The organism is Spirosoma utsteinense (genome assembly GCF_014282275.1).
GTDB classification, from domain to species: Bacteria; Bacteroidota; Bacteroidia; order Cytophagales; family Spirosomataceae; genus Spirosoma; species Spirosoma utsteinense.
The window spans coordinates 115,343-230,685 of the sequence record NZ_VFIA01000005.1; the positions used below are offsets into that span (position 1 = coordinate 115,343).

A 115,343-nucleotide genomic window follows, 5' to 3' on the forward strand; every position below is an offset into this window, starting at 1 on the left:
CATTCCGAAACCGGGCCAGTTGTCGGTCGCTCAGGGCAAATACGTTCTGTCCGGCAATATGCAGTTCGCCGGAGTCGGGCCGGTCGAGCGTGCCCAGAATCTGAAGTAAGGTTGTTTTTCCCGCACCCGACGCCCCAACGATGGACACGACCTCACCCGACTCAATGGTTAGATCTATGCCTTTTAGAACAGAGAAATTGCCGTAGTTCCGGCGCAGATTAGTGGTTTGAAGCAGGAGCATTTGAAAAAATGATGAATGATAAATGATGAATGGCAGATGGCAGATGGCGATATCCCTGGATATCATTCCTCATTCATCGTTCATCATTCATCATTTAGTGGTAATTTGCCGCGCAAAAGTACGATTTACAACACTCCTTGTTGCAGTTGCCATGAATATACACGAGTATCAGGGTAAAGAAATTCTGAAGAAATACGGCGTCCGGATTCAGGAAGGGATCGTGGCCGAGTCTCCCGAGAAGGCCGTTGAAGCGGCTAAGCAGATCATGGCCCAAACCGGCTCCAAATACGTAGTCGTGAAATCACAGATTCACGCTGGCGGACGGGGAAAAGGTAAGATCGTTGGATCGGAACAGCGGGGCGTAGCCCTGGCAAAATCGGTAGATGAGGTCCGCGATATCACCAAAAACCTGATCGGTAACGTATTGGTCACGCACCAGACGGGTCCTGAAGGTAAGAAAGTGAGCAAAGTGCTGGTAGCGCAGGACGTCTTTTATCCGGGAGCATCGGAGCCAAAAGAGATGTATGTCGGTATTCTGCTTGACCGCAACATAGGCTGCAACGTGATCATGGCCAGTACCGAAGGTGGTATGGACATTGAAGAAGTGGCAGCCAATACCCCTGAAAAGATCGTCAAGGAATGGATCGATCCGGCGGTTGGTTTGCAACCCTTCCAGGCCCGCAAAGTGGCGTTCGGACTGGGAATGCAAGGCGAAGCTTTTAAAGAAATGGTGAAATTTGTGACCTCTCTTTATAAAGCATACGTCGACATCGACGCATCGATGTTCGAAATCAACCCCGTCCTGAAAACATCGGACAACAAAATCCTGGCTGTCGATGCTAAAGTAAATCTGGACGATAACGCGTTGTATCGCCACCCGGATCTGGCCAACCTGCGTGACCTGGCGGAGGAAGATCCACTCGAGGTAGAAGCGTCATCCAATGACCTCAACTATGTCAAGCTCGACGGCAACGTAGGTTGTATGGTAAACGGAGCCGGTCTGGCCATGGCTACCATGGATATCATCAAACTGTCGGGTGGCGAACCAGCTAACTTCCTCGATGTTGGGGGTGGAGCCAATGCCAAAACGGTTGAAGCGGGTTTCCGTATCATCCTGAAAGACCCGAACGTTAAAGCGATTCTGATCAACATTTTCGGTGGTATCGTTCGTTGCGACCGTGTCGCCACTGGCGTTGTCGAAGCCTACAAAGCCATCGGCGACATTCCAATTCCGATCATTGTGCGGCTTCAGGGCACCAATGCTGAAGAAGGTGCCCGTATCATCGATGAATCGGGGCTGAAAGTTTTCTCGGCTGTATTATTAAAAGAAGCAGCTGAGAAAGTAAAACAGGTACTGCAAGGCACTGCCGGTACGGCGGCCTAACCATATAAGCCTGAGCAATGAAACAGGTGCCAGTTACGCCTGCTTCATTGCTCAAATTGAAACACAAAAAAGCCGAAGCATGCTTCGGCTTTTTTGTGTTTCAGCAAACGTTAACCGCGTTTGTAATACTTCATGGCTTCGGGCAAGAGCGACTGGAGATCCTTGATACGCCGTTCATCGGATGGGTGAGTTGACAGAAACTCGGGAGGCTTGCTGCCGCCACCACCAGCCTTTGCCATGCGACCCCAGAAACTGATTGCTTCCTGTGGATTGTAGCCAGCCATAGCCATGAAGATCAGGCCAAGCCGGTCCGCTTCCGATTCCTGCTTACGGCTGTGGGGCAGTGCCCGGCCAACCTGATAAGCTACGGGCAAAGCCGCCCCTACCGATTGCAGCAGGAGTGAGTTCACCTGACTACGGCTGTTCTGAGCGGCCGTACCCGTAATGATCTGACCACCCTGCAACAGGCCATTGGCCAGCAGCCCTTCGCTCATTCGTTCGTTACCGTGTTCGGCAATGGCGTGCGAAATTTCGTGGCCCATAACCGCAGCGGCACCGGCTTCGTTCTGCGTGTAGGGCAGGATACCCGTGTAAAAAGCCACTTTGCCACCGGGCATACACCAGGCATTGACCTGTGGACTTTGAATCAGGTTAAACTCCCACTGGAAGCCTTCCAGGCGGCTACCCAGGTTGTTGGCGTTCAGGTATTGCTCCATGGCCTGACGCAGGCGGTTTCCAACGCGCTGCACCATCTGCGCATCACCGCTGGTTCGAACAACGCTACTGGTGTCCAGAACGCCTTTGTAGTTAGAGAAGCTGAGCGGTAGCAACTCTGAATTGGAAACTAGCTTAAGCTGACTACGACCCGTTAGGGGTACTTTCTGACAGCCAATAGTAAGGCCGGTCAGTACCATAGCAATCATTACTCTTTTCATCGGTACATGTGTTTATGATGAATGGTTATTCCAACGTATAATGACGTGGAACCATCCTCGTTTGTTCAAATTTTTACGAATAGGCGCGGTCACGCTTCGTTTAGTCCTTAGATTTGTGCCATTCCGAATAGTTTAAACGCCGTTGTGCGGGACCATTGGTACACAGCTCACGCGCACAACCTACTACAGTCAGCCAGTTTCCCTCCGTCCGGGTTTCCCTGAACCGCGGTCAACTGTCTGCATTACTATTATGAAAATCATTTGTGTTGGTCGCAATTACGTAGAACATATCAAGGAACTCAATAACGAGCAACCTGAGGACCCCGTTATCTTCCTGAAACCGGAAACAGCCATTCCGCTGAAAAATGACCCTTTCTTCTACCCGGACTTTTCTAAAGACGTCCACTACGAAGTCGAAATACTTGTTAAGATCAACCGCGTTGGCAAGAACATCGAGGAGAAATTTGCCCATAAATATTATGACGAGCTTGGCATCGGCATTGATTTCACGGCCCGAGACTTACAGAGCAAACTAAAGGCAAAAGGGTTACCCTGGGAACTGGCCAAAGGATTTAACGGCTCCGCACCCATATCGGGCTTCGTTCCTAAAAGTGATTTTGCCGACCTGCACAATATCAACTTCAGCCTGAATGTCAATGGCGAAACCCGGCAGCAGGGAAATACAAGCCTGATGCTGTTCAAAATCGATTACCTGATCTCATTCGTTTCGCGGTACTTTCTCCTGCAGCAGGGAGATATTCTGTTTACAGGGACGCCAAAAGGTGTTGGGCCCGTACAACCTGGGGACCGGCTGACAGCCTATATCGAGGACCGCCCAATGCTGGAACTCGACGTTAAGTAAAAAATAGACCGTGTAACCGTTATCAGTCATCAGTGAGTAAGAAACAATTGGTTTTTGGATGGTCAGTCTGGCTGATTGGTTTAGGGGTGGCCTGGGGACAGCAGTCGACTAAGTTGCCTGCTGAAACGAGCCAGGCCGGTCAAATGTCACAAACGGGGTATATACGACCCGGTACCATTCAGGCGGGCTATTTTTTGTTTCCCATCATGCCGGGCAGCGCCAATTCATTATCGGGTGGATTGGGTGATTTACGGCCTAACCACTTTCATGCAGGGCTGGACATACGCACCGGGGGGCGCGAAGGAGTGGACGTTCATGCGGCTGCCGACGGCTACATCGCCCGAATTGCCGTGTTCACCGGTGGATATGGAAACGTCGTTTTTATTAAGCATCCCAACGGCTTAACAACCGTGTATGGGCATCTTAAGACGCTGAAAGACACGCTTGGCACCTACCTTCGCGAACAGCAATACGCCCGTAAAACCTTTGAGATCGATTTACGGCCTGAGCCGGGTCAGTTTCCGGTCAAGCAGGGCGATGTCATTGCCGCATCGGGTAACACAGGTGGGTCGGGTGGGCCACACCTGCACTTCGAAGTACGCGATGCCAAAGACAACCTCATTAACCCCCTGCTCTACGGCTTTTCGGAAATCCGTGACGAAGTCCCTCCCTACTTCGAGCGTATTGCATTGAAAACGATGACGCCCACGTCGCGTATCAACGGAGAATACCAACGCGTCAGTTATGTTCCGGTAAGACGGAGCGATGGGACCTATACGATTACGAAACCCATTACAGCATCCGGGCTGGTGGGTATGGAAGTACTGGCCTACGACAAAACCACCGGTTCACCCTACCGTAACGGGATCAGTTGCCTGGAAATCCGGCTCGATGGCCGGGAGGTGTTTGCCTACAACATGAACAGCTTTCCCAATGAGCAGACGCGGTTCATGAACGTACACGAGAATTACGAAGTGGAGCAGATGACCGGTCAACGCTACCACCGGGCTTACATCGCCGATGGCAACATACTGAATATCTACAAGTTACAAAGCAATGCAACCTATAAAGGGCGATTGCCGCTCCTCGACGGCCAGCCACACGAAGTGACACTGACGCTTTACGATGCGGCCGATCATGCCACCCGGCTAACCTTTACGCTCCTGCCCGAAACGACCGCATCTACCCGAATGGATGCCGTAACGGAGATGCCAGCCGACTATAATCCCGATGCCGATACGGAGCAGGTTGCTTCCACCCTCTCTACCGCAGCAGCGCCGGTCGTTGGCGTGCCAACTGCTACGATTACAACAGACGAGAATGTGTTGAAACTAGCGGTCAAAAATGTTTCGACGACGAACCCACCAGTTGCCAAACTTTTTACCGGGCGTACATTCACAGAACAACCAGCTAGTTACGTCCTTGCTAACCAAGCCGTTTATCTAATCGATTTGCGCCAGTCCCTGCCTGATTCAGTGCAGTTTGGCCGGGGTATCGTGCGCACTAATTTCAGGAAACGCATTATACCCGGCCGGGCAGACGTTTTTACTGAGGGCACCACCCGGCTGGAATTTAGTCCACGAACCTTGTTCGATACGCTGCATCTGTCCATGCGGCCAGTGGTGGGGGGCGGTCTGGAAATTAATCAGCCGACTATTCCGCTTAACGACTACCTGACCATTCAATACGTGCCGAACTACCCGATTGCCATCGACACGATGCGAACCAAAGCTTACTGGACCAGCGGAGGACGGGAGAGTTTTCTGGGGGGTACCTGGACTAAAGGGCGTATTCAGTTTAAAACACGCTCATTGGGCCGGTTCCAGCTGCTGACGGATGCAACCCCGCCAACGATCAACATCATGACGGCGACGCCAAATGGGATAACGGCTAAAATCCGGGATGATCTGTCGGGCATTGCCGAATTTCGGGCGCTGGTCGATGGCGAATGGGTATTGATGCAATACGACTACAAACGGGCACTGTTGTGGTCAGATAAGCTCGACGCGACCGAACCCTTTGAGGAAGGAGCTACCGTTCTCGTGCAGGTGAAAGACCGGTCGGGCAACATTGGCTCCGACAGTACAACCATTGAGGCTCCGCGTCCAGTGATTCGTCGACGGGCCGCACCGGCGCGTAAGCGGAAACGATGAACCCTAAATTGATCCGGTAGTTTATACCTGTAAGTGTCCTTAATATCCATCACTATGAGCGTAGCCATTGGCGACCCCGCCCCCGATTTCAGTAGCACCGACCAGCAGGGAAAACCGGTGAAGTTGTCGGATTACCGGGGCAAAAAAGTAGTCCTCTACTTCTACCCCAAAGATGACACCCCGGGTTGTACGGCTCAGGCCTGTAGTTTGCGCGACAACCATGCCAACTTGCGGGACGCGGGTTACGAGGTATTGGGGGTAAGTACAGACGACCAGAAATCACACCAGAAGTTCGCTACGAAATATGACCTGCCTTTTACGCTCGTCGCCGACACAGACAAGTCAATTGTTGAGGCCTACGGGATGTGGCAGGAAAAGTCGATGTATGGCCGAAGCTATATGGGTACTGTTCGCACCACGTTCATCATCGACGCAAACGGCATCATCACCGACATTATTGGCAAGGTGGATACCAAAAAACACGCAGAACAGATTTTGAAATAGGGTAACACGACCATCAGGTCCGCTTTTTTATCTAATACCAATCAATAGCTGCAGACTGGAAAGCTGCATAACAGTATGGAAATCCAAGAATTAGAAGGTATTGCTACCGCCGTACGGCGCGACATTCTCCGCATGGTTGCGGCAGTTAACTCGGGCCACCCCGGCGGATCACTCGGCTGCACAGACTTATTGGTCGCGCTTTATTTCGATATCATGCGCCGGAAGAAAGACGAAGCCGGTAACGCTATTTTCGACATGAACGGCCACGATGAAGATCTGTTCTTCCTCTCGAACGGGCATATTTCTCCCGTCTTCTATTCGGTGCTGGCGCGCTCCGGTTATTTTCCCGTTGCTGAGCTGGCTACGTTCCGTAAGCTCGACAGCCGGTTACAGGGTCACCCCGCCACGGCAGAGCACATCCCCGGCGTTCGCATCGCTTCGGGATCGCTAGGCCAGGGTCTGTCGGTAGCGGCTGGTGCTGCTTATGCCAAAAAACTCAACGGCGACGACAAGCACGTCTATGTTCTGATGGGTGATGGCGAACAGCAGGAAGGCCAGGTTTGGGAAGCCGCCCAGTTTGCACCTAACAAGAAGCTGGGTAACCTGACGGCCATCATCGACTTCAACCACGCTCAGATCGACGGCACTACCGACGACGTGAACAGCAACCGCGATCTAGGGGCCAAGTACCGTGCGTTCGGCTGGTTTGTCGACGAGATGCAAGGCAACGACATTGCCGAAGTAATCCGCACGCTCCGCAAAGCACAGGAAAACCCGGATGTACCCACGATGATTCTGATGCACACCGAGATGGGCTTCGGCGTCGAATACATGGTTGGCAATTACAAGTGGCACGGTACAGCCCCTAACGCCGACCAGCTCCAGCAGGCCCTGAACGGTCTGCCACTGACCATTGGCGTTACCGATTATTGATCGTAACCTGTAGAGACGCAATCCCTTGCGTCTCTACACCACGAACCCATGAAAATCAAACGCCTGGTCATCGAAAATTTCAAGTCCATTGAGCGGATCGAGCTTGTTGAGCCCCGTCCGTTCACGGTCTTTGTTGGCCCTAACGGGTCAGGCAAATCGAATATTTTCGAGGCTTTGGAGTTTGTGAATGTTAATGCCAGAGCCAAAACTTTAGCCGAGAGCTTATTTGGAGGTAGGGGTTCTTTTATTAATAGAAACTCATCTAGTGATAGAGTGAATGTTACTACTGAGTTTGATACTTCTCTCGTGTTCCTTTCGTGGGATGATAAAATGGGCGGCTATAATGTAAAAGTGCGATATGATGATTCAAAACTTACTGACTATTTCACAAACAGTCAGCCATCTCACCATCAGTTCATTATCAACTTTCTACATCTCTTCATAGGGAACGAAAAACGTCAAAAGCTAAACTTCAAAGATAACAATCAACTAACGTTCTCAGGCAACAATCTTGAGAACGTCCTGAAGCGCATCTTGACGAATCAGCAATTAAGAAGTGAAATCTTCGAGTGGCTGGAGCTATTTGTACCTGAGTTCAAAGCCGTTGAAGTTGATGATCGCGATGAGTTACATTGGTTCGAGCAGTCTTCGCCTAACTACTTCACCAAAGACATGATCTCTGATGGTACGTATAACATTCTGGCGCTGCTGACGGCTGTTTACCAGAGCGATGACAAGCCACAGTTTTTGTGCATAGAAGAGCCGGAGAACGGACTTCACCCACAGGTAGCGGGTGAACTGGTTGATTTTTTTCGAATCATGTGCGAGGAACGCGGCCACTACATCTGGCTGAATACGCATTCGCAGTCGATGGCCATGCGCGTCAAACCAGAAGAATTTGTCATCGTCGAAAAAAAGCAAGGCGCCACCACGACGCGACAGTTCAGCGAGGGCGATTTTTCGGGTATGCGAACCGATGAAGCCTGGCTTACCAACGCACTAAACGGAGGACTGGCATGGTAGACGTTGGTTTTATTTGCGAAGGAGATACGGAAGTCAAAATCGTTAAATCTGGTGCGTTTCAAAAGCTGCTGGCTGAGTCAGCTTTACAATGCGTTTCACCCATCGAAGATGCGGACGGCAACGGTAACCTGTTGCCCCATAACATTCGGGAAAAACGTGTGACGCTTACGAAAGCTGGCGCTCGAACGATTTTTGTCTTAACGGATCTCGACAACGACGCATCGGTCAGTGACGCCCGACAACGAATTGGCGAGCACTCGGACCAGTGTATCGTTGTAGCGGTTCGTGAAGCCGAGGCCTGGTTTCTGGCGGATTCAGCTACGCTGAGTGCGCTGCTGGGTAAGCCCATTTATGTTGATTATCCAGAACAGGAATTAAAACCGTTCGAGACGATCAGGCGTTTATTTTTGGCACAAACAGGGCGCGGTGTTGGCACAAAACCCATTCTGGCCCGGCGAATGCTTAAGTACGGTTTCACCATCGAAAACGCGGCCCGGCACCCAAACTGCCCCAGTGCCAATTATTTTTTAACCAAATTGCAAACCCTCGCTTCGGCGAACTAACAGACGCAAAAGATTGCGTTTCTACATAGTTTATGAAAAAATACGAATACACCGAAAAGAAAGATACCCGCTCGGGTTTCGGCGCGGGCATTGCAGAGCTGGGACGCTCTAACCCCAATGTGATCGCCCTCACCGCCGACCTGGCCGGATCGCTGAAACTCGAAACGTTCATCAAAGAAAATCCCGAGCGCTTCATTCAGTGCGGCATTGCCGAAGCCAACATGATTGGTGTATCGGCGGGGCTGACCATTGGCGGAAAAATCCCCTTCGCTACTACGTTTGCTAACTTCGCTACGGGTCGGGTTTATGACCAGATTCGGCAGTCGGTAGCTTATTCGAACAAAAATGTTAAAATATGCGCTTCCCATGCGGGTGTAACGCTGGGCGAAGATGGCGCTACGCACCAGATCCTGGAGGATTTGGGCATGATGAAAATGCTGCCTAACATGACCGTTATCAATCCCTGCGATTATAACCAGACCAAGGCCGCTACCATCGCCATTGCCGCTTACGAAGGGCCCGTTTATCTTCGGTTTGGCCGGCCTGTGATTCCGGTCTTTACCCCTGCCGACCAGACGTTCGAGATTGGCAAAGCCTGGCACGTTAACGAAGGGTCGGATGTATCGATCTTCTGCACAGGTCACCTGGTTTGGGAATCGATCAAAGCGGGCGAGATCCTGGCTGCGGAAGGCATCGAAGCGGATATCATCAATATTCACACGATCAAACCCCTCGATGAGGAAGCTATTCTGGCGTCGATCAGAAAAACGGGCTGCGCCGTATCGGCCGAAGAGCATATGTTCAACGGCGGCTTAGGCGACAGCGTGGCGCAGGTTTTGGCCCGCAATTTCCCCGCCCCGCTGGAATACGTTGGCGTTCATGATACCTTTGGTGAAAGCGGTACGCCCGACGAGCTGATGAAGAAATATGGACTCACTGCCGATAAGATCGTTGAGCAGGTGAAAAAAGTAATGGCCAGAAAACAGTAGAGAAAGCAACCCCCTGCGTCTCGGGCTCTGGTGCATTCATACTACATCCGGTCAGAAGACGCTTCAATTGCTAATGCCTGTGAGACGCGAAGGGTCGCGTCTCTACCTGTAAACGAATGACTGACGCAGAACTCCTCGCTAAATACCGCGATCCGTCGAGCCGGAATTATGCCTTTAATCTGCTGGTACGTCAGTACCAGCAGAAAATTTATTGGCATATCCGTAAGATGGTTATCGATCACGACGACGCCGATGATTTGGTGCAGGAAACGTTTATAAAAGTGTGGAACAGCCTGGAACAGTTTCGGGGTGATAGTCAGTTATATACCTGGATATACCGGATTGCTACAAACGAATGCCTGAACTTCCTGAGCAAGAAGCGTCGACGGTTTTTCCTGCCCATTGGCGATGTGGAAGGTGAGTTGATGGAAAAGCTGGAAAGTAATTCCGATTTCGTCACCTCGGGGGGCGAGTTGAGCGGGGAGCAGATACAGATGAAGCTACAAAAAGCCCTGCTGAAGCTACCCGATAAACAACGGCTGGTCTTTAACATGAAATACTTCGACGACATGAAGTACGAAGAGATTTCGGAGATCACGGGTACATCGGTAGGTGCGTTGAAAGCGTCATATCACCTCGCCGTTAAAAAAATCGAGGATTATCTGACAAAAACAGACACAACTGATTAAACCCCAGTCCTCCTGGGCTGTCCAATTCCAAACGACGTAAACAACAAATCGTGTGACTTGTACACACATACCTAATGGATACGAATAATCCCTTCCGGCTTGACGAATTACCACCTGAACACCCACTTCGGCAACAGCCGTTTACGGTGCCCGATGGCTACTTCGATCAGTTACCATCCCGCGTACAGGCCCGTGTTGCGCGTCGGTCTAAACCAGCGTTCTCAATCAGCTGGTCGTGGCAACGAACGGTGACCTCGCTGGCAGGGGCTAGTCTTATCGCTGTATTGGTCTGGCAAACGCTGCCCCAACGTCAGGAGTCGCTGGGTCGCGAGGCATTGACGGGAGTGAGTGATGACGTCATCGCAGCGTATCTGGACGATCAGGGTATCGATGCAAACGAACTGGCCGACAGTCAGCAGTTGCATTCGTCGCTGGGCAACGATACGACTGCAATTCAATACCTGAATGTTAAACCGGCCGACATTCAGACATTGATTGACGAACAGACGGCACTGGAACTTCAAAATACAGGCTCCTGAATTTTTAGCATGGTTAATTTTACTGCAATGAAACACGTATGGATTGGCTGGCTGATTGTGTTGACCCTGACGGCTCACGCAGCCAGGGCACAGAATGATGTGAACGGTCGCCAGAAGATTGAATCGGCTAAAATTGGTATGATTACCAACCGGCTCAACCTCACGACCGATCAGGCTCCGCAGTTTTGGGCCATTTACAATGAATACAACGGAAAGAAGCAGGAGTTGAACCGACGGGTTAGGCAGCTTAATAACGAGTCTCCCCGAAGCAACGTGAACGATGATCAGTTGCTGAACGGCCTGCGTGAAGTAAATGCGACCAAACAGAAATTAGCCGACCTCGACAATGAGTACATGAGTCGGTTTCTGAAGGTTATTACACCAGCTCAGCTGGCAGAGTTATACAAGACCGAACAGGTGTTCAACAAAATGCTGCTCCAGCGATTGAACAACCAGAATAAGTAATTTACCACTAAGCCGGGCGGGGTTGGCTGCCATCGTAATGTTACGATGGCAGCCAACCCCGCCCGGCTTAGTGATGTTTAGTACCGTACTACCTTGAAACGGGAGATACCCCCGTCGAAGCGAATAGTCATTTTCTTAGCCGCACTGTCGTAGTTAGGGCTAACAAACTCCCCCCCGCCAACGTCGGTAAAATCGTCCAGTTGCTCCAGGTTCAGGGCACCATCTTTCTTGATTCGGCAACCTACCTCCTTAGGCACCCGTACGGTAACCGAAGCAGCCCCAACGTCGAGCTTTACATCCGACATGTCGGCCCTGGCACCTAATTTCAAATCAAGATCGGCAGCGCCGGCAGCCAGTTTCAAACTCCGGACAGCATAGGCACTTACGTCCAGATCACCCTGCCCTGCTCCAAGTGCCACATCCATAGTCCAGGTAGGCTTGGCGTTCAAATGAACATCGACGCGATTCTCGAATTTACCATCCGTCAGATCAACGTTCTGATTCTCTTCGGTTGGTTTGAGTTCAATCGTCGGGATGTGTGTTGTTGCATCCCGGTCGACCGACATAGAGTAGCTGCCTACATTTTGTTTGGTATCGGCCTTGATAAGTTCTGACGTTGGATCGCTGATGGTGAACCGACCCGCTCCGCCCGACAATTTCAGGACGGCTTCCCGGGTATCGTCGGTCATCGACTCCGAAAACGTATTGGACTGCAACGTTTCAGTAACCCGGCGCCGGCGTTCCGATCGGTACGCTTCATCCTTGTTATCGTCGTCGCTGTTTTCGTCGTCGCTGTCATTATCGCTATCGTTGTTGTTGTCGTCATTATCATCATCGTCGTCGTGGCTCCAGCGCATACCAAAGTTATCGCGGTCATGGGTGAAGAAACCAAACAGGGTAGTCGGGACGGCTACAGCCAGCATGATGGTTGTAACGAAGGCAGCCGCACTCCCCCGCCGTTCCAGGATGATATTGATACCGGCCAGGATAAGCAGCACTGGCCATAGATCCACCAGCGAGTGCCAGTCAACGTCCAGCCAGCCAGCCCGCCGGGCCAGAAACAACACCCCGAACGTCAGCAGGAATATGCCCCAGAATAAACCATTATTTCGGCGTTGCATGATTAAAGCGGGTTATTGGGATTGTTGAGATCCGATGGGTTGTTCATGTTATTATTCTGATCGTAGGGAGGCTTAATCCGATCCCGGAAGATCAGCCACAACCCGATGGCAATCAGGATAAACGGCCAGAGATCACCGAAGTCAATATCGAAATAACGATCGATGAGGAACATGACGCCAAGCAGAATCAGGATGGCTCCGCCGATGAGTCCCCGGTCGGGTGATGCAGGTTGATTGGGGTTGTATGGATTCATAGAAAAAATTGGGTTTGAATACACGGTTAGTTGGTTGACAGAAGCCCCGAAGGGTTGCTTTGGCATGGCAATCCACAAGATAGCGTAAATCAGCAGCGCCGGAAAACCGGGTAGTGGAATGCCGATCAGAAAAAGTAGACGCACCACCGTGCGGTTCAATCCGAAGTACTGGGCTAAGCCCGCACATACGCCCCCAACCATTGCTTCGTCGGAGATACGTTCCAGTCGTTTATTCATGGCCTTGTTTGCCGGATCGCCGGCCCGTTAAAACCGTAACAAACGTAGCAGGTTGTCCAATTCGGTGGAAATAGAACTGGACAGATGGACGCGGCTATTGATGGAAGTGTGTTTTCAATGATAGTAGGTTATACACAGTAGCGAAATAGGGGCTAACTAGTGGCCTACCTTAGCCACCTACTCCTTACTCTTCCACCTCGATGGCTTCCAGCACATCCATCAGCTCCCCAAATTCCTTGTTACCCGGTTGTTCTTCATTACCACCACTGAGCGCAATCCCCTGCACGGGTAGGTCGGTTAGCAGTTCATGAACGTTGTTGGCGGAAATTCCGGTACCGAGCAAAACCGGGTAACGGCCGGCCAGCCGCTGGAGAACCGCTTTAAGATCAGTGTCGAGATGAAGCGGGCCATTACTTTCGAGCAAGATGTACTCGGCTCCGGCTGAACCCGTTTTAAACAGGGTTTCTAGTTGGTCGAGGGTCAGTTGTGATAGATCGACGCGTAGAATGAGTCGAAGTCCATCAGGACGGTTACCAAACGTACTCAGGTACGGTAGCATCGCTCCTTCATCGACCTGTAACAGATCGGGCTGGTAGGCATCAAGCAATTGTTCGATGATGCCGACATCGGTCGACGTCGTTTCGCCAACGATCAGCACACCGGCTACCCACGAACGCATTTCCGCAAAGGTGGCGGGCGCTACATAATTTGCGGAATCGGCATCCATTGAAAAGCCAAGCATATCGACGCCCATTCCGGCACAGTAGCGGGCATCACTCAGATTCGTAACGTTAGATATTTTGACAAGGGTTTTCAGGGCCATGGTTGCAGGTACCGGTCTGTTAGTAACAATGATCAGGATACAAAATAGAGAGGTGAAGGTACGGGTAAGCCACCAATTGTAGGACGTTTCCAGGTTAAACCCCTGTTCATAGCCGGACACATATTGTACGATTTCGGACATGGCGTAGCCGCTCGAACCTACCTGATGAGCCAGAAAACGTGATTACATCAATTGGCACCTCATTTGATCGACAATATGAGATTAAATATCATTTTCTATGAAGAGGGCCTTTTTGGGGGAGTTTGAAGAAGTGGTCCTGCTGACGGTAGCCATCCTTGACGAAGGGGCTTACGGGGTTACAATCACGCAGGAGATCGAGCAGAAGACCGGTCGGTCGGTTGGTTTCAGTACCGTGCATACCACCCTGCAACGGCTGGCCGAAAAAGGCTTTCTATCATCCCGAATGGGTGGGGCTACCGCCGAGCGGGGTGGCCGGCGCAAACGATTTTTTACCGTCACGGCTACTGGTCGGAAAGCGTTGCTGGACGTGAAGCAGGTACGGGAGGAATTATGGGGATCGCTTCCGCCACAGACGCTGCAACTCATGGGTAGCTGATTATGCGAACGAACAGGCATCATTCTCCGCCCCGATGGGCAACTACCCTGCTCGGTTGGTGGACCGATCCCAACACACGAGAAGAAGTCGAGGGTGACTTACTCGAACTCTACAACCACTGGGTGCAAACAGTGGGCAAACGGAAAGCCGATTGGCGCTACAGCCTGAGCGCGCTCAAATTGCTGCGGCCGCTGGCCAGAAAGCAATCAAACCAACCCGAAACGACACCCTTTTCACTAAGCGCTGATATGGTCCGCAATTATTTAAAAATCGCCTTCCGAAACCTGGTCAAGAACAAGGTGTATTCCTTTATCAACATTTTCGGACTGGCAGCGGGTATGGCCGTGGCAATGCTCATTGGCCTCTGGATTTTCGATGAGCTCGCCTTCGACAAACACACGAAAAACTACGACCGTATTGCACAGCTTTGGCAATTTGTCAAGTTCGACGTTGAAAAATCATCCTACGATGCGGTACCTATTCCACTGGCCGAAGAACTTCGGAGCAACTATCCCGATTTTGAAGCGGTCAGTCTATCGGCGCAACGAAGCGGTATTCTGGCCGCTGGCGAGAAGAAGTTTGTAAAGACCGGCAATTACGTGGAGCCGGATTTTACAAAAATGCTGTCGCTTAATATGCTGGCAGGCTCGGCAGCTGGTCTCAATGACGTTAACGCAATATTGCTTTCCGAATCGGTCGCCAACGCCTTGTTCGATTCAAATCCTATCAATAAACTACTCAAACTGGATAATAAGCAGACGATGAAAGTCGTCGGCATCTACAGCGACTTTCCGGACAATAGCACCTTCAAGAATGTACTGTTCATAGCGCCCTGGAAATTGCTTCTAGCGACGAATGATGACACCAGGAGCCAGCAAGACCAATGGGATAGCAATTCGTACCAGATTCTTGCCCAGCTCAAACCGGGTGCAGATTTCGGGCAGGTATCGGCCAAGATCAAGGACATCCGGATGAAACGGGATGACCCGCCAGCCTACAAGCCTGAATTCTTCCTGCATCCGATGAGCAAATGGCATTTATACCGAGAATTTAAAGACGGTGTCAATACGGGTGGGTTCATTACGTTTGTCCGGCTTTTTGGTATTATTGGTAGTATTGTACTCCTCCTGGCCTGTATCAACTTCATGAATCTGAGCACCGCCCGAAGTGAGAAGCGGGCCAAAGAAGTAGGCATCAGGAAAGCAGTAGGTTCCGTTCGAAGTCAGTTGATTGCTCAGTTCTTTATTGAATCGATCTCAACAACCCTGCTGGCCTTCCTGCTGGCTATTCTGTTCGTTCAGCTTGCGCTACCCATTTTCAATCAGATCGCCGATAAGAAGATAGCCATCTTGTGGCTAAATCCGTGGTTCTGGTTCTCCGGCCTTGGCTTTAGCCTGTTCACCGGGCTCATTGCCGGTAGTTACCCTGCTTTGTATTTATCCTCATTTCAGCCGGTTAAAGTCTTGAAGGGAATATTCCGGACCAACCGGTATGCGGCCATTCCCCGACGGGTTTTGGTAGGGTTTCAGTTTACCGTTTCCGTTGTTCTGATTATCGGCACTATCATTGTTTTTCGACAAATCGAACACGCTAAAGACCGCCCGATTGGGTACAGCCGACAGGGTTTGATTGAAATAAAAATGAATACCCCCGAATTAGCAAGCCGTTACGAAGCCATACGAAACGACATGCTTACAACAGGGGCGGTTACTGACATGTCTGAATCATCGGGCTCTGTCACTGTTCAGTACGGTGGAACGACGGATTTCTCCTGGCGAACCAAAACGCCCGACATGCATCCGCTGGTCATGTCGAATTTCGTAACGCATGACTATGGCAAAACGGTAGGCTGGCGTTTGCTGACGGGCCGGGATTTCTCCAGGGCTTTCTCGACCGACACGGCCGCTATGATCTTAAACGAAGCAGCCGTAAAACTAATGGGGTTTTCAACCCCGTTGGGTGAACTGATCCATCAGGGAGGGCGACACTACAAAGTTATTGGCGTGATCAAAGACATGCTCAAAGAAGACCCCTTCAAACCCGCTAACCCGTCCTTTTTTGTATTGAGCTATGCTAACATCAACACGATCAATGTAAAGCTGGCTCCACAGCTCCCCACCAGCGAGGCCCTGGCGAAGGTAGAACAGGTACTTAAAGCCTATGATCCACTAACTCCCTTTGAGTACAAATTTGTGGATGACGAGTTTAGCCAAAAATTTGGCTTTGAGGAGCGCATTGGCAAACTGGCAGGTGGCTTTGCCAGTTTGGCCATCCTGATCAGTTGCCTGGGTCTGTTCGGGTTGGCCTCCTTCATAGCCGAACAACGTACCAAAGAAATCGGAATCCGAAAAGTCCTTGGTGCATCGGTATTCAACGTCTGGCGGCTACTCTCAACGGAGTTCGTACTACTGGTTCTTGCTGCTTTCTGTCTGGCAACGCCTATCGCTTATTACCTGCTTTCAGACTGGCTGCAGAACTACCAGTACCGAACGGATTTATCGTGGTGGGTTTTTGCAGGCGCAGGGGCGGGCGCACTGGCCGTTACTCTACTCACAATCAGCTTTCAGAGTGTCAAAGCGGCCCTGATGAATCCAGTAAAAAGCTTACGGAGCGAATAATCATGAAACCCCCTCGTCAACCGCCCTCCCCGCCCCGATGGGCTCAGCGACTCCTGAGCTGGTGGGGCCATCCGGATACCCGGGAAGAAACGCAGGGCGACTTGCTTGAACTGTACGATTACTGGGTGCAAACGGCCGGCAAACGACGTGCCGACTGGCGCTATAGCCTGAGTACGCTGAAACTGCTGCGGCCGCTGGCCCAAACGAATACAACACAGTACCCATCCCCTTTTTTTCTCAACGCTACCATGATTCGCAACTATTTCATAATCGCCTGGCGCAACCTGATTCGCAACAAAGCGTTTTCGGGCATCAATATTCTTGGGCTGGCCCTCGGCATGAGCTGTAGTTTACTGATCCTGCTCTGGGTACAGGACGAACGGGGTGTAGACGCTTTTCACGCGAACGGTAGCCAGTTGTATCAGGTATATGAACGGCAGTATTACGATGGCAAGATTGAGGCAAACTACTTCACGCAGGGGCTACTGGCCGACGAACTGAAGCGGGTTATCCCCGAGGTGCAGCTGGCCAGCGGTCTGGAGGACATTGCCCCTATCACCTTTGAAGCAGGCAAGACGATCAACAAACAGAACGGCACGTTTGCCGGGGCCGACTTCTTCCAGATGTTTAGCTACCCCCTGCTACAGGGAACACCAGCAACAGCCCTGAGTCGTCCGGGCGGCATCGCTGTCTCACGCCGGATGGCCGAGCAGTTTTTCGGTAACGCGGAGCAGGCTATCGGGAAATCCATTCGCTACCAGGATAAGGAAGACCTGCAGGTAACCGCCGTTTTCGAGAATATACCGGCTAACTCATCCCAGCAGTTCGATTTTCTGCGCCCCTGGGTCGACTTTGTCAAACTAAACGAATGGGCGAAAAACTGGGGCAATACCAACCCACTCACCTTTGTGCAGCTCCGCACCGGAACCGACCCCGTAAAAGTCGAAGCAAAAATCAAGGAGTTCATTTACCAGTACCGGGCTAAAAACACCGGCTCCCGTACTGAACTGGCCTTGCAGCCTTACCCGGAGAAGTACCTGCACTCCACCTTTAAGAACGGGCAGGTCGACGGTGGCCGGATTGAATACGTTCGCCTGTTCAGCCTGGTCGCACTTTTCATCCTGCTCATTGCCTGTGTCAACTTCATGAATCTGGCCACCGCCCGCTCCACCAAACGGGCCAAAGAAGTGGGGGTCCGGAAAGTAATCGGTGCTGTTCGTTCCGCCCTGATGGGGCAGTTTGTGGGGGAGGCCATGCTTATCACATTCCTCGCCATCTTAATCGCCGTAATGCTGGTTTCTGTGCTGCTGCCCGGCTTTAGTATGCTCACCGGCAAGCAATTGACGCTACCCATTGACCAGCCACAATTTTGGGCCATGCTGCTTGGCTTACTCGCACTGACCGGTTTGGTATCGGGCAGCTACCCCGCCTTTTTCCTGTCGTCGCTGAGTCCGGCACGTGTGCTGAAGGGAGGGGTGACATTCAAGGCCGGGGCTACCCTGTTCCGGAAAGGGCTCGTTGTTTTTCAGTTTTCCCTATCAATCATTCTTATTGTCGGCATGATTGTCATGTACCGCCAAACGGATTACATCCAGACCAAGAATCTCGGCTATAATCGCGAAAACCTTATCTACATCCCCCTGGAAGGTGATCTGTCTGCTAAGTATGACCTGCTTAAGGAAGAAGCAGGCAAGCTCCCCGGCATCCTCAGCCTGTCCCGGATGCGCGAATCACCTACCCAGATTGGTCACCACATAAACGATGCTAACTGGACGGGTAAAGACCCGAACCTCGTCACCTCCTTTGCCAATACGGCCGTTGAGTATGACTTCGTAAAAACGATGAAACTGCAATTAAGCGAGGGACGGGATTTTGACCGGAGTTTCGGAATAGACTCCCTTAGCTACCTCATCAACGAAACGGCCCTGGCCAAGATCGGCTACAAAAACCCCATCGGCAAACCGTTGTCCTGGGGACAGCGCCAGGGTACCATCATTGGTGTGCTGAAAGATTTCCACTTCACCTCCATGCATCAGGCGATCGAACCACTGATCGTCCGGCTCGATAACAAACGGCAGTGGGGTACTATTCTGGTCCGTACCGAAGCGGGTAAAACCAGCGAAGCCCTTGCGGGTCTGGAAACCCTGTGCCGGGAATTAAACCCTAAATTTCCCTTCACCTACCAGTTTTCGGACCAGGAGTTCGACAAGCTCTACAAGAGCGAGCAGGTTGTTAGCCAATTGGCCAATTACTTTGCCCTACTGGCCATTTTCATCTCGTGCCTGGGTCTGTTCGGCCTGTCGACGTTCACCGCCGAGCAGCGTACCAAAGAAATTGGCGTGCGTAAAGTCCTTGGTGCCTCCGTGGCCAGTGTCGTCACCTTGCTCTCGACCGACTTCCTGAAACTGGTCCTAATTGCCCTCGTCATTGCCACACCCGTCGCGTGGTACGTTATGAACCAGTGGCTGCGTGGTTTCGTGTACAAGATCGACATTGAATGGTGGATGCTTGCCGTAGCGGGTTTGGTCGCTGTCTGCATCGCGTTTGTAACGATCAGCTTTCAGAGTGTCAAGGCGGCCCTGATGAATCCGGTGAAAAGCTTGCGGTCGGAATGATCAATGGATAATATAAAATAAGTAATGTAGCTCACTCTCATTCCTAGTTACGCTCCTCATTGGTCATTATTCAGTATCAATTATGAATTCACCACCCCGTTGGGCACAAAAGCTTCTGGAAGTTTTTAGTGACCCCGATACGATGGAAGAAGTGCAGGGCGACCTGCTCGAACTCTATGACCACTGGGTGCAAACAATCGGTAAACGACGCGCCGACTGGCGCTATAGCCGGAGTACGCTGAAACTGTTACGCCCGCTGGCCCAAACGAATACGACACAGTACCCGTCCCCTTTTTTTCTCAATCCTGCTATGATCCGCAACTATTTCAGAACCGCCTGGCGCAATCTGGTCAAGAATAAATTTTACTCCTTTATCAACATTTCGGGCCTGACCGTCGGGCTGGCGGTTGGCATTCTCATTTTACTGTGGGTGCAGGATGAGTTGAGCTTCGACCGGTTTCATACCCAGTCGTCGTCTATCTACCGGCTCGAAAACTGGGCGGGTACCGGCAGCAGTCGGCAAATCTGGACAGCAACCGTTGCGCCCATTGCGGGCTTTGCCAAGCGCGAAACGCCAGAGGTAAAAGATGCCGTTCGGCTAACGGAGAACTATGCGTACACGCTGTTCAAATACAGGGAGAAGACCATCAGCGAACACAAAACCTTCTTTACTGACCCTACCCTGTTCTCGGTATTTGACTTCAACCTGATCCAGGGCAATCCGGCGAAACCCTTTCCCAATAACAACTCAATTGTTGTTACCGAAACTACGGCCAAACGATATTTCGGTGATGAAAACCCGATTGGCAAAGTACTGGCGGCTAACGATAACACCGCTTTTACGGTCAGTGGTGTTATCCGGGATTTTCCGAAAAATTCGTCTATTCAGGGCGACATGTTTTTGCCAATGTCCCTGTTCTTCAAGAATATTTACGCAGATAACAGGGATGGGAAAAACATGGACAACGATTTTTCGCAGTTCAGGTACTACACCTATTTGCTGCTCCAGCCTAACACATCGGTTGCCAGTCTGGCGACTAAACTGCGCACCATTCACCTCCGCAATAAGCCCGATGATACCGACCTCACCTACCTGTTACAGGCCCTGCCCGATATGCACCTCTACAAAGCCGACGGTACGGAAGGAGGCATCGAAACAGTCCGAATGTTCTCTATTATTGCGTTGCTGATTTTAGCCATTGCCTGCATCAATTACGTAAACCTGTCGACGGCCCGCTCGCTGCTGCGCTCTAAAGAAGTGAGTATGCGTAAAATTGTGGGGGCCGCCCGGAGTCAGTTGTTCATACAGTTTCTGGTCGAAACGACACTCCTCTTTGCGCTGGCAGCCGCCCTGGCCATAGGGTTGCTGTTTGGCTTACTGCCCTTTTACAATCAACTGTCGGGCAAAGAACTCGTTCTGAATGTCAGCGACTACCGTATCTGGCAGATTATCGGGCTGACCATCATCGGTACGCTGGCCGCGTCGAGTATCTACCCGGCGGTGTTGCTGTCGTCGTTTGAGCCGCTGAAAGCGCTGAAAGGCAAAGTTTCGGCCCGGTTGAGTGAAGCCTCGTTTCGGAAACTGTTGGTCGTGGTGCAGTTTGCCGTTTCGGTTATTCTTATAGCGGGGACGTTTATCATCAATAACCAACTGCAATACATCCGATCCAAAGAACTAGGCTATGACAAAACGCATGTGTTCGCTTTTTTCATGCGGGACATGAGCAAGCACTACGACGCGGTGAAAGCCGACCTGTTAAATCAGCCGGGTGTAGCGGCCATTACCCGGGCCGACGCCGATATTGTTGCGTTGGGCGGCCAAACCGGTGATAATGCATGGGATGGAAAAGCACAGGGCGAAACCATGATGATGTACTCTGTAGCGATCGACAAAGACTTCATTCCGTTCTTCAATATGAAGCTACAGCAGGGCGCCAATTTTACCGGGGCCGTTGCCGACTCGCTGCATTTTATCCTGAACGAATCGGCGGTTAAAGCCGCGCGGCTCGATAATCCTATAGGCAAGCGGTTCAGACTCTGGAAGCATAACGGAACCATCATCGGCGTGGTAAAAGATTTCCATTTTGCGTCGATGAAGCAGAAGATCGAGCCTTCTATATTTTATTACGAACCCCAGAACTCAGGGGTTATCTACATCAAGACAACCGGTAAGGAGGCCGAACAAGCCATAGCCTCGGCGAAACAGTCCTGGAAACAATACAATGCCGACTTCCCATTTGTCTATTCGTTTCTGGACGATGTATTCAATAACCTCTACAAATCCGAACAGCAAACCGGGCTTCTGTTCACTATTTTTTCGTCCATTGCCATCCTCATTTCATGCCTGGGCTTGTTCGGGTTGGCGGCTTATACGGCCCAGGTTCGTACCCGAGAAATTGGCGTGCGTAAAGTATTGGGGGCCAGCGTTACCAGCGTCATTCAACTCCTGGCGAAAGACTTTATCCAGTTGGTCCTGATCGCTATTGTCATTGCGGTTCCGCTTGCCTGGTGGGCCATGAGTCTATGGCTTGAGGGCTTTGCGTATCGAATCGACATTGCCTGGTGGATGTTCGCGATTGCCGGTCTGCTGGCCCTGGCCATTGCCTTGCTGACCGTCAGTTTCCAAAGTATCAAAGCGGCTTTGATGAATCCAGTAAAAAGCTTACGGAGCGAATAATGTGTAGAGACGCAACCCTTTGCGTCTCCTTGACCGGATGGTTTTTGCTGACGCATAGGAGACGCAAAGGGTTGCGTCTCTACGATACCCCTTGCGTTGGCAAAAAGATGGTTTTATCCCGCAGGAAAGCGGCAATCCAGATCAGCACAAGAGGGAGGAATGCGTTGAGGGGCAAGCCGTGCGATAGTTCGGTGGCAAGTGCGCCGGCAAAGTAGCAGGAAAGCAAAATAAATCCCAGTTTCATCGTTTTAGGATAAATGAACAGGGCAGCAAAGCCGATTTCCATCAGGCCTAGGACAAGAACCTTGTCTTCTACCCCCGCTTTCGTGAGGGTGTCGATCACCTCTTTCGACTGGGTTAACTTCATTACCCCACTGAGAATGGGCAGGCCAGCGGCCAGAACGGTCATCACGATCGTGAGAATACGCATCACTTTTTGGTTCATGATAAGTGCAGCTTACAGTAACCTTTGGTGGCTACAGATCAGGTAGCAAACCTACCTAAACTAACTATCTTTTTGTAAGCAGTATCCCAAAGGATACCACTATACTTCTGGATACTTCATGGCCGACTCAATACAGTCTGGTATCTTTAATCCATGAGCAAAATTCCTGAGACAGCTTCTCCATCTGTAGGTGGTTTAAGGCCCAGCCATTCTGCTGCAGACTGCTCACAGAGCTCACAGGCTGTTCAGGACGCCCTTTATGTTCTGAGCGGCAAGTGGAAACTACCTATCATCGTTGCCTTGAGCGGTGGGCCAAGGCGCTTCGGCGAGTTGCAGCGGCTGGTTTCGGGAATAACGGCCAAAATGCTCAGCAAAGAATTAAAGGAACTGGAAATGAACGAGTTTGCGATTCGGCGTGTCTATGCAACCATGCCCGTCACCGTCGAATATGAGTTGACTGAATATAGCCAATCACTAAACAGCATTATCGAAGCGTTACGGGACTGGGGCATCCAGCACCGGGCCAGAATTCTCGGAAAAGATAGCGTGAAGGCCTGAACGCCACCTGTCCAGATGCGTACAAAAATTGTCCGTTTCTGGACACTACAACAAAGAACTACAGTATAAAAAAGGCCATTTCTAATCGGAATGGCCTTTTTTATAGTTTGGCCAGACATTTGTTATACATATACATAACTAATAAACGACCATGAAGGGAACGTACTTAGGTGAGTTTGAAGAAGTGGTATTACTGGCGGTGGCAATCCGGTCGGGAGATGCGTATGGAGCCGCCGTAGTCACGGAGATCGAACGGCAGATGGACCGCTCAGTTAATCTTGGTGCGGTACACTCCGCTCTGAATCGGCTGGCCGAGAAAGGCCTGGTGACGTCAGAATTAGGTGGCGTAACCACCGAACGTGGTGGCCGACGAAAGCGTCTTTATTCCGTTACAGCGGCTGGCCGTCGGGCGTTACAGGACGTTCGGCAGGTGCGCAATCAGATGTGGGAGGCCATTCCTAACACCGCCTGGACATGAACCTTTACCCGCCCCGCCTGGCCACGCGCCTGCTCCACTTATTTTGCGCGCCCCACCGTGTAGACGAGCTGGAGGATGATTTAGACGAGCTGTTCCAGCAACGGGTCAAGCAAATTGGCTTGCAGAAAGCTCGCTGGCGTTATGTGAAAGATGTGGTGAGCTTAATGCGGCCTTCCCTGATGAAACGACAACCAACTAATGCGTATCCAAATCCAGCAACAACGACTATGCTGCGTAATTATCTGAAAATCGCCTTCCGAAACCTGGTCAAGAACAAGACATACTCGTCCATCAACATTGGCGGGCTGGCACTGGGTATTGCGGTCAGTCTGCTCATTCTGCTGTTTGTGATTCATGAGCGCACGTACGATCACTTCCATGCCAACGCCGACCGGATTTTCAGGGTTTATTCTAAAATGAAGTTTGGGGAGCAGGAAATGCAAAGCGAGCGGGTGTCGGCTCGGTTTGGACTGGCTGTTCAGGAAGCAAATGCCGGTGTGCTGGATATGGTCCGCGTTGCTACAACGCCGGGGCGGGTTGTGATCAAAACCAGTCCGGAACGCAAGTTTTTTGAAGATAAATTTATTCTGGCCGATCCGTCATTTCTTACCGTTTTCTCGTTCCCGCTGGTTGACGGATCAGCCCAGACGGCACTCCTTCGGCCGATGACCGTTCTGTTGACAGAGCGTACTGCCGAACGCTATTTCGGCCACGAAGATCCCGTCGGCAAAACGATCACCTATAACAATAAGCTCCGGTTCGAGGTAACGGGTGTACTGAAAAATCCACCGTCGAACTCGACCGTGCAATTCGACTTTGTTGCTTCCCTTAAAAGTCATCCGGCTATTGAACGAATACAAAATCAATTCATCAAGGATGATGAGGTGGCCTTACTGAATCAGCGTGTACAGGGTGGATCATTTCGAACCTACTTTCTACTCAACTCGTCAGCCGATACGGGCCGTATACTTCGCACACTGCCTGGATTGGTCAAAGCATCCGGAGGTGATATGCAGGGAACCCGGTATATTATCGACCCGCTAACGAGTGTGCATTTAGGCATGAATTTCGGCGACACCGCCAACTCACGCTACCTGACCATCTTCTTGGGCATTGCGGCTCTCATTCTGTTGTTGGCGTTGATCAACTACATGAGCTTAACCACTGCCCGCGCTACCCAACGCGCTCGTGAAGTGGGTGTCAGGAAAGTAATGGGCGCGGGCCGAAGCGAACTCGCGGGTCAATTTTATGGCGAGTCAATGTTGATTACGGGGCTGGCCTTCCTGTTAGCCCTGGTGTTGGTGAAGGTCCTTCGACCACCGTTCTACCAGCTCCTGCAACTCGATATCGACCCGTCGTTTATGTATACACCTGAATTCGGACTGGCGGCACTGGGTCTATTGATAACCTGCGTGCTGCTGTCCGGAAGCTACCCGGCCGTGTTACTATCCTCTTTTAGCCCGGTTAATGTATTGAAGGGCAATCTGACAACCGGTAAAGGAGGCCCCGCTGTTCGCCGGGTTTTCACGGTCATTCAGTTTACGGTATCCATTGGTTTAATTGGCTGTAGTATGCTGATTTACCAGCAGGTACAGCACCTGCAAAACCGGAAATTAGGGTTGTATAAAGACCGCGTCCTCGTTCTGCCGGTAGATGCCTCCCTTACCCAACAATACAGTATATTAAAACACGACCTGCGGCAGATACCGGGTGTGGAGCGGGTAGCGGCTGCGTCGTCGGTACTCTATAAAGAAGGGGGTAGTATCTTTTTTACGCAATCGCCGACAACGAAGAAAGACATCAGCATTCACGTCTTATCCGTAGACGATCAATTTGCCGAAACCCTCCAGATTCCCTGGAAAAGTAAACCTGACCCAACACGTTTGGCGGCTCCCAATACCGTTGTCCTGAACGAAATAGCCGTTCGAAAAATGGGAATCGGTAATCAACCTCTGGGCCAGCGGCTGTCATTTGGATCGGAGAAGAGTGAAGTGGTGGGTGTGATGCGTAATTTCTATTTTACCGATATCAACGATTCCAACGAACCACTGGCGCTCTTCGTTGCCAAAGATACCGCCAGTGCCATGGCTACGTTCGGGGGCAGTCTGTACATCCGTATTCAGCCCAGCGCTGATTTACAGCAAACGGTCGGGCGCATAGAAACAGCCTATCATCAGATCAATGCCGAGAAACCGTTTGAGTATTATTTTCTCGATCAAACCTTTAATAGCATCTACAAATCGGAGGCCCGGTTAGCCAGCTTATTCAGTGTCTTTACTGGTTTCGCCTTGTTCATTGCTTGCCTTGGCCTGTTTGGACTGGCCGCCTTCACGGCTGAGCAACGCACGAAGGAAATTGGGGTTCGGAAAGTGCTTGGCGCATCCGTTGCCAGTATCGTTACGCTGCTCTCGAAAGATTTTATCAAGCTGGTTCTGCTAGCCCTGGTTATAGCCTCACCTATTTCCTGGTGGGCCATGAACAAATGGCTTCAGGACTTTGCCTACAAAATCGACATCGCCTGGTGGGTATTCGCCCTGGCGGGTGGACTCACCATCGGGATTGCGTTACTGACGGTCAGTTTCCAAAGCATCAAAGCCGCCCTGATGAATCCGGTGAAGAGTTTGCGGTCTGAGTAGTTTTATTATGAAAGCCAGACAGGCATTGCAGGCAACTATTTCTTATTACCCTTGTCCTTTATCCGCATTCGCTCTTACTACATTTTTATGCGTTATCCCCTAGCTGTCATTTCATTACTCCTTCTCGGTTCTCCGGTCCTTGCCGACGATCTGGACGATTTCATTCGTGACCAGTTACGAAAACGACATGTACCCGGTTTGTCAATTGCCATCATTCAGGATGGTAAGATCGTGAAGGCTATGGCTTATGGCTTTACGGACAAAAACGAAAAGACACCACTCACAACGGCCACCCTGTTTCAGGCAGGGTCAGTCAGTAAATCAGTGGCGGCCGTTGGCGCGTTGTACCTGACCGAAGCGGGCAAATTGTCGCTCGATGAAGACGTGAACGTGAAGCTGCGCACCTGGAAAGTACCGGAGAATGAGTTTACGAAAGACAAAAAAGTAACCCTACGCGGGTTGCTCAGCCATACAACGGGGCTAACAGTTCATGGCTTTCCCGGCTATGAAGTCGGCAAACCGATACCAACAGTTCCGCAGATTCTCAACGGAGCAACACCCGCCAACACCGCTCCCGTTCGGGTCGATTTTGTGCCGGGCACTCGCTGGCGGTATTCGGGCGGGGGCTACACCGTCATGCAGCAACTCGTGCTGGACGTGACAGGCAAACCCTTTCCTCAGTTTATGCAGGAAACGGTATTGGGGCCATTGAGCATGACTGAAAGCACGTATCAACAACCACTGCCTGCCGATAAAGCTAAACTGACCGCTACGGGCTATTACGGAGACCGGAGCGAAGTGAAAGGACGTTGGCACATTTACCCCGAAATGGCCGCTGCCGGACTCTGGACGACACCGTCTGATCTGGCACGTTTTGCCATTGGTATTCAGCATACGTTCGCCGGGGAACCGAAGGCTGTCCTGTCGCAGACAATGACCCGGCAAATGCTCACCGATCAGAAAGATAACGACGGGCTGGGCGTTTTTCTGGAGGGCGAAGGCCATACGATGCGTTTTGGTCATAATGGCCGGGATGAGGGTTTCGATGCCCTGCTCACCGCCGGTGTTGAAACCGGGCAGGGTGTGGCTATTATGATCAACGCCAACGATAACTCCCGAATGATGGGCCAGATCGTAAACGCCGTAGCTAAACACTATAACTGGCTGGATTATAAAGCAACGAAAACAGCCGATCGCAAAGCTGTGCCGGTAGAGGCTAAAACGCTGGCGGCCTACGAGGGACGTTACGAGTTTGCCAATAACCGGATGATCACGCTTATGGCCGAGAAGAATCGGCTGGTAACGCTCGTGGATGGTTTTGGCGATGAGGAATTTGTTCCCGAAACCCCAACTCGATTTGTATCGGTAGACCGTGATGCCTATCTGACCTTTACACCGGATGCCACTGGAAAAATAACCGCGCTGGAATGGAAACAGGACAAAGACGAACGAAAAATACCGCGCATCGGACCACTTTTTCACGCGCCGAAACCAGGACATGACACGAATGCAACGCGTACACACCAGATCGAAACGGCCCTGATGGCGATGTCAAAAGGAGGTAAAGCTGTTGCAGAAACGCCCGGAATTACGCCCGGTGCCCGTCGGGGTTTCAGCCAGGGCAGCCGTTCATTGGATAGCATTAAATCCATGACATTCATCAGCGATGACGATGTAAAAAACTCTGGAATCGAGCGGCACGAGGGAAAGGTGAGTCAGATACTGAACTACAAACTCGTTACCGATACCGCCCAGCAGTACGTGATCGTCTACCTGACATCCGATGGACTGGTAACAGATTACGACATTGTAGAAAAATAGAGGTAACGGCTACTAAATTTCTGTTCTCGAAAGATGTTGTCATGTTGGTTGCCTTCGTTATCACGCCCTGTTGAATAAGTGGCTCCCGGTGAGTTATCAACGTATCAAAGCTGCCCTCTCGAACCCGGTGAAGAGTTTGCGGAATGAGTAGTACCTCACTTAACAAACTTTAACAGCCTGTCTGTTAGCGTTATCCGTACCTTGATCACCCAATCAAGTACGGCTGTTTTATGTTTCAGAATTACGTCAAAGTTGCATGGCGCACGTTAACTAAAAATCGGCTTTACACCGGCATTAACATTACGGGTTTGTCCGTCAGTATGGCCGCTTGCTGGCTGATTACGCTGTACGTCTGGAACGAATTGACCTTCGATCGGTTCCACGAACGCGCCGATTCGATCTACCGCGTGATTACCCGTTTTAAAATGACCGGCTCTGACGATGGTCTGGCCGTATCGAGTACGGACCTTGGCCCCCGACTTCAGCAGACGTATCCTGAGGTTCTAAAAACCGTCCGGTTCAAGGCCGTTTCGGTGGCGACCATACGAAACAACAATGTCCTGACCAACGAAGGTGATGTGTATCAGGTCGATAAAAGCGTTTTTGATGTCTTCTCGTACCGTCTGCTTTTCGGCAGCAAAACTGCGCTGGATAAGCCGAATAGCGCGGTACTAACTCAACAGATGGCAGAGAAATACTTTGGAGCAGTCGACCCGACGGGAAGAATTTTGCACCTGAATGGGCACCCCTACATGGTAACCAGCGTATTGCGAAACCTGCCGGCCAACACAGACTTACGATTCAATATCCTGCTCTCCTGGCAAGATGGACCAGCCACCGCCGAAGACGTATTTGACACCTCCTGTTTTACGTACGTGCTGTTGAACGATCAAACACGGGCCGGTGGCTTTCGCCGGAAGCTGGCCCAATTTGACAAGGCACAGGTAGCCCCGCGCATTAAGGCATTAGGATACGATATTAAACTTGAGCATCAGCTACAGCCGCTATCTGAACTACACTTCGTTGAGGGACTGTTTGACGATACGCCCAAAGGCAGCCGACTATATCTGGCTATTTTCTCCATAGTAGCCGTGTTTATTCTGCTGGTAGCCTGTATCAACTACATGAATCTGTACGTGGTTCAGGCCATTAAGCGCCGGAAAGAAGTAGGCATCCGAAAAGTTATGGGTGCTGGTAAACGACAGTTGCTCGGACAGTTTTTGGGCGAAGCATTTCTGATAATGCTCATGAGCACGGTGCTGTCACTGGGGATAATCATTGGTGTTCGGCCCCTGTTCGAACAGCTTACCGCTATTCCAATAACAATGCCTACCTGGTCATTGGTGGCTGGTGGCCTGAGTGTACTTGGTGTAGTGGGTCTACTAACTGGCCTGTATCCGGCCCTCTTTCTATCGTCGGCGCAGCCGGTGGTCGTTCTGAAGGGGCAATCGGCAGGAGTCGGTCGCCAGTGGACCCGTAAGTCGCTGGTCATCCTGCAATTTACAATTTCGGTCATTTTGATCGTCAGTACCTTGATTGTACGGCAGCAGACGGGCTATTTACGGAGCAAAGATCCGGGTTTTACAAAGGATCAGGTGCTGGTGGTGAACGTACCACCCGAAGAAGCGATACGCAAAAAAATGCAGGTTCTGAAAACAACATTGGCACAAAACAGCCGGATCGACGCCGTATCGCTGGGACTAAATCCGATCACCAATGAAGCGAAGGCGAGCGTTGTCCGGGAAGTTGGCGGTCAGAAAACAGAGCAGATGGTCTTTTCCGCGCACGTCGACGAGGCTTACCTGGACCTACTGCATATCAAATTAAAGACCGGGCGGAACTTTAATCCTGCCCTTATCAGCGATCAGAAACGCGCAATTCTTGTCAATGAAAGCTTCGTTAAGTGGATGGGTTGGCGGATGAATCAGGCCGTTGGTCAGACCATCAGGCCATCAGCAAACGACTCGCTTACCATACAGGTAATCGGTGTGGTACATGACTATCATTTTGCTTCGCTCCATAACCGGATCGAGCCAATGATGCTGTACTACGGAACGAATAACCCGCTCCATGTTTTGATTCGGCTCAAGCCTTCCAACGTGGAGCTTGTTCGGTCGGTCTGGGAATCGCTTATACCAGAATATCCTTTTGAAGGTACCTTTCTGGATACAAGCTTCGACAAGCAATACCAACTAGAGGCAAAAGCAGAGACTTTGCTCAGCTGGTTTTCTGCTTTAATTATTCTTATATCCTGCCTGGGACTGTTCGGTCTGGTTTCATTCACGGCCGAGCAGCGCATTAAAGAAATTGGCATCCGAAAAGTACTGGGGGCCACAGTGGGGCAACTCGTAGCCCTGCTTGCCCGAGACTTCATGAAGCTGGTGATTATCGGGATTGTCATTGCCAGCCCAATCGCCTGGTATGCTATGCATCAATGGCTCCAACGCTTTGCCTATAGGATTGACATTGGCTGGTGGACGTTCCTTTTGGCTGGCCTGCTGGCCATTGGAATTGCCCTAATAACCATTAGTTTTCAGGCCATTAAAGCCGCTCTGGCGAATCCGGTGAAGAGCTTGCGGACTGAGTAGTACCGGGCTTGTACTACCAACCGGGACGGTTCGACGCATCGCCGGTTGTCAGTACGGGTCAATTCTGCCGTTCGCCGAAGCTGTAGCACAGCCCATCCGGAGCGACAACGAACAGGACCTTCCACGTTACGTCGCCGTATTTTTGCTGTTGAAAGTCGGGGCTTACCTTGTCGAAGCCCGCTGCGTTTACTTCTGCGAGCATCTTTTCGACATCATCGACTTCGAAGAAGCATCCGTCCTGTTCTGGGTCGCCCCCGTTTTCGGCCAGACCAATCTGGATGCCGTCGCGTTCAAGTACCGCCGACTGATGGGGTGTCTCGCTACGTAAAATCACTCGAAATCCCAGCATCGTTTCGTAAAAAGGCACCGCCGTTTCCAGATCGGCAACGGGTAAGTTCATTCGGTCCTGCTGGTAGGGCCAGGCATTTTTTAAGGTGGATTTGGATGACGACATGTGTCGGGGTGGTTAGATTTTTCTCTCCATCGCAAGATTACAACTTCCAAAACGTAACCTTCTTACGCTCTCACCGAATTTAGTGTGCGTTGACATACGTTCACGATTAGCGCATCGCCCCATCGGAGCCAAACAGTGCAGCGTCAGTAGCCTGTTTCCCAACATCGGACAATATCTGTACGATTTCGGACATTCATTTCAGCAGAAAAAGCCGTTCAGGAGCCCCAAGGGGCTATTTTGATGATTGGCCCTGTATTTGTTCTACAAAAGTTGATTATAGCTCAACGCATGAAACGGACATACTTGGGGGAGTTTGAAGAAGTGGTCCTGCTAACGGTAGCAGTACTGGGCGAAGGTGCTTATGGCGTCGCGATTACCGATGAACTGGACCGGCAAACCGGCCGCGCGGTGAGTATCAGCGCGGTTCATGCAGCCCTGCACCGGCTACAGGAGAAAGGTATGCTTAGCTCCTACCTGGGCGACGCTACCGCCGAGCGGGGTGGTCGGCGCAAACGCCTGTTCACCGTAACCGTTCTGGGAAGTCGGACACTACGCGAGATCCGGGCCGTTCGCGACCAGCTCTGGGATTCCATTGCCCCGCAGACCTTACCCGCTGTCAGTATATGAACGCTCAACCAACGCCACCCCACGGGGCCAACCGACTGCTGGAATGGTTCTGTGCCCCGCATTTGCTGGAAGAAGTGCAGGGCGATTTGCACGAGCGATTTATCCGCAACGTAACCCTGCTGGGAGCCACCCGGGCCCGGCAGCAGTACGGTCGGGAGGTACTGAGCTTCCTGCGCCCGTTCGCTTTGAAACGACAACCACGTGAATATCCCTCTTTTTCCTTACTGAGCCCTGCCATGTTACAGAACTACATCAAGATCGCCCTCCGAAACCTGGCCCGCAACAAGGCGTACTCGGCCATTAATATTATTGGCTTGAGCATTGGTTTGGCCGCTGCCATGCTGATCATGCTCTACACCAAAGACGAAGTCAGCTATGACCGTTTCCACAAAAACAACCCCGCTATCTACCGGATCACCAGCCAGGCATTGACACCGGCAGGGAACACCAGCCGTATGGAACCTTATACCGGGTATTTGCCGGGGCCTAAATTTCACGCTGGGGTTCCGGAAATAAAAGCGTTTGTCCGGTATCAGGAGGACCGGAAAGATATGAAACAGGGGAATGAAGTCAGGAGCCAGACCGTCTATTCGGCTGACGCCAGTTTCTTTTCGGTATTTACGTTCCCGTTGCTGGGCGGCAATCCGAAAACAGCCCTGCAAAACCCACGATCAGTGGTGATCTCGGAGAAAATGGCCGAGACCCATTTCGGTACGACCGACGCCGTAGGCAAGACCTTATTTTTCAAGAATGATGACAACTTCCAGCCCTATGTTGTAACGGCTGTGGCAAAAAACTGTCCGCAAAACTCGTCCATCAAGTTCGATGTGCTCATGCCGATGATCGTCAGTCAGGACGAGATGGCGAACAGCGAAAACTGGTTCAGCGTCTTCATGAACACGTTTATCGTGCTGAGTCCGGGAGCTAACCTCAATGCAGTACAGTCAAAAATGAACCAGGTATACGTTGCCGATGCCAGCGAGAGCATTGTAGAGATGGCTAAAAAATACGGCATCACCGAAAAGACCCAATACGCGCTTCAGTCCTTGACCGATATGCACCTGAGCAAGGAATTACCCGCCAGCAACGGGCTCGTAGACGAGAGCAATCCCACCTTTTCGTATATTTTATCCGGTATTGCCCTGTTCATTTTGCTGATTGCCTGTATCAACTTCGTGAATCTGACGGTGGCGCGTTCGCTGAAACGGGCCAAGGAAATTGGCGTCCGGAAAGTAGTGGGCGGGGCCCGAAGCCATCTTATTATCCAGTTTCTGGGCGAGTCGTTCTTGCTGTGCTTTGTCGCTTTTGTGTTTGCCCTCGCGCTGGTCGGACTGGCCTTGCCAACATTCAACCAACTGGCTAACAAAGCCCTGTCCCTCGCCTACCTGTTCGATACGCGGCTGGTGCTGGCTTACATGGCGCTTTTTATAGCCACCAGCTTACTGGCGGGCTTTTACCCGGCGCTGGTTCTGTCGGGCTACAGTCCGGTGGCAACGCTGTATAGCCGTTTCAATCTATCCGGGAAGAGCTACCTGCAAAAGTCACTGGTTGTGCTGCAGTTTTCGCTGGCTTCGTTCCTGATCATTGCCTCACTGACCATCTATTCGCAGTTCAATTTCCTGACCAGCAAAGACCTGGGCTATGAGGACAAAAACGTAGTCATTATCGACAAGTCAAACCTCAAACGGAGTGAAGCCAAACTCTTCAAAGAAGAGCTGCTGAAGAATCCGAACATTGTGGATGTAGCGCCAAAAAATGGTGGGCGTTGGGGAACGGTGGCTAAAGTGAACGGCGAAACTCAGCTGAATTTTGAGTACGAAACAATCAATGATAATTACCTGCCTCTTTTCAAAATACCCATTTTGACCGGGCGAAATTTTTCAACAGATTTCCCCTCAGACTCGTCGCAGTCGGTGCTGGTCAACGAAACGTTCGTTAACGTAGCAGGCTGGAAAAAACCTATTGGTCAGGTCGTTGACTTCTGGTTCAGGAATGAGAAATATACCGTCATTGGTGTGGTGAAAGATTACCACTACGAGTCGCTGAACCAGACCATAAAGCCGCAATTGTTTACCATGAACCCCAGAAACAGCTATGGGCGGGCGTTTATCAAACTAAAGCCCAACACCGAAACGGCCAGCCTTCACTACATCGAGAACGTGTTCAAAAAGTTATTTCCCCTCCACCCCTATTCATACCAGTTTCTGGACCAGGAAAACATCAAACGGTACGAATCGGAAGCCAAATGGAAGCAAATGATGCTCTTTGGGGCCATCCTCACCATCTTCATCTCCTGCATCGGCCTCTTCGGACTGGCGACCCTGTCGGCCGAGCGACGTACCAAAGAAATCGGAATTCGGAAGGTATTGGGCGCATCGGTGTCGGGCATTGTTCAACTGCTCTCAACCGATTTCCTGCGGCTCGTTTCCCTATCGTTCGTGTTTGCCTTCCCTGCCGCCTGGTATGCCATGGGGGAGTGGCTCAAAAACTACCCTTACCGCATCGACATCAGCGTCTGGATGTTTGCCCTGACCGCCTGTATCGCCATCTCCATCGCGTTCCTGACCGTGGGCTGGCAGTCGCTGCGGGCTGCAATGACCAATCCGGTAACGAGTTTAAAATCGGAGTAACGGGGCTTGTCTTCAAGTCCGTTTATGGGCAACTTGCCACCCTATTGACTTCGTGCGCTCTTTATGAAACTTGGCTCCCTTGCTCTGGTACCGCTGTTAATCGGCGTTTTATGTTCGGCCAATCGGTTCGATCCGGCTCTAGTCTCCTTCCGTGCCGGTGCCGACGCGGCTCTGCCAACCGGTGAGAAACCGAAGCCAGCGCTTATGACGGGTGCCGACCAGATCACGGCTTACCTGCCTTACCTCAAGGGAAAACGTATCGGCATGGTCGTTAACCAGACATCGATTATTGGCAGCAAACCCAGCGTCGATAGTCTGGTAAGCCTGGGCGTCAACATCGTCACTGTTTTCGGACCGGAACACGGGTTTCGGGGCAACGCCAGCAACGGCGCAAAAGTAGATGATGCTGTCGATGCCAAAACCGGTATTCCGGTGGTTTCGCTGTACGGCAAAAACAGAAAGCCATCCAAAGAGCAACTGGCCAACATCGACCTGTTGATCTTCGACATTCAGGACGTAGGTTGCCGATTTTACACCTACATCAACACGCTCAACCACGTGATGGAAGCCTGCGCCGAAAACAATAAAGAGCTGATGATTCTGGACCGGCCCAACCCGAACGGTTTTATCGTTGATGGGCCGATTCTGGAAGATCATCTGTATTCGGGCATCGGGATGCACCGCATCCCCATAACCCACGGCTGCACGATTGCCGAATTTGCCCGGATGATCAACGGCGAAGGCTGGGGTGGCGTCGCTAAAACGAAACCGTGCAAACTCCGTATCATCAAAATGGCTAATTACACCCACGATACGCCGTATACGTTGCCTGTGCTGCCTTCGCCCAACCTGAACACCCAGCAGTCCATAATGCTATATCCGAGCATCTGTCTGTTTGAAGGAACCATCGTTAGTCAGGGCCGTGGTACCCACATGCCTTTCACCGTTTTGGGTGCCCCCGCCCTGAAGGGAAAGTATCCGTTCTCGTTCAAACCCGTCAGCCTCAAAGGCATGAGCGAAACGCCCCTCCACCAGGACACCGATTGCTACGGGCTGGACCTGCGAAACTACGATACCAGCCTCTTTCGCAAAACCCGGCAGCTCAACCTGAAATGGATGATGGATCTTTACAACGCCTACCCCGACAAAGCCCGCTTCTTCGACATGAGCTACAGCAGGCAAATGAACAATTTCGATAAGTTGGCCGGTACCGAAAATCTGAAACAGCAAATCATAGCGGGCAAGTCCGAAAAAGAAATTCGCCAAAGCTGGGAGCCGGGTTTGACGGCTTATAAGCAGATGCGCAAGAAGTATTTGATTTATAAATAGTATAGTACTGCCCATACCGGTTAGGTAGCCATCTCGCTAAACTAATATCCATTTTATCCGTAAAACATACTTTATATCAATTTTTACCTTGTAAATAGAACACATTGTGTTAGATTTACAAGGATGATCACTAGAACTGCTCAGAACGAAATAACTCAGTTGCTGGATGAATTTCCGGCTGTTGGTATTTTGGGGCCTCGCCAGGTTGGAAAAACAACACTGTCCGAAACCATTGCAACCGCCTTTAGCCCAGACCCGATTTATCTGGATTTAGAGAGCCCGGGGGATCAGGCCAAATTAAGCGATCCTGAAGCGTACTTTGAACTCAACAAGGGAAAGCTCATCATTCTTGACGAAATCCAGCGCGTCCCCGAACTGTTTTCCATTCTGCGCGGAGTGATCGACCGTCGACGTCGGCAGGGGTTCCGAACAGGTCAGTTCCTGATTTTGGGCTCCGCGTCACTGGATTTACTAAAGCAGGCTTCAGAATCGCTGGCAGGTCGTATCGCCTACAAAGAACTGCCGGGTCTCACCGTTCCTGAACTGCCCATTCAGACCTTAACAGAACAGGACAAGCTCTGGCTCAGAGGTGGATTCCCGGATAGTTTTCTGGCCCAAAATGACACAGCCAGCCTACGCTGGCGATTAAACTTCATCGCTACCTATCTGGAACGGGACGTCCCCCAATTTGGCCCGCGCATACCTGCTATGACCTTACGTCGACTCTGGACAATGCTGGCCCACAGTCAGGGAGGGCAGCTAAACGTCGCTCAGTTGGGCGGCAACCTCGATATAGCCGGGCCAACCGCTAAGCGATACATTGAGTTACTGGAAGATTTACTGCTTATCCGCACGATTCGTCCGTGGTCGGGTAATGTGGGCAAACGGCTGGTAAAATCGCCTAAAGTCTATATCCGGGATAGCGGCCTGACGCACGCCCTCCTGAATATCAGTTCGTTGGATGATTTGTTAGGGCATCCGGTTGTTGGAGCCAGTTGGGAAGGATTTGTTATGGAAAATCTATTGGCCTGTTTGCCGGTTGGTATGACACCCTGGTTCTACCGGACGGCTGCCGGGGCAGAAATTGATCTGGTACTTGAACAGGGAATAAATCAACGGTACGCCATCGAAATCAAACGGTCGTTAGCCCCGTCGCTGTCAAAAGGCTTTTATCTGGGTTGCGAAGATATTGGTGCCACCAAACGGTTTCTGGTCTATCCCGGCACGGAGCGTTATCCTATTTCCAACGGGGTAACTGCCATACCGCTTATTGACATGATGAAGGAATTGAGCGCCCGAAACTAAGAGCCCTTCATTTTGTGTTCGTACCTTTGTGCGTCGCTTCCAACCACGAGCGGCACAGGCAAAAAACACTAAAATCGCGGGGCTTTGAACCCCGGCAGATATGAGCAAACACGGACGAATTCTGGTCGCCATGAGTGGCGGCATTGACTCTTCGCTGGCAGCGGTCATGCTCCACGAAGAAGGCTATGAGGTCATCGGTATGACCATGAAAACCTGGGACTATGCCTCCTCCGGCGGTACCAAAAAAGAAACGGGCTGCTGCAGTCTCGACAGCATCAACGACGCCCGGAACATTGCCGTCAACCTAGGCTTTCCGCACTACATTCTCGATATCCGTGAAGAGTTCGGCGATGCCGTGATCAATCATTTTACGGGCGAATACCTCGAAGGCCGCACCCCCAACCCCTGCGTCATGTGCAACACCCACATCAAATGGGATGCGCTGCTGCGCCGGGCCGACCGGCTCGACTGCGAATCCATCGCGACGGGTCACTACGCCCACATCCGGGAGGAAAATGGCCGGCATATTATTTCCAAAGGCGTCGATACGCTGAAAGACCAGTCGTATGTGCTGTGGGGCGTGTCGCAGGAGAGCCTGAGCCGGACAAAATTGCCGTTGGGCCACCTTCGTAAAGCCCAGATTCGGGATATGGCTACCGACCGGGGTTTTATGGAACTCGTTACAAAATCGGAATCCTACGAGATCTGCTTCGTACCCGACAATGATTATCGGGGTTTCCTGAAACGGCGCGTTCCGGGTTTACAGGCTGAAGTGGCAGGCGGTAACTTCGTGATGGAAGGCACCGGCAAAGTCATGGGCAAACATGAGGGCTACCCATTCTATACCATTGGCCAGCGGAAAGGGCTGGGCATGGCGTTCGGTCAGCCTATGTTCGTGACCGAAATTCGTAAAGACACGAACGAAGTGGTGCTGGGCGTCGACAAAGACCTGTTCCGTGACGGGATGATCGTGAGTAAACTGAATCTGCAAAAATATTCCAGCATCGTGGGTCCCATGGAAACGGTCACGAAAGTGCGGTATAAAGACGCGGGCACACCGGCTACAATTTCGGAGAAAGACGGCATAATAGAGGTCTTATTCCACGAAGGCGTATCAGCCATTGCGCCCGGACAGGCCGCCGTATTCTACGAAGGCGACGACGTAATTGGTGGTGGCTGGATCATGAAAAGCTTCCGTCAGGGCGATACTCACTGGGCACCCATCGCCGAAGCGGCTCTGGTTTAACCTGATTTTATACGTCAGAAACAGCTCGCCTGGAATTCCTGAGCGGGCTGTTTGTATCCTGGAGGGCCACGTCCGGGTTTAGGGGATCACTTCTTCATTCCCAGACGTGGCCGCTGGTGCGCCAGCCCGGCCAGGATACATACTCCACCAGGATACATGTATCAGTATGGAATCTTTTTTTCTACTTTGCCTGTATAAACAGGGCTCCATTTGTCACTAAAGTCAGCATGAGAAAAACCTTATATGTTGCGTTCGTTCTTTTGGGCTTATCCGCGTACACCCTGGCGCAGGGCGTTCCCAAAGGCCACCCCAATACCAATACAACAGGTTGGAAACCACTCTTCGAATCTGACCTGTCAGACGCCGGATTTCCTAAAGGGATATGGACAATGTCGGAAGGTGTGCTGACCGCCAGCGCCGACAAAACTATCTGGACGGCTCAGCCTTATGAAGACTTTGTGCTGGATCTGCAATTCCAGACTGCTGACGGAACCAACAGTGGAGTCGTCGTTCATTGCAGCGACACCACCAACTGGATTCCCAACTCGGTCGAAATTCAGATCGCCGACGATTTTGCCCAGAAATGGGCTGAGTCGCCTAAAAACTGGCAGTGTGGTGCGCTGTTCGGTCATCAGGCACCAACAAAAAGCCTCGTTAAAAAGCCCGGCGAATGGAATCGCTACACCGTGACCTGCCAGGGCAAGATGATCTATATCGTTCTCAACAATCAGTTGATCAATACCATTGATCTTGCTCAATTCACATCGGCGAAGAAGAATCCCGATGGGTCCGATGTGCCGGAATGGCTCAACAAACCCGCTGCCGAACTACCGTTGCGCGGGTTTATCGGCTTACAGGGCAAACATGCCGGAGCGCCGATTTACTTCCGAAACATGAAGATCAAGCCGTTGTAAAGCCGCACGTACCGCTGACTTCAGTCCGCATGAGTAAAATGCGGACTGAAGTCAGCGGTACGGGGCGAACCCAACGGTGCGACTCTGTTGTTCTTGCCGTATGTCAGATGATCTGCAAACCCGCCACAGTCACGCCCTACCCGAGCTTCGTTTTTCGCTCAACCTGCTGTATGTCGGGCGTTTTTTGCTGGGTATGAACCAAACGCCTTCGGTAGACCTGGACGCGTTTGATGAACGGATTGAAGATGTAACAGACGAACTCGTTGCCACCGAATTGTTGCACGAAGCGGCTATGCTGGCGGGCGATGTGCTAGCAGCCGACACCCCGCCATCCCCTCAGGCGGACCTCACATAGGCGGCTATTATGGGTTGGATACGGGGCAGAATGGCTTCGATCGCGGCCTTTTCTGTATCCGTCCAGTGGCGGGGGTGGCCAAACAGGCATGGCTGTAGAATTCCCCACAGTTGATTGTCCTGCTGAACATGCGCATGGATCAGCGCCCGGTGCCCAAATGTTTCTTCTTCGAACTTTCGATTCAGCACATCAGGCGAAGCCGTTTCAACATCGTCTACATAAACCGACGGTTTCATGTTCAGACCGGCCCGGATGAGCGGATCTTCTGCGGGCAGATCTGTAGTGTCGGGCTGCCAGTCGGGCTGGATGGTGTTTCGATCAGGAACCCGGTCATTTTTTCGCCAGCAAAAAGCAGTTCGCCCTCGTGCCTGCTCAGGCTGCCGTACGTACAAAAAACAGCGATCGGCAGTGAGCGCCTGCCCAACATAGTGTACAACCTCCGTCAGCGTATCCGACGGAGAACGATCTTCAGCGATCAGGGCGTCGATGGCTGTTGATAAGGAATCGATAGTAATCATGTTTGCTTAACTCGCTGGCTCGGGTGGGGGTTTTCCCATTTTCTCACATAGATTATCCTGTTTGAACCGATCGTTAGCGGCAAACACCTTTCTTTGTTCTCCAATACAACCGCTCCCGTATGCCTGCACGTCCGTTTGCCGCCCTCTTCGATATGGACGGCGTTTTAGTCGATAACACTGACTTCCACATTAACGCCTGGCTTCAATTTGCTCACCGTCACGGCTTTCCACTCACGAAAGACCAGTACGTTGCCAATATCAACGGTCGCGTGTCGGCCGACGCCATGGCCTATGTTTTTCAACGGCCCATTGTCGGCGACGAACTAGCTACACTTACCGAAGATAAAGAAGGCATTTACCGGGAACTGTATGGCCCCCACCTCCAGCCCGCCCCTGGTCTGCTTCCGTTTTTAGATGCCCTCAAAGTGGCCAATGTCAAGCTGGCGGTAGGAACATCGGCCCCGGTGAGCAATGTGCACTTTACCCTCGATGGCTTACCCCTGCGGCCCTACTTCGATACGATCGTTGATGCCAGCATGATTCAGCACGGCAAGCCTAACCCCGAAATTTACCTCACCGCGGCAGAACATGTTGGTGTAGATCCGGCCTATTGTGTTGTGTTCGAGGATGCCTTTGCCGGTATCGAAGCAGGGTTGCGGGCAGGCATGAACGTGATTGCACTGGCCACCACCCACACCCGGGCTGAACTGGCCGATTCGGGCGCAGCACTGATCGTCGATGACTTTACCAGCTTAACGGTCGACGCGGTACGGGCACTGACAACCGGGGGGTAATGACGGAAGCGGTTTCCAATGAGCCGCCCGTTTTTTGTAGCTTTGTGGGATAAACGTACGTCAACACCAACGTCCCGACCCGTGAACGCGTCTTCAGAAACGATCCTTACGCCCGCTAAACAGGGCTTTTTCTTCCCTCCCGAATGGCATCCGCATGTAGCTACCTGGCTTAGCTGGCCCCATACAGAGGCCTCGTGGACCCGGGAGCGGCAGGAACTGATGTTTCCAGCCTACATCGACTTTATCAAAGCCATTGCCCAAAGCGAGCAGGTCTGTATCAATGCGCATAACGAAACGGTAATGCAGGCGGCCCGGCTGCGGCTGATGCAGGCCGACGCCGATATGAGCCGGATCACGCTGCTCCCCCACCCAACCAACGATTCATGGTGCCGCGACCACGGCCCTGCCTTTCTCATCAACCCTGAGAAAAAGGAGCGCATGATCGTCAACTGGGGCTACAATGCCTGGGGGAACAAATACCCGCCCTTTAACCACGACGATCTCATTCCCATTCAAATCGCCAATTACCGCAAGCTCGACTACGTTACGCCAAACATCATTATGGAAGGTGGATCGGTAGAGTTCAACGGGGCCGGAACCGTACTCACGAGCCGGGCCTGTCTGCTCAACCAGAACCGGAACAGCCACCTCACCCAGGCCGATATCGAGCGGTATCTGTGCGACTATTACGGCGTCAAACAGGTCTTGTGGGTCGAAGAAGGGATCGTTGGAGACGACACCGACGGTCATATCGACGATACGGTCCGTTTCGTGAATGAGGATACCGTCCTTGCCGCCTATGAAGCCAATCCCAACGACGCCAACTACCCATTCCTGCAGGAGATTCACCACGAGCTACGGACGATGCGGTTGTTGAACGGCAAGCAGCTTACCGTTGTCGAGTTACCCATGCCCGACCCGGTCACAAGTGACGGACTTCGCCTGCCCGCATCGTATGCCAATTTCCTGATCACCAACGGTGCCGTCATCGTTCCTACCTTCCGCTGCGACAAGGACCAACCTGCGCTGGACATCATCGGGCAGTGCTTCCCCAACCGCAAAATCATTGGCATCGACTCTACGGATATCGTGTGGGGGTTGGGCAGTTTCCACTGCCTGAGCCAGCAGGAACCAAGCATCTGACCTATGTACGATAACAAACTATTTCGGTCGGTAGCCAATACCGACAATGGCGACGTGAGTGGCGAGACCCTGTTCACCTACCATCAGCAAGGGTCGCTCGTCTGGGCCGAGTATGCGGGTGGGTCGGTCGTAAAAGGATTTCTGATCGCTACCGTGCAGGCTGACCATGGCCTGGATATGCGCTACCAGCACGTCAATCAACGGGGAGAGCTGATGACGGGGCGCTGCTACTCGGTACCCGAACACCTGCCCGACGGACGCCTTCGCCTGCACGAAACCTGGCAATGGACCAGTGGCGATCTATCATCGGGCAAGTCCATCATCGATGAAGTGTTAACCTCAATAGCCTGACGCATGCGACTCATTTTTATCGGCCTGATACTGGCGCAAACAGCCTGCTCCCGCCCTGTTACACACATGGCTGAGTTGACGCCCCGCTCGCTGAAGGCCATCAACCTGGAGGAGACCGTAAGTCGGCGTGATGAACTGATGATGGCCTACTCGATGACCAGCTACGATGACCAGCATAAAGCCGTTGGCGTTGTCAATGGCGGCTGGGGGGTTGAATCGGTACAGAAAGGGCAGTTCGCGAATGTCCGCACTGCCCAGCCCATCAACCTGCCCCTGCCCCGAAACGGCCGGATAGTTGCCTCGCTGGTGCTGATCGAAGTGGACGACTACAACCGGGCCAACTCGATGATGGAGCAGGTACGCCGGGTACATAACATTGTGGCCGGACCAGCCGCCTTGCTGCTAACGGCGACCGAAGTGCTGACGCCCCTGAAATACGTATCGGCCGGACTGGCGGCATCCGGTATTGGCCTGAAGCTGGTCGATCAGCTGGACGACGATGACCTGCTGGGACAAAGCAGCGTAGAAATCGACGAGGCCGATCTCCGACGTAAAAAGCAGCGGCTGGTGCGGGTTCCGGCTGTGTTTACGGGCCGAAATCTGCGCGACAATTTCGAGTACCGGCTGGAATACGACATCACCCTGAAAACGGTGAACATCGGAACCACCCGCCAATAAGCGCCCGCCTGAATCGTTGTGTAAACAACGAATGTTTTTACTGCCGAATCTGTTTTCCCATCAACCTAAAATCAGTTAATCCCGTCGCTATGCGCCAACTCACAGGCAGTCTATTGCTTGCTTACGTTCTGATAGCCTGCAAAACGACCGCGCCGGTGGTTCAGCAAACGCCCCCGCCACCCGTTATTCTGTCGCTGGGAAACAAAGCGTTTACCACCGACGATTTCTTTCAGTCGTTCACGAAAAACCAACTGTCGTCGGATTCGGCTCAACGGACCGATGTCAACCAGTACTTCGACCTGTATACTAACCTGAAGCTGAAGGTGGTAGCTGCCGAAGACGAAAAAAACGACACGACAGAAGCGTTTCGGGAGGAGATGAATACCTACCGCAAGCAACTGGCGCAGTCCTATCTGGTCGACAATGTGCTGGTCGAATCCCTGGCCGCTGAAGCCTACCAGCGGATGCAGCAGGAAGTCAATGCATCGCACATACTGGTGTCGGTTACCGACGATGCGGCCCCTGCCGATACACTAAAAGCGTACCTGACGGCGCTCTCCCTGCGCCGTCAGGTACAGAGTGCCGAGGATTTCGCCCGGCTGGCTCGTGAACATTCGCAGGACGCAACCACCGCGCAGACCGGGGGCAACCTGGGCTACTTCACCGCTTTTTCCGTTGTCTATCCGCTCGAAACGGCGGCCTACACCACACCCATTGGAACGGTATCGATGCCCGTTCGGACGCGTTTTGGCTATCATCTGGTCCGTGTCAATGACCGTCGGCCAAGCCGGGGAACGATCCGGGTAGCTCATATTCTGGGACGTATCAGTCCGGGTGCCGACGAGTCCGGGCAGACAGCGACCCGTCAACGGATCGAAGCGGCCTATGCGCGGCTGCAAAAAGGAGAATCATTCGAGACAGTCTGTCGGGACGTATCCGACGATGCTACATCCCGATCCAACGGCGGTTTACTGCCCGGTTTCGAAACCGGTCGGCAGGTACCCGCGTTTGAAGAGGCAGCTTTTGCCCTGACCAAACCCGGCGATTTTTCAACGCCAATCCAGACCAATTACGGCTGGCACATTATCAAGCTCATCGACCGTCGGCCTATCAAACCCTTTGTAGACCTGGCCCCGGCCCTGCGCCAGCGCGTAACGACCGACACCCGGGCCGATGTGCTCCGCCAGTCTACCGTGCAGCGATTAATGAAGGAATATGCCGTTCGGGAGAATAAGTCCGTCGTTGAAAGCGCCCTTCAGAAAGCCGACAGTACCTTACTGATGGGGCGGTGGCGGTTTACCACGCCCCTCGATCCGGGTCTGGACAGGAAATCGATCCTGACCATCGCCGATCAGTCGTATACCATCAACGAGTTTTTCGACTATGTACAGCAACGGCAGCAGCCACCCCGCAATCCGGCCATGACCGCTACCGCCAACCAGGAGAACACGAGCCCGGCCAACCTGGGATCACCCGCCGTAGCGATGCGTCGACTGCTCGACCGGTTTGTGGGCGACCGGTTGATCGCCACCGAAGAGCAGAATCTGGACAAAAAATCGCCGGAATTCCGGGCGTTGCTCAGCGAGATCCGCGACGGGGTTCTGTTGTCTCAAATGATGGAGCGGCATGTATGGGAGCGGTCGATGGCCGACTCTACGGGTCAGCAGCAGTTTTTCGACCAGCATAAAGCGAACTATAATTTTCCGCAGCGGGCGCTGGCTACAATCATAACGGCACCAACGGACGCCCTCCTCAAAACGACTACCGATATGATCAGTGGGAAACCACCGTATCAACTCAAACGGTCGGGCGCTAAGCTCACCTACACCCGCAATCAGACAAGCCTGACGGCACCCCAGCGTGACAACCTGTTCGAGACGGTGGCAGTGCTCATTCGCAACCCCGACTACCTGATCGAGGTGACAGGCTCCCACGATCCGGCCGAGAGCGATTCTGTGTCGGCAGGCCGCATCCGGTCGGTGGTGAATTACCTGCGCCAGAGCGGTGTCTCATTGAGCCGTATCTCTGAAAAAGACTATCAGGGTGCGAGACCCGGCGAATCTAAGCTGAGCAGCAAGGATCCCGCCACCCAGCGCACGGTAACCTTTCAATACTTTTCCAATGCTAAGACAGATGTGGCTAACGTGATCAACGCGCAGTGGCAGCAAACCGAGGGCAGCACTACCCCGACAAACACGTCGGCGGTAACGATTACAGAGGGTTTATTTGCCAAAGGGATGAATCCCTACCTCGACGCCATTACGACGTGGCAACCCGGCACTACGATCCAGCATCCGGACGGGAAAGCGGTATCGGTAACCATCACCCGGGTTGATTCACCCCGCCCCAAAACGTTTGCGGAAGCCCGTGGCTCGGTGATCAATGACTACCAGGCTTTTCTGGAAACGCAGTGGATGGCCCAGCTTCGGCAGAAATACCCGGTTAAGATCAACGAGGAAGAAAAAAGAAAGTTAGTTAAATGAGTTAGTCAGTTGGTGAGTCAGTGAGTTGATCAGTTGGTGAGTCGGTCAGTTAGTCAGTTCCCGCAACTCACCGACTCACCAACTGATCAACTCACCGACTGACCGACTGACCGACTCACCAACTGACTAACTCATTTAACTAACCAACTGCCTGACTGTTATAACTTAAAAATGCTTAAAAATCAGCGCATACGACGTTCCTTTCGTATATTTAACACATGAAAAAAGTAATCAGCAGTGCGCTTATCGCTCTGGTTGGCTGGTTCCTGACCGCACCCACGTTCGGGCAGGGTCAGGGCATAAGTCTGAACAAAATCATTGCGAAAGTCGACAACTACTATGTTCTCCAGTCGGATCTGGAAGAAACCGTTCAGTCCTATGTGGGGCAAAATCAAACAGCTCCCCCCAAATGCCAGTTGCTTGAGAGTCTCGTCATCAATAAAATGATGCTGGCTAAAGCAGAGATCGACTCCGTTATGGTCGAAGAGAAGCTCGTCGACAGTGAGCTCGATCAACGGATGGCCTACATGGTTCAGCAGTTTGGCTCCGACAAAAATATTGTGGAAGCGTACGGAAAGAGCCTTGAAATGCTCAAAAGTGAACTTCGCCAGCAGGTGAAAGATCAAAAGATCGTTCAGAAGATGCAGCAGAAGATCACAACCGACATGAAGGTGACCCCTCGTGAGGTGCGTAAGTTCTTCGATGCTATACCGAAAGACAGCCTTCCCTATATGCCCGCCGAAGTAGAAGTAGGTCAGGTCGTTCGATTCGCCAAACCGACCAAAGAGCAGAAAGAAGCGCTCCGCCAGCGGTTGCTGGATTACAAGGAGCGCGTGCTGAAGGGCGAAGATTTTGCAAAACTGGCCAAAGAAAACTCCGAAGATGTTGGCTCGGCACCCAGCGGGGGCGACCTTGGCTTTGCTAAACGGGGAGCCATGGTAGCACCGTTTGAAGGAGCAGCCCTGAAGCTTAAGCCAAACGAAATATCCGACGTTGTCGAGTCGGATTTTGGCCTTCACCTGATTCAACTGCTCGAAACCCGCGGAGCCGAATACCACGCCCGCCACATTCTGCTCCGTCCGGATTACAACCGACTGGACATAACCGGTCCGACGCGTTATCTGGACAGCCTTAAAAACCTGATTGAAATCGATACGCTGGCGTTTGAAAAAGCAGCCCACGATTTCTCTGACGACAAAACCACCGCCGATGCCGGTGGCCTGCTGCGCGATGCGCAAACGGGCAGCAGCCGGCTGGCCATGGACGGCACGATGGAGTATGCCATGTTCCAGATGCTCGATACCATGCAGGTTGGTAAACTGTCGGCTCCTCTACCTTACCGTACGGAAGATGGAAAGAGCGCGGTACGATTATTGTACTTCAAGAGCAAAGTACCTCCTCATACGGCTGACTTTAAGGCTGACTTCGAGAAGTTGCAAAGCATTGTGCTAACTAACAAAAAGAACCATGCCATCGACGAGTGGTTCCGCAAGTCCGTTGCCGATGTTTACATCACCGTTGACCCTGAATTCCAGAGCTGCCGAATTTTTGGTACAACACAAGGCAGCGCGGCTAGTTTAGGTAGTGGAAATTAATGATAAACGATGAATGACGAATGATGAATGATTCTGGCTTAGGTTTGTATTATTCATCATTCATCATTCATCATTAACCTTTTTACTTGTGCCCTACTCATCGGATGTTGCGGCTGCAGAAGCCCTTACCAATTCGTATCAGAAACTCAAAACTGAAATCTCGAAAGTCGTTATTGGCCAGGATGATACGGTCCGGCTACTGCTGACCGCCATCTTTTGCCAGGGTCACTGCCTGCTGGTAGGTGTACCGGGGCTGGCTAAAACACTCCTCATTCAGACCATTGCGGGGGCGCTGGATCTTGATTTCAACCGAATTCAGTTCACGCCCGACCTGATGCCATCCGACATTCTGGGCTCGGAAACCCTCGATCAGGACCGCAATTTCAAGTTCATCAAAGGACCCGTCTTCGCTAATATCATTCTGGCCGATGAGATCAACCGGACACCGCCTAAAACGCAATCGGCGCTGCTCGAAGCGATGCAGGAATACTCCGTTACCATTGCCGGGCAGAAATATGGCTTAGGTCGGCCTTTTTTCGTGCTGGCCACTCAAAATCCAATCGAGCAGGAAGGTACCTACCCCCTGCCCGAAGCACAGTTGGACCGGTTCATGTTCAATATATACCTGGACTACCCTTCCTATCAATCGGAACTCGACATCGTCAAAAGTACGACATCAGATATACGGTACGAGGTACAACGTGTGGTGACGGGCGAAGAGATTCGGGAGTTCCAGCATCTGGTACGCCGGGTGCCGGTGGTCGATAACGTCATTGAGTATGCCGTTAAGCTTGTTCACAAAACACGGCCCAATACCGAAATGGCCGCTGCCGATGCCAACCAGTACCTGGAGTGGGGCGCGGGCCCGCGGGCTTCACAAGCGCTTATTCTGGCGGCTAAATGCAACGCCCTGCTAACGGGCAAGTACTCGCCCGACATCGAAGACGTACGGGCGGTAGCCCTGCCCATCCTCCGCCACCGGGTTGTGCGCAATTTTAAAGCCGAAGCAGAGAATATTTCGGTTGAGCAGTTGATCAAACGAATGATGTAAATCAAAGGGAGGAAAGCAGAAAGGGAGGAAAGGAGGAGGGAATGCACCGCATGCTTTCTCCTTTCCTCCCTTTCTGCTTTCCTCCCTTCCTGCTTTTCTCCGTTACTCCGTTACTCCTCCTCTCCTTCCTTATTGGTACGACCGAGGAAATCATCATCGCCCAGGCCGGTCGAGGTATCGTCAGCACCTGATGCGTCGACGTCTTCGGTTTCTATGCTTACCAATACGCCATTACCTTTGGTTTCTTCCTGCTCCTGATTTTCTTCTTTGCTTCCCATTTCTGTTGTTCATTATATGTAGTGGTATAACCGGAAATGAACAGGCGGGTTTCGATGTTCAGGCTTTCAGCGGCCAAACTGACTCAGCGGATACGCGAATGCCTACAGGCTGGCCCGCTTTAACGTCATGGCGGGTGGTAAGCAGGCGCACACTCACGTAACGCGACAGTTCCACCTCAACTTCGGAGTGACTGCCTTTGAAAAATACAGCCTTCACTATACCCGCTACGCCGGCTTCGTCGAGCTGGATATGCTCCGGTCGCAGACAAACCAACGCGTCGGGCTGGTAACTTTCGGTGATCTGTTGCGCTGGCAAGCCCAGCGAAAGCAGGTGTTTAGCTTTCAGAATATTGACCGACCCCGTCATACGAGCCGCATATACCGTTGCCGGCTGGCTATAGACAACAGCAGGTGGCCCAAGCTGCACCAGCCGGCCGTCGCGGAGGATACCGAGTGTGTCGGCAATAGACAGGGCATCGGTAGCATCGTGGGTTACAAACAGACAAGCTGTTTTGTCGTACTGGATCAGATCGAAAAGCAGGTCGCGGATCAGCAACCGATTTGGTAGGTCGAGGTGGCTGAAAGGCTCATCGAGTAGCAGAACTGCGGGCTTATCGGCAACAGCGCGGGCGATGGCGGTCCGTTGTTTTTCGCCCCCCGACACCTGACGCGGCAAGCGGTGCTGCACATCGATCAGGCGGCAGCGTTTGAGCAGTTCATCGACGCGGCCTTCCCGGTAGGTTCGTTCGAAGAAGCGTACCGCATACATGATATTTTCCCGAATGGTTACGTTCGGCATCAGCTGGTATTCCTGATGCACCAGCCGTATCTGCGGATGGCCGGCTACCAGCACGTCGCTCGGTCCCGGTACCCTTTCGCCATTGAGTCGCACCTCGCCGGTATCGACATCGGCCAGCCCCGCCAGCATGTTCAGCAGCGTACTTTTACCGGAACCACTCGCCCCGACCAGTCCCGTAATCCGGCCCGGTTCGAGGGTGAGCGATACGGCACGAACGGCCGTTACATCGTGGGAAAACGCTTTGGTAATCTTTGTGGCAGTGAGCATGTAGGGCCGACCCAGAGAATCGGCATAAAATGATAGAGCTAGTTGCAGTTGTCCATGCCCTCCCCAATTCGGCGAGGGCATGGACAGCCGTTAGAAAATAAAGTTAGTGCTCAGAAATTCTGATTTGTGCTCGCTCACGATCTCGTTGAGAATGGCCTTGTTTTCGCTCGTATCCTTCGTGGCCACCGCCGACCGAATGGAGAACGAACGCAGCGCATCTTCTACCGAAAGTGTTCCCTCTGCCGAATCTTTCCGGCCGGTGAAGGGAAACGTGTCGGGGCCGCGCTGGCACTGTGCGTTGATGTTAACGCGGCTAACGAGGTTCACCAACGGGTCGATAAGCCGGGCAATAGCGTCGGTATCGGTTCCGAAAATACTGGCCTGCATTCCATGGTCGTCGGTGATGAGGTACTGGATAAACTCTTCCTCATCGTCGTATGGGACAACCGGAACGATGGGGCCAAATTGTTCTTCGCGGTACAGCCGCATGCCCTCACGAACGGGAAAGACGACCGCTGGCCTGAACAATGATGCCGCTACATCGCCCCCCCCTTCGTTCACGACCGACGCGCCACCTGCTTCGGCGTCGGCGATGATATCGGCCAGGTACTGCGTTTTGGCAGGTTCCGGCAAGGGGGTAATCTGCGTCCCGGCATCCCAGGGCATACCCGCTTTCAGTTTACTTACTTCAGGAGCGAAGCGACGTAGAAATTCATCGACGATGGAACGATGCGCCCAGATGATTTTGATGGCCGTACAGCGTTGTCCGTTGAAGGACAGCGACCCCAGCAGGCACTCTTTTACGGCAACATCCAGATCGGCATCGGGCAGGATGATAGCCGTATTTTTAGCATCGAGACTCATGATCGACCGCAGGCGGTTCAGCTTGGGGTGGTGCCGCTGCAGCTCATCGGCAACCCGGCTGGAACCAATCAGCGTCAGCACATTGACCTTACCGGACTGCATCACGGGCGGCACCACATCGGCACCCCGGCCGTAGAGTGAATTAACAACGCCCTTGGGGAAACTCGTCCGGAAAGCTTCCAGCATCGGGTAGTGCAGCAACGAACCGTGCTTCGGCGTTTTGAACAGGATCGTATTGCCCATCAGGATAGCCGGAATGAGCGTTGTATACGTTTCATTGAGGGGATAATTGAAAGGTCCCATCGCCAGAACGACCCCAAGTGGCGACCGGCGAATCTGGCCAATGATACCCTCTTCGATCCGAAACCGTGACGACGTACGATCCATATTCTTCAGCGTATCGATGGTGTCGTAGATATACTTCACCGTCCGGTCGAACTCCTTGGTGGCATCGGCAAGGTTTTTACCGATCTCCCACATAATGAGATTGATGGACAGTTTACGCTGTTCTAGCATTTTGCCGACAAACGTCTCCATGCACTGAATTCGCCCGGCTACCGACATTTGCGGCCACTCGCCCCGGCCATTATCATAAGCAGCCACAGCCGCATCAAGGGCTTCGAGGGCTTCGGCCGGACCGGTTACAGGGAAGCTGCCTACGAGCTGACGCTGCAGGGTACCGTCTGAATCGGGCAGACAAACAGGCGAATACACCTCGGACACACGACCGGCCCAGGGACGCATTTCGCCATTGAGCAGGTACTCGCGCTGGTGAATGGGGTCAATTCGATACTCGCCAGGAATGGCATTTTCATTCGCGGGAAACAGGGAGGCAAGCAATTGAGAAGGCATAGCAGGAATGGGATTACGGCTTTTACGTTTCTGCAAACTACACCATTTGCCCTGCTAATATCAAACCGGACAAGCAAAAAGACAGTGTCCGGCTTCATCCTCCGGGCGTTAGCAGGCTGTAAGGCATACCCCTCGATAGTTAATGCACGAACCTTGCTCCATGCCGGTAAAAGAACGACTAACTTTGCCCCCTTTATATGTAGTTTATGGCTAGTGGGCTTTTTAACCGCAGGGATATCCTTGCTTATTTCTTCGTTGCCGCGACCGGTGCTTCCGTACAACTTTTAGCCGGCAGTTTATTTCAGGATTGGTTCAAGCTCAGTTATCAACAGGCATTACTGGCGGGCTATGTCATCGCATTTGTGGTTGGCTTTTTCCTGACCAAACTCTTTGCTTTCAATAACCAGAACTCAACCAAGAGTCAACGGGAGGCTGTCAAATTTACCATTGTCTCTGTCCTTTCCTGCCTGATCACCGTCTACGGGTCCTCGTTGATTTATTCCTACTCGATCGACGTTTTTCGTCTCCAGACCGCCGTCATTCCTTTTTCGGTAAAAGCAGTCAATGTGAATAAACTGGTTTCCCACACAACGGGTATGGGGTTAAGTTTCCTTAATAACTACGTCCTGCACAAGACATTCACCTTTCAGGATACGGGATTTTATGAGAAGCTAAAGAAACTGCTGAACCTGTAATCTGCGACTACCCTTATTTTTTTGCTCCTTTTTGCCCATAGCTGCTTTTCTATGGTCTACCCGGCCGGATAGCCTTCGTTGATGCGTTCTGGTACCGGCCAGACCGTAGAGGTATTCAGTAGGATCTGATATACAGGTACTTTTCAATGCATGTTCAGCCGCTGAACAACCTGTTGTGCGTCCACTAAGACTGATCGATTCATAGCCTTTTCAAGATGGCAAATCTGATAATAGACACGCTGAAAGACCGCACGTTCGATGCCATTGTCATCGGCTCCGGTATGAGCGGAGGATGGGCAGCCAAAGAGCTGACAGAAAAAGGCCTGCAAACCCTGTTACTGGAGCGAGGCCGCGACGTGAAACACGTGACCGACTACCCAACGGCCATGCTGAACCCCTGGGAGTTCGACCACCGCAAGCAGGTACCACGTCAAACCAAAGAGGCTTATTCAATAGCCAGCAAAAACTACGCTTTCTACGAAGGAAGTGCTCACTTTTACGCCAGCGACGCCGATAATCCCTATGTGCAGGATAAGCCTTTCGACTGGATTCAGGGCTATCAGGTAGGCGGGCGCTCCCTGCTCTGGGGACGCCAGACGCAACGGTGGAGCGACTTTGATTTCAGCGGTCCCGCCCGCGATGGGTTTGCCGTCGACTGGCCCATCCGCTATGCCGACCTGGCTCCCTGGTATAGTCATGTCGAACGGTTTGCCGGTATATCGGGCAACCGCGACGGGCTGGCCACGCTGCCGGATGGCGAGTTTCTGCCTCCCCACCAGATGAGTTGTGTAGAATCCTATTTCAAGCAGCAGATGAGCCAGCACTATCCCGACCGGCCCGTGGTCATTGGTCGGGTAGCGCACCTGACCCAGCCAAAACCAATTCACACGCAACAGGGTCGGGGGCAATGCCAGCACCGTACCCTCTGCGAACGGGGTTGTCCGCTGGGTGGCTACTACAGCAGTAACTCTTCCACCATTCCGTGGGCGCTGAAGACCGGTAAGCTTACCCTCCGTCCTGACTCCGTCGTCCACTCGCTTATCTACGATCCGGTAAACGAAAAAGCTACCGGCGTTCGGGTTATCGATGCGCATACCGGCCAGATGACCGAGTACTACGCGCGGATCATCTTTCTGAATGCCTCAGCACTGAACACCAATCGGATACTGCTTAACTCCACCTCCAGCCGGTTTCCGAACGGATTGGGGAACGATAGTGGCCTGATGGGGACGTTCATTGCCTTTCATAGCTATCGGGGACGCATAACAGCCCAGTACGACGGCTTCGCCGATTCAACGACCTGGGGACGCCGACCCAACAGCAGCTACCTGCCCCGGTTCCGGAATGTGCTGCGCCAGGAGACCGACTTCCTGCGGGGTTATGCCACCACTTTCGCTACATCACGCCCCGCTCAGGTCGACCGGAGCGGCTTCGGCGCGGACCTGAAAGACCGGCTGACGGCCTACACGCCCGGCCCCTGGCACGTTCTGTCGGGCATGATGGGCGAAACGATACCCAAAGCAAGCAGTACCGTTCGGCTCGATCCGTCCCGTAGCGATCGGTTCGGGATTCCACAGCTACGGGTGTCTGTCGCCTACGACGAGAACGACGAGAAAATGCTGCGCGATTTTTACGAGCAGTTTACCGAGATGTATGAGCGGGCGGGTTTCACTCAGATTCAGACTGCCGACACGGGCCGGTTGCCCGGCAGCGAAAACCACGAGATGGGCGGTGTCCGGATGGGCCACGACCCAAAAACATCACTACTCAACCGGTGGAATCAGTTGCACAGCTGTAAAAATGTGTTTGTTACCGATGGTGCCTGCATGACCTCAACGTCTACCCAGAACCCGTCCCTAACCTACATGGCGCTTACGGCTCGGGCGACCGACTATGCTGTCCGGCAGCTGAAAGCACTAAAACTTTAACAGCCCCCGTCTTCACTCAACTTTGCTTATGACCTCCCAATCGCGCCGATCAGCGCTAAGAACAACCCTCGGCGGGGCAGCCACAATCTGGCTGGCTTCGTCGATGGATTTTGCAAAACCGAAACCCCGGCTCTCCTTTTCAACCCTTGGCTGTCCAGCCTGGTCGCTGGATACGATTTTAAAGACAGCCGTATCGAGCGGATATCAGGGCGTGGAGTTTCGGGGACTGACGGGTCAGCTCGATCTAACCAAATGCCCGGAGTTCAGCACAGCCGCCCGGGCCGCCGAAACGCGTCGGCGGTTTGCGGGGCAGGGCATTCAAATCATTAACCTGGGTTCTTCGGCCCAGTTGCACCATGCCGATACGGGAAAACGAACGCAGCATCTGGACGAAGCCCGACGGTTTATCGACCTGGCTCAACAGCTCGGTTGCCCGTTCGTCCGGGTATTTCCCGACCAGCTGCCTCCCACCCAAAGCCGTGAGCTGACGCTCCGGCTCATCAGCGACGGTTTGCTGGAGTTGGGTAACTATGCCAGGCCCCGTTCAGTAACGGTGCTGCTGGAGTCACATGGCGAACTAACCCGTAGCGACCTGCTGAGCCAGATCATGACCGCTGCCGATCACCCGAATGTGGGGCTGATCTGGGATGTGTTCAACATGTGGGCCGACAGCCACGAATCGCCTGATGATGTATACCGGAAGCTGAAGAAATTTATTCGGCATACGCACATAAAAGATGCCTTGATTGAAAACGGCAAGCACCGCTACGTGCAGGTGGGTCAGGGTGAAGCTCCCCTCCGCGAAGCTATTTCCGCCCTGGTGGCAGACGGCTACACGGGCTACTATAGTTTTGAATGGGAGAAGCTGTGGCATCCCGAGATCGAAGAGCCTGAAGTTGCCATTGTTCAGTATCCTAAAGCCATAGCCCCATATTTTTAAGAATCCCCGGCCTGGCAGGCTACCCGCAAACCACCCTTGTTCATGCGTTCAACTCACCGGAAAACCATACAGTTCACCGTTCTGGTCCTGCTCTGTTTCATGTCTGGCCTACGGGCCCAACGCAACAGGTCTGGTTTCAGCGTCATTGCGTTCTACACCGGCAAACACGATCAAGCCCATATCAGCTTTGTCAACGAAGCAAACCGATGGTTCCCCAGGATGGCCAAAACGCATCACTTCACCTATGATACGACAACCAACTGGAGCAATCTGAACGCCGGGTTCCTGTCTCACTATCAGGTCGTGCTCTTTTTAGATACCCGTCCCGATGACTCAACCCAACGGGCTGCCTTCCGGCAGTACATGGAAAATGGAGGTGCCTGGATGGGATTTCACTTTTCGGCCTTCGCCTTGACCCCGTCTACTTATCCTCAGAACTGGAACTGGTACCACACCACTTTTTTAGGATCGGGTCAGTATACGAGCAATACGTGGCGGCCAACATCAGCGGTCCTGCGTGTCGAAAACCGCAACCACCCGGCAACGAAGGGGTTACCCCAAACATTCAAATCGGCACCGAACGAATGGTACCGGTGGGAAAACGATCTGCGCACGAACCCCGATCTGGCCGTTCTCCTGTCGATCGATGCCCGTAGTTTTCCCCTGGGTACGGGCCCAAAGTCACATGAGATATGGCACAGCGGGTATTACCCCGTCGTTTGGACTAACCGGAAGTATAGAATGCTTTATGTCAATATGGGCCACAATGACATTGATTACGAGAACGGAACCAACCAGGAACTATCGATGAGCTTTGCCAACGATATCCAGAACAAACTCATTCTGAACAGCCTTTTGTGGCTGGGCACGGGTAAACGCCAAAACGACTAGCCACCCAACAACAGTAGTCTATTGTTGAGCCTGCTTTAGTTATTGAAGTCGATATCGCCCGGCGCATCATCCGACTGGCGGCTATCCCGGTCGCGTTCTTTCTCTTTCACGATCTGGCGGCTCAGGCGATAGCTAAACCCAACAAACCCGATCCGGCTTTCGCGTTTACCCAGGCTGGTAGCCAGAAAATTCGGCCCGAAGCTGTCACTCTGGAACTGAAGCGTGTTGAAGATATCGCTCACCCGAAAATTGATCGTCCCCCGCCCGTTCAGCACGTCCTGCTTGACCCCAATGTCGACATTGAAAAAACTGTTGATCGTACCCTGGGCAACGATGAAAGGCGACCGGTAGTTGACGGCCAGTTGAATGGCCGTTCCGCGGGCAGGACGCAAATCGGTTGTTATACGCCCCGTCCAGCTTTGGTTGGTTCGGGTCAGGATGCCGGGTACGTCGGCGCTGGCCTGAATCGACCGCTGAAAGAACGTGAACGTCCCATTTACCTTCCACCAGTTGGTGATATCCTGATTCAAGACCACTTCCAGCCCGTAGTTCTGCGAACGATTCAGGTTCAGCGACGTCTGTTCGGTAATCCCGTCCTCCCGCAAGGTCCGGTAGTTCGTGATTTCGTTGTTTGTCTGGCGAAAGAAAAGGGATGAGTTCAGCGACGTCGACTTGCCATTCCACAGGTAACTCATCTCGAAAGAATTGATCAGCTCCGGGCTGAGCAGCGGATTGCCGAACCGGATATTCAGGGGGTCCGACAAATCGACGAATGGGTTGAGCGACCGCACAGACGGGCGGTTGATGCGCCGGGTATAGTTCAGCTGTAGCTTCTGTGCCTGACTCAGGTTGTAATTGACGAAGGCGCTCGGAAACACATAAATATAGTCCCGTTTCGTTTGCTGGCTTGTTGTCCGCTGATCGGTAATGATCGACGTATACTCCGTCCGTAAGCCAGCCTGGTAGCTAAATCGCTTCAATTCGTTGCCGAAATTGACATAAGCCGCGCTGGTACGTTCATCGTAAATAAAGTTGTTGCTGATATTCGGATTCAACACCCAGGTGTCGCTGAGCCGGTTCTCGAAAACGTAATCGGCACCTAGCTTGCGGTACGTATATTTCAACCCGGTTTCAACGCGCTTTTTACCCTTGAGCGGCTCAACAAAATCGGCCTGTAGTACCCCAACCTGATTGTCGCGGTCATTGCTGGCCTGCTGCTGACCAATAAGAAAATTTGGTGTCAGCAGGTTCTCGGGTAGGGTTGTTGTATTTGTAAATTCCTGATTCTCCGTACCCCGGTTGGTCGACAAGGTCCCGTCTATCGACAGTTCACGCCCTTTTTTGGCGAAAGTTCGGCGGTAACCAGCGGTATAGTCGAGACCACGTTCGGGCTCCCGTTCTTCGGTCAACCGAAATGTCTGGCCCAGCGACACCCGGTTGGCATCCTGCGTGTTGAACGTCTCTCTCTCAGAGTCGTAACTATATTCGGGTCGGTACAGGGCCGAAATGGTGATATTGTCCCGGTCTGAAAGTGCATAATCGAAACCAAGGCGCAGGTTGTTATTCACCCCCCGGCGAACCGCGTCGTTGCGTTGGGATAAATAACTCACCGAGTCGGTAAACAGATTTTGCCGATCTGAAATACGGTACTGGAAACGCCGGTCGTCGCGCAGGTTATAACTGCCGAACAGATTGATTTTTTTGAACCGGGCGTTCAGGTTTATCGACCCATTGTATTTGTCACGCGTACCGACGTTTAGCTGAACCGTACCGTTAATTCCTGACGCCCGCTCTTTCTTAAGAATAATATTGATAATTCCCGCAGCCCCGTCGGCATCGTAGCGGGACGAGGGATTCGTGATTATTTCGACCCGTTCGATGTTACTGGCCGGAATCTGCTCTAAAACAGCCTGCCGGTCGAGTCCCGTCAGGCCCGACGGTTTCCCATCGACCAGTACAATGACGTTACCACTGCCGCGCAGGCTGAGAGACCCGTCGACATCGACCGTTACCGAGGGCACATTCTGTAAAATGTCGATCGCTGACCCGCCCTGCGCTATGGGGAGTTGATCGACGTTGACGATCTTACGGTCGAGCGAGTATTCGTAGGCCTGACGCTGCCCCTGCACGACCACCTCCTGAAGCTGTTGAGTCGTTTCAGCAATGACAACATTGCCCAGGTTCACCTTCACTTTGGTGGCGCTGATGGTAATCCGCGATATACGTTTCGGCGCGTAGCCAAGGCTCTGTACCAGCGCGTAATACACATCCGGGGCCAGGCTGGTGATGGTGAAGTAGCCTTGCTCATCGGTCAGGCCACCCGTAACCGAGGTTGAGTCGCTAGCCCGGAAAAGGCCGATGCTGGCAAATTGAATCGGTTGGCTTTTCCCGCCCTGCGTAGTGACTAAGCGGCCACTTAGCGTACCGACCGCCTTCCCCACCGATGGCGTTGCCGGATTTGCCGACTGTGGGACTCCCGTTGGTATCTGTGTCGAAGCGGGGCTCGTTTGGGTGCTATCGGCTGCGGGTCTGTTTAGTGTGGCAGGCAGTTCCGGCAGTTCCCGACCTACGGTATCGAGCCGGTCGGCAGCATTAAATTGTGTGGTATCGGGACGCGTCGGGGCAGTGGGGCGCGTCGTATCCGGCGGCATACCCAGCGCACGCATCACACCCTCCGACGCGGGTGCTGGCTGTTGCGCATTGACCCTACCAATCGATACGATCGATAAGCCAACAGCGACCATAGTACCATATAGAACCGAACATCTCATTTGCAAACAGGTGAAGTAAAATCGGGCCTACGCTATTAACCGAATTTTAACCCTGCTGTTTACTTAGAATATGATTAGAATTCAATTTGATCCAAACTGAATCTAATTTGATAATTTATGTGAAGGGCGGGCAAATGGAATAATCACCAATAACGCCTGATTATGCTATTTCTGAATCGTTTCCCGAACCCAACCTTTACAAAAAGTAAATGTATCCGTTGTCGTTTCATACAGTATACGGGTATACGTTCAGATAGGTCAGCATTTTTATTTTACACAACTATTTTTGTTTAAAAAGTCGTGCCAAAAATATCAATTCTTAGAATTTTTCTTACAAAATTTCAAAATACTGTAAAATACATGTTGTTTATATATGACAAATTATTTATTATTGTACTAATAAGTTATTAATCAGATAATTGCGTTAACTTAAAAAAATAAAGATTAAGACAGTCGGCAAATTAAACCCTTTGGCAAAGTATTTGTCTGAACAAAAAGAATCATATCTATAGCTGTAGTAGATTCAATCTATTTAAATTCAGATTTTGCCTGTCATGCGCCAGCTTCTTGTGGTTACTATTTTAGCATCCGGTAGTCTGATTTGTTTCACAGGCTACTGTGTTGCGCTGATCGACTGGGTGCAGGATATTGAGAACGGGACGTATTGGCGTAATCATCTGGAAGCTGTTCTGGAAACATTCGCTCTGTTTACGTACAGCTATCTGGCAATCCGATTTATGAAAAGCAGATTTACACATTTATAAGTACACTAACTAATCAACTTATCTCAACACATGGAACAGAACTACCGTTCGACCGAACTGACGACGCACCAGCAACCTCAGAACGATCCTTTGCTTATTCCGGGCTATCGCCACATACGAGACACCCGGTTTATGATTCGACTGGAGGGCAATGGCAATTACACCGTTATCTACCTGAGTGATCATTCCCGCCCCCTGATGGTCAGTCAAACCCTCAAATATTTTGAGCTTCAACTGCCCTGTTTCATCCGGGCCAGCAAATCATCACTGATCAACCCTGCTTACATCGACACCGTTATCAAACAGGACTCGAAGACAATGTACCTACAGTTGACCGACGGTGTGAGCATACCGGTATCCCGTCGCCGTATTGGCGATACCGAGGCCAAACTGGCCGCCTGATTTTACCAATCTCCCATTCACTACACATCCATCATTGGTGGTCATGCCCGTTTAGACGTACGCATCCTGTACGTCTAAACGGGCATGATCGTGTGTAAGAGCCTCCCCGTTTTTCAGGTCAACCCCGGAATCAGGCAGCACCCGGACGAGGCCAATGGATGATGATCCCTACCCGCCAATCCTGTTTTATTGTAAGAACTAATTATCATACATTTGTTGTCTATTTTAGTAAACTATTGCTTCTATAGTTCTTAAGGGTTACAATGTTTCAAGATGAAGCTTGTCTTTGGAAAGCCTTTCAACAAGGCGATATCAGGGCTTTTGAAGTCATTTACGAAACGCACTCCTCAACGTTGCTGGCATACGGGAAGCGTTTATGTACGGACCATCACCTGGTGAAAGATATTGTCCAGGACATCTTCATGGAGATCTGGACACGACGCCGTACGCTCCGCGATCTGCACACGATCAAGTACTATCTGTTCAAGATCATGCGCAACAAATTGTCGCGTCTGCATCAGAAAACGGCGGTTCTGGCCGGTGAAGGCCTATGGCTGGATGAAGACAATCAGTTTACGCCCTCTATCGAGTTTCTGATCACTCAACAGGAAACCAGCAGCAAACAACTCGCCCAATTGCAGAACGCCATCGCCCGGTTACCGGGTCGACAACGGGAAGCGATCATGCTGGCCTTTTACCACGATTTCAGCAATGACGAGATCGCGGGCATCATGAGCATCAACCACCAGTCGGTCATCAATCACCTGAATCGGGCCCTTTCCGCCCTGCGAGACTTATTTCTGAAAGTCCCGATCCTTGCCTTGCTGCTCCACTACTTCCTCTGAGATTGAGGTTGATGGCAGGCCCCATTCAACTATTTTAAATTTTTTTATAAATAAATGAGTTAAAAGCAGCTCCTCCCGCCTATTGTAGGTAGAAGGACCGCGAATATGAATTATACGAACTATCAGTGTGAGGATTTTGTGGCCGATTCCTATTTTCGGCAATGGGTGAAGCAACCCGACGAAGCCTCATCAAGCTACTGGTATGCTTTTCTTACCGCACATCCTGAACAGGCTGAAGCCATCTGGCAGGCAGCCGCCATCGTGCAGGCAGTAGCGGAAGCTACCGTTGGTCTCACGGCTCCAGCCAATGCGGCAGAAGAAGCCACGATCTGGCAAGCCGTTAGTCGGCAGATACAGGCCAATGAGCCATCAACGCCATTTTCCTTTCTGAGCCGTTATCGTAACACGGGCTGGAACTGGCTGGTAGCAGCCGCTTCAATACTCATCGTATTGGGCGCGGGGTGGTGGGTTCGCAGCCGTCATTTGCCTGCGTCTGGCAACGTTGCTCCCAAACCGGTAGCGATTCAGTCGCCCATTTCTCAGATCGAGCAAAAAAACACGACCCCTAAACCCCGCCTGGTGTCTCTGCCCGATGGAAGTTCGGTCATACTTAAACAAGGCAGTCAGATTCGGTACTCCACTCAGTTCGATGCACCCAGACGCATCGTTCACCTGACCGGAGAAGCGTATTTCGAAGTAGCCAGGAACCCGGCGCGACCCTTCTTTGTCTACGCCCATGGCCTGGTCACTAAAGTTTTGGGTACCAGCTTCAACGTGCGGGCCTACAGCGCTGATACGGATGTGGTGGTGACTGTACGCTCCGGCCGGGTTGCCGTATTTACTGAATCGGATGAAACACATCGGCAAAAAGTGGAGTCCCCGGCGCTGGAAGGAATCGTGCTGACTCAAAACCAGCAGATCGTATTTGCCCGTCGGGCAGTGGCGCTAATCAAACCCAGCGAAATCAGTCCAGCTATTGCCCGAACGGTATTCCCGCTCCATGCAGCCAGTTTCGTGTTCGAAGCCCGGCCGGTTGGCGAGGTATTCGATCAACTGGCGGACGTATACGGAATCCGTATTCTGTACGATAAAGCCACGCTGGGCCTATGCCGGATAACGGCCGATTTATCGGATGAGTCGTTGTCGGAGAAGATGCTTATTATCTGCAAAACCATCGAAGCCAGTTATAAACTTACCAACAACCAACTTGTCGTTTCGGGTCAGGGCTGTCGCCCCTGACCGGTCGTCCTTTCGTTAAAACTTTATATCACTCAGTAACCGACACCTTATGATTCGAACGAGTAAGTGAAAAATGAAGCCAGCAATGCGCCAACATCGCTGACTTCGGTATTAATCCCTGGTCGCTAAACCTGCATCTGCTTTTGGCAGATGTACGGGAAGATTTTGCCACTGTTTTCTTAACAAAACCCGCTCAAATTTATGAACAACTGCTTAGTATCCAATGAGATTGGATGGAAAGTCATGAGGTTAACCCTACTTCACCTACTGCTGGGTATACTCTTCGTCAACGTTTCTCTGGCAACCGACGGAAGCGCCCAGGACGTGCTCAACCGGCGTATTACGCTCCAGGTTTCCGATCAGAACGTGAGCGAGGTGCTGGCCCGCATCGAGAAACTAGCCGATGTGAAATTTTCGTACAGCCCGGATCTGATTCAGGTCAACCAGCGAATCACGCTATCGACAACCAATCAACCGCTGGCCCAGGTCCTGTCGGCCTTACTCAATCCGTTACAGGTCAACTATGAAATCGTTGGCAGTCGGCTCGTGCTCACCCGCAGCAACGCATCTGCCTCGCGGCTACCCAACACCGCAACGGCCGTGCCCCCCATTACCATACAGGGTCGGGTACTCGATGAGCAGGGCAAATCCATTCCGGGGTCGACGGTCCTGCTGAAAGGAACGACGACGACCGGTACGGTTACCGACGCCGAAGGTGCTTTTAGCCTAAGTGTACCGGATGGTACGGGAACACTCGTTGTTTCGTCCATCGGCTATACGGCCCAGGAGGTTGCCATCAACAACCGCACGTCGATCGATGTGACACTGAAAACGGATGTGAAGGCCCTGAACGAAGTGGTGGTCGTTGGGTATGGTACCCAAAAACGGTCGGACCTGACCGGGTCGGTCGGTAGCGTTAAAAGTGCCGAACTACTCGACCGGCCGGCGGTCAACATCGAGCAGTCGTTACAGGGTCGGATTGCCGGGGTAAACGTATCGGTCAACTCAGGCCGGCCGGGCGGTAACACCAACGTCCGTATTCGGGGTTTCAGCTCCATCAACGCCACCAACAATCCACTGTATGTTGTTGACGGAATCATTTGGGCCGCCGGTATCGACGCACTGAACCCGGCCGATATCGAAGCCATCGACGTGCTGAAAGATGCGTCGGCAACGGCTATCTACGGAACGCGGGGTGCCAACGGTGTTATTCTGGTGACCACCAAGCGGGGCCGCAAAGGAGGCACGGTTAGCTATGATACGTATGTCAGTTCCAGCACTATTGCCCGGAAGCGCGATCTGCTGAACGCCCGGGAGTTTCTGGATCTGGAAGACCGGGCCTACCAGAATGTCGCCAAGTATGACCCAACCGGTTGGGCTAGCGGCAAGTATGCCGATAAAGACCCGAGGATCAAACGGACGGCGCTGATCGGCAAACTGTTCGACGCCAACCTGAACCCGCTCTATGACGTCGACTGGCAGGACGAAACTACCCGGACCGCCATCAGCCAGAACCATAACCTGGGCTTTACCGGCGGCAGCGACCAGACGACCTTCGGTCTCTTTCTGAACTACAATGACAACCAGGGTATCATCAAAAATACGTACCTGAAGCGTTATACAGGCCGGTTGGTGATGGATAGTCAACTCAAACCGTGGCTGAAAGTAGGCGCTACGCTGAACTACAGCAACTCCGACGAACGCCGGGCCGACGAAGGGGTTGGCGGCAACAACATTCCCCGGATGCTGATCGAGATGATTCCCATCGTGCCCATTCGCTACCCGGATGGTACGTATGGCAAGCGGCAGGATTACCCTGATATGGAAAGTGGTGATAACCCCGTTGCCTTGTCGAACGAAGACAATCGCCAGTTTAAAAAGCAGGTTTTCGGTGCCAACGCCTACGCCAATATTAACTTCAGGCCGGGTCTGGATTTCCGCACGACACTAGGGGCCAACATGTCGAGCCAGTACAACCCGTTCTCCGAAACCAATCTCGTGCAGCTGTCGCGGCCCTTCCGGGGATATGCGGAGATCTGGAGTTACGACACCAAGTTCCTGCAATGGCAGAACTACCTGACCTATAATAAGCAGATCAACTCGTCGAACTCAATCAACATTGTAGCGGGTGCCGAATTCCAGAAATACAACTACCTGCAATGGTTTGCGGGGGTGGAGAGTCTGCCCGACAACTATTACCAGTACTACAACCTGGGCGTTAGTGCCAACCCGCTGCCGCCCACCTCGTCGTATACCGGTTACCAGATGGCGTCGTACTTTGCGCGGGCCAATTACAACCTGAACGACAAGATCCTGGTGACGGCAACGGGCCGTTTCGACGGATCGTCGCGCTTCGGGGCCAACAACAAGTTCGCCTTCTTCCCATCGGCAGCGGTGGCCTGGCGGGTATCGCAGGAAGATTTCCTGAAAAGCAGCAGCCTGATATCGGATCTTAAAATCCGGGCGAGCTACGGCCTGACCGGAAACTCGGAGATCAATTCATACCAGTCGCAGGCCAATCTGGCCTCCAACACCTCGGTCTTTGGTGGACAGCGCGCAACCGGCACGGTTATCAATACACTGGCTAACCCTGACCTGCGCTGGGAAAAAACAGCCCAGTATGACCTGGGCCTGTCGATGGCGCTGCTTAAAGGCCGCATCAATTTCGAAGCCGATGTGTACCTCAAAGAGACCCGCGATCTGCTGCTTTCTGCGCCTGTCCCCTACTCCAGCGGTTACGCTAACATCTTCAAAAACGTGGGCAGTATGCAGAATAAAGGACTGGAACTCGGCCTGACTACGATCAACGTCGACAACAAAGACCTTACCTGGTCGACCACGTTCAATATATCGTTCCTGAAAAACCGGGTAACGGCGCTGGGCGAGGCTAACGATGACATCTTTCCTAACCCGCAGTTCCTCAACAACACGAATATCCTGCGCGTGGGAGAGTCGGTAGGTTCGTTCTACGGACTGGTTCGCACGGGAACCTGGCAGACGTCGGAAGCGGACCAGGCTGCCCGGTACGGCCGCGTGCCCGGCGACCTGAAATACCTCGACCTGAACAATGACGGGCAGATCAATGACCAGGACCGCCAGATCACCGGCAAAGGGATTCCTACGGCTTACGGTACGTTCAGTAACACGGTGCGCTTCAAAGGCTTTGACCTGACGGCCGACCTTCAGTTCTCCTACGGCAACGATATCCTGAACCTGACCCACCACTCAGCGCTCGACCGGACTGGCCAGGCTAACAGCTATGGTGAGGTGCTGACGGGCTGGACGCCTGCCAACCAGAATACGTTCATTGCCGAAGCGCGCCCATCGTACGTGTATTATGACTCCAAGATCGATTCGTACAAAGTGGAAGATGGTTCGTTCCTGCGGGGCCGTAACCTGATCCTGGGGTATACCTTCCCAACGACGCTGGTGCAGAAGCTGAAGCTTAGCCGCCTGCGGGTATATGCCTCGGCGCAGAACTTCTTCGTTCTCACGAAATACAGCGGTTACGATCCCGAAGTGTCGACCTACGGCGACGCGTTTGCGCAGGGCATCCAGTTCTTCGACTACCCGAAATCGCACGTGCTGACCGCCGGCCTGAACGTTTCTTTCTAATCAACAATCCGAAACGGACAAATCATGACTACATACATCAAACATATTGGCAGGACCTTGCTTTGCGGCACCCTGCTGTTTGGCAGCTTCAGCTGCTCGGATTACCTGGAGGAAGTCAACAAATCAAACTTCACCCAGCAGAACTATTTCACCTCCGCCAGTCAGGCACAGTCGGCCGTCGACGGCATTTATGGGGGCCTGCGCCTATTCGACGATGACAACGGCTATGGCGAACGGCCCTGGGTAACCCTGGAGCTGATCAATGGGCATGCCACGTCGCTGGGGCAAAGTTTTTATAACAACCAGTTCATCAACCAGACGGCTGATGCGGCTAACCCACCCTTCCGCCGGATCTGGCAAATCAGTTACAATTATATTGGCAACGCCAACCTGGCCATTCAGCGGATACCGGGGATTACGATGGACGAGGGTCTCAAGAAATCCCTGCTGGGACAAACCTACTTCCTGCGGGCGTTCTTCTATTATCAGCTGGTTCGGCTCTATGGCGATGTCCCCCTCATAACCGGCCCCATCGACGCTACCAGCGCTGAATTATACGCGGCCCGGTCGCCACAGGCCGATGTATATTCCCTTATCCTGAGCGACCTGGCCATGGCCGAACAGGCGGGTCTTCCAGTTTCGGACCAGACGGGCCGCATCTCGACCGGCGCGGTCAAATCCCTGCTTTCCAGCGTTTACCTGACTATGGCAGGCTACCCGCTGCAAAAGACGGAGAACTACCAGAAAGCGGCTGCCAAAGCGCAGGAAGTGCTGGCTACGGGGGCCTATCCGCTCTTTACGTCGTACGATTACCTGCATGACAACGCCCACAAAAATCAGGGTGAGCTGATCCTCCAGGCTCAGTATGCTACGGGCATTGTCAACAACTCGATCAGTGCCATGGTGATTCCATACTTCGCCCGGGTTTCAGTATACGGCGATGAATACGGGGCGCTTATTCCAACAGAAGCGTTCTACAACAGCTATGAGCCGGGCGACTTACGGGCGCAGGAGCGGCAGTTCTTCTTCACGCAGTATCCGTCGATTACAGATACGACGAAAGTGGTCAAGTTCGGGGTTCATGCCTTGTACAAGTATTTCCACAAGGAGAGCGCGCTGAACCGCAACGTCAACACCGACGAGAACTGGACGCTGTTACGGTCGCCGGAGGTGATGCTGATCTTTGCCGAAGCATCCAACGAGGTGAGTGGTCCTACGCAGGCGGCCTATAACGCCGTGAACACCATCCGGGCGCGGGCGAAGCTGAAACCGCTGGCGGGTCTGACCAAAGATCAGTTCCGTGAGGCCATTTGGAAAGAGCGTTATCACGAGTTGGCTTACGAGAACAAGGCTTACTTCGATACGCAGCGTACCCGCAAAGCCTATGACGTGATCAACAACCGGTTCGTCAATGTTATCGGTTTCAAGAACGAAAGCGGCACCACCTTTACGGAGAAATACCTCCTGTGGGGGGTTCCCCAATATGAAATCAACAATAACAAAAAACTGACCCAGAATCCGGGCTGGTAGGCGTTGGCTGTTGACGAAAAAGGGTAAATCGGCATCGTTGATTTACCCTTTTTCATTCTTGCCGACTTCGTCAGTACCTTGTAGAGCGGAACACGAAAGCCGGCTCAATCTCTTCTCTGATCGCCGGAGCGTTCTGGCGCTCCGGCAACCAACAGGTATGAAAAAAAGACTGTTATTACTTTCCCTGGTAGCGATGGCTACGCATGGCGTTGCCCAACCCGTAACTACGGCTTCTGATCCGGTTGAGTGGGTGAATCCGCTTATCGGTACCGACTCTAAACCCAGCCTTTCCAACGGCAATACCTACCCAGCCATTGCCCTACCCTGGGGCATGAACTTCTGGATGCCGCAAACCGGCAAAATGGGCAGCGGCTGGGCCTACACCTACGCAGCCGACAAGATCCGGGGGTTCAAACAAACCCACCAGCCGTCGCCCTGGATGAATGATTACGGCCAGTTTTCCATTATGCCCGTTACGGGGAAACTACGCATCGATGAGGAGGAGCGGGCCAGCTGGTACTCCCACAAAGCCGAAGTCGTGAAACCCTACTACTACAGTGTGTACCTCGCCGATCATGATGTTACAACAGAAATTGCGCCTACCGAGCGGGCCGCCAGTTTCCGCTTCACGTTCCCCAAAACCGACAGTTCGTATGTAGTGGTCGACGCGTTCGATAAGGGCTCGTACGTAAAAATCATTCCCGGTCAGCGTAAGATCATTGGCTACACGACCCGAAATAGTGGCGGGGTGCCGGAGAACTTCAAAAACTACTTTGTCATTTACTTCGACAAGCCGTTTACAACGGCCCAGGCCTGGCACGGTAAGACACTGACAAAGGATACCATCGAAATTCAATCGGCGCATGCCGGTGCGGTGGTTCAGTTCAAAACGACAAAAGGGGAACAGGTTCATGCCCGTATTGCTTCCTCGTTCATTAGCTATGAGCAGGCCGAACTGAACCTGAAGGAAATTGGCAACGATTCGTTCGATGCAGTCAAACAGAAGGCCAAAGCGGCCTGGAACAAAGAATTGGGCCGTATACGGGCAGAAGGCGGTTCGCCCGCTCAGATGCAGACCTTCTATTCCTGCCTGTACCGTTCGCTGCTGTTCCCGCGGAAGTTTTTCGAGTTCGATGCCAATAAAAAAGTGGTCCATTACAGCCCTTACAATGGGAAGGTATTACCGGGCTACATGTTTACCGACACGGGTTTCTGGGACACCTTCCGGTCTATGTTCCCTTTCCTGAACCTGATGTACCCATCGCTGAACGCGCAGATGCAGGAAGGGCTGGCCAATGCCTATAAAGAAGGGGGCTGGCTACCCGAATGGGCCAGTCCCGGCCTACGCAGCGTTATGGTCGGCTCCAACTCGGCCTCCGTTATTGCCGATGCCTACCTGAAAGGCGGGCGCGGGTATGATATCAATACGCTGTATGAAGCGGTCCTCAAAAACTCGGAAAACGAAGGACCTATGGACGCCGTTGGCCGACGGGGGGCGCCGTATTACAACAAGCTGGGTTATGTCCCTTACGATGTCAACATCAATGAGAACGCAGCCCGGACGCTGGAATACGCTTATGATGACTTTGCCATTTACCAACTGGCCAAAGCCCTGAAACGACCCCAGACCGAAATCGACCGGTTTGCCAAGCGCAGCCTGAACTACCGGAATCTGTTCGATAAAGAAACGGGCCTGATGCGCGGCAAGAATCAGGATGGTTCGTTTCAATCGCCGTTCAACCCATTCAAGTGGGGCGACGCCTTTACGGAAGGTAACAGCTGGCATTACACCTGGTCGGTATTTCACGACGTGCAGGGATTGGTCGATCTGATGGGTGGGCGACAGAAATTTGTATCGAAACTGGACTCGGTCTTCACCATTCCGCCGATTTACGATGAAAGCTATTACAAGAGCGTCATCCACGAAATCCGGGAGATGCAGATCGCTAACATGGGGCAGTATGCACATGGCAACCAGCCTATTCAGCACATGATCTACTTATACAATTACGCGGGTGAGCCGTGGAAAGCCCAGTACTGGCTGCGCGAGGTCATGAACCGGTTGTACCTGCCAACGCCGGATGGCTACTGTGGCGACGAGGATAACGGGCAAACATCGGCCTGGTATGTGTTTACCGCCATGGGTTTCTACCCCGTTTGTCCGGCAACAGATCAATATGTGATGGGAGCGCCTTTGTTCAAAAAGGTAACCGCTACCCTGGAAAACGGCAGGAAGATCGTTATCAATGCCGCCAACAACAGCGATCAGAATCGTTATATCAACACGATGCGCCTGAACCAGAAAGCCTATGGTAAAAACTGGCTCAGTCATAAAGAGCTACAACAGGGTGCCGTAATCGACTTCGACATGTCGGCTACGCCCAACAAACAGCGGGGCACCACCCCGCAGGACTTTCCCTATTCGCTCTCTACAGATAAAGGAAAGTAAGGAACACCTCCACATTTCGGCCCGTCACGCCGGCATTCCTGACCAGGAACGCTGTTGTGACGGGCCGAAGCAGTTATGGCCTATTTAGAAAAAAGCCATTTTTTCTAAGGTAAAAACGGCAAAAGGCAGGCTATTCCACCAAAATTAAAGCCTTTTACTTATCTTGAGTACCTCACGTAAAGCCCGTTGACAAACCCCGCTCCAGAGGCATTCTCCGGGACGATTATACTGTTGACTCTACAACCTGATGAAAACAAATCGACGTAATTTTCTGCAAAGAACAACGCGTAACGGACTGGCCCTGCTCTCTGCCAGCACGCTCACCGCCGAAGCCTCTTCGCTCCTGTTACCCAATGGGACGCCACCTGAAGAGACTGCCCACAGCCCGGCCCGCCTGAAACCCGATCATGTTGTCCGGTCGCTACCCGAAAACATGGTATGGGGCTATTTCGGAGCCGATGTTCCACCCGTTTTCAAGGTGAAAGACGGCGACGTAGTCGAGATCCAGACGGTCAACCCATCGGGCGTGAGCCGGACTAACCCCGAGGAATTTTACACCAAAAATAAGTTGCCCCTCGATCAGCATGCGCAGGAAGTGATCGCTATTCTGAAGAACGTAAAACCTGAACCGTCGGGCATTCGGGGACACATGCTCACCGGACCCGTCTACATCGATGGTGCGCAACCCGGCGACAGTCTGGAAATTCGGATACTGGATATAACGTTTCCGGCAGGTTTCGGCGTCAACAGCGTCTGGCCCGGTGGCGGGGGCATTCCCGATGCCGTGACTACCCGCGAGACGTTCGTATATCGCTATGATACAAAGCGAAAAATGGCACTGCTCAAAGAGGGCGTCGAGATTCCACTGAAGCCATTTATGGGCGTAATGGCCGTATCCCCACCGGCAGATATGGGCCGCCAGAGTTCGATTCCGCCCGCCTTCTTCGGTGGCAACCTGGACATCAAGCACCTCACCAAAGGCACCACCCTGCACCTCCCCGTATCGGTACCGGGCGCACTCTTTACAACTGGCGACGGGCATGGAGCCCAGGGTAACGGCGAAGTGAGTGGCGTAGCCATTGAAACGGCCCTCAACCTGACCGTCAAGTTTATTGTCCATAAAGGAAAGGCCCTCAAACAACCACGCGCCGAAACACCTACCCATTTTATTGCTGTTGGCCTGGACAAAGACCTGAACAAAGCCATGAAAAATGCCCTCTCCGAAGCGGTTGCTTTTATGAAAGATGAGATGGGCTTTACCTTTAACGAAGCCTTATCGATTGCCAGTACGGCCGTCGACTTCGAAGTAAGTCAGGTCGTCGACCAAACGCTGGGCGTTCACGCCATGATCCCAAAATCCATTTTCACCAACAGGAAGTTCAGTTACTGGTCATAAGCAAAGCCTGTAAACCACTTCCGGGAATTATGCCCGGAAGTGGTTTACTTACTCGTTTTAACGATCAGGAACTCAACTTTACTGCCATCATCCGACAAGGCGTGTTGCGTTATCCGGGCCTCTTCATTATAGTGCGCCAGCGTCCCCTCAATCAATCCGTATGCCAGGTCGGCTATTTTTCAATTGGATTCATAAACCATCCGTAAGGTTTGGGCATCGGGCCTCTCCATGTAAAAATGAGGCAGTTCGGCATCTGCGTATAGTTTTTTAACCTCTACATGAATATAGTCGTGGACCGAGTTCAGGAAAGAAAACGCATCGGGGGCCGCTACAATGAAGTGCTGGTAGCTAACAACGAACGTTTGAAATAAATACCGGCCAAACTCCCTCAACACATCCGGTACCGGCTGATTCGTATGCTGGCTTACTGTAGTGACCAGACATTTCATGGGGAGGATACGTGCCGGCTGAGGTGTAAGCCCCTCCCGAAGGCAAATCTGCAGTTAACAAGAGTGAATCAACCAACTCATAGCCAAACTTTTGTTCAACCATTTCGAGCAATTGGGTAAATACGATCCCTTTCAATTTAAATCAATTTGGCATTAACGTTACAAAGAACGCTACTAAACCAATTAATATGAATATTCTTTCAATTATATATAAATGTATTTAATGGAAAAGTGCAAAACTTTTCCTGATATAGCTTTTCTATACTAGAAAATGCTTAGCCGTTAGTTACATATCTATTTTCTACCGTGTGTATTATACTAACTGCCATAAAGTAACAATTAGACTTTTCTACATACTAGTAAACTCTAAAATTACTTATATATTAAGTTCGTATAATAAAAATACCTATCCATATACCGTAATGATCTATAAATATCTTTAATAAGCTTATATTTGGTTAATAAGACCCGTTTTTCATTTTTTTGTTTATTTAGGAAATTCTCATCATCAACATAAATATATTGATTATCAACGAGTTATTGGATACGCCATAATAGGTGTATCAACAAGATTCAAGTCTATTAATTTTTACACCGTTATGCAATCAAACTATCCGTTCACCATTGTGCCTTATGAAGAGGCTACGCCAGAAGTCAAACTGATTTATGACGATACCAAACGAGCCCTGGGTTTACCCTTTGTGTTGAACTGGTTCGCCTGCCAGGGCAGTAATCCCCTCCTTTTACAGGGAAACTGGACCAAATTGCGCACCACCCTCGTAGAAGGATCAGTGCCTAACCTGATCAAACAGCTTATTATCTATAATGTGTCGGCCCAGCGTGGATGCCAGTACTGCGCGAAAGCTCATGCCGTGTTTGCCAATGCAATGGGAAAATCGCTGGGTGATAACTTCGTGGTTACCGAAAATTTAGACTCAGACCTGATTCCGGTCAGTTATCGGACGGCCGTAAAAGTCGTTACCAAAGCGGCCCTTCAGTCGGCTTCCGTGACCGCTACCGATTTCGAGCAGTTGGCAGATGCTGGTTTCGATCAGGGTGAGATTCAGGAGCTCATGGCCCAGGCCGATCTGGTCAATATGCTGAATACAATCGCGGATATATCTGGTATCAAGATTGACAACGCATTATTGGAAATCGATAGCTAACCACTGTGTCAACCGTCCTTGCCTTTAAATATCGCCTTATCTATGAGTCTTTATCCCGCTTTTCGAGCGCCCTGAGTCGCTCGACCACGCTGGATCAGGTGAGGCAGTGTTTACAGGGCCAGATCAAGTATTTGTTCGACTACCAACTGGTGCGGTTCAGTTTTTACCAGCAGGGGTATTACGTCACCTTTTCACTCGTCCCAACGGGCTCGAATGTGGTATGCGGTAGTGCCGGTCTACTTTGGAAACACGAGCAAATCCTCAGCGAAAGTCATGTCCCGGCTATCCTCGACGATGCCGCTTTAATTGCCGACAGTTTACAACCATCCCAACTGCGGTTGCCGGAAAAACCTACTCAGATCTGGGGCTGGCATGTGGCATTTTCAGCAGACTCAGGTCTGATCGTATCAGTATTTTCTGGTGGTGATCGACAATTTCAGCCTGCCGACGTTCCTATTCTGCGGATTGCAGTAGAGAATCTGTATGCTAAAATACTGTCGATCAAACTAATCGAAGAACTGGGCAGTAAACAGCAGGAGCTTCAGCTGGCCTTGTCGAACCTTCAGGAGAAGAACGATGTCATCGCCCAGTTAGTAGCCACACAGGAAGCTGTTATTCAGTACCGCACGCAGGAACTGGAGCACAAAAACACAAGGTTGCTGGAAGTTTCCCGCCAGCACGCCCATACAATTCGGGAACCACTATCCCGCATTCTTAGCCTGGCTTACCTGATGGAAACGTTTTCTGCGGAGGAGATCATGGAAGAAATGATGCCGATGCTGGTAGTAACTTCTCACGACCTGGATAAGGCCCTGCAACAGATTATCAGCAGCATCGATGCAGATTTAACAACGGCGGGCTAATGCGGCTTAACTAATTATTTCAACGACATGGACGCAACAATCATGCTGGTCGACGACAGCGCCATCTGTAATTTAATGATGAAAAAGGTGTTGTCCCGCCTATTCGACAACCTGAAGATTCATGACTTTACTGACCCGGAGGTAGCTTATTCAGAACTGCCGACCATCAATCCTTCCCTTATTTTTTTAGACCTGAACATGCCGGAACTCGACGGCTGGGGCTTTTTAAAACAGATGCAGGAATCGGGGCAAAAAAACCGGGTCATCATCCTTACCTCGTCCACCAGTACGCTGGACCAGGCCCGGTGTGCCAGCTTTTCAAACGTAATTGCCTACCATACGAAGCCATTGACTCAGGCGCTGGTCAACTCGCTTATGCAAACCTTTCAGACGGAGAGTTTCTCTGCTGGCAGGCTACCGGCAACACCATAGCCTGCCAGTCAGGCCGTTAGTTACAGGTAGTTACTACGGTAAGGCTGCTGGTCGTGATGGTATTGGCCGTAACAAAGGCCGACACTTCATCATTGCCGCAAACCTGCTGCTTGTTCGTATTGACGGGAGCGGTTCTACTATAGGTTATGGTTTCGCAACTCTTACAATTTTTCTTCTTTAATACGCCCCCTTCACAGGCAGAAAGAAACGCGATAACGGTGACGGCTGCGACTATTTTTAACATGCGTTGAGATCGGTTCAAAGTTTTGTATAAAGCCAACGTTCAGTCCATCGCAAATCGTACGTAAGTCCATCGGTTGTCAGGCGGTAGCTCTTCAGACAAAAGCCATGGAACTAGCCCATACCAACGGGGACCACGTTAAAGCTACGAGACAACATTACAGCGTATGCAGAAAAAGAAACCGGCGATAAGCCGGGTTGTCTGGCGCTGGCCAGACCCTGCTTATCGCCGGGTCGTTAAGATAACGTCGCTACTGGGGTATTGAACGTCCGTATTGTTTTCAGCAGTGATAAAAACAACGTTGGGTTCTTCGATCGATGTCGCGTTCAGACGTCCTTTGAGTGCTTTCGAAAACAAACCGGACGATGGATATATCTGCCCTAGTTTCTTGACGGGATCCCGACCTGCTTCCATCCAGACGATATAGGCCTCTCGGGCTGGACTGAGCATTTTCGGTTCAGCCAGATTCAGCACGTCTACGGTGATGCCGTAGTTGCGGTTTTTGTCTTTCTTGATTTTCACCTGCCCGGTAGCAGCTGGTACGATCGTAGAACTGGAGAAGGAGATTGTTTTGGAACAGGAACTTGCCAGCAAGGCTAGCAACAATCCAAATACGATCAGATTACTGGTTTTCATGGTACGTTGACGTTAATTAACTGGTAGAATTTGTCCAGGTGTCTACAGCAGCCAGGCAGACCGCTATTGACACCTGGACCTCGTTTATTTCTAACCAGCGTAAGCGCCAATTGGTTAACAGAGACGTCGACTAATTCGGGAATTCTGTCCCGGATACGGCTAGTCGGAGAACGATCTACTGCTTGCCGAAGCTTATACCGGATACTGCCATTCGCCCCGGTAGGCCCGGCTCAAAAGCTTGTTCGCTTCGGCATCGTCCGGAATCTGGTTGCCATCCCAGGCCACACTACGGCCCAGTTTCATAGACAACATACCGAGCAAAGCCATATTGGTAGAGCGGTGCCCTATTTCGATGTCACATATGGGCAGTTTGTTGGTTTTGATACTATCCAGGAAATTCGTCCAGAGCTGGGCGATATTCTGGTCATCAGGCTTGTTGAGCTGTGCATCCTGATGAATGGTGGGCTTTTTCGGATCTGATGGGTAGAACGTCCATCCATCGAGCCAGCCCATGTGGAACGTCCCTTCGGTTCCGTAGAAATAAACCCCTACAGCCTGTTGCGGATGCGTCTTCTCCGCCATGTTTCCTCCAAACGTCCGGTGTTCCCAAACGGCCGTAAAATCCTCAAATTCAAACGTAGACACCTGGTGATCGGGCGCATCGGTACTGTCCTGTTTGATCGATCGCCCCCCGGTGGAGTAGATCTTGCGGGGGTGTTTCTCGTCAGTCCACCACAAGATCTGGTCGAGCCAGTGGATACCCCAATCGCCAAGGGTACCGTTCGCATAATCCATGAAGTTACGCCAGCCCCTGGGATGCATGGCCGGGTTGAACGCACGCAGCGGAGCAGGTCCACACCACATGTTCCAGTCCATTTCTTTGGGTGCTTCGCTATCGGGGGTTGGCTTGCCTGCCCCGCCAGCATAATGCACGAACGCCCTCGCCATCCCAATTTTCCCCACCTTACCGGATTTAAGGAACTCCATACCCGACACATTATGGGGCGATATGCGCCGGTGCATGCCGACCTGACAGATACGCCCCGTTTGCCGGGCGGTTTTCACCATAGCCTTCCCTTCGTTGATGGTGTGGCTGATAGGCTTCTCAACATACACATGGGCCCCTGCCTGCATGGCGGCAATGGCAATGAGCGGGTGCCAATGGTCGGGGGTGGCCACAATGACGATTTCGGGCTTCTCTGTGGTCAGCATCTCCCGGTAGTCGCGGTATAGCTTCGGCTGATCGGCCGTTAGCTTGCCAAGCTCCTCACTGGTCTTTTTAAGCTGGCGCGTATCCACATCGCAAAGCGCAACGATTTTCGATTCACCGGCCTGCACGGCGCAACGAAGGATGTTGCCGCCCCACCAGCCTGCGCCCACCACAGCGGTACGGTATTTTTGAGCGGATTTACGGGTAATGAACGCCCGGACCTCCAGCGGGTCGGTAATGAGCGCGGCTCCGGCAAGCGCCGATGTTTTCAGAAAATCAGTACGGTTCATCAGGTAAAGCAGGATGGCCGAATTCAGGAAATTCCAGCCTTGGTCAGGTGTATAGCCTCGACTGATCGTTCGTCAATCGCAATGGATAAAGCAGACACCCCCTTTTTTTTACCATCGACTAGCTGGAATAGCCTACTATTCAGCCAGCGCTTAAAAACAAGAATGCCTGACCGACACGAAGTCAGTCAGGCATTCTTGCTAGTACCGGGTGCCGGACTCGAACCGGCATGTCCTTGCGAACAATGGTGTTTGAGACCATCGCGTCTACCGGTTCCGCCAACCCGGCGTTGAAATCGGTACGTCTGATGTCAAACGTGGGTGCAAAAGTAGGTAAAGGCAATCAAAGGAGAAAGCGGGTGCCGAAAAAATGTTGTTTCTTTTCTGCCCCTTCGTGTTTACTCATACCGCAGAGCCTCGATCGGATCGAGCTTGGAGGCCCGTACGGCGGGATAGATACCAGCAAACAAACCCACGCCTATACAAACGACAAGACCAAGTCCCATCCAGACCCATGGCACGACGAACCCGCCCTTGCCCTGGCTAACGAGGGAGGCAATGATATTACCGATACCAAGTCCCATTACTACTCCGCCTATACCGCCCAGAATGCAGATTACAACTGCTTCGATCAGGAACTGCTCCCGAATACGCTGGGGTGTAGCACCGAGCGACTTACGAATACCGATCTCACGAGTGCGCTCCGTTACCGATACCAGCATGATGTTGAGCAGGGCGATGGCGGCACCCAGCAGGGTGATAAACCCGATGCCGAAGCCGCCAATGCGGAGGTAGCCGGTTATATTTTCGGTTTCTTTGGCCAGATCGTCGGCCCGCTCGATATCGAACGAGTCGGGCTGGCCGAGCGGGTCGCGCCTTACCTGCCGCATAACGCCCCGTGCCTCACCAACGGCTTCGTCCTGATCGCCAACCGTTGGCACCGAGGCTGTAATGGAAAATGTCTGTCGCTGTGACCCCGCCAGCGCGCGGGCGTTATCGAGCGGAATCAGAATCATCCGGTCGTCTCCACCACCCGAAAAACCGCCTTTTTTATCCAGCACCCCTACTATTTTGTACTGGTTGCCCGATACCCGGATCACCTGATTGACGGGATTGAGTTTCTTCTCGAACAATGTCCCAGCCACTTCGCTGCCAATCACGGCTACGTTGAGGCCATAGTCGGTATCGTTCTGCGTCAGGTTACGGCCCGTCTGGAGGGTATAGCCTTTTACCATCAGGTAGGTAGGATCGCCCCCGATCAACTGCACGTTGGGGTTGGTTTTTTTAGAGCCGAACTTGGCCTGAGCCGCGCCGGTAGCCACCGTCGACACCGAAATGGTAGCCCCATACGGAAACCGCCGTTTGAACTGTACGGCGTCAAAATAGTCGATGGGTTCGTCCTGTTTCCGAACGCGTCCGCCCTGCCGGTAATCGTCCTGCCGGGCTACAATACTGAACGTGTTGGCACCAAGACCGGCAAAACTAGTGTTGACCGAATTCTGAAGTCCGTCGATAGCCGTCAGAATACCCACCAGCGAAGTGATACCGATCGCAATGATCAGCGAAGTTAGAATAGTACGCAGTCGGTTGCTGGCAATCGAGCGCAAACCTTCCCGGATGTTTTCGATGAGGTTCATTTAGCACAAAAATTGCTTATCTTTCGTTATGACAAAGCTACCATATGCATTACTAATCGGAAAGCCAATGAAACGGTTGCTGTTACCGCTTATACTAATTCTGACATTGACGGGCCACGTCTGGGCGTCGAGAATCCTGATTCCCATGGACGATGCCCAGAAGAATCACCTTAAAGCATATGGTATTGCTTACTGGGTGCTGAAAACCCACGACACCGAAATCGACTGGCTGCTCAATTACCGGGGTGGCTCGTTCCTGATGCCTCAATCCCAGGCCTTCATTAATGAGATGGTCATCCGGGGCGTAAGCTATGAAGTTATTTCAGATGCCCAGTCGTCGCAGATTCTGGCCGAGGTAGGGGCAGCCGATGCCAACATGGACGCTGTCAAATTGCAAAAGCCCCCCAAAGTAGCGGTGTATTCGCCCAAGACAAAACAGCCCTGGGATGACGCAGTGACGATGGTAATGACCTACGCCGAAATTCCCTATGATGTTGTGTTCGATGAAGAGGTGATGAACGGCAAACTGCCCGAATACGACTGGCTGCACCTCCACCACGAAGACTTTACCGGCCAGTATGGCAAATTCTTCCATTTCAAAGACCAGCCCTGGTACATCGCCCAGAAGCAGGAAGCCGAAAATATCACCCGCAAGTTTGGCTTTACCAAAGTACCTCAACTGAAGCGGGCTGTGGCCCAGAATATCCGCGATTTTGTGCTCGGTGGAGGGTATCTTTTCGCCATGTGCAACGCCACCGATACGTATGACATTGCGCTGGCGGCTCAGAACACCGATATCGTCGATACGTTCTACGACGGCGATCCCGCCGACCCAAATGCTAATAACAAGCTGGATTTCAGTCAGACGTTTGCCTTCCGCAACTTCCAGGTTTATACAAATCCGTATCTTATTGAGTTCTCGAACATCGACAACCAACCCGAAGAGCGCGGCCTGAGCGAACACAACGATTACTTCACGCTATTCCAGTTCTCGGCGAAATACGATCCTATTCCAACCATGCTGACCCAGAACCACATGAACGTCATCAAGGGATTCATGGGCCAGACGACAGCCTTTAAAAAGAACTTTATTAAACCGGAAGTGGTCATCCTGGCCGAAAATCGCTCGGCTAGTGAGGCCCGCTACATTCACTCCCCCTACGGCCGGGGTTTCTTTACGTTCTATGGCGGCCACGATCCGGAAGATTACCGCCACGAAATTGGAGAGGAACCGACCGACCTGAATCTGCATCCCAACTCAGCCGGTTACCGACTGATCCTGAACAACATTCTCTTCCCGGCTGCTAAAAAGAAAAAGCAGAAGACCTGATACATTTTTTTCAAGCCTGGTTAATCAGCTCATTATATGAAGTCATTTCAGGAGGCAAATCAATTGCTTCATTCCCAAGAGTCGAAACAGTTATTCCGGGAAAATCTCATAGAAGAAGCCCGACGAACCGGCACTATGCTTTACTACACTGACTCCGAAGGCCGATGGGTTGAAGAATGGCCCGCCACGGGTGAATTATACGAGGTAAGACGTGATGTAAACACCGATACCATCATTCGAATTGGCACATTGCATCGATCTGAACCTGCCCTATCGTGACCACTGAGGTAGATTATCCAGTGTTGCATCTATTCGCAGGTCCGAATGGCGCAGGAAAATCTACCCTCTTTGCCTTCATGCAAAAAATCTATTTGCTTGATACAGTAAGTCAAATAAATGGAGATGTTATTTATAAAGAGAACCCTCGACTTACGCAGGATGAACTGGCAGCCATTGTTGGTCAATTAGTTAAAGAAAGCTTCCAGAATAGACATTCCTTTTCATTTGAAAGTAACCTAGCCACTTCAGCCAGTTATACCGTCGTTCAATCTGCACGCCAAAAAGGATACCGCATTATACTTCGTTACGTTAATCTCGATAGTGCAACACATTGTAGAGATCGTGTTATTGAACGCGTTAGCAAAGGCGGACATGATGTACCGTATGCAATCATCGAGCAACGCTATAAAAACGCCTTGTCGCTTATCAAGCAGCATTACCTGCTGTTCGACGATATTGATTTCATCGATAACTCAGCAGGCAGCTTCACATCGGTACTGCGAGTCGAAACGGGTAAACTAACCTATCAGGCAGAAAAGCTCCCCGCCTGGGCAGTCGGTATTGTTAACCATATCAGGATGATGGAGAAGGCCATCCGCAAAACCAACGCCGACTAGTACGAAAACCACTCGTCGACCATTTCGCCCCGGCCTTTGCTTTCCAGGCTGCGCTCCAGATCGTCGGGTAGCCGCGGAAAGAAGTCGATACCGGTCAACTGCTCGATCTGATCGACGGGTACCACAAATTGCTTCAGCGAACTGTTACTGGCTTTATTGTCGAGCAGAAAACCGATCATTCGTACATTGGGCTTATCGCAGTATAAAATCACTTTATAGAACTTACCCGGCACGCTCACTTCGTTGGCCCGGCCAATAGTAGGTAAGCCCGGTTTCAGAACGGAGCCCGTTACCACATACAGGCCATTGTCCCGTACCGCCCACCGCCTGACCAGTTCTTCCAGCTCCTTCCAGATGCCCCGGTTAAACTGCGGTTCCTGTGGACTCACATTGCTCATGTAGAATGATTCGCGGGTAAGCCGCTGCGAGAATTTGAAATCGCCGGCCGGTGCCAGGTGTCCCCGATCGTAGCCCGACCGGGTATAGTCCGATGGCAGCGCCGTACCGGTTTCTACCAGCGGATCGGGTTTGAACTGCTCCCCATCCCGGTCAGCATCGCCCGTTATTTCGTTGGCCAGCAGGGGATAGGCGACCCAGTCGGCATTTTTATAGGCATCGCGGTAACGTAGCACATACCCGTCCCGACGCACCACTTCGTCTGCTGACTGAAAGGCAGGCAAGGCAAAGTCGACCTGCTTCTCGAAGTCGAACATCGTTTTACCCGGCGCTGCATCCGACGCATTACCATTTTTATCGCTGGCCGAACCAGAGGGCCGCTCGTCACCGGCTTTATCCTCCGATGAGCCGCTCCCCTTGTCGGACGCTACATCTTCATCAGGTTCGGGTGCTTTGTAGGGATTATCAGGCTGTTTATCGGGTCGGGAGCGGCCCAGTCCTACGAGATGGCGAATGTCGTTCCAGAAAGCAACAACGGGCTGCGTTCGGCCGCCATAATGTAGAAATAGCCCGATCAGGAAAAAGATAAACAGCAGCACCAGCGTGTTGCCGCGTAGCCGGAAGCCCCGGCGATGGTATTTTTTCGTATTAAATCGTGGATTGAAACGCATAAGAGCAAATCTACGAACGAACTTTGGGCTTTGACACCGTTACCATTTTGTTGCCCGAGATGGTACGAACTCAAAAACCCTGAACTAGTGTTCCTGTACTATGTCTTCCTTGTCTATTGTAGTTATTGGCGGAGGAGCCGCCGGCTTTTTCGGGGCTATCACAGCCGCCGAAACGTTCCCGGATGCCACCGTCACGATTCTGGAGAAAACCCGCACCGTGCTCAACAAAGTCCGTATCTCGGGCGGTGGTCGCTGTAATGTTACCCACGCTTGCTTCGACAACCGGCAGTTGACTAAACATTACCCACGGGGCGAAAAACCCCTGCGCCCCCTGCTGAACCAGTTCGACGCTATGGCAACAGTACGCTGGTTCGAGAGCCGGGGCGTGGCCCTGAAAACCGAAGCAGACGGACGTATGTTTCCCGAGACCAACACCTCCGAAACCATTGTAGACTGCCTGCTCAATACCGCCCGTCGGCTGGGCATCGAAATCCGCACCAGTTGCGGGGTCAGCGCGCTTGTACAGCAACCCGGTCATCCCGGCTGGCAGCTTACTCTGCTCGATGGCAGTCTGCTGATGGCCGACCGCGTTTTGGTCGCTACGGGCGGCTACCCCCAGCTTCCCTCCTACCACTGGCTACCCGATCAGGCCGAGCCGCTGCAATCGCCGGTCCCGTCGCTGTTTACGTTTCATGTACCCAGCAGTCCGTTTCTGTCGCTGGCGGGCGTATCGGTACCCGATGCGGCTGTGTATGTCGTAAACACGAAACAGGAGCAGCGGGGGCCGTTGCTGATCACCCACTGGGGTTTTAGCGGCCCGGCTATTCTGCGCTTGTCGGCCTGGGCAGCCCGTGAACTGGCCAACGTCGACTACCGGTTCACCCTGCGCGTAAACTGGGTACCCGTTTATAACGATAGCACCCTGCGCGCGGCCCTGCAGGAGTTCCGCCAGCAGAACGGTCGAAAGCTCGTATCGTCGCAGAACCCCTTCGGACTCCCATCCCGGCTTTGGCAGATGATGGTACAGGAAGCCGGCGTTGTCGATGACCAGCGCTGGGCCGACCTTCCGGCCAAACTCCTGAACCGACTGGCTGACCGGCTTACCAACAGCCAGTTTCAGGTGACGGGCAAGAGTACATTTAAAGAAGAGTTTGTTACCTGCGGAGGAATTTCGCTCGGCGGTCTGCATCCCCAGACACTCGAAAGCAAAACGCAACCAGGCCTGTTTTTTGCCGGTGAAGTACTTGACATAGATGGCATTACAGGGGGGTTCAACTTCCAGAGCGCCTGGACAACGGGCTATGCGGCCGGTTCGCACATTGGCCAACGTTGATTTGTCGGTCGTTTCTTTCCAACCCTTTTCCTGACTACTGAGTCATGATGATACGTTCCGGAGCGTATTCACCCTGTATTTTTTTACCAATTCTCAGTAGTACATGAAACGATTTGCAAAACCAGCCCTGGCGTTGATAACCTTCTTTAGTATTGCCTGCCAGGACAACTCAACGATTACGCCTGTGCCTGTTACCGGCGTTTTACTGGACAACTCATTTGCCAGTACCCAGAATGGCTGGGAAGGCGACGTATCGGATTACGGCGTCGAGCAGCAGTCTCTTATCGAGTTCTCGTTTACACACACTAATCTACCAGCCCCGCTGGATCAGTCGCAGAAATCATTGCGGGTCTTCGGTCGCAACCGCAGTGACGACCTGTTTATGTTTGTTCGTAAACAACTGACGGGCCTGGCACCCAATACGGATTACAAATTACAGTTCGACGTGGAACTGGCCTCTAAATACCCTTCGAGCAGCTTTGGGATTGGAGGCTCACCGGGCAGCAGTGTCTTTTTAAAAGCCGGTGCTACAGCAACGAAGCCAGAGAAAGTACTCGATGGCAATTTCTACCATCTGAGCGTCGACAAAGGCACCCAGTCCGAAGAAGGCAAAGTAACATCGCTGCTGGGCAATGTTGGAACCGGGAAAGATGTAGAAGAGTATACGCTGATTCAGCGCTCGAACAAAGAGCAGCCCCTGACGGCCCGAACCAATGCTCAGGGTGAGTTGTGGGTGTTCGTTGGTACCGACTCCGGTTTCGAAGGCGATCAGGCTTTATACTATAGCCGCATCAAGGTAACGGCTTTGTAGGCAGTGACCGAGTCAATAGATCAGGCGTTGATCAGACCTGTTTTTCAGCTGATCAACGCCTGATTTGTTTAGGCTAGCCGGGCGCGCGCTGCGTCTTCGTCCTGCTTCAGCTGAGCAACCAGCGCTGGCAAACCGTCGAACTTCTGTTCAGGACGAAGAAAATCCCGGAACCGAAGCGTCAGGTGTTCGCCATAGATATCTTTGTCGAAATCGAAAATGTACGTTTCAATGGTCTGGTTCGTGCCGGCTACGGTAGGCCGAAAGCCGATATTGAGCATACCGCCGAGAAGTTGACCACCATAGTCTACCTCGACAGCATAAACCCCATTGGCCGGGATAAGCTTGTTCGCATCGTCGACCTGCATGTTCGCCGTCGGAAAGCCAATTGTGCGGCCTAGCTGCCGTCCTTTGACAATGGTGCCTGTCAGGCTGTAGGGACGCCCCAGAAACCGGTTGGCGGTCTGAATATTTCCCTCATTCAGCGCAGCCCGAATTTTCGATGAACTGACGCCCACCGCTTCGACATCCTGCCGGGGTATTTCTTCAACCTCGAAGCCGTATTCGCTCTGGTGGGCCTGAATGTAATCGAAGCCTCCTTCCCGGTCGCGGCCAAAGCGGTGGTCGTACCCAATCACCAGCTTCCGGGTCCCGATCTTTTCAATTAGGATCTGGCGGATATATTCACCGGACGACAGTTGCGAAAAAGACCGCGTAAACGGGATTACCACCAGGTAATCGACTCCTGCCTGATCGATAAGTTCGATTTTCTCGTCCAGCGTCGTTAGCAGTTTGAGATCCTGGCTGTCGTTGGAAACAACAGTACGGGGATGAGGCCAGTAGGTAATCAATACAGACGGGCCGTTGCTGGCTTTAGCGACTTCAGTAAGCCGGGTCAGTATAGTTTGGTGGCCCCGGTGAACACCGTCGAAAGTACCGCTTGTTACAACGGCGTTGGCAAGGGGCTGTAGGTCATCGAGACCACGATAAACGATCATAATAGTGTATCAGATGCAGGTAGTTCAGACTCGACAGGCCGAACCTCATCGGCCAGTTGCTTGTCCCGGTTCTCCCGACATTTGGTAATGAAGTTATCGAGCGTGTCAGCGTCGTCTACCCGAAAATCGCCGATGCGCGTCCGGCGAAGGGCACTCATATACGCACCATTGTTGAGCAGCAGACCCAGATCACGCACCAGACTACGAATATATGTTCCTTTTGAACACACGATGCGAAAATCTACCTCCGGAAACCGGCGGCTATCCGTCTCGAATACAGACACCGTTACCTGTCTGCTTTTGATATCGATGGTCTCCCCGCGACGGGCTTTTTCGTACAGGCGTTCGCCATTGACCCGCACAGCCGAATAAATAGGCGGTATCTGCATGATGTCGCCCGTCAGTTGCCGTGCCGCATCCTGAATCTGGTCGGCGGTAATCCCGGCCGGATCAGACTCACTGTCGAACTCCGTTTCCAGATCGACCGAAGGCGTAGTTTTTCCCAGCACGAGTGTTCCGGTATATTCCTTTTCCTGTGCCTGGTACTGATCGATCTGTTTAGTCATCTTACCGGTACACAGAATAAGCAGGCCCGTAGCCAGCGGGTCGAGCGTTCCGGCATGGCCTATCTTCTTGAACTTACAGGCGTATTTGAGCTTGTTGGCCACATCGAACGACGTCCAGGTTAGCGGTTTATCGATCAGGATCAGCTGGCCAGGGTCAGGTTGTCCGGCATCGACAGGCTTCTTGGGTTGTTCCATGCGTTACAACACGTCTAGTTTAACCCCCGCTGCGGCTAGGCCCAACAGAATCAGACCCAGCACGATCCGGTAGTATCCAAAGACTTTGAAACCATATTTTGTCAGGAAACCGACAAACGCACGGATGGCCAGTAAGCCAACGACAAACGCAATAGCGTTGCCGATGAGCAGCGTCTGGTAGTCGCTGGGTTGAAGCAGTTTATAGGTCTTGAGGAGCTTGTAACCCGACGCAGCCGCCATTGTCGGCACGGCCAGAAAGAACGAGAACTCGGCCGCCTGCGTGCGGGTGAGTCCCTGAAACATACCGCCAATGATCGTAGCCGCCGAACGCGACACACCCGGTATCATGGCAATACACTGGAAAAAACCAATTCGGAGCGCATCAGGAGCCGTGACGTCAAGGTCTTTGGGTGCCCGGTTAACGATCTTGTCGATATAGACCAGTATAACCCCGCCCACCAGCAGCGTCACAGCGACCACAGTTACGTTTTCGAGAAGCGAATCGATGAAATCATCCAGTAAAAAACCGATGACAGCGGCAGGCAGAAAGGCAATCAGGATTTTAGCGTAAAAGTCGACCATCCGCTGCGTTTTCTGCGGAAACTGCTTCACCCAGTCGGGCGCTTCGAAGTCGTCAGTTCGGGTGTCGAGCAGGAACCGGCGGTGATAAAGCACCAGCACCGACAGTATGCAGCCAAACTGAACGTTGACGGTATAAAGCTTGGTGAATTCATTCCCGGCGATGCCCGCCAGCGAGGAGTAGATAATCATGTGACCTGTTGAGGAAACCGGCAGAAATTCGGTAAGTCCTTCAATGATGGCCAGGGCAATCGCGTGAATCAGATCCATTCAAAAAAGTTATTCGGTTGTAAAGCTGTAAAGTTGGCTGACACAAACCCAACTTTACAACTTTACAACCGAATAACTGAATAACTTCATTTGACTGGTCGGGCCAGAATAGCAAAGAATTCGAGCATAAAACCGCCCATTACAACAATTGGGCCGAGCGTCAGGCCCAAAAATCCGAAGCCAAATTCCTCTTTATCAAGGCTCATAATAAAAAAGCCCAGCAGGATAACGCCGATCCCCAGGAGCATGAGCGTATAGTTACGCCGACCAAACGGCAGCGCAGCCGCCGGATCAGCCCGGCGCGTAGGTTCGGCCATGAGGGGCCGGGTTGGTACGGTTCTGGTGACCGGCACATCGGCAACCGTCGCTTTTTTGACAGTTTCCTCGTGGGTCAGTGTGGCCGAGCCATATTGTTTGTCCTTTGCCATGTTCGTCTTTTTTTAATGTATAGAGAACAAAAGAGAATGGAAAACGGCTTTCGATCAGCCCAAATTCTCCGTCTGCTGTTCAGTTAAGACCGCTCCGGCGCACCTGCACCAAACAGTCATTCGTTAATACAACTCATCCAGCGTCAGCCCCAGGTACCGATGAACGGCCTGAAACGTGCTTATAAAACCAATCAACACACCCAGCCCCAGTATACCCGCCAGCAGCATCGCTATCTTTTCAGGCTCCTGAAACGACTCCAGCTCGGGCAGGTTATGAATAGCGATCTGGAGTGCAGCCAGCAGCAGAACCACCGCGATAACCCCCGCAATCAGCCCCTGCATGATACCCCGGCCCAGAAAGGGTTTTGTAATAAACCCGTTCGTGGCCCCTACCAGTTGCATACTGCGAATCAGCAGCCGTTGCGAATGAAGTGCCAGCCGGATAGTGTTGTTCATCAGCACAATGATGATGAAGAGCAACACTACAGCGAAAGCCGACATCACAATATAAATCTTGGTGATGTTCCGGTTTATGCTGTCGACCAGGTTCTCCTGATAAACCACTTCGAACACCCCGTCGATCTGCTCCAGATCCTCTTTCACGCCCTGCAACTTGGCTTCTTCGAAATACGCTTCGTTCAGCTTGATCCGGTAGCTGTCGCGCAGTGGATTTTCGCCCAGGAATTTCGAGAAGTCTTCTTTCGTCTCTGCAATAAATTCTTTAGCAGCTACATCTTTTGTTACCAGACTAATTTGCGGCTCTCCTCCGGCGGTTGTCAGAATATAAGGCCGCTCGGCGATGGCCTTGAACAGCTTTTTAAACTTCGCTTCGTCCAGGCCTTTATCGAGAAAAACCCGCATCTCGTAATTTTCACGGATGAACGTCACCAATCGTTTCGACTGGATAGCCAGCAGCCCGCAAAAGCCAATTAAAAATAACGCCAGCGTCAGGCTAAATAAAATCATGCCGCTGGGATACGTACCTACTTTCTTCTTCGTACGAGCCATTCAGGGGTTCGTGTTATTGAGACAAAAATAACAGTTCCAACACGGGAACGGCCCAATTTAAGAAAATTTAAGGGAGCTTCGGGGAAATGTAGCGATCTATTATCCAGCGCTGCCTGCCCCGTACTCCCTTAACGGTCTAACCTGAAGACGCTTGAACGACCAATAAACGAGCGTTTTACTACGCAGCCATCCAGAACCGATAGCCCGTTGTAAGGCTAACGGTTAATTTCTGCCGCTTATTTCAATCGGTACCCTTAGTGGCACGGTTGCCTTGTGAAACGATCAGGATTCAGGACAGTCCATACATGAGTCCACGCAGTTCGGCCAGCCCGCGCAGCCGCCCGATTGCCGTATAACCGGGATTTGTTCGTTTACCCGACGTCAGGTCGTCTAGCATCCGATGGCCATGATCGGGCCGGAACGGCATTCGGGCGTCGGAACGGCCTGCGGCCTGCCGACGCCGTTGTTCAGCCAGCAAGGCCCGCATCACACCCACCATCGGTACATCCCCTTCGAGGTGGTTAGCCTCCTGAAAACTAACCCAGGCCGGATGACCCTCGACGCTATGCCGCTCCGTACTGCGTAGGTGAATGAAATGAATATGGGGCCCCAACCGTTCGACCATACCAACGAGGTCGTTGTCGGGCCGGACGCCGTAGGAGCCCGTACAGAAGCAGATCCCATTGGCCGGCGAGTCGGCCGCAGCCAGCAGCGCGCGGGCGTCGGCCTCCGTACTGACAACGCGTGGCAACCCCAGAATCGGGTACGGCGGATCGTCGGGGTGAATGGCAAGCCTAACCCCCGCCGACTCGGCAACGGGCACGATCTCGCGCAGGAAGGCATACAGGTTCTGCCGCAGTTCCCGGTCGCCCACATCGGCATACATGGCCAGCGCATCGCGAAATTGCTCCACGGTATAGCTTTCCTCTGAGCCGGGCAAGCCCGCGATGATAGTACGGGTCAGGCGCTTCACCTGCGTGTCGCTCATGGCATCGAGTTGACTACGCGCCCGCCGTTTCTGCTCGTCATTGTATAAATACTCGGCTCCGGGCCGTTGCAGGACATACAACTCGAAGGCCGCAAACTCAACGGCGTCGAACCGCAGGCCCGTGGAGCCGTCAGGCATTGGAAAGTCAAGGTCGGTGCGGGTCCAGTCGAGCACGGGCATGAAATTATAGCATACCGTATCGATGCCCGCCTGAGCCAGGTTGACGATGGACTCTTTATAATTGTCGATATAGCGCTGAAACGATCCGGTGCGGGTTTTGATCCCTTCATGGACCGGAATGCTTTCTACTACCGACCAGGTCAGGCCAGCCGCTTCGATCTGCTTTTTCCGGTTCTGAATTTCTTCCAACGGCCAGACGTCGCCGTTAGGAATGTGGTGAAGTGCGGTAACGATGCCGGTAGCACCCGCTTGCCGCACATCGGCAAGGGATACCGGATCGTTGGGCCCGAACCAACGCCATGTTTGTTCAATCATAAGGAGGTAGTTAATAAGTAGTACGTTGGTAAGTCATTCAGTGGCAAGTTCTTGTTGACGGAGCTAACCAGAGGCTCGTCAGCTGGCGACTTACCGGCCAACCGGATTAGGTAAAAAAGCAGATAGGGCTGCTTTTCTCATCAAAAGCCCTTATTCTCTTGGTAAATTCTACTACATCCGGCCGCTTTCGGTGGCGCATCGTTGCGCTGCTGTTCATTGCCACGACAATCAACTATGTCGACCGGCAGGTCCTTTCGTTTACAATGACCGATGAAGTATTTCGGAAAGAAATGCTGGATCTGGCACCGGATGCTACGCTGACGAAAGAAGCGACCGACCGTTTCAAGGTACTTTACGGCGACGTCGATGCGGCCTTTAAATTTGCTTATGCCATTGGTTTTCTGCTGGCGGGCTGGCTCATCGATAAAATCGGCACCAAAAAGGGCTTTTCCATCGGTATCGTTGTCTGGAGCCTGGCCGGGATGCTGACCGCTTTTGTTGGCAATATAGCTGGCCTTCGGTGGGCGCGCGCCTTGTTGGGCCTGGGCGAAGCCGCCAATTTCCCATCCTCCATCAAAACCGTTTCCGAATGGTTTCCCCGACGGGAACGATCTTTCGCGAATGGCCTTTTCAATGCCGGGGCCAACGTAGGTATTATCCTGACAGCCCTTGCCGTTCCTTATCTGATTATTCAGTTTGGCTGGCGCAGTTCATTTTTAGTGACAGGAGTGCTTGGATTCGGCCTCTTGCTGCTGTGGTGGTTTACCTATAGCAAGCCCGAACAGAACCCAAAATTATCGCCCGATGAGCTGGCTTACATCCGCAGCGACGACGAGACGATCGTGCCGGTTAAAGTTTCATGGGGCCGCTTACTCGGCTACAAACAAACCTGGGCGTTTGCCGTCGGCAAGTTTATGGCCGATCCCATCTGGTGGTTTTATATGTCGTGGCTTCCCGATTTCTTCAATTCCAACGACGCCCTCGACCAGAAACTTGACCTGAAAAGCTTCGGCGTTCCGTTCCTGATCATTTATGTTGTCTCCGACGCAGGCAGTATCTTCTTTGGCTGGCTCACGACGCAGTTCATGAACCTCGGCTGGACGGCCAACCGGGCCCGCAAAACCACTATGCTCATCTGTGCGTTATGTGTGGTGCCTATCTTCTTTGCGGCTCAAACCAGCAGTTTAACGGTGGCCATTGCTTTAATTGCCATAGCAACGGCGGCCCATCAGGGCTGGTCGGCAAACATGTATACCTTTGCATCGGACTTATTTCCCAAAAATGTGGTTGCCTCTGTAACCGGTATTGGTGGTATGTTCGGCGCGGTTGGCGGTATTCTGCTGGCGTTGCTGGCCGGACGTATCATTACGGCCTTTGGTTATTTGCCCATGTTTATCATTGCCAGCTGCGCTTACCTGATTGCACTGGTGATTATTCACCTGATTCTGCCCAATATGGAGCCGATCAAAACAGAAGAATTGATAAAGGAACCCGTCGCCTGACCTGAATGAAACTAATTACCTTCGGCGAAGTCATGCTTCGACTCAGCCCAACGGGTGTCGACCGCCTGACCCAGTCCAGCACATTGACTATGCATTTTGGCGGTACCGAAGCTAACGTCGCCGTATCGATGGCGCAGTTTGGCGTACCGGTTGCTCACGTCTCCCGCTTTCCCAACCACGCTATAGGCCAGGCGGCAGCGGGCTATCTGCGCCGATATGGTGTCGACACACAGTCTGTTCGTTTTGGCGATGGCCGTATGGGACTCTATTTTCTGGAAACCGGTGCCGGAACCCGGGCCAGTCAGATCATCTACGACCGCGTCGACTCGGCTTTCTCGCGTATCAAGCCCGACGAAATCGACTGGGAGTCCATTCTGGCTGGCACCCCCGAATCGCCGGTTAGCTGGTTCCACTGGACGGGCATTACGCCCGCCCTGTCGCAGGGGGCCGCCGACTGTCTGCTGGCCGGTATCCAGACCGCCAACCGCCTGGGCATCCCCGTGTCGGGCGATATTGTCTACCGCAGCAATCTATGGCAATACGGCCGAAGTCCGAAGGAGATCATGCCGGCGCTGACGGAAGGCTGTACGCTGGTCTTAGGCAGCAAATCATTATTTTCAGAGCTTTACGGCGTTGTCGGCAGCACCTTTCAGGAAGCGGGCCGTGCACTGATGCAGCGTTTTCCGAACATACGTTATGTGACCGACACCAAGCGAAACTCGGTCAGCGCGTCGCACAACCAGCTGTCGGCCAAGCTATTCGACGGCGAGACGGTCTATAAATCACGGCTGTACGACATCCAGCCGATTGTCGACCGTATTGGTACGGGCGACGCCTACATGGCTGGCCTTATTTACGGTTTGCTCACGTTCAATGATCCGCAGCGGGCCGTTGAATTTGGCGCAGCGGCCTCGGCCCTGAAGCATACTATTGCCGGCGACGTTAATCTGGCTACCGTGGCCGAAGTCGAAACCCTGGAACGGGGTGATGGGTCGGGCCGGTTAAAACGATAAATAAACTGGCGTCGCGGCTTATTCGATAGTTTTGACGCCTGCACATGAACTTTACCCTATGGCTCGTACTTCCCGCCTGACCGTTTATCAGACTATCCGGCAAATACCGCTGGTTCCTGTATTTTATCATCCCGATGCCGACGTATGCGCCGGTGTGCTGGCGGCCTGCTACCGGGCAGGCGTTCGGGCATTCGAGTTTACCAACCGGGGCGATTTCGCCCACGAACGCTTTGCCAACCTGAGCCGGTTGTGTGCCCGCGATTTCCCCGATATGGCGCTTGGTGCCGGTACGATTCTGGACGCGCCAACGGCGGCCCTTTATCTACAGCTGGGTGCCGATTTCATTGTCGGGCCCACGTTCAGCGACGAGGTAGCCCGGGTATGTAACCGCCGGAAAGTGGCTTACCTGCCCGGCTGCGCTACTCTCACCGAAATCACTACGGCCCACGAATCGGGGGTCGAGATCGTAAAGGTATTTCCGGGCGACGTGCTGGGGCCTGCCTTCATCAAAAGCCTGCACGGCCCGCTGCCGTTTGCCAGTGCCATGGTAACGGGGGGCGTTGAACCGAACCGCGAAAGCCTGACAAAATGGTTCGGTGCGGGTGTGGTAGCGGTTGGAATAGGCTCCCAGCTTTTCCCGAAAGCCGTACTGGCCGAACGTGCTTTCGATAAAATCGAAACTCTGGTTCACGATGTTGTTCGTATTATTGCTGAATTGAGCAGTCGATGAGTTGCTCAGTTGCTGAGTTGGTCAGTTAATGAATGCAGCCATGTTAGCCGTGGTAAACTCAACAACTGGCCAACTCAGCAACTAATTGACTGATTATTGACTGACTAACTTACTGACTAAAATGTCCCTACTTAATCGAACCTCCCACCCTGCCCCTGTTTTTCCTGAACGTATTCTGCAATTTGGCACCGGTGTGCTGTTGCGCGGTTTGCCTGATTACCTGGTTCAAAAGGCCAACGCCGAAGGCCGTTTCAATGGCTCCATTGTCATTGTAAAATCGACCGACAGCCAAACGAATGACTTTTCGGATCAGGACAATCTGTATACAGTGGCTGTTCGGGGGGTTCAGCAGGGACAGGATGTGGCTGAAACGACCATTGTCTCGGCCGTGAGCCGCGTACTGGCCGCTCAGACCCAGTGGGAAGAAGTACTGCGGCTGGCCCGCAACCCAAATTTACAGATCATCTTATCCAACACCACCGAAGTCGGGCTGAACTACGTGGAGGAAAGTATTTTCCAACGGCCACCCCAGTCATTTCCCGCGAAGCTGACGGCTTTTCTGTACGAACGCTTCCGCAGCGTTGGTGGCTCAAAAGCCAAAGGACTGGTTGTAATTCCTACCGAACTCGTTACAGACAACGGCCTTATCTTACGGGAAGCGGTAGAGAAACTGGCCACCTTCAATGAACTGGGCAAGCTGTTTACCAAATGGCTCAAGTTTCATGTCCGGTTCTGCAACTCACTCGTCGACCGGATTGTCACGCGCCCTACCGACGAAGCCAAACGGGCGCTGGAAGACCAGGCAGGCTACGAAGATGCGCTGTTGACGTTCACCGAGCCCTACCACCTCTGGGCCATCGAGGGAGACGACCGCGTCAAGAAAACGCTTTCGTTCGCTGACGCATCGACGCCCCAGATCATCATTGACGAAGACATCAATTTCTATCGCGAACGCAAACTCCGGGTACTGAACGGGACACACAGCCTGACCATGCCGCTAGGCTACCTGCTCGGGCTGGAAACCGTTGCCGACGAGATGAAACACCCAACGATGAGCCGTTTCGTTGAGTCGCTGATGCTCGATGAGATTGTGCCGACGGTACCGGATTACGGTATGCCGGGCATGGATAAAGCCGCCGTAGCGCAGTTCGCCCACGATGTTCTCGACCGCTTCCGGAACCCTCACCTCGATCACCTGCTGCTCAACATCTCGCTCCAGGAAACCGCCAAGATGCAGGCCCGAAATGTGGCAACGATCCAACGGTATTACGCCCAGTTCAACGCAGTACCTAAACGCATAGCGCTGGGTTTTGCCGCTTACCTGCTGTTCATGAAAGCGGTTCGGGAAGACAATGGCCAGTTCTTCGGTGAGATTTCGGTTGGCAAAGGGGTCGTTACCTATCCAATCCGCGACGAGCGGGCCGCCTATTTCTACGGGGACTGGAAAACCGTAAAAGCAGGCAAACCAGATACTGTCGCAACGTTTGTTAAAAGCGTTCTATCTGACCAGACGCTCTGGCAAACCGACCTCAGCCTGCTTCCGGGCTTTGTAGAGGCCGTATCCGATAACCTGCGGGCATTGTTAGCCGATGGTGCGGAGAAAACACTCAAAAAGTCGTTGTAAAGGCCGTTTACCGGCAATCTAGCCGCCCCTCTTTTTCACGAATCCCCGCTCAAAGAACTTGAGCGGGGATTCGTGCTTTCCAGCCTATAAAAGCACCTGCCCGACCGTTCGATCAAAGCCGGCTACCGTTTAATAGCCTGAATGCGACTAACTTATCGACTGCGCCTAAATTAACAGATTATGAGTCATTTACGGATAACACATTGATTTAACCATGCCCGAATGTCCTTATCTCCACATCTTTTTATCTCATCAGTAACTATCCGATCACACATGTACAGGCTACTCATTTCTGCTTTATTTTCCACCTCGGTGTGTATCGCCCAGTCGACGTCTCCAACAACCACCAGCCTGCCAGCTACGCCCAAACGACCCGTTACGGACACGTATTTCGGCAAAGCCGTCGTCGATAATTACCGCTGGCTCGAGGACATGGACAAACAGGAAGTGAAGGACTGGTTTAAAGCGCAGGGCGATTACACCGCCCAAACACTCGATCAAATTCCAGGTCGCGATACGCTGGTGAGTATGCTGGTCCGCTATGACGCGCTGAAATCGGCCCGCTTATCGAACATCACCCGCCGGAATGGCCGGTATTTTTACAAAAAACGCTGCCAGCCGAAAACGTCGGCAAGCTGTACTATCGACAGGGGAAGACGGGCAGCGAAGTTCTTTTGTTTGACCCAACGACTTACGCCAAAGACAAAAAGTACTCGATATCGTATTTCGTACCAAGCGAAGACGGACATAAGCTGGCATTAGGCGTTGCGGAAAATGGGGCCGAATTATCCACGATCCGCATTATCAATGTCGACACTAAAAAGATGTACCCGGAAAGCATCTTCCCGTCCTGGTTTGGCGTAAGCGGCTGGAATCCTGACAATACCGGCTTTCTGTATACGCCCGAGAACTCCGCCGACATGAAGGACATCAACCGGTCGATGAATACCAAAGCCAGATACCACATAATCGGTACCGACCCCAAACAGGATCGCGAGATTTTCTCTTCGGCCAAATACACGAAACTAGGTATCAAGCCCAATGAAATTCCATATGTCACCTACAGCGAAGATTTCAGGTATGTAACCGCTTTTCTGGCCAATGTAGACCGGCGGATGAATGCATATATAGCTCCTGCGAGTGACCTCCTTAAACCGACCATTACCTGGAAACGGCTGGCGGCTCCGGAAGACAGTGTTATGAACGCCGTTACGGTGGGCGACCGGATGTTTATACAAAGCATCAAAAGTGCCCGTAAAGGCCAGATTATGATGACCGATGCCCGCCAGCCCGATGTCCATACAGCAACGGTCATCTTACCCGAAGGGGAAACAAAAATCGAGTCGATAGCAGCCGGAAAGGATTATCTGTTCATCACCCGGAACGACGGCATCAACACGACAGCTCAGCAATACAACACTAAAGCCAACCGCTGGGAAACCATACAGTTACCCGCGCTGGGTACGGCGAGCGTAGCCCCCCTGGAGCCATCAACCAATGACTGCCTGCTTTACCTGACCTCCTGGAAACAGCCCGCCACGATCTACGAGTATGACCCAACCGATAAAGTCACTGCGGTTAGCCCTTTTCATATTGAAGCGAAGTACCCGGGCGTCGACGAACTGGTTGTTGAGGAAGTAAGCGTTCCCAGCCACGACGGGACAATGATACCCCTATCGATCATTTACAACAAAAACGTGAAGCGCGATGGCAGCGCCGTTTGCTACATGACGGGCTATGGGGCCTATGGCATTTCGGGCGACCCTTATTTCAGCACCCGCAATCTGGCCTTGCTCAACAAGGGCGTAATCGTGGCCGAAACCCATCCACGGGGTGGCTCCGAGAAGGGGCAGGCCTGGTATGAAGCCGGTTATAAAACCACCAAGCCTAACACCTGGAAAGACTTCATTGCCAGTGGCGAGTACCTGATCAAAAATGGCTACACCAGCATTGGCAAGCTCATTGGCGAAGGAACCAGCGCGGGTGGTATTCTCATTGGCCGGGCCATCACCGAGCGGCCCGACCTGTTTGCCGCGGCTATTAGTAACGTTGGCTGCAATAATGCCCTGCGCATGGAAAACTCCCCGAACGGACCCGCAAACACCCCCGAGTTCGGCACGGTGAAAGATTCGGTCGAAGCTATGGCTCTCTATGAGATGGATGCGTTCCAACACGTAAAAGAAGGCACAAAGTACCCCGCCGTCATCTGCGTTGGCGGCATGAACGACCCGCGCGTGATTGCTTGGCAGCCGGGCAAATTTGCGGCCGCCCTGCAAAATGCCAGCACATCGGGCAAGCCGGTGCTGATGCAGGTCAACTACGATAACGGCCACTTTACAGAAGACAAGAAGGTTACCTTCCGCAACTTCGCCAATATGTTTACGTTTGGCCTCTGGCAGGCAGGACACCCCGATTTTCAGCCTGTGACGGGTAAACCCAAAGAAGTAGTCAGGAAATAGCTTACCCTACTCACAAAAGAATGACGACGGGATACGTTCCGTCGTCATTCTTCGTGAACGGCCTGTCAGGTCGGTCATGATCGACGAAAGCGACAGCGTTTAAATCATAAGCCTCCCGGCTCCTGACGACCCCTGGTGCGCAGGGTTTTTAATAAGAAAAAGCGTACTTTCCCAGCATCACGGCAGCCTCATTGCGTGATCGATCCGTTTACTCCAGAGCCGTGTATGAAAACCATCTCCCGCTGGGCTAGCCGCCATGTTCTTCCGGCAGCTTTTCTGATCATAGGATGCGAAATCACGAACGCTTTCGCGGGCTTACTACTGGGGCTCAATCTTCTCGCCGAATGGCCGCTGGCTCTCCTGTGGCTGCTGGTGCTTGCTATGGCAGGCATGATCCTTTGGCTACAGTTCCGGTCAGGGGCATCCCAACGATGGTATAGCACTGGTCGGTGGTTCGTCGGGGCCGCGTTTATGGGCAATTTCGTGCTGTTTATACTGCTGGGCGGCCTTTGGGGGTACCAGGAACAGAAGCCCTCGCCCAGTCTGTCGGTATTGGGCAGCCGACGGGTTGAGGTGCGCCCTGATACTACTACCCGACCAGAGCGGGCGGGAACGTTGCGGGCCAGAAACAAATCGACGGCAGAGGTCATGTCTGTGACCAGCACGAAAAAAACCGGCAAACGCATTGCCTATGTGCTACTGTTTGCACTGGGACTGGCGCTGACTTATTTGTCTGTTGGCCTGGCCTGCAACATTGCCTGTGCCGGTTATGGTTTCTACGCCATTCTGACACTGCTGCTCGGGATGGGGTTTACGGCTGGCGGGATCTTCTTTCTGAGCCGGGCCTTTGATAAACCCCTCCTACCCATGCGCGAGCTGACACCGGCCCAACGACGACGAACGGCACGCCGGTTCTGGCTATCGTGGCTGGTGCTGATTGGTGTGGTATTTCTGCTTTTCCTGGTGGCCGCGTCGACTAATTGAGCCTGTACATATCCCTATGAAAACCTGCTGCCTGCTCTTTCTGCTCCTCCCTCTCCTGGCGAACGCCCAACGGCCCACACCACCCGCCATCCTCACCGATCCGGCCGGAGTTTTGCAAACGTATCGGGCCAGTCTACTCAAACTACGTCAGGCACATCCAAATCACCAGGACCTGCCCGAGCTATCGTTTTTTCTGTTCGGTATGGGCGACCGGCTTAAGCTCATCTACCGCGACGGCCGGCTGATCAACGCCCTGACGGGTAACATTGAAGAACAATGGACTGTAAAACGGGCGGTGATCGTGCCGTCGGAGTATGTCGTAGACCTCGAACTAACGGGCGTTCCCATTGGCCAGCCCCAAACCGTACAAGTGCGCGAAGATGAAAATGGAGTCTGGATTCTGCAGCCGGGAAAACGCCCGCGACTCATTCCGGGCACCCGAAGTCTGCTGAAGCTGCCGCGTTTTGCCGATAACCCCAATGGACCGATCCTGCGCGTTTTACATCAGGAAGTGCTTATTAATGTCATCCATGGCCGGCCCGTTCCGAACTTTCTGGTGTATGCAAAACCCGGGTATCATGATGCTGCACTGATGGCTATGGTCCTGCGCGAAACGGGTAACCTTCGGCTGATACGCGACTGGATCATGGCCATTCGCGACCCTTTCGATCGCAATAACAAGGGTACGCCCGAGGCTGACAACCCCGGACAGGTCTTATTCCTGGCCTCGCTGGTTGCTGATAAAAGCCACCCGGTTGTACAAATGGCGCTTGATTCAGTGAAGACGTTTCAAAAAGAAAACTACATCGCTGGCAAGACCGACAATGCCGAACACCCTGTTTTTCAGACTAAATGGCTTAAATACGGGCTGAAGGCCCTGGGCTTGCCGGACCCTTACATCATTCCCGATCAATCTGACCGTTATTCGTGGCTGTTCTGGCAGGATTTTAAACCCAAACCGATGGCCTCAACAAGACAGCCCGTAAGCGACACGGAAGCCAACCTGAAGGTTCCCTATATGGCCTGGGCCGAGGATCATTTCTACGGGCTAACCGGGCGGGGGGAGCTACGCGGTCCGGTCGGTAGCCTGGACTATCCGCTGAGCTGGGAGCAACAGGCCAGCCAGGCCCACTACCCCGGCCTGATCGTACTGGATAAGGAACTGGCCCGAAAAAAACTGGCTCTCCCTCACGCCCGACAGGCTGCCGAGATGTTTTTACTGTTGCTGGAATGAGCCGAAAAGGGGGTTTAAAGAAAAAGAAAAGGTGTTTGAGGAGAGAGACGCAAAGGGGGGAATTCAAAAAGGAGAGGTAAAGGGTAATTTAAGAAGGAGACGCAAAGGGTAATTTAAAAAGGAGACGCAAAGGGTTGCGTCTCTACTTGGCGGCAATGATCAGGGTGAGGCCCAATAGGTAACACACACCCATGACGACGAGATAGCGGGTTGAGGTCGCGGGTGCTCCCCGGAATTCGTGCCAGATAAAAATACCCCATAATACCGCTACGATCGTAGCGCCCTGCCCCAGTCCGTAACTAATGGCGAAACCAGCCGCGCCGGATGCCAGCAGGCTCGATGCCATACCCAGGCACCACACAACACCCCCCAGCATACCGATGATGTGGTTACGACGGCTTACATCGCTGTACCAGATTTCACCGTCGGCAGGCTTGCTGGCATACCGGCGCAGGATGGGTAAAAACGCCGGTGTCGTGACGAGTACACCAATGGCGAACAACACCAGTGCGGTATAGGGCGTTAACAAACCCGGTGCCGGATTCACAAAATCAGCTGCCATAGCCTGCGCTACGAAGTAAAAAAAGAAGCCCATCAGGAATCCCCCAATGAGCGAAATAACAAGCCCACGTGTACTGACCGACTCGTCGGTCTGGCTCCTGGACCGATAGGCCAGTGCGCTGAATACGATAGCCAAGAAAATAGCGAAGACTCCCCCGGCCAGCAGCTGACCGTTTCCAAACGGAGAACGGATGTAATTGACAATAACCCCCAGAATCAGCGCCAGGCCAATGCCTACGGGCATGGCTACCGATAGTCCCGCCAGTTCGATACCTACCACGATCAACATGTTAGCGATGTTGAACACCAGGCCACCCATGAATGCGTACAACAGATTCTGTAGATCGGCCTGGTTGATATCGTCGATAAACGACCGTCCTTCGGCCCCTATACTGCCCATGGTGAACGCCAGCAGCAGACTCATCAACAAGATGCCGTAGGTATAATCCCGGTAGAAGATCGTGGTGGGAACCGACTGTGTCGCTAATTTCTGCGTGTTAGCCCAGGAGCCCCAGCAGAGCATGGTAATAAAGCTGACAAAGACAGCCAGTGGGTAATAAGTTATAACGATCATGTTGGGTTAGGTCAAGATTAACACAGCAAGTTACATAATAGTGACTATAGGATAAACAGTCCATTCAAAAAAGCGCTGACGCAGGCAATGTGCTTCGGCCCCGTTACTACCTTTGTGCTTTCTCCCAAAGGGCTTCACAACGTCCTGGTGTCGTATATGAACTACGTTTACATTCTGCTCGCGTTTTTAACCGGCATCGCTATTTCTGTTCAGGCGGGCGTCAATGCCAATCTCCGGCAGGCAATGACCAACCCTGTACTGGCAGCCGCCGTTTCGTTCGGCACAGGTTTCCTCTCCCTGCTCGTCATGCTGCTCGTTTCAGGGGCCTCTGTGCCCTCGATCGAAACCATCAGGCAGGTAAACTGGTGGAAATGGACAGGCGGTATTATTGGAGCCGTGTATGTAACAACCGTCATTATCAGCGTCCCTAAAATTGGCACGGCCAATCTGGTCAGCCTGAGCGTAGCAGGGCAATTGCTGGCTGCGGTCGTCCTGGATCATTACGGTCTGCTGGGGTTTACCCTTCACCCCGCTAACGGCTGGCGAATTATGGGTATGGTACTGATTATGGCCGGTGTACTGCTGGTCGTAAAAAACTAAGGACCGATCGGTACTGGTCACAAGCCCGATCGGGCAAACAAGCTACGCGCTGCCTTGTTAAGCATACATTACGCACGCACGCTACCATGTCTGTCCAATATCGCTTTTATCCGTCGCTGCTGAACACGTTCTCCCGTTACCTCAACGGGGGAAATCTCGACGCGCAGCAACTGATCGACTCCATAAACCGGGTACCCACACCCACCACGGCGGCCCAGGAACGCGGTACGTCCTTCGAAGAGGCCATCGTCAAAGGGACCAATGAAGATCGGTTCAACCCCGACATTATCAACCGGGTCCGTAAACTCCTCCCCCGCCCTATTGTCGACACGCAGGTGTACTGCCAGTGGGAAATCGACGATGTGCTGTTCTACGGCTATGTCGATCTGATCGGCAGCTATAAAGCGGTTGATCTGAAAACGACCGGGTCGTATCAGAAAGACCGCTACCTCTTCAACCACCAGAACCTTTACCTGCACGCACTCAAACGCAAGGGTATTAAACTGATGGAGTATGTGATCACCGACTTTACGGATGTTTACGTCGAGAGCTACACCCTGACGCATCCCATCGACAAACAGTTGGAAGAGATCCGGCAGTTCAAGGCATTTCTGGAAGAACACAAGCCCCTTATTACCGATAAAAAGATATTTGTGGCACCCGGCGAAGATGCCGCTACCGCTTCGGGTCGGCGTAAAGCGTAAATCGTACCTTCGCCTTATGCTCCAGTCAATTGTTCGCTTATATCAACAGGCGTATCAGGGCCTGTCACCATCGGTCTGGTTGCTGGCGGGCGTCATGCTCATCAACCGCTGTGGCACTATGGTACTGCCATTTCTGACCCTTTACCTGACGCAGCACCTTCATTACACCATTACCGATGCGGGTATTATTATGGCCGTTTACGGGGCAGGGGCTTTTGTGGGTACTTTCTTCGGCGGACGGCTTACGGATCGGTTCGGATTTTATTACGTTCAGCTGGTGAGTTTACTTTTCGGCGGGGCCTTTTTATTGGTTCTTCAGTTCGTAACGGGGTTTTACGCCCTCTGTGCCAGTGTATTTATTTTCACCCTCTTCGGCGATTCGTTCCGGCCGGCCAACCAGGCTGCCATTGCGTTCTACTCCGAAGCCGACAACCGCACACGCGCCTTCTCGCTCAATCGGCTGGCTATCAACCTGGGCTGGGCGGTGGGCGGAGGACTGGGGGGCTGGCTGGCCGGAATCAGCTACAACCTGCTGTTCTGGGCTGACGGGCTAACGTGCCTGACAGCGGGAATCGTCCTCTGGCGATTTCTGCCGGTGCCAACCTCGACGGTCTCCTCTGTACCGCCAAACGAACCGCCAGCCACTTCGTCAACACCCGTGGCTAGCCTGACCGAGCGGTTTGCATCGCCTTACCGAGACACACTATTCATTGCTTTCGTCATTTGCTCGGCCCTGTACTTCACCGTTTTTATGCAACTGTTCAGCATCGTACCGCTTTATTTTAAAGAGGTGCTCCAGATGACGGAAGGACGCATTGGCGCGCTGATGGCCCTGAACGGAATTTTAATCGTAGTCATTGAGATGGCACTGGTGTACCGGCTTGAGCAGCAGAACTACGCCAAAAGCAGTCTGATTGCAGCGGGCGTTTTCTTTACAGCGGTCTCCTTTCTGATACTGGCGACAACCACGGCCACGTTTTCAGCCCTGCTTTTCATCCTGCTGATTACCATGAGCGAGATGCTGGCCATGCCGTTTATCCAGTCGTTTACGGTTGAGCGGGCGGGTCCCGCCACGCGTGGCCAATACCTGGCCCTGTACGCCATGGGCGGGGCGCTGGCCCAAACGGCAGCGCCCGCTTTCGGGTCGCAGATGATAGCCCACGTGGGTTACCCGACACACTGGCTGACCTTAGCGGGAATCGGTCTGGTAGCAGCAGCTGGATTCTGGTGGCTAGGACGAAAAATAAAAGTACCTGTACATTCACTGAGCCGCGCCTGATTTTCTTTACGACCTTTACGGAAATTATTGAGTGAATGTATTATTGAGTGATTGAGTGAACAGCTGTCGCATGCAGTAACAATCACTCATTCACTCAATAATACATTCACTCATTCACCCAATCACTCTGTACTAATTTGAAACTCTGGCAAAAGGAAGGCGTCACCACGGCCGAACAGATCGAACGGTTTACGGTTGGCCGCGACCGGGAGATGGACCTTCACCTCGCTCCCTTCGACGTGCTGGGTAACCTTGCCCACGCGCACATGCTCCAAACCATCGGACTTATCTCCACAGACGAGTTGAGCCTGATGACCGATGAATTAAAAAAAATATACCGTCAGATCGACGCAGGGCAGTTTACTATTGAAGCGGGCGTCGAAGACGTTCATTCACAGGTTGAACTGATGCTGACGCGGGCCCTGGGCGACGTAGGCAAGAAAATTCACTCGGGGCGGTCGCGAAATGATCAGGTGCTGGTCGATCTTAAACTCTTCACCCGCGACCGGCTCTGGCGGGTAGCCGAGGCTACAAAGCGCGTGTTCGACCGACTCATCGGCCGTTCGGAACAGCACAGGCATGATCTGCTGCCCGGTTATACACACCTTCAGATCGCTATGCCCTCGTCGTTTGGTCTTTGGTTCGGCGCTTATGCCGAAGCCCTCGCCGACGACATGTTCATGCTTCAGACCGCCTACCGGCTTAGCAACCGTAACCCGCTCGGGTCAGGTGCCGGATACGGCTCGTCGTTTCCGCTCAACCGCACCCTCACGACCGAACTGCTGGGATTCGAAGGCATGCACGTCAATGTGGTCTACGCGCAGATGAGCCGGGGCAAAACCGAACAAACGGCGCTCACCGCGCTGGCTGCCGTAGCCGCTACCTTATCGCGGATGGCAATGGATGTTTGTCTCTACAGCAGCCAGAACTTCGGGTTTCTGTCGCTACCCGACGCACTCACGACGGGCAGCAGCATTATGCCCCACAAGAAAAACCCCGATGTGGCCGAACTGCTGCGTGCCAAAACCAACCGGCTGAAAGCGCTGCCAATGGAGGTAACACTGGTCATGAGCAACTTGCCCTCCGGTTATCACCGCGATATGCAGTTGCTCAAGGAAATCCTGATGCCTGCCTTCGACGAAATCCTCGACTGCCTCGACATTACCGATTTCATGCTCGAACACCTTCAGGTAAAATCCAATCTGCTCGACGATGCCCGCTACGATTTACTGTTCAGTGTGGAACGGGTTAACGAGCTGGTCCTTCAGGGAGTCCCTTTCCGGGAAGCCTACCAGACCGTGGGCCGGGAGATCGCTGAGCATACCTATCAGCCACCCCGTGAACTAAACCACACCCATGAAGGCAGCATCGGCAACCTGGGCAATGAGTTGATTACAACCCATATGGAGCAGGCGGTAGCTGGTTTCGGTTCCGAAGTAACCCAACAGGCTATCAGACAGTTGGTGCATTGATGTAGAGACGCGACCCTTCGCGTCTCAGCCTGCGTCAGCAACAGGCCGAAAGGGAAGCTATCTATCCGGTTGCTGACGCAGGCTGAGACGCGAAGGGTCGCGTCTCTACATCAACTGCTTCTTATTCCCACCGGTAAGCCACCAGCTTGTTCTTGTAAAACGTTGGGACAATCAACAGTTTTTTCTTGGCGACATATTCGATATCGGCCGCGTTGACTTTGTCGGTCCGGGTGTCCAGTAACCGCTGTTTCGTACCATCAGCACCGACATGGAATACCTGGCCGTTCCAATCCGACACAAAGTAGTTGGCTTTCCCCTCCGGTACGATCCCATCGGTAACGGCCATACTATCGGCAATGGTCATTATGGTTTTGGTATTGATATCTACCGCCCGCAGGGCACCGGTTTTTGTGGAGCCAATCATGAGCTGATTCTTACCGACGGCCAGCACCCCATTGGGTTTATTTAGTTGCTCACCCTCCATCCAGACTTCCCATTTCCCATCTTTAAGCCGATAGATCTTATCATTGCGGCTGTCGGAGACATACACGGTACCATCTTTGGCTACCGTTACGTCATTGAGAAAAGCGCCTTTCTCAACGACGGCATCCCAGGTCTTTTCGGCCTGTCCCGTTTCGGTGTTGATCGCTATTAGCCGATACACGTCGGTTACGTAAAGGCGTTTTTTGTAAATGCCCATTCCTTTGGGTGCATTCAGCCCTGATGTCCAGCGCAGGTTTTCGATTTTACCATCGAGCGATACTTTGGAGATAAATCCCGCACCGTCGAGTTCATCGGCCTTGCCATCTATATTCGCTACATATAACACGCCCGTCTGATCGTCATACAGGACAGATTCGGGCGTACGCAAGGTGGTGTCTGTTTCCCAGGCTTTTACCAGTTTACCCGGCTTCGGACGGGTAGCGGGCAGGGCGGCTGCCAGACACAGACCGAGAAAAGGAAGTACGAACGTAAATGGTTTAATTTTCATAAGACAAGCTGATAATCAGCACAATTAACTTTTTAATAAACTTTTTTTATTGAGTAATTTGAGGTGTAAACCTGTTTCAAAGCTTAGAAAAGGTAGAAGGGATATAATTTTTCTAATTACCGATTTAACAGCAAAAATTTCGGCAGAAACAATCTGAAAATGAGTTCGTTTACTTTCTCGCACGCTAAAAGTAAATCATCCCTTCGGTTATGGAAAACAATAAACCTACTCCCGTCTGGGCTCAGGCAAACACGCCTACGCTCAAAGAAAGCATTCGTGATATGATCCAATTACAACAGGAGCGCCATGTCCCGGATGAATTATTCTGGGAAATTTTCAACCTACGTGTTCTGTTAAATGAGCAGATCGATATGAACGCATTTTTCAACCCCCACGACAGTAAACCTGGCCGGGCCTGACGTCAGTACGGCCTCCAAACGCAGGCGATGAAACCTGCCCGATATACGCCTTTATACCAGCTTTACGGCCAGCAGCGCCTTCGATTTGATGTAGATATACACCAGCGCAACGAGTGTAAACGCCCCCCCTATCAGGACCGACGGGACCGTACCAAACAGACGGGCCATCACCCCCGACTCGAACGCACCTATCTCGTTGGACGAGCTCACGAATATTCCGTTTACAGCCGCTACACGACCACGCAGGTGATCGGGTGGAAAAATTTGCATGATCGTCTGACGAATGATCACACTGACGCTATCGAAGGCACCGGTTAGGCCCAGCATGACAAGCGACAGGTAAAAATTGGTCGACAAGGCGAAAATGATCGTTGCCACACCGAAGCCAGCCACGGCCAGCAGCATGTTGCGCCAGGCATTATGAATAGGCGGAAACCGGGTCATGATAGCCAGCGTCAGTACGGCACCTATCGATGGAGACGCCCGAAGAAAGCCAAGTCCTTCGGCGCCAACCTTCAGGATATCCTCGGCGAAGATGGGCAGAATAGCCACCACACCACCAAAAAGAACGGAGAACAGATCGAGCGAGATGGCATACAGCACGATCTGTGTACGAAACACAAATCGAAAGCCTTCTTTCAGACTTTCACGGAACCCCTGTACCGGTTCATTACTGACCGGTACGGGCTTTCGACTGACCAGCGTTATCAACAGAAAACACAGAACCAGTAGCCCGATAACGACGAGAAGCGTATTATCGAACCCTAGACCACTGTAGAGAAACCCCGCTATGCCCGGCCCGACAATGGCCCCTGTTTGCCAGAACGAACTGCTCCAGGTTGCGGAGTTGGTATAAAGCTCACGAGGCACCAGAAACGGTTTCAGCGATGAACTCGCCGGGGAATAGAAACCTTTGGCCGTTCCGATCAGCATCAGCACGCCGTAGATTGTGGCCAGCTGCGCCGTTTGCGATAGCCCCCCTAGTATAGATGGCTGGAAAACGGCATACAGAATGACCGAGCCTAGGGTGATAACCAGCAAGCTCCACTGTAGTATTCGTTTTTTGTCGCGCCGGTCGGCCAGGTGCCCGCCAAATAGCGACAGGGCGATGAACGGTAAAGCCTCGGCCAGACCAACAAGGCCCAGCGACAACGGATCGTGGGTAATTTTGTAGAGTTCGTAGCCAAGAACTACCTCCTGGATCAGCAGGGTTGCCGTAATCAGGAAGCTGTTCATGACAAAATAGCGAAAATCAGGTATGCGCAGGGAAGCGTACGTATCTACTTTGGTATCTGGTGTCATAAAAACTCAACTGCAAATCGGACGCGAAGGATTACAAAGGTCGCCAAAAACTGTTGCGATCCTTGAAAATTAACCGCTTCTTCGCACCAAAAACGATGAGAACCCGCCTGAAGATTTGCTGCATCAGTAGTCTCGATGAGGCCCGTCTGGCCATTCGGCTCGGGGCCGATGCACTCGGTTTGGTTGGCGAAATGCCTAGTGGACCCGGCGTGGTTGGCGATACCGTAGCGGCTCAAATCGTGCAGATAACTCCCCCACCCATTGCGACGTTCATGCTCACCAGCCAAACGACGGTCGACGGCATTATGGCACACCAGAAACGTGTTGGTGCTAACACGATCCAGCTTGTCGATGCTGTACCGGCCGAAGCATACCAGCAACTCCACCAGGCGCTGCCCGCAGTTAAACTCGTGCAGGTCATTCACGTGCTCGATCAGGCTAATATCGACGAAGCCCTGCTGGCCGTTCATAACGGGGCCGATGCCTTACTACTCGATTCGGGTAATCCCACACTGGCGGTAAAAGAATTGGGTGGCACCGGGCGGGTTCATAACTGGCTGATCAGTCGCCGGATCGTTGAGCTGTCGCCAGTTCCGGTTTTCCTGGCAGGCGGTTTACACCCAAGCAATGCTCGCGAAGCTGTAGACACAGTACGACCATTCGGACTGGACATTTGCAGTGGCGTCCGCACAAACGGGCGTCTGGACGAGCATAAGCTCACCGCCTTTATCACCGCCTTAGCGGGATAACAGCTGTGCCAACCTAAAAAAGGCCCGGCCACGAAGCGTATGTCTTCGTAACCGGGCCTTTTCAGGTTAGCAGTTGCGCTGCTTATCGTTAGGCGATAGCAATTTCTTTGACGACTTTCTCTTCGCTTGCAACGATTTTAGGCAAGGTTACCGTCAGGATACCGTCGGTGTAAGCTGCCACAATTTGCTCAACATTTACATGTTTAGGCAATTTGAAACTACGCTCGAACGCATTGATACCAAACTCGTGACGGGTGAAATTTTCTGCGGTTTGGTCAGCCGCCTGTTCAGGTTGATAAGCGATCGACAGTGTGTTCGCTTCAACAGTCAATTTGATTGCATCTTTTTTCAACCCAGGAGCAGCCAATTCCAGCAGGAACGCGGCTTCGGTATCTTTTACATTCACCGCCGGCACATTTTGCTTGGACGTATAGCCTTGATTAACAGCCGGACGACCGTAAGTACGGGCGCTATAAAATGGGTTAGCGAACGAAGGAAAGCGATTATAATGAACTAAAGTTGCCATGTTAGTTAGTTTTCGATGGATTGTTCATTGTTGAACACATCACTACTTAATCAAACAGTATACCAATGGATAAACAGCAACCTAAACAAGACATTATGTCTGCTTTAGACAGATAATCCGCAAAAACTACGCCATATTGTCACTATAAACTTTATTCAAGGCAGATAATGAGTCAAACTTACAGATTCGGCATCCTATTGAAATAACCTCATAATTTAATATATAGGCTTGATAGACAGAAATTTAAGCTTTTTTTAGCCTTGGCTTTAACCCGCTAAGTCCTACTTTTAGCTAGTTAATCCAGATAATTACCACTATCACTTGTACTGATTTAATTATGAAGCCACGTTTTTTACCGCTGGCCGTGCTGGCTTTGTGTGTATGTCTAAGTAAACAAGTTGATGCCCAACAAACAGCCATTGACTTTTTCGAAAATGGAATTACTAAAAGCAAGACCGGCGATTACACCGGAGCGTTACAGGCGTTTAGCATGGCAATTACGATGAACCCCGAAAACGCAGCCAGCTACTACAATCGGGGGTTGGCCAAAGCGAATCTCAAAGATCACCGGGGCGCTGTGCTCGATTACGACCGGGCTATCGAACTCAACGCGAAAGATGCCATGGCTTACCTGAGCCGGGGACTTAGTAAAAGCAAGCAGGAAGACTACCGGGCTGCTCTTTCCGATTACAGCCGGGCCATTGAACTGAACCCCGACGACCCCCAGTCCTATTATAACCGGGGCGTGAGCCGGAGTCATGTCGAGCAGTACCGGGGAGCCCTGGCCGATTTCACAAAATCCATTGAACTGGAGCCCTCGAACATACAGGCGTTTTATGCCCGGGGCGTCATTAAACAGAAGCTCCATGACTACCCGGGTAGTCTATCTGACTTCGGCAAGGTGATTGAAACAACACCTAAGCGCTCGTCGGCCTATGCCGGTCGGGGCATGTCGAAGGTTGCGTTGAACGACTTTACCGGAGCGCTCACTGATCTGGCCAAAGCCATCGAACTTAACCCCGAAGACAGCGATTCATACTACTATCGGGCTTATGCCAAAAGTAAGCTTGACGATTACAATGGCGCGCTTCCCGACTACGACCAGACCATCCGGCTTAAAGCCACTAATTATGCTGCGTATTATGGCCGCGGCTTCTGTCGCAGCAAACTTGGCGATCAGAAAGGGGCTGTACAGGACTTCAACCAAGCCATCGAGATCGACAACGCCAACGTAGAAACCAAAGTGGTGTATAGCGGACGTATGTCACACACGATACTGGACAATCTGCGCAATGTGGTCCAGGAAAGAAACAAAATAAATGAAGTGGGCAGCGAGCGGGCCGAAGCGTATTTTAGCCGGGGTGTGAGTAAAAGCAAACAGGGCGAAGCTAAAGCCGCGATGATCGATCTAAGCAAAGCCATTGAGCTAAGCCCCACCTACGCAGAGGCTTATTTTACGCGCGGCCTGATCAAATCATCGCAGGGCGACCAGAAATCGGCTATCATGGATTGCAACAGTGCTATCAAACTTAACCCGCGTTACGCCGAAGCCTTCTACGTTCGGGGTCTTCTCAAGCATAGCCTTGGCGATGAAAATGGCGGCTGTCTCGATCTCTCCAAAGCAGGAGAATTTGGCTACACCCCGGCCTACAAAGTTATCAGCGAGTATTGTAACTAAGCCTCAAATGAGACCTTCCTGCCACAGCGACAGCCAGCAGAACTGCTGGCTGTCGCTGTGGCAGGAAGGGTTGACCAGTTTCTCCCATCGCTGAAACCCTTTCCAACGGGAGCTTGCCGGTGACTTACCCGTAAAATCCCGATTGCGGCCCTGCCTACTCGAATCGCAGGTGCTTCACGGACTCGCCCGATGATTCGAGTTCGAGCAGGGCATCGATGCCTATTTCGAGGTGCTTATTGACGAACTGGCCCGTTACGCGCTTGTCACTTTCTTCCGTTTTGACACCCTCCGGAACCAATGGATTGTCGGACACCAGCAGCAGCGCTCCGTGCGGGATGGAGTTCACGAAACCAACCGTAAATATCGTGGCCGTTTCCATGTCGATGGCCATGGCCCGGATTTCGCGCAGGTATTCTTTAAACACCTCATCGTGCTCCCAGATGCGCCGGTTGGTCGTATATACCGTACCGGTCCAGTAGTCGAGCTCATATTTCTTGATCGTCGACGAAACCGCCCGCTGAAGCCGGAACGAGGGTAGGGCCGGAATCTCGGGCTTCATATAGTCGTTGCTGGTTCCCTCACCCCGGATGGCCGCGATGGGCAGAATCAGGTCGCCAATCTGCGTTTTCTTGAGTCCGCCACACTTACCCAGAAACAGTACCGCCTTGGGATCGATGGCCGAGAGGAGGTCCATGACCGTAGCGGCCATGGCGCTGCCCATCCCAAAATTGATTATCGTGATGTTATTGGCCGTGGCCGTTTGCATGGCGCGCCCCATGCCGAAAATCTCAACGTCAAATTTAGTCGCGAAAATCTCGACGTAGTTGATGAAGTTGGTCAGCAATATGTATTCGCCGAACCCGTCAATGGGCGTGCCGGTGTAACGCGGCAACCAGTTAGTTACAATCTCTTCTTTTGTCTTCATTAGTTAGTGAATTGGCGAATTCATAAGAAAGCAAAAGTGAGGTCAAAAAGATTCACTCGACAACACATTCACTCATTCGCGGTTTATCTTTGATAGCTGGTAGCCTGGACGGCCACGTCCGGGAAAAGCAAATTTATTCATACCCGGACGTGGCCGTCCAGGCTACGTTTCATGGTTCCGCTCAACCTGCCTACGTTCGATCACAAAACTAAACAAGTCGAAGGGAAACCGTATATTTTCGATTTGTTACGCCGGAAGTACGTCCGACTGTCGCCCGAAGAATGGGTGCGTCAGCATATCGTCAATCTGCTGCTTACCCACTACGCCTACCCGAAAGCGCTGATCCGGTCGGAAGGTGGGCTGATGTTCAACCAGACCCAGAAACGTACCGACGTTGTGGTCTTCGACCGGCAAGGCCAGCCGTTTCTGATCGTCGAATGTAAAGCCCCCCAGATTCCGCTGACACAGGCCGTATTCGACCAGATTTCGCGTTATAACCACGTTCACCGGGCACCCTATATCGTCATCAGCAACGGACTCACCCATTACTGCTGCTGCGTAAACCACGAAACCGCCGAGGTTAGCTTCATGGATGACTTCCCGGCCTTTATCTAACCTTCGCCCCTACTCGATTACCACGCAGCCGTAGCCCGGCACCGTAACGGTACCACCCTGATAGCCGACGCCCTCGTGGGTGGCGAAGACAACACAGCGGCACCAGCTTTCATCGGGCGAGAAAACTACGTTGATGGGTTTGCCCGTCAGGTTATGCACCACCAGCACACGACTGCCTGTCGCCGACCGCCGGATAAAGGCAATGATACCCCGCTGCCGGATGCCGGTCTGCTCCAGCCGACTCAGGTTATCGTTCAGTACGGGATGCGCGTTGCGGGCGTGAATCAATCGTTTATAGTGCGCAAACAGCGAGTCGGGGTTAGCCTGCTGCTCGGCCAGTGGCTTTACCGTCTGGCTGGTTGTGTAGCGGCCCCGTCGCCAGCTGGTTCGCTGCCGGTCACGGGCGCGGACGTCCCACAGAAACGGCTCGCGAATAGTCTCATCGGGCTTCATACCGAGCATCCCGATCTCTTCGCCGTAGTATAGGTACGGGTTGCCGGGCAGTGTCAGCAGCAGACTGGCTGCTACTTTCAGCTTATCGATATTTCCCTTCAGGGCGCTGCCAATCCGGTTTTGGTCGTGATTAGACAACATGATACCGTCAATAAAGTCGGGATTGACACCGGCAAAGGTGCTGTGTACATACGCCAGAAATTCAACCAGATCTTCGGTGTCATCACCCCGGCGGACCACCTCGTCGAGTGCCAGCGACAGATCGAAATTAAAGTTGGCTTTAAGCCCCCGGAAGTAGGGCGCGATGCGTTCGGGGCGGGTCCATACCTCGCCCACGGTATAGGCACCGGGCCTGGCGGCTTCCACTTCGCGCCCAAACTCCTGCCAGAACTGGTGATTTTTTGGTTCTTCAGACTCCCGGTACAGGTGACGGGCCGCATCGAGTCGGAACCCGTCGATGCCAATGTCATTAAGCCAGTAGCGGGCAATTTTGAACATCTCCTCGCGCACGGGCGGGTGGTCGAAGTTCAGGTCGGGCATACCGCTCCAGAACATACCATAGTACCGCTCGGGATAGGTCGAACCGGCGACGGCATGCCACGGGCTGCGCTCACCGGAGTCAGCAGTGATGTCGCGGGTAGCCAGTTTCCGGGCTTTTATTTCGGCGGATGTTAGCCAGTGATAATAGTGCCAGTACGGGTTCAGCGGGCCTTTGCTGGCTTCCATAAACCAGGGATGGCGGATGCTGGTATGGTGCAGCACCAGATCGATCAGGACGGCAATCCCGCGCCGGTGCGCTTCGGCAACGAGCCGCCGAAAATCATCCAGGGTGCCGTATTCAGGGTCGATGCCGTAGTAATCGGTCACGTCGTATTTATGGTAGGTCAGCGACGGACTGATGGGCATGAGCCAGATGGCCGACACGCCGAGATCCTGCAAATAATCAAGGTTGTTGGTAACGCCGTTCAGATCGCCGATACCGTCTCCATTGGAATCGGCGAAGGAACGAACGAAGATCTCGTAATGAACGCCGGTATGGCCCACTGACAATGTTTTGGACGGGATATTTGATTGTATGGATGAGGTCGAATTTGCTGTCATGAATGAAATAGGCCTGAATAAAGCGAGTTGGCTGGTTGAGCGGTGGCTTACCTTTGCCAGAGTTCTAAACTCTGGCAAAGGTAAGCCACCGCTCAACCAGCCCTTACGTAAAGAAACCCGATCCAAACGAACCGGGTTTCTTTATGTAAGGAAAAGTAGCAATCTACAGCTTCGTCAGCTTGTAGCTATAGTTCCCTCCCACGCTCAGGTTCAGCGTGATCAGGTACTTACCCGCTGCGGGTACCGTAATGTTCTCGCCACCCGATTCCAGCAGGCCGTCGCCGTTGGTATCGCCGTAGTTGATGTCCCAGGCATTGTTGGCGCGGAACTTGAACGCGTCGGCTTTCAGGTCCAGCGTCGTCTGCCAGGTGCCCGAGGCTTCGTCGTAGGTCAGTGGCGTTTCAACGTCCCAACCCTTTGGCGTAGCGGCACCGATCATGGCCCAGCTCGTTTTAGTCGCGCTCCAGGCCAGGGTATTCAGATCAGCTTTCAAGAGGTAATAGCCCGGCGCGGTTACGCTCAGGTTCCCCCCTTTGGCCACCAGCTTACCGGGCCCGTTCGCCCCGAAATCGCTGTCCCAGCTTGGTGTAGCGGTGAGCTTGAACTCCGATGCGGTCTTGAAATAGATATAGCCTTCGTACACTTTATCGTCTTTCACCGAAGCCAGCGCCGGTGCCTTGTCGGGTGCCCAGCCCTGGTAAGCGCCCGGCACATAAATAGAGGGATACTGGATGACAACCAGATAAGGCGTTCCCGATACGGTTTTCGTCTCCGATATGATCGAAGGAACGGTGCTGCCCGCAATATCCGACTTCACCCGTACGTCGACCTGACCGACACTACCCGGCACACCACCCAGTTTGAGCAGCATCGTGTTGAAGTCGGCCACCGTCATCGAGTATGTCAGACTATCACCTGTTTGCACATCGACAGGCGTTTTGAAGGCATTACCTGCTTTGTCAAACTGAAGCGTATAAGCCGCTGGGGCGTTGAAGCCATACGATGCGGGTGTCCACGAAAAAGACACGGCCTGTTTGCCGGCATCGGCACTGGTCAGCGATACGCTCGTTGCGCTCGATGTCAGCGCCACCGTACCGCCGGGCTGAAGAACGAGTTGCTCCCCTTCCTTTTCGCAGGCGTTCAGTGTTGTCAGCACAACGCCCGCTATAATGAGTTTATAAAACAAAGATTTCATAGTTAGTCGGTTCATGATAAAGACGTCACTCGCTGCGTTCGCGCCGGATCGTTTCCTGCTCAAACCACCCGGCGCAGGAAACGCAGCGAGCAACGTCCTTACGGTTAGTACCCTTGGTTCTGTTTCAGGTTTGGATTCGCGATCAGATCGGCGGCTGGTAGCGGGAACACCGTCCGGAACGCTTCGACACCCCGGCCTGCTTTAACGCCCCCTTTGAACGGCCATAGGTAGCTGGCTTCCGTAAACCGACCGAAACGAATCAGGTCGGTCCGGCGGTGGCCTTCCCAGTACAGTTCGCGGCCACGCTCGGCCAGGATCGCGTCGAGGTTGATGCTCGCCAGATTACCCGTCGTGCCTTTGTAGGCCCGCTGGCGAACCAGGTTCACGTAGTTTAGCGCTGTGGTTTGGTCACCACCCGTGCCGCCCCGCAGGACCGCTTCGGCATACATCAGGTAGACATCGGCCAGACGGAACAACGCGAAATCGGTATCAGGGAAGTTCCCTTCCGTATCCGACCCCACCGCACCCGTCGAGGTTACGTTTTTGAATTTGGTTATGGCATACCCCTCCTCAAACTTGTTCAGCACTTCGTTGATCTCAAGGCTCTGCCCATCGGTGAAGAACAACGCCCGCGTGTCGGTTTTACCCGATGGATCGGGAAAGAGATTAACAAGGTTCTTGGTGGTTCGCATACCAGCCCAGCCGCCGTTGATACCGAAATTGGCGGGACTCATTTTGCCACCCACCGCTGCGTGAACGATAAAAGTCATGCCGCCGTAGGTTTTTGTCCGGGTGCCGTCAAACGTGATGGGCAGGATAATTTCCCGCGACGTATTATTGTCGGCCAGAAACAGTTTAGGATAGTCGGCATCCAGCCCGTAAGCATTCGATTTGATGACCTTATCGGCATAGGTAACGGCCTCCGTGTAGCGGGGGGTGCCGGTATAGACCTGCGCGTTCAGGTACAGTTTCGACAGCAGTGTCCAGGCAGCTGCCTGATCGGCCCGGCCATATTCACCCGTTTTTGGGGCTGCCAACTCGGTTTCGATGGCTTTCAGCTCCGTCTCGATGTAGGTAAACAGTTCGGCCCGGCTGATCTGGCGGGGTGTGAACGAACCAACAGCGTCGGCTTCGGTCACGAACGGAACGCTGCCGAACATGTCGATGGCATGGTAGTACGCCAGGGCCCGCAGGAACCGCGCTTCGGCCCGGTACACCCGTGCGTTGGTGGCGTTATCGCCCGTGATCCCGCGCTCGGCCAGTTTGGCGTCGGTGGTTTCGCGGATGAACTCATTGCTGGCGGTTACCATGTAGAAAATACGGTTGTACATGGCTGTAATGAACTCGTTACCTGACGACCAGTTCATGTTGTGGTAATCCGGCAGCGAGCCATCGTTCCAGCCAATAACAGCTTCGTCGGTGGTCAGTTCCTGGGCCATCCAGTACTGACGCAGGTAGTTCGAGAACCCTTCGTCGATTCCCGAAATATCGGGCTTGCCGGCGGGTCCCTGCTGCCCGCTCACGGCCAGAACGGCGTAGAGCTTGGCCAGTACCTGCTTGTAATTAGCGGGGTCCTGATAGACCGATACCGACGTAACGTCGTAGAACGGCTGCCGGTCGAGGTCCTGCATGCACGACGAGGCCGTTGCCAGCATCGCGGCCAGAACGCCGGTTTTTGTGAGATTTCGTAGCGTAAGCATGTGTTGTATGAGAAGAGCAGTCCGTGATCCGACACCAGATTAGTGCCTTGGATCACGAACGCGTCAGATTAAAAATCAAGGTTTACCCCAGCCGAGATAATGCGGGGGCGTGGGTACAGGTTCCGGTCGATACCGCCCGAAACCTCGGGATCGAGACCCGTGTATTTCGTGATCAGGAACACGTTCTGCGCCGTAACGGACGCCCGCAGGTTCATACCCCGCGCGCTGGTCGACTGCCGACCCGTTACCTTACCGAAGTTGTAGCCGATATTCAGGTTGTCCATCCGGACAAACGAACCGTTCTCGACGTAGTAGTCCGAGAAGTACTGGCTGTTGAGGAAGCCC

General features: G+C 52.6%; 101 protein-coding genes, 1 tRNA gene and 1 pseudogene (2 of these 103 running past the window's edge). 69 read left to right on the forward strand and 34 right to left on the reverse strand.

Features of this window, described 5'->3' with window-relative positions; all coding sequences use genetic code 11:
* Window positions 1-241 carry the 5' portion of an ABC transporter ATP-binding protein gene (locus FH603_RS05440; RefSeq protein ID WP_186736452.1) on the reverse strand. The gene continues 419 nt to the left of window position 1, outside the view, so the window shows 241 of its 660 coding nt (coding positions 1-241); the start codon lies at window positions 239-241; the stop codon falls past the left edge of the window.
* A gap of 151 nt (window positions 242-392) precedes the next feature.
* On the opposite strand from FH603_RS05440, the gene sucC reads away from it, so the two are divergent.
* Window positions 393-1,625, forward strand: coding sequence for an ADP-forming succinate--CoA ligase subunit beta (gene sucC, locus FH603_RS05445; protein ID WP_186736453.1), 1,233 nt, complete (start codon window positions 393-395; stop codon window positions 1,623-1,625).
* Between the two features lie 110 nt (window positions 1,626-1,735).
* Here sucC and FH603_RS05450 read toward each other — a convergent pair whose 3' ends face one another.
* Window positions 1,736-2,560: a M48 family metallopeptidase gene (locus tag FH603_RS05450; protein ID WP_186736454.1), complete on the reverse strand. Its 825-nt coding sequence runs from the start codon at window positions 2,558-2,560 to the stop codon at window positions 1,736-1,738.
* 250 nt (window positions 2,561-2,810) lie between these two features.
* Here FH603_RS05450 and FH603_RS05455 point away from each other — a divergent pair, with 250 nt between their 5' ends.
* The 10 genes from FH603_RS05455 (at window position 2,811) to FH603_RS05500 (ending at window position 11,280) form a co-directional block, all read left to right on the forward strand.
* Window positions 2,811-3,422, forward strand: coding sequence for a fumarylacetoacetate hydrolase family protein (locus FH603_RS05455; RefSeq protein WP_186736455.1), 612 nt, complete (start codon window positions 2,811-2,813; stop codon window positions 3,420-3,422).
* Between the two features lie 143 nt (window positions 3,423-3,565).
* A complete protein-coding gene (locus FH603_RS05460; protein WP_186736565.1) occupies window positions 3,566-5,575 on the forward strand; it encodes a M23 family metallopeptidase in 2,010 nt (669 codons plus the stop codon).
* A gap of 54 nt (window positions 5,576-5,629) precedes the next feature.
* Window positions 5,630-6,079: a thioredoxin-dependent thiol peroxidase gene (bcp, locus tag FH603_RS05465; RefSeq protein ID WP_186736456.1), complete on the forward strand. Its 450-nt coding sequence runs from the start codon at window positions 5,630-5,632 to the stop codon at window positions 6,077-6,079.
* Between the two features lie 75 nt (window positions 6,080-6,154).
* Complete coding sequence (locus tag FH603_RS05470) at window positions 6,155-7,012, forward strand: transketolase (RefSeq protein WP_186736457.1); 858 nt, start codon at window positions 6,155-6,157, stop codon at window positions 7,010-7,012.
* 48 nt (window positions 7,013-7,060) lie between these two features.
* The gene (locus tag FH603_RS05475; protein WP_186736458.1) at window positions 7,061-8,035 is read left to right on the forward strand and encodes an AAA family ATPase; all 975 of its coding nucleotides are present in this window, start codon (window positions 7,061-7,063) and stop codon (window positions 8,033-8,035) included.
* Entirely contained in the window at window positions 8,029-8,598 is a 570-nt protein-coding gene (locus tag FH603_RS05480; RefSeq protein WP_186736459.1) for a hypothetical protein, read from the forward strand. The genes FH603_RS05475 and FH603_RS05480 overlap by 7 nt, the downstream gene beginning before the upstream one ends.
* Before the next feature lie 32 nt (window positions 8,599-8,630).
* A complete protein-coding gene (locus FH603_RS05485) occupies window positions 8,631-9,587 on the forward strand; it encodes a transketolase family protein (protein WP_186736460.1) in 957 nt (318 codons plus the stop codon).
* 116 nt (window positions 9,588-9,703) lie between these two features.
* Entirely contained in the window at window positions 9,704-10,276 is a 573-nt protein-coding gene (locus FH603_RS05490; RefSeq protein ID WP_186736461.1) for an RNA polymerase sigma factor, read from the forward strand.
* A 74-nt stretch (window positions 10,277-10,350) separates the two neighbouring features.
* A complete protein-coding gene (locus FH603_RS05495) occupies window positions 10,351-10,815 on the forward strand; it encodes a hypothetical protein (RefSeq protein WP_186736462.1) in 465 nt (154 codons plus the stop codon).
* 27 nt (window positions 10,816-10,842) lie between these two features.
* Entirely contained in the window at window positions 10,843-11,280 is a 438-nt protein-coding gene (locus FH603_RS05500) for a Spy/CpxP family protein refolding chaperone (protein ID WP_394366370.1), read from the forward strand.
* Between the two features lie 77 nt (window positions 11,281-11,357).
* Here FH603_RS05500 and FH603_RS05505 read toward each other — a convergent pair whose 3' ends face one another.
* The 3 genes from FH603_RS05505 to trpF form a co-directional block, all read right to left on the reverse strand.
* Window positions 11,358-12,401, reverse strand: coding sequence for a LiaI-LiaF-like domain-containing protein (locus FH603_RS05505; protein WP_186736464.1), 1,044 nt, complete (start codon window positions 12,399-12,401; stop codon window positions 11,358-11,360).
* Window positions 12,402-12,403: 2 nt separating this feature from the next.
* A complete protein-coding gene (locus FH603_RS05510; RefSeq protein ID WP_186736465.1) occupies window positions 12,404-12,892 on the reverse strand; it encodes a PspC domain-containing protein in 489 nt (162 codons plus the stop codon).
* A gap of 184 nt (window positions 12,893-13,076) precedes the next feature.
* Window positions 13,077-13,715 carry a phosphoribosylanthranilate isomerase gene (gene trpF, locus FH603_RS05515; protein WP_186736566.1) on the reverse strand — a complete coding sequence of 213 codons (639 nt, stop codon included), beginning with the start codon at window positions 13,713-13,715 and terminating at the stop codon, window positions 13,077-13,079.
* 238 nt (window positions 13,716-13,953) lie between these two features.
* On the opposite strand from trpF, the gene FH603_RS05520 reads away from it, so the two are divergent.
* From FH603_RS05520 to FH603_RS05535, 4 genes are all read left to right on the forward strand, one after another.
* On the forward strand, window positions 13,954-14,292 hold the full coding sequence (locus FH603_RS05520; protein WP_186736466.1) for a PadR family transcriptional regulator: 339 nt from the start codon (window positions 13,954-13,956) through the stop codon (window positions 14,290-14,292).
* 2 nt (window positions 14,293-14,294) lie between these two features.
* Window positions 14,295-16,910: an ABC transporter permease gene (locus FH603_RS05525; RefSeq protein WP_186736467.1), complete on the forward strand. Its 2,616-nt coding sequence runs from the start codon at window positions 14,295-14,297 to the stop codon at window positions 16,908-16,910.
* A gap of 2 nt (window positions 16,911-16,912) precedes the next feature.
* The gene (locus FH603_RS05530; RefSeq protein ID WP_222439542.1) at window positions 16,913-19,525 is read left to right on the forward strand and encodes an ABC transporter permease; all 2,613 of its coding nucleotides are present in this window, start codon (window positions 16,913-16,915) and stop codon (window positions 19,523-19,525) included.
* 82 nt (window positions 19,526-19,607) lie between these two features.
* The gene (locus tag FH603_RS05535; RefSeq protein ID WP_222439543.1) at window positions 19,608-22,202 is read left to right on the forward strand and encodes an ABC transporter permease; all 2,595 of its coding nucleotides are present in this window, start codon (window positions 19,608-19,610) and stop codon (window positions 22,200-22,202) included.
* A gap of 79 nt (window positions 22,203-22,281) precedes the next feature.
* On the opposite strand, the gene FH603_RS05540 is transcribed toward FH603_RS05535, so the two are convergent.
* Window positions 22,282-22,647, reverse strand: a complete 366-nt coding sequence (locus tag FH603_RS05540; protein ID WP_186736468.1) for a DoxX family protein — start codon at window positions 22,645-22,647, stop codon at window positions 22,282-22,284.
* Window positions 22,648-22,800: 153 nt separating this feature from the next.
* Here FH603_RS05540 and FH603_RS05545 point away from each other — a divergent pair, with 153 nt between their 5' ends.
* The 5 genes from FH603_RS05545 to FH603_RS05565 all read left to right on the forward strand — a co-directional run bounded on the left by FH603_RS05545 (window position 22,801) and on the right by FH603_RS05565 (window position 30,728).
* Window positions 22,801-23,205, forward strand: a complete 405-nt coding sequence (locus tag FH603_RS05545) for a winged helix-turn-helix transcriptional regulator (protein WP_186736469.1) — start codon at window positions 22,801-22,803, stop codon at window positions 23,203-23,205.
* Between the two features lie 151 nt (window positions 23,206-23,356).
* A complete protein-coding gene (locus FH603_RS05550; RefSeq protein ID WP_186736470.1) occupies window positions 23,357-23,683 on the forward strand; it encodes a PadR family transcriptional regulator in 327 nt (108 codons plus the stop codon).
* The gene (locus FH603_RS05555; protein WP_222439544.1) at window positions 23,680-26,319 is read left to right on the forward strand and encodes an ABC transporter permease; all 2,640 of its coding nucleotides are present in this window, start codon (window positions 23,680-23,682) and stop codon (window positions 26,317-26,319) included. The genes FH603_RS05550 and FH603_RS05555 overlap by 4 nt, the downstream gene beginning before the upstream one ends.
* A gap of 87 nt (window positions 26,320-26,406) precedes the next feature.
* Window positions 26,407-28,140 carry a serine hydrolase gene (locus FH603_RS05560; RefSeq protein WP_186736471.1) on the forward strand — a complete coding sequence of 578 codons (1,734 nt, stop codon included), beginning with the start codon at window positions 26,407-26,409 and terminating at the stop codon, window positions 28,138-28,140.
* A gap of 230 nt (window positions 28,141-28,370) precedes the next feature.
* Window positions 28,371-30,728: an ABC transporter permease gene (locus FH603_RS05565; protein WP_186736472.1), complete on the forward strand. Its 2,358-nt coding sequence runs from the start codon at window positions 28,371-28,373 to the stop codon at window positions 30,726-30,728.
* Window positions 30,729-30,786: 58 nt separating this feature from the next.
* On the opposite strand, the gene FH603_RS05570 is transcribed toward FH603_RS05565, so the two are convergent.
* Window positions 30,787-31,182 (reverse strand): VOC family protein, encoded by a 396-nt coding sequence (locus tag FH603_RS05570; RefSeq protein WP_186736473.1) that lies wholly within the window; start codon window positions 31,180-31,182, stop codon window positions 30,787-30,789.
* Window positions 31,183-31,470: 288 nt separating this feature from the next.
* On the opposite strand from FH603_RS05570, the gene FH603_RS05575 reads away from it, so the two are divergent.
* From FH603_RS05575 to FH603_RS05605, 7 genes are all read left to right on the forward strand, one after another.
* A complete protein-coding gene (locus tag FH603_RS05575) occupies window positions 31,471-31,809 on the forward strand; it encodes a PadR family transcriptional regulator (RefSeq protein ID WP_186736474.1) in 339 nt (112 codons plus the stop codon).
* Entirely contained in the window at window positions 31,806-34,439 is a 2,634-nt protein-coding gene (locus tag FH603_RS05580; protein WP_186736475.1) for an ABC transporter permease, read from the forward strand. The genes FH603_RS05575 and FH603_RS05580 overlap by 4 nt, the downstream gene beginning before the upstream one ends.
* A gap of 63 nt (window positions 34,440-34,502) precedes the next feature.
* The gene (locus FH603_RS05585; protein WP_186736476.1) at window positions 34,503-35,768 is read left to right on the forward strand and encodes an exo-beta-N-acetylmuramidase NamZ family protein; all 1,266 of its coding nucleotides are present in this window, start codon (window positions 34,503-34,505) and stop codon (window positions 35,766-35,768) included.
* Window positions 35,769-35,891: 123 nt separating this feature from the next.
* Window positions 35,892-37,073, forward strand: coding sequence for an ATP-binding protein (locus FH603_RS05590; RefSeq protein WP_186736477.1), 1,182 nt, complete (start codon window positions 35,892-35,894; stop codon window positions 37,071-37,073).
* A gap of 100 nt (window positions 37,074-37,173) precedes the next feature.
* The gene (gene mnmA, locus FH603_RS05595; protein ID WP_186736478.1) at window positions 37,174-38,319 is read left to right on the forward strand and encodes a tRNA 2-thiouridine(34) synthase MnmA; all 1,146 of its coding nucleotides are present in this window, start codon (window positions 37,174-37,176) and stop codon (window positions 38,317-38,319) included.
* A 227-nt stretch (window positions 38,320-38,546) separates the two neighbouring features.
* Window positions 38,547-39,233, forward strand: coding sequence for a 3-keto-disaccharide hydrolase (locus FH603_RS05600; RefSeq protein WP_186736479.1), 687 nt, complete (start codon window positions 38,547-38,549; stop codon window positions 39,231-39,233).
* A gap of 100 nt (window positions 39,234-39,333) precedes the next feature.
* Window positions 39,334-39,588: a hypothetical protein gene (locus FH603_RS05605; protein WP_186736480.1), complete on the forward strand. Its 255-nt coding sequence runs from the start codon at window positions 39,334-39,336 to the stop codon at window positions 39,586-39,588.
* Here the strand turns inward: FH603_RS05605 and FH603_RS05610 are convergent.
* Window positions 39,570-40,106: a GAF domain-containing protein gene (locus FH603_RS05610; RefSeq protein WP_186736481.1), complete on the reverse strand. Its 537-nt coding sequence runs from the start codon at window positions 40,104-40,106 to the stop codon at window positions 39,570-39,572. The two genes, FH603_RS05605 and FH603_RS05610, sit on opposite strands and share 19 nt — an antisense overlap.
* Window positions 40,107-40,225: 119 nt before the next feature.
* Between FH603_RS05610 and FH603_RS05615 the strand changes: the two genes are divergently transcribed.
* From FH603_RS05615 to FH603_RS05645, 7 genes are all read left to right on the forward strand, one after another.
* A complete protein-coding gene (locus tag FH603_RS05615) occupies window positions 40,226-40,900 on the forward strand; it encodes an HAD family hydrolase (protein ID WP_186736482.1) in 675 nt (224 codons plus the stop codon).
* An 81-nt stretch (window positions 40,901-40,981) separates the two neighbouring features.
* Complete coding sequence (locus FH603_RS05620) at window positions 40,982-42,043, forward strand: agmatine deiminase family protein (protein WP_317171235.1); 1,062 nt, start codon at window positions 40,982-40,984, stop codon at window positions 42,041-42,043.
* 3 nt (window positions 42,044-42,046) lie between these two features.
* Window positions 42,047-42,394 carry an avidin-fold protein gene (locus tag FH603_RS05625; RefSeq protein ID WP_186736484.1) on the forward strand — a complete coding sequence of 116 codons (348 nt, stop codon included), beginning with the start codon at window positions 42,047-42,049 and terminating at the stop codon, window positions 42,392-42,394.
* A 3-nt stretch (window positions 42,395-42,397) separates the two neighbouring features.
* Entirely contained in the window at window positions 42,398-43,072 is a 675-nt protein-coding gene (locus tag FH603_RS05630; RefSeq protein WP_186736485.1) for a hypothetical protein, read from the forward strand.
* Between the two features lie 89 nt (window positions 43,073-43,161).
* Window positions 43,162-45,555, forward strand: coding sequence for a peptidylprolyl isomerase (locus tag FH603_RS05635; RefSeq protein WP_186736486.1), 2,394 nt, complete (start codon window positions 43,162-43,164; stop codon window positions 45,553-45,555).
* A 218-nt stretch (window positions 45,556-45,773) separates the two neighbouring features.
* Window positions 45,774-47,150 carry a peptidylprolyl isomerase gene (locus tag FH603_RS05640; RefSeq protein ID WP_186736487.1) on the forward strand — a complete coding sequence of 459 codons (1,377 nt, stop codon included), beginning with the start codon at window positions 45,774-45,776 and terminating at the stop codon, window positions 47,148-47,150.
* A gap of 88 nt (window positions 47,151-47,238) precedes the next feature.
* Window positions 47,239-48,201 (forward strand): AAA family ATPase, encoded by a 963-nt coding sequence (locus FH603_RS05645; protein WP_186736488.1) that lies wholly within the window; start codon window positions 47,239-47,241, stop codon window positions 48,199-48,201.
* A gap of 110 nt (window positions 48,202-48,311) precedes the next feature.
* Here FH603_RS05645 and FH603_RS05650 read toward each other — a convergent pair whose 3' ends face one another.
* From FH603_RS05650 to FH603_RS05660, 3 genes are read right to left on the reverse strand one after another with little or no spacing between them, the layout of a single operon-like run.
* Window positions 48,312-48,479 carry a hypothetical protein gene (locus tag FH603_RS05650; RefSeq protein ID WP_186736489.1) on the reverse strand — a complete coding sequence of 56 codons (168 nt, stop codon included), beginning with the start codon at window positions 48,477-48,479 and terminating at the stop codon, window positions 48,312-48,314.
* 58 nt (window positions 48,480-48,537) lie between these two features.
* Window positions 48,538-49,626 (reverse strand): ABC transporter ATP-binding protein, encoded by a 1,089-nt coding sequence (locus FH603_RS05655; protein WP_317171236.1) that lies wholly within the window; start codon window positions 49,624-49,626, stop codon window positions 48,538-48,540.
* A 9-nt stretch (window positions 49,627-49,635) separates the two neighbouring features.
* Window positions 49,636-51,261: an NADP-dependent glyceraldehyde-3-phosphate dehydrogenase gene (locus FH603_RS05660; RefSeq protein ID WP_186736490.1), complete on the reverse strand. Its 1,626-nt coding sequence runs from the start codon at window positions 51,259-51,261 to the stop codon at window positions 49,636-49,638.
* A 206-nt stretch (window positions 51,262-51,467) separates the two neighbouring features.
* On the opposite strand from FH603_RS05660, the gene FH603_RS05665 reads away from it, so the two are divergent.
* From FH603_RS05665 to FH603_RS05680, 4 genes are all read left to right on the forward strand, one after another.
* Window positions 51,468-51,956: a GtrA family protein gene (locus FH603_RS05665; RefSeq protein WP_186736491.1), complete on the forward strand. Its 489-nt coding sequence runs from the start codon at window positions 51,468-51,470 to the stop codon at window positions 51,954-51,956.
* A 215-nt stretch (window positions 51,957-52,171) separates the two neighbouring features.
* Window positions 52,172-53,884 carry an FAD-dependent oxidoreductase gene (locus FH603_RS05670; RefSeq protein WP_186736492.1) on the forward strand — a complete coding sequence of 571 codons (1,713 nt, stop codon included), beginning with the start codon at window positions 52,172-52,174 and terminating at the stop codon, window positions 53,882-53,884.
* A gap of 28 nt (window positions 53,885-53,912) precedes the next feature.
* Window positions 53,913-54,824 (forward strand): sugar phosphate isomerase/epimerase family protein, encoded by a 912-nt coding sequence (locus FH603_RS05675; RefSeq protein ID WP_186736493.1) that lies wholly within the window; start codon window positions 53,913-53,915, stop codon window positions 54,822-54,824.
* 42 nt (window positions 54,825-54,866) lie between these two features.
* Window positions 54,867-55,715, forward strand: coding sequence for a ThuA domain-containing protein (locus FH603_RS05680; protein ID WP_186736494.1), 849 nt, complete (start codon window positions 54,867-54,869; stop codon window positions 55,713-55,715).
* Window positions 55,716-55,750: 35 nt separating this feature from the next.
* Here FH603_RS05680 and FH603_RS05685 read toward each other — a convergent pair whose 3' ends face one another.
* Window positions 55,751-58,459, reverse strand: coding sequence for a TonB-dependent receptor (locus FH603_RS05685; protein WP_244967990.1), 2,709 nt, complete (start codon window positions 58,457-58,459; stop codon window positions 55,751-55,753).
* An 821-nt stretch (window positions 58,460-59,280) separates the two neighbouring features.
* On the opposite strand from FH603_RS05685, the gene FH603_RS05690 reads away from it, so the two are divergent.
* The 7 genes from FH603_RS05690 to FH603_RS05720 all read left to right on the forward strand — a co-directional run bounded on the left by FH603_RS05690 (window position 59,281) and on the right by FH603_RS05720 (window position 70,726).
* Window positions 59,281-59,652 (forward strand): LytTR family DNA-binding domain-containing protein, encoded by a 372-nt coding sequence (locus FH603_RS05690; RefSeq protein WP_186736496.1) that lies wholly within the window; start codon window positions 59,281-59,283, stop codon window positions 59,650-59,652.
* A gap of 263 nt (window positions 59,653-59,915) precedes the next feature.
* A complete protein-coding gene (locus FH603_RS05695) occupies window positions 59,916-60,497 on the forward strand; it encodes an RNA polymerase sigma factor (RefSeq protein WP_186736497.1) in 582 nt (193 codons plus the stop codon).
* 105 nt (window positions 60,498-60,602) lie between these two features.
* Window positions 60,603-61,736 (forward strand): FecR family protein, encoded by a 1,134-nt coding sequence (locus FH603_RS05700; RefSeq protein WP_186736498.1) that lies wholly within the window; start codon window positions 60,603-60,605, stop codon window positions 61,734-61,736.
* A 201-nt stretch (window positions 61,737-61,937) separates the two neighbouring features.
* Complete coding sequence (locus FH603_RS05705) at window positions 61,938-65,351, forward strand: TonB-dependent receptor (RefSeq protein WP_186736499.1); 3,414 nt, start codon at window positions 61,938-61,940, stop codon at window positions 65,349-65,351.
* A 24-nt stretch (window positions 65,352-65,375) separates the two neighbouring features.
* The gene (locus tag FH603_RS05710) at window positions 65,376-66,881 is read left to right on the forward strand and encodes a RagB/SusD family nutrient uptake outer membrane protein (RefSeq protein ID WP_186736500.1); all 1,506 of its coding nucleotides are present in this window, start codon (window positions 65,376-65,378) and stop codon (window positions 66,879-66,881) included.
* Window positions 66,882-67,038: 157 nt separating this feature from the next.
* Window positions 67,039-69,330, forward strand: a complete 2,292-nt coding sequence (locus FH603_RS05715) for a GH92 family glycosyl hydrolase (protein WP_186736501.1) — start codon at window positions 67,039-67,041, stop codon at window positions 69,328-69,330.
* Between the two features lie 247 nt (window positions 69,331-69,577).
* Window positions 69,578-70,726 (forward strand): acetamidase/formamidase family protein, encoded by a 1,149-nt coding sequence (locus FH603_RS05720; protein ID WP_186736502.1) that lies wholly within the window; start codon window positions 69,578-69,580, stop codon window positions 70,724-70,726.
* A gap of 179 nt (window positions 70,727-70,905) precedes the next feature.
* Here FH603_RS05720 and FH603_RS05725 read toward each other — a convergent pair.
* A pseudogene (locus tag FH603_RS05725) lies at window positions 70,906-71,278 on the reverse strand (heme NO-binding domain-containing protein).
* Between the two features lie 496 nt (window positions 71,279-71,774).
* Here FH603_RS05725 and FH603_RS05730 point away from each other — a divergent pair.
* Genes FH603_RS05730 through FH603_RS05740 form a run of 3 tightly spaced genes read left to right on the forward strand, consistent with a single transcriptional unit; the run spans window position 71,775 to window position 73,636 of the window.
* Window positions 71,775-72,341 carry a carboxymuconolactone decarboxylase family protein gene (locus FH603_RS05730; protein WP_186736503.1) on the forward strand — a complete coding sequence of 189 codons (567 nt, stop codon included), beginning with the start codon at window positions 71,775-71,777 and terminating at the stop codon, window positions 72,339-72,341.
* Window positions 72,342-72,346: 5 nt separating this feature from the next.
* Complete coding sequence (locus tag FH603_RS05735; protein WP_186736504.1) at window positions 72,347-73,204, forward strand: hypothetical protein; 858 nt, start codon at window positions 72,347-72,349, stop codon at window positions 73,202-73,204.
* Window positions 73,205-73,231: 27 nt separating this feature from the next.
* Complete coding sequence (locus tag FH603_RS05740) at window positions 73,232-73,636, forward strand: response regulator (protein WP_186736505.1); 405 nt, start codon at window positions 73,232-73,234, stop codon at window positions 73,634-73,636.
* A 16-nt stretch (window positions 73,637-73,652) separates the two neighbouring features.
* Here FH603_RS05740 and FH603_RS05745 read toward each other — a convergent pair whose 3' ends face one another.
* From FH603_RS05745 to FH603_RS05765, 5 genes are all read right to left on the reverse strand, one after another.
* Entirely contained in the window at window positions 73,653-73,880 is a 228-nt protein-coding gene (locus FH603_RS05745) for a hypothetical protein (protein ID WP_186736506.1), read from the reverse strand.
* 219 nt (window positions 73,881-74,099) lie between these two features.
* The gene (locus tag FH603_RS05750) at window positions 74,100-74,513 is read right to left on the reverse strand and encodes a hypothetical protein (RefSeq protein ID WP_186736507.1); all 414 of its coding nucleotides are present in this window, start codon (window positions 74,511-74,513) and stop codon (window positions 74,100-74,102) included.
* Window positions 74,514-74,705: 192 nt separating this feature from the next.
* Window positions 74,706-76,013 (reverse strand): Gfo/Idh/MocA family protein, encoded by a 1,308-nt coding sequence (locus FH603_RS05755; RefSeq protein ID WP_186736508.1) that lies wholly within the window; start codon window positions 76,011-76,013, stop codon window positions 74,706-74,708.
* Window positions 76,014-76,215: 202 nt separating this feature from the next.
* Window positions 76,216-76,299, reverse strand: a tRNA-Leu gene (locus FH603_RS05760).
* 109 nt (window positions 76,300-76,408) lie between these two features.
* Window positions 76,409-77,647 (reverse strand): ABC transporter permease, encoded by a 1,239-nt coding sequence (locus tag FH603_RS05765; protein WP_186736509.1) that lies wholly within the window; start codon window positions 77,645-77,647, stop codon window positions 76,409-76,411.
* A gap of 67 nt (window positions 77,648-77,714) precedes the next feature.
* On the opposite strand from FH603_RS05765, the gene FH603_RS05770 reads away from it, so the two are divergent.
* Genes FH603_RS05770 through FH603_RS05780 form a run of 3 tightly spaced genes read left to right on the forward strand, consistent with a single transcriptional unit; the run spans window position 77,715 to window position 79,873 of the window.
* On the forward strand, window positions 77,715-78,977 hold the full coding sequence (locus FH603_RS05770; protein ID WP_186736571.1) for an asparagine synthetase B: 1,263 nt from the start codon (window positions 77,715-77,717) through the stop codon (window positions 78,975-78,977).
* Window positions 78,978-79,013: 36 nt separating this feature from the next.
* Window positions 79,014-79,256, forward strand: a complete 243-nt coding sequence (locus FH603_RS05775) for a hypothetical protein (RefSeq protein ID WP_186736510.1) — start codon at window positions 79,014-79,016, stop codon at window positions 79,254-79,256.
* Between the two features lie 20 nt (window positions 79,257-79,276).
* The gene (locus FH603_RS05780; protein WP_342355210.1) at window positions 79,277-79,873 is read left to right on the forward strand and encodes an ATPase; all 597 of its coding nucleotides are present in this window, start codon (window positions 79,277-79,279) and stop codon (window positions 79,871-79,873) included.
* On the opposite strand, the gene FH603_RS05785 is transcribed toward FH603_RS05780, so the two are convergent.
* Window positions 79,870-80,940, reverse strand: coding sequence for a DNA/RNA non-specific endonuclease (locus tag FH603_RS05785; RefSeq protein WP_186736512.1), 1,071 nt, complete (start codon window positions 80,938-80,940; stop codon window positions 79,870-79,872). The two genes, FH603_RS05780 and FH603_RS05785, sit on opposite strands and share 4 nt — an antisense overlap.
* A gap of 100 nt (window positions 80,941-81,040) precedes the next feature.
* Between FH603_RS05785 and FH603_RS05790 the strand changes: the two genes are divergently transcribed.
* Window positions 81,041-82,273 carry a BaiN/RdsA family NAD(P)/FAD-dependent oxidoreductase gene (locus tag FH603_RS05790; RefSeq protein ID WP_186736513.1) on the forward strand — a complete coding sequence of 411 codons (1,233 nt, stop codon included), beginning with the start codon at window positions 81,041-81,043 and terminating at the stop codon, window positions 82,271-82,273.
* 103 nt (window positions 82,274-82,376) lie between these two features.
* Window positions 82,377-83,084: a hypothetical protein gene (locus FH603_RS05795; protein ID WP_235985391.1), complete on the forward strand. Its 708-nt coding sequence runs from the start codon at window positions 82,377-82,379 to the stop codon at window positions 83,082-83,084.
* 68 nt (window positions 83,085-83,152) lie between these two features.
* Here the strand turns inward: FH603_RS05795 and FH603_RS05800 are convergent, their stop codons facing one another.
* The 6 genes from FH603_RS05800 to uxuA form a co-directional block, all read right to left on the reverse strand.
* Entirely contained in the window at window positions 83,153-84,079 is a 927-nt protein-coding gene (locus FH603_RS05800) for a bifunctional riboflavin kinase/FAD synthetase (RefSeq protein ID WP_186736514.1), read from the reverse strand.
* Window positions 84,076-84,840: a tRNA pseudouridine(55) synthase TruB gene (gene truB, locus FH603_RS05805; protein WP_186736515.1), complete on the reverse strand. Its 765-nt coding sequence runs from the start codon at window positions 84,838-84,840 to the stop codon at window positions 84,076-84,078. The genes FH603_RS05800 and truB overlap by 4 nt, the downstream gene beginning before the upstream one ends.
* Before the next feature lie 3 nt (window positions 84,841-84,843).
* Window positions 84,844-85,689, reverse strand: coding sequence for an undecaprenyl-diphosphate phosphatase (locus FH603_RS05810; RefSeq protein ID WP_186736516.1), 846 nt, complete (start codon window positions 85,687-85,689; stop codon window positions 84,844-84,846).
* 86 nt (window positions 85,690-85,775) lie between these two features.
* Complete coding sequence (locus FH603_RS05815) at window positions 85,776-86,117, reverse strand: DUF3098 domain-containing protein (protein ID WP_186736517.1); 342 nt, start codon at window positions 86,115-86,117, stop codon at window positions 85,776-85,778.
* Window positions 86,118-86,240: 123 nt separating this feature from the next.
* Entirely contained in the window at window positions 86,241-87,125 is an 885-nt protein-coding gene (locus FH603_RS05820) for a cell division protein FtsX (RefSeq protein ID WP_186736518.1), read from the reverse strand.
* Window positions 87,126-87,414: 289 nt separating this feature from the next.
* Window positions 87,415-88,608, reverse strand: a complete 1,194-nt coding sequence (uxuA, locus tag FH603_RS05825; RefSeq protein WP_186736519.1) for a mannonate dehydratase — start codon at window positions 88,606-88,608, stop codon at window positions 87,415-87,417.
* A 158-nt stretch (window positions 88,609-88,766) separates the two neighbouring features.
* Here uxuA and FH603_RS05830 point away from each other — a divergent pair, with 158 nt between their 5' ends.
* The 8 genes from FH603_RS05830 to FH603_RS05860 all read left to right on the forward strand — a co-directional run bounded on the left by FH603_RS05830 (window position 88,767) and on the right by FH603_RS05860 (window position 98,154).
* Window positions 88,767-90,110 (forward strand): MFS transporter, encoded by a 1,344-nt coding sequence (locus FH603_RS05830; RefSeq protein WP_186736520.1) that lies wholly within the window; start codon window positions 88,767-88,769, stop codon window positions 90,108-90,110.
* Between the two features lie 5 nt (window positions 90,111-90,115).
* Entirely contained in the window at window positions 90,116-91,123 is a 1,008-nt protein-coding gene (locus FH603_RS05835; protein WP_186736521.1) for a sugar kinase, read from the forward strand.
* A gap of 58 nt (window positions 91,124-91,181) precedes the next feature.
* Window positions 91,182-91,853, forward strand: a complete 672-nt coding sequence (locus FH603_RS05840; RefSeq protein WP_186736522.1) for a bifunctional 4-hydroxy-2-oxoglutarate aldolase/2-dehydro-3-deoxy-phosphogluconate aldolase — start codon at window positions 91,182-91,184, stop codon at window positions 91,851-91,853.
* A 121-nt stretch (window positions 91,854-91,974) separates the two neighbouring features.
* Window positions 91,975-93,477, forward strand: coding sequence for a tagaturonate reductase (locus FH603_RS05845; protein ID WP_186736523.1), 1,503 nt, complete (start codon window positions 91,975-91,977; stop codon window positions 93,475-93,477).
* A gap of 273 nt (window positions 93,478-93,750) precedes the next feature.
* A complete protein-coding gene (locus FH603_RS28910; protein WP_262891271.1) occupies window positions 93,751-94,239 on the forward strand; it encodes a hypothetical protein in 489 nt (162 codons plus the stop codon).
* Complete coding sequence (locus tag FH603_RS28915) at window positions 94,152-95,936, forward strand: prolyl oligopeptidase family serine peptidase (RefSeq protein WP_262891272.1); 1,785 nt, start codon at window positions 94,152-94,154, stop codon at window positions 95,934-95,936. The genes FH603_RS28910 and FH603_RS28915 overlap by 88 nt, the downstream gene beginning before the upstream one ends.
* A 225-nt stretch (window positions 95,937-96,161) precedes the next feature.
* The gene (locus FH603_RS05855) at window positions 96,162-96,920 is read left to right on the forward strand and encodes a hypothetical protein (protein ID WP_186736524.1); all 759 of its coding nucleotides are present in this window, start codon (window positions 96,162-96,164) and stop codon (window positions 96,918-96,920) included.
* A gap of 16 nt (window positions 96,921-96,936) precedes the next feature.
* Window positions 96,937-98,154 carry a hypothetical protein gene (locus tag FH603_RS05860; RefSeq protein ID WP_186736525.1) on the forward strand — a complete coding sequence of 406 codons (1,218 nt, stop codon included), beginning with the start codon at window positions 96,937-96,939 and terminating at the stop codon, window positions 98,152-98,154.
* Between the two features lie 142 nt (window positions 98,155-98,296).
* Here FH603_RS05860 and FH603_RS05865 read toward each other — a convergent pair whose 3' ends face one another.
* Window positions 98,297-99,289: a GRP family sugar transporter gene (locus FH603_RS05865; RefSeq protein ID WP_186736526.1), complete on the reverse strand. Its 993-nt coding sequence runs from the start codon at window positions 99,287-99,289 to the stop codon at window positions 98,297-98,299.
* A gap of 156 nt (window positions 99,290-99,445) precedes the next feature.
* Here FH603_RS05865 and FH603_RS05870 point away from each other — a divergent pair, with 156 nt between their 5' ends.
* The 4 genes from FH603_RS05870 (at window position 99,446) to argH (ending at window position 103,344) form a co-directional block, all read left to right on the forward strand.
* Complete coding sequence (locus FH603_RS05870; protein ID WP_186736527.1) at window positions 99,446-99,889, forward strand: DMT family transporter; 444 nt, start codon at window positions 99,446-99,448, stop codon at window positions 99,887-99,889.
* An 86-nt stretch (window positions 99,890-99,975) separates the two neighbouring features.
* Window positions 99,976-100,593: a PD-(D/E)XK nuclease family protein gene (locus tag FH603_RS05875; RefSeq protein ID WP_186736528.1), complete on the forward strand. Its 618-nt coding sequence runs from the start codon at window positions 99,976-99,978 to the stop codon at window positions 100,591-100,593.
* Between the two features lie 16 nt (window positions 100,594-100,609).
* On the forward strand, window positions 100,610-101,872 hold the full coding sequence (locus FH603_RS05880; protein WP_186736529.1) for an MFS transporter: 1,263 nt from the start codon (window positions 100,610-100,612) through the stop codon (window positions 101,870-101,872).
* 137 nt (window positions 101,873-102,009) lie between these two features.
* Complete coding sequence (gene argH / locus FH603_RS05885; RefSeq protein WP_186736530.1) at window positions 102,010-103,344, forward strand: argininosuccinate lyase; 1,335 nt, start codon at window positions 102,010-102,012, stop codon at window positions 103,342-103,344.
* Window positions 103,345-103,465: 121 nt separating this feature from the next.
* Here argH and FH603_RS05890 read toward each other — a convergent pair whose 3' ends face one another.
* A complete protein-coding gene (locus FH603_RS05890; protein ID WP_186736531.1) occupies window positions 103,466-104,335 on the reverse strand; it encodes an SMP-30/gluconolactonase/LRE family protein in 870 nt (289 codons plus the stop codon).
* Window positions 104,336-104,544: 209 nt separating this feature from the next.
* Between FH603_RS05890 and FH603_RS05895 the strand changes: the two genes are divergently transcribed.
* Window positions 104,545-104,754: a hypothetical protein gene (locus FH603_RS05895; protein WP_186736532.1), complete on the forward strand. Its 210-nt coding sequence runs from the start codon at window positions 104,545-104,547 to the stop codon at window positions 104,752-104,754.
* A gap of 51 nt (window positions 104,755-104,805) precedes the next feature.
* On the opposite strand, the gene FH603_RS05900 is transcribed toward FH603_RS05895, so the two are convergent.
* Window positions 104,806-106,056, reverse strand: a complete 1,251-nt coding sequence (locus FH603_RS05900) for an MFS transporter (RefSeq protein ID WP_186736533.1) — start codon at window positions 106,054-106,056, stop codon at window positions 104,806-104,808.
* A 95-nt stretch (window positions 106,057-106,151) separates the two neighbouring features.
* On the opposite strand from FH603_RS05900, the gene FH603_RS05905 reads away from it, so the two are divergent.
* Complete coding sequence (locus FH603_RS05905; protein ID WP_186736534.1) at window positions 106,152-106,805, forward strand: phosphoribosylanthranilate isomerase; 654 nt, start codon at window positions 106,152-106,154, stop codon at window positions 106,803-106,805.
* Window positions 106,806-106,893: 88 nt separating this feature from the next.
* Here FH603_RS05905 and FH603_RS05910 read toward each other — a convergent pair whose 3' ends face one another.
* Entirely contained in the window at window positions 106,894-107,331 is a 438-nt protein-coding gene (locus FH603_RS05910) for an Hsp20/alpha crystallin family protein (protein WP_186736535.1), read from the reverse strand.
* Between the two features lie 337 nt (window positions 107,332-107,668).
* Between FH603_RS05910 and FH603_RS05915 the strand changes: the two genes are divergently transcribed.
* On the forward strand, window positions 107,669-109,009 hold the full coding sequence (locus FH603_RS05915) for a tetratricopeptide repeat protein (RefSeq protein WP_186736536.1): 1,341 nt from the start codon (window positions 107,669-107,671) through the stop codon (window positions 109,007-109,009).
* Window positions 109,010-109,163: 154 nt separating this feature from the next.
* Here the strand turns inward: FH603_RS05915 and FH603_RS05920 are convergent, their stop codons facing one another.
* Window positions 109,164-109,934 carry an AMP nucleosidase gene (locus tag FH603_RS05920; protein ID WP_186736537.1) on the reverse strand — a complete coding sequence of 257 codons (771 nt, stop codon included), beginning with the start codon at window positions 109,932-109,934 and terminating at the stop codon, window positions 109,164-109,166.
* 171 nt (window positions 109,935-110,105) lie between these two features.
* Between FH603_RS05920 and FH603_RS05925 the strand changes: the two genes are divergently transcribed.
* Window positions 110,106-110,549, forward strand: a complete 444-nt coding sequence (locus FH603_RS05925; protein ID WP_186736538.1) for a type I restriction enzyme HsdR N-terminal domain-containing protein — start codon at window positions 110,106-110,108, stop codon at window positions 110,547-110,549.
* A 9-nt stretch (window positions 110,550-110,558) separates the two neighbouring features.
* Here the strand turns inward: FH603_RS05925 and FH603_RS05930 are convergent, their stop codons facing one another.
* The 4 genes from FH603_RS05930 to FH603_RS05945 form a co-directional block, all read right to left on the reverse strand.
* A complete protein-coding gene (locus FH603_RS05930) occupies window positions 110,559-112,103 on the reverse strand; it encodes an alpha-amylase family glycosyl hydrolase (RefSeq protein WP_186736539.1) in 1,545 nt (514 codons plus the stop codon).
* A 163-nt stretch (window positions 112,104-112,266) separates the two neighbouring features.
* Entirely contained in the window at window positions 112,267-113,298 is a 1,032-nt protein-coding gene (locus tag FH603_RS05935) for a SusE domain-containing protein (protein ID WP_186736540.1), read from the reverse strand.
* Window positions 113,299-113,402: 104 nt separating this feature from the next.
* Complete coding sequence (locus FH603_RS05940; protein WP_186736541.1) at window positions 113,403-114,998, reverse strand: RagB/SusD family nutrient uptake outer membrane protein; 1,596 nt, start codon at window positions 114,996-114,998, stop codon at window positions 113,403-113,405.
* Between the two features lie 68 nt (window positions 114,999-115,066).
* Window positions 115,067-115,343: the final stretch of a SusC/RagA family TonB-linked outer membrane protein gene (locus tag FH603_RS05945; RefSeq protein WP_235985392.1), read on the reverse strand. Its footprint extends 2,762 nt past the window's final position; 277 of the gene's 3,039 nt are visible here — the last part of the coding sequence; its start codon lies off the right edge, out of view — the gene reads right to left on this strand; its stop codon occupies window positions 115,067-115,069.

Excerpts from the sequence above, each read along its gene's own strand:
- FH603_RS05910 (WP_186736535.1), bottom strand. The coding sequence starts at position 107,331 with ATGGCAACTTTAGTTCATTATAATCGCTTTCCTTCGTTCGCTAACCCA.
- FH603_RS05730 (WP_186736503.1), top strand. The coding sequence starts at position 71,775 with ATGCAATCAAACTATCCGTTCACCATTGTGCCTTATGAAGAGGCTACG.
- FH603_RS05755 (WP_186736508.1), bottom strand. The coding sequence starts at position 76,013 with ATGAACCGTACTGATTTTCTGAAAACATCGGCGCTTGCCGGAGCCGCG.
- FH603_RS05740 (WP_186736505.1), top strand. The coding sequence starts at position 73,232 with ATGGACGCAACAATCATGCTGGTCGACGACAGCGCCATCTGTAATTTA.
- FH603_RS05820 (WP_186736518.1), bottom strand. The coding sequence starts at position 87,125 with ATGGCTCGTACGAAGAAGAAAGTAGGTACGTATCCCAGCGGCATGATT.
- FH603_RS05680 (WP_186736494.1), top strand. The coding sequence starts at position 54,867 with ATGCGTTCAACTCACCGGAAAACCATACAGTTCACCGTTCTGGTCCTG.
- sucC (WP_186736453.1), top strand. The coding sequence starts at position 393 with ATGAATATACACGAGTATCAGGGTAAAGAAATTCTGAAGAAATACGGC.
- FH603_RS05555 (WP_222439544.1), top strand. The coding sequence starts at position 23,680 with ATGAACCTTTACCCGCCCCGCCTGGCCACGCGCCTGCTCCACTTATTT.
- mnmA (WP_186736478.1), top strand. The coding sequence starts at position 37,174 with ATGAGCAAACACGGACGAATTCTGGTCGCCATGAGTGGCGGCATTGAC.
- FH603_RS05505 (WP_186736464.1), bottom strand. The coding sequence starts at position 12,401 with ATGCAACGCCGAAATAATGGTTTATTCTGGGGCATATTCCTGCTGACG.
- FH603_RS05875 (WP_186736528.1), top strand. The coding sequence starts at position 99,976 with ATGTCTGTCCAATATCGCTTTTATCCGTCGCTGCTGAACACGTTCTCC.
- FH603_RS05500 (WP_394366370.1), top strand. The coding sequence starts at position 10,843 with ATGAAACACGTATGGATTGGCTGGCTGATTGTGTTGACCCTGACGGCT.
- FH603_RS05600 (WP_186736479.1), top strand. The coding sequence starts at position 38,547 with ATGAGAAAAACCTTATATGTTGCGTTCGTTCTTTTGGGCTTATCCGCG.
- FH603_RS05895 (WP_186736532.1), top strand. The coding sequence starts at position 104,545 with ATGGAAAACAATAAACCTACTCCCGTCTGGGCTCAGGCAAACACGCCT.
- FH603_RS05575 (WP_186736474.1), top strand. The coding sequence starts at position 31,471 with ATGAAACGGACATACTTGGGGGAGTTTGAAGAAGTGGTCCTGCTAACG.
- FH603_RS05585 (WP_186736476.1), top strand. The coding sequence starts at position 34,503 with ATGAAACTTGGCTCCCTTGCTCTGGTACCGCTGTTAATCGGCGTTTTA.
- FH603_RS05810 (WP_186736516.1), bottom strand. The coding sequence starts at position 85,689 with ATGGATCTGATTCACGCGATTGCCCTGGCCATCATTGAAGGACTTACC.
- FH603_RS05835 (WP_186736521.1), top strand. The coding sequence starts at position 90,116 with ATGAAACTAATTACCTTCGGCGAAGTCATGCTTCGACTCAGCCCAACG.
- FH603_RS05900 (WP_186736533.1), bottom strand. The coding sequence starts at position 106,056 with ATGACACCAGATACCAAAGTAGATACGTACGCTTCCCTGCGCATACCT.
- FH603_RS05560 (WP_186736471.1), top strand. The coding sequence starts at position 26,407 with ATGCGTTATCCCCTAGCTGTCATTTCATTACTCCTTCTCGGTTCTCCG.
- FH603_RS05655 (WP_317171236.1), bottom strand. The coding sequence starts at position 49,626 with ATGCCCTCGCCGAATTGGGGAGGGCATGGACAACTGCAACTAGCTCTA.
- FH603_RS05700 (WP_186736498.1), top strand. The coding sequence starts at position 60,603 with ATGAATTATACGAACTATCAGTGTGAGGATTTTGTGGCCGATTCCTAT.
- FH603_RS05580 (WP_186736475.1), top strand. The coding sequence starts at position 31,806 with ATGAACGCTCAACCAACGCCACCCCACGGGGCCAACCGACTGCTGGAA.
- FH603_RS05695 (WP_186736497.1), top strand. The coding sequence starts at position 59,916 with ATGTTTCAAGATGAAGCTTGTCTTTGGAAAGCCTTTCAACAAGGCGAT.
- FH603_RS05490 (WP_186736461.1), top strand. The coding sequence starts at position 9,704 with ATGACTGACGCAGAACTCCTCGCTAAATACCGCGATCCGTCGAGCCGG.
- FH603_RS05615 (WP_186736482.1), top strand. The coding sequence starts at position 40,226 with ATGCCTGCACGTCCGTTTGCCGCCCTCTTCGATATGGACGGCGTTTTA.
- FH603_RS05485 (WP_186736460.1), top strand. The coding sequence starts at position 8,631 with ATGAAAAAATACGAATACACCGAAAAGAAAGATACCCGCTCGGGTTTC.
- FH603_RS05710 (WP_186736500.1), top strand. The coding sequence starts at position 65,376 with ATGACTACATACATCAAACATATTGGCAGGACCTTGCTTTGCGGCACC.
- FH603_RS05520 (WP_186736466.1), top strand. The coding sequence starts at position 13,954 with ATGAAGAGGGCCTTTTTGGGGGAGTTTGAAGAAGTGGTCCTGCTGACG.
- FH603_RS05605 (WP_186736480.1), top strand. The coding sequence starts at position 39,334 with ATGTCAGATGATCTGCAAACCCGCCACAGTCACGCCCTACCCGAGCTT.
- FH603_RS05685 (WP_244967990.1), bottom strand. The coding sequence starts at position 58,459 with ATGGTCGCTGTTGGCTTATCGATCGTATCGATTGGTAGGGTCAATGCG.
- FH603_RS05715 (WP_186736501.1), top strand. The coding sequence starts at position 67,039 with ATGAAAAAAAGACTGTTATTACTTTCCCTGGTAGCGATGGCTACGCAT.
- FH603_RS05870 (WP_186736527.1), top strand. The coding sequence starts at position 99,446 with ATGAACTACGTTTACATTCTGCTCGCGTTTTTAACCGGCATCGCTATT.
- FH603_RS05625 (WP_186736484.1), top strand. The coding sequence starts at position 42,047 with ATGTACGATAACAAACTATTTCGGTCGGTAGCCAATACCGACAATGGC.
- FH603_RS05705 (WP_186736499.1), top strand. The coding sequence starts at position 61,938 with ATGAACAACTGCTTAGTATCCAATGAGATTGGATGGAAAGTCATGAGG.
- FH603_RS05745 (WP_186736506.1), bottom strand. The coding sequence starts at position 73,880 with ATGTTAAAAATAGTCGCAGCCGTCACCGTTATCGCGTTTCTTTCTGCC.
- FH603_RS05915 (WP_186736536.1), top strand. The coding sequence starts at position 107,669 with ATGAAGCCACGTTTTTTACCGCTGGCCGTGCTGGCTTTGTGTGTATGT.
- FH603_RS05650 (WP_186736489.1), bottom strand. The coding sequence starts at position 48,479 with ATGGGAAGCAAAGAAGAAAATCAGGAGCAGGAAGAAACCAAAGGTAAT.
- FH603_RS05930 (WP_186736539.1), bottom strand. The coding sequence starts at position 112,103 with ATGACAGCAAATTCGACCTCATCCATACAATCAAATATCCCGTCCAAA.
- FH603_RS05630 (WP_186736485.1), top strand. The coding sequence starts at position 42,398 with ATGCGACTCATTTTTATCGGCCTGATACTGGCGCAAACAGCCTGCTCC.
- FH603_RS05925 (WP_186736538.1), top strand. The coding sequence starts at position 110,106 with ATGGTTCCGCTCAACCTGCCTACGTTCGATCACAAAACTAAACAAGTC.
- FH603_RS05840 (WP_186736522.1), top strand. The coding sequence starts at position 91,182 with ATGGCTCGTACTTCCCGCCTGACCGTTTATCAGACTATCCGGCAAATA.
- FH603_RS05480 (WP_186736459.1), top strand. The coding sequence starts at position 8,029 with ATGGTAGACGTTGGTTTTATTTGCGAAGGAGATACGGAAGTCAAAATC.
- FH603_RS05525 (WP_186736467.1), top strand. The coding sequence starts at position 14,295 with ATGCGAACGAACAGGCATCATTCTCCGCCCCGATGGGCAACTACCCTG.
- FH603_RS05860 (WP_186736525.1), top strand. The coding sequence starts at position 96,937 with ATGAAAACCTGCTGCCTGCTCTTTCTGCTCCTCCCTCTCCTGGCGAAC.
- FH603_RS05845 (WP_186736523.1), top strand. The coding sequence starts at position 91,975 with ATGTCCCTACTTAATCGAACCTCCCACCCTGCCCCTGTTTTTCCTGAA.
- FH603_RS05640 (WP_186736487.1), top strand. The coding sequence starts at position 45,774 with ATGAAAAAAGTAATCAGCAGTGCGCTTATCGCTCTGGTTGGCTGGTTC.
- FH603_RS05935 (WP_186736540.1), bottom strand. The coding sequence starts at position 113,298 with ATGAAATCTTTGTTTTATAAACTCATTATAGCGGGCGTTGTGCTGACA.
- FH603_RS05455 (WP_186736455.1), top strand. The coding sequence starts at position 2,811 with ATGAAAATCATTTGTGTTGGTCGCAATTACGTAGAACATATCAAGGAA.
- FH603_RS05785 (WP_186736512.1), bottom strand. The coding sequence starts at position 80,940 with ATGCGTTTCAATCCACGATTTAATACGAAAAAATACCATCGCCGGGGC.
- FH603_RS05690 (WP_186736496.1), top strand. The coding sequence starts at position 59,281 with ATGGAACAGAACTACCGTTCGACCGAACTGACGACGCACCAGCAACCT.
- FH603_RS05815 (WP_186736517.1), bottom strand. The coding sequence starts at position 86,117 with ATGGCAAAGGACAAACAATATGGCTCGGCCACACTGACCCACGAGGAA.
- FH603_RS05765 (WP_186736509.1), bottom strand. The coding sequence starts at position 77,647 with ATGAACCTCATCGAAAACATCCGGGAAGGTTTGCGCTCGATTGCCAGC.
- FH603_RS05720 (WP_186736502.1), top strand. The coding sequence starts at position 69,578 with ATGAAAACAAATCGACGTAATTTTCTGCAAAGAACAACGCGTAACGGA.
- FH603_RS05865 (WP_186736526.1), bottom strand. The coding sequence starts at position 99,289 with ATGATCGTTATAACTTATTACCCACTGGCTGTCTTTGTCAGCTTTATT.
- FH603_RS05855 (WP_186736524.1), top strand. The coding sequence starts at position 96,162 with ATGAAAACCATCTCCCGCTGGGCTAGCCGCCATGTTCTTCCGGCAGCT.
- FH603_RS05460 (WP_186736565.1), top strand. The coding sequence starts at position 3,566 with ATGTCACAAACGGGGTATATACGACCCGGTACCATTCAGGCGGGCTAT.
- FH603_RS05510 (WP_186736465.1), bottom strand. The coding sequence starts at position 12,892 with ATGAATAAACGACTGGAACGTATCTCCGACGAAGCAATGGTTGGGGGC.
- FH603_RS05565 (WP_186736472.1), top strand. The coding sequence starts at position 28,371 with ATGTTTCAGAATTACGTCAAAGTTGCATGGCGCACGTTAACTAAAAAT.
- FH603_RS05475 (WP_186736458.1), top strand. The coding sequence starts at position 7,061 with ATGAAAATCAAACGCCTGGTCATCGAAAATTTCAAGTCCATTGAGCGG.
- FH603_RS05635 (WP_186736486.1), top strand. The coding sequence starts at position 43,162 with ATGCGCCAACTCACAGGCAGTCTATTGCTTGCTTACGTTCTGATAGCC.
- FH603_RS05770 (WP_186736571.1), top strand. The coding sequence starts at position 77,715 with ATGAAACGGTTGCTGTTACCGCTTATACTAATTCTGACATTGACGGGC.
- FH603_RS05795 (WP_235985391.1), top strand. The coding sequence starts at position 82,377 with ATGAAACGATTTGCAAAACCAGCCCTGGCGTTGATAACCTTCTTTAGT.
- FH603_RS05940 (WP_186736541.1), bottom strand. The coding sequence starts at position 114,998 with ATGCTTACGCTACGAAATCTCACAAAAACCGGCGTTCTGGCCGCGATG.
- FH603_RS05535 (WP_222439543.1), top strand. The coding sequence starts at position 19,608 with ATGAATTCACCACCCCGTTGGGCACAAAAGCTTCTGGAAGTTTTTAGT.
- truB (WP_186736515.1), bottom strand. The coding sequence starts at position 84,840 with ATGGAACAACCCAAGAAGCCTGTCGATGCCGGACAACCTGACCCTGGC.
- uxuA (WP_186736519.1), bottom strand. The coding sequence starts at position 88,608 with ATGATTGAACAAACATGGCGTTGGTTCGGGCCCAACGATCCGGTATCC.
- FH603_RS05775 (WP_186736510.1), top strand. The coding sequence starts at position 79,014 with ATGAAGTCATTTCAGGAGGCAAATCAATTGCTTCATTCCCAAGAGTCG.
- bcp (WP_186736456.1), top strand. The coding sequence starts at position 5,630 with ATGAGCGTAGCCATTGGCGACCCCGCCCCCGATTTCAGTAGCACCGAC.
- FH603_RS05905 (WP_186736534.1), top strand. The coding sequence starts at position 106,152 with ATGAGAACCCGCCTGAAGATTTGCTGCATCAGTAGTCTCGATGAGGCC.
- FH603_RS05530 (WP_222439542.1), top strand. The coding sequence starts at position 16,913 with ATGAAACCCCCTCGTCAACCGCCCTCCCCGCCCCGATGGGCTCAGCGA.
- FH603_RS05540 (WP_186736468.1), bottom strand. The coding sequence starts at position 22,647 with ATGAACCAAAAAGTGATGCGTATTCTCACGATCGTGATGACCGTTCTG.
- trpF (WP_186736566.1), bottom strand. The coding sequence starts at position 13,715 with ATGGCCCTGAAAACCCTTGTCAAAATATCTAACGTTACGAATCTGAGT.
- FH603_RS05545 (WP_186736469.1), top strand. The coding sequence starts at position 22,801 with ATGAGCAAAATTCCTGAGACAGCTTCTCCATCTGTAGGTGGTTTAAGG.
- FH603_RS28910 (WP_262891271.1), top strand. The coding sequence starts at position 93,751 with ATGTACAGGCTACTCATTTCTGCTTTATTTTCCACCTCGGTGTGTATC.
- FH603_RS05880 (WP_186736529.1), top strand. The coding sequence starts at position 100,610 with ATGCTCCAGTCAATTGTTCGCTTATATCAACAGGCGTATCAGGGCCTG.
- FH603_RS05495 (WP_186736462.1), top strand. The coding sequence starts at position 10,351 with ATGGATACGAATAATCCCTTCCGGCTTGACGAATTACCACCTGAACAC.
- FH603_RS05890 (WP_186736531.1), bottom strand. The coding sequence starts at position 104,335 with ATGAAAATTAAACCATTTACGTTCGTACTTCCTTTTCTCGGTCTGTGT.
- FH603_RS05790 (WP_186736513.1), top strand. The coding sequence starts at position 81,041 with ATGTCTTCCTTGTCTATTGTAGTTATTGGCGGAGGAGCCGCCGGCTTT.
- FH603_RS05470 (WP_186736457.1), top strand. The coding sequence starts at position 6,155 with ATGGAAATCCAAGAATTAGAAGGTATTGCTACCGCCGTACGGCGCGAC.
- FH603_RS05660 (WP_186736490.1), bottom strand. The coding sequence starts at position 51,261 with ATGCCTTCTCAATTGCTTGCCTCCCTGTTTCCCGCGAATGAAAATGCC.
- FH603_RS05550 (WP_186736470.1), top strand. The coding sequence starts at position 23,357 with ATGAAGGGAACGTACTTAGGTGAGTTTGAAGAAGTGGTATTACTGGCG.
- FH603_RS05590 (WP_186736477.1), top strand. The coding sequence starts at position 35,892 with ATGATCACTAGAACTGCTCAGAACGAAATAACTCAGTTGCTGGATGAA.
- FH603_RS05670 (WP_186736492.1), top strand. The coding sequence starts at position 52,172 with ATGGCAAATCTGATAATAGACACGCTGAAAGACCGCACGTTCGATGCC.
- FH603_RS05750 (WP_186736507.1), bottom strand. The coding sequence starts at position 74,513 with ATGAAAACCAGTAATCTGATCGTATTTGGATTGTTGCTAGCCTTGCTG.
- FH603_RS05610 (WP_186736481.1), bottom strand. The coding sequence starts at position 40,106 with ATGATTACTATCGATTCCTTATCAACAGCCATCGACGCCCTGATCGCT.
- FH603_RS05450 (WP_186736454.1), bottom strand. The coding sequence starts at position 2,560 with ATGAAAAGAGTAATGATTGCTATGGTACTGACCGGCCTTACTATTGGC.
- FH603_RS05570 (WP_186736473.1), bottom strand. The coding sequence starts at position 31,182 with ATGTCGTCATCCAAATCCACCTTAAAAAATGCCTGGCCCTACCAGCAG.
- FH603_RS05800 (WP_186736514.1), bottom strand. The coding sequence starts at position 84,079 with ATGATCGTTTATCGTGGTCTCGATGACCTACAGCCCCTTGCCAACGCC.
- FH603_RS05920 (WP_186736537.1), bottom strand. The coding sequence starts at position 109,934 with ATGAAGACAAAAGAAGAGATTGTAACTAACTGGTTGCCGCGTTACACC.
- FH603_RS05665 (WP_186736491.1), top strand. The coding sequence starts at position 51,468 with ATGGCTAGTGGGCTTTTTAACCGCAGGGATATCCTTGCTTATTTCTTC.
- FH603_RS05675 (WP_186736493.1), top strand. The coding sequence starts at position 53,913 with ATGACCTCCCAATCGCGCCGATCAGCGCTAAGAACAACCCTCGGCGGG.